Origin of the sequence: Tessaracoccus lubricantis (assembly GCF_039544535.1) — a bacterium.
GTDB lineage: Bacteria > Actinomycetota > Actinomycetes > Propionibacteriales > Propionibacteriaceae > Arachnia > Arachnia lubricantis.
Genome location: NZ_BAABLV010000005.1, coordinates 57526 through 170987, shown reverse-complemented (window position 1 = coordinate 170987; position 113462 = coordinate 57526). Strand labels below are relative to the sequence as shown.

At 69.9% G+C, this 113462-nt stretch carries 102 protein-coding genes and 4 tRNA genes (2 of these 106 only partly in view); 65 read left to right on the top strand and 41 right to left on the bottom strand.

Annotated features, from left to right (window positions below):
- Together ABEA30_RS01580 and ABEA30_RS01575 are read left to right on the top strand one after the other, a co-directional pair.
- A protein-coding gene (locus tag ABEA30_RS01580) for an AI-2E family transporter (protein ID WP_345577965.1) crosses the window boundary here: on the top strand, window positions 1–610 show its end. It extends 809 nt beyond the left edge of the window; the window shows 610 of its 1419 coding nt (coding positions 810–1419); the start codon falls outside the window, past its left edge; its stop codon occupies window positions 608–610.
- Between the two features lie 106 nt (window positions 611–716).
- Window positions 717–5042, top strand: a complete 4326-nt coding sequence (locus ABEA30_RS01575) for an NPCBM/NEW2 domain-containing protein (RefSeq protein WP_345577962.1) — start codon at window positions 717–719, stop codon at window positions 5040–5042.
- A 629-nt stretch (window positions 5043–5671) separates the two neighbouring features.
- Here the strand turns inward: ABEA30_RS01575 and ABEA30_RS01570 are convergent.
- From ABEA30_RS01570 to phoU, 4 genes are all read right to left on the bottom strand, one after another.
- Entirely contained in the window at window positions 5672–6412 is a 741-nt protein-coding gene (locus tag ABEA30_RS01570; protein ID WP_345577960.1) for an SDR family NAD(P)-dependent oxidoreductase, read from the bottom strand.
- A gap of 45 nt (window positions 6413–6457) precedes the next feature.
- A complete protein-coding gene (locus ABEA30_RS15895; protein ID WP_386086080.1) occupies window positions 6458–7288 on the bottom strand; it encodes a thermonuclease family protein in 831 nt (276 codons plus the stop codon).
- A 32-nt stretch (window positions 7289–7320) separates the two neighbouring features.
- Window positions 7321–8070, bottom strand: a complete 750-nt coding sequence (locus tag ABEA30_RS01560) for a phosphoglyceromutase (RefSeq protein ID WP_345577958.1) — start codon at window positions 8068–8070, stop codon at window positions 7321–7323.
- A 137-nt stretch (window positions 8071–8207) separates the two neighbouring features.
- Window positions 8208–8873, bottom strand: a complete 666-nt coding sequence (phoU, locus tag ABEA30_RS01555; protein ID WP_345577956.1) for a phosphate signaling complex protein PhoU — start codon at window positions 8871–8873, stop codon at window positions 8208–8210.
- Between the two features lie 206 nt (window positions 8874–9079).
- Between phoU and ABEA30_RS01550 the strand changes: the two genes are divergently transcribed.
- Window positions 9080–10255, top strand: a complete 1176-nt coding sequence (locus ABEA30_RS01550) for a sensor histidine kinase (RefSeq protein ID WP_345577954.1) — start codon at window positions 9080–9082, stop codon at window positions 10253–10255.
- Window positions 10252–10929, top strand: a complete 678-nt coding sequence (locus ABEA30_RS01545; protein WP_345577952.1) for a response regulator transcription factor — start codon at window positions 10252–10254, stop codon at window positions 10927–10929. The genes ABEA30_RS01550 and ABEA30_RS01545 overlap by 4 nt, the downstream gene beginning before the upstream one ends.
- 432 nt (window positions 10930–11361) lie before the next feature.
- On the opposite strand, the gene ABEA30_RS01540 is transcribed toward ABEA30_RS01545, so the two are convergent.
- A complete protein-coding gene (locus tag ABEA30_RS01540) occupies window positions 11362–11853 on the bottom strand; it encodes a hypothetical protein (RefSeq protein WP_345577950.1) in 492 nt (163 codons plus the stop codon).
- A gap of 158 nt (window positions 11854–12011) precedes the next feature.
- Here ABEA30_RS01540 and ABEA30_RS01535 point away from each other — a divergent pair, with 158 nt between their 5' ends.
- The 4 genes from ABEA30_RS01535 to ABEA30_RS01520 are packed head-to-tail and all read left to right on the top strand — an operon-like array spanning window position 12012 to window position 14306.
- Window positions 12012–12497 carry a CarD family transcriptional regulator gene (locus ABEA30_RS01535; RefSeq protein WP_345577948.1) on the top strand — a complete coding sequence of 162 codons (486 nt, stop codon included), beginning with the start codon at window positions 12012–12014 and terminating at the stop codon, window positions 12495–12497.
- Window positions 12498–12513: 16 nt separating this feature from the next.
- On the top strand, window positions 12514–13215 hold the full coding sequence (gene ispD, locus ABEA30_RS01530) for a 2-C-methyl-D-erythritol 4-phosphate cytidylyltransferase (RefSeq protein ID WP_345577945.1): 702 nt from the start codon (window positions 12514–12516) through the stop codon (window positions 13213–13215).
- Window positions 13215–13676, top strand: coding sequence for a 2-C-methyl-D-erythritol 2,4-cyclodiphosphate synthase (gene ispF / locus ABEA30_RS01525; RefSeq protein WP_345577943.1), 462 nt, complete (start codon window positions 13215–13217; stop codon window positions 13674–13676). Before ispD ends, ispF begins: the two co-directional genes overlap by 1 nt.
- Window positions 13677–13727: 51 nt before the next feature.
- Window positions 13728–14306, top strand: coding sequence for a hypothetical protein (locus tag ABEA30_RS01520; protein WP_345577940.1), 579 nt, complete (start codon window positions 13728–13730; stop codon window positions 14304–14306).
- 75 nt (window positions 14307–14381) lie between these two features.
- On the opposite strand, the gene ABEA30_RS01515 is transcribed toward ABEA30_RS01520, so the two are convergent.
- Window positions 14382–15818, bottom strand: coding sequence for a glycine hydroxymethyltransferase (locus ABEA30_RS01515; RefSeq protein ID WP_345577937.1), 1437 nt, complete (start codon window positions 15816–15818; stop codon window positions 14382–14384).
- Between the two features lie 85 nt (window positions 15819–15903).
- Between ABEA30_RS01515 and ABEA30_RS01510 the strand changes: the two genes are divergently transcribed.
- Window positions 15904–17052 carry a hypothetical protein gene (locus tag ABEA30_RS01510; RefSeq protein WP_345577935.1) on the top strand — a complete coding sequence of 383 codons (1149 nt, stop codon included), beginning with the start codon at window positions 15904–15906 and terminating at the stop codon, window positions 17050–17052.
- On the opposite strand, the gene rlmB is transcribed toward ABEA30_RS01510, so the two are convergent.
- The 4 genes from rlmB to ABEA30_RS01490 form a co-directional block, all read right to left on the bottom strand.
- On the bottom strand, window positions 17027–17986 hold the full coding sequence (rlmB, locus tag ABEA30_RS01505; RefSeq protein ID WP_345577932.1) for a 23S rRNA (guanosine(2251)-2'-O)-methyltransferase RlmB: 960 nt from the start codon (window positions 17984–17986) through the stop codon (window positions 17027–17029). The two genes, ABEA30_RS01510 and rlmB, sit on opposite strands and share 26 nt — an antisense overlap.
- A 182-nt stretch (window positions 17987–18168) precedes the next feature.
- A complete protein-coding gene (gene cysS, locus ABEA30_RS01500; protein WP_345577929.1) occupies window positions 18169–19608 on the bottom strand; it encodes a cysteine--tRNA ligase in 1440 nt (479 codons plus the stop codon).
- A 67-nt stretch (window positions 19609–19675) separates the two neighbouring features.
- The gene (locus tag ABEA30_RS01495; protein WP_345577926.1) at window positions 19676–20470 is read right to left on the bottom strand and encodes a hypothetical protein; all 795 of its coding nucleotides are present in this window, start codon (window positions 20468–20470) and stop codon (window positions 19676–19678) included.
- Window positions 20471–20502: 32 nt separating this feature from the next.
- Window positions 20503–21204, bottom strand: a complete 702-nt coding sequence (locus ABEA30_RS01490; RefSeq protein WP_345577923.1) for an ABC transporter ATP-binding protein — start codon at window positions 21202–21204, stop codon at window positions 20503–20505.
- A 153-nt stretch (window positions 21205–21357) separates the two neighbouring features.
- On the opposite strand from ABEA30_RS01490, the gene ABEA30_RS01485 reads away from it, so the two are divergent.
- From ABEA30_RS01485 to ABEA30_RS01470, 4 genes are all read left to right on the top strand, one after another.
- On the top strand, window positions 21358–22581 hold the full coding sequence (locus tag ABEA30_RS01485; RefSeq protein WP_345577920.1) for a sensor histidine kinase: 1224 nt from the start codon (window positions 21358–21360) through the stop codon (window positions 22579–22581).
- Complete coding sequence (locus tag ABEA30_RS01480; RefSeq protein WP_345577917.1) at window positions 22578–23246, top strand: response regulator transcription factor; 669 nt, start codon at window positions 22578–22580, stop codon at window positions 23244–23246. The genes ABEA30_RS01485 and ABEA30_RS01480 overlap by 4 nt, the downstream gene beginning before the upstream one ends.
- A 69-nt stretch (window positions 23247–23315) precedes the next feature.
- Window positions 23316–24041, top strand: a complete 726-nt coding sequence (locus ABEA30_RS01475) for a DsbA family oxidoreductase (RefSeq protein WP_345577914.1) — start codon at window positions 23316–23318, stop codon at window positions 24039–24041.
- A 39-nt stretch (window positions 24042–24080) separates the two neighbouring features.
- Window positions 24081–24701 carry a class I SAM-dependent methyltransferase gene (locus ABEA30_RS01470; RefSeq protein ID WP_345577911.1) on the top strand — a complete coding sequence of 207 codons (621 nt, stop codon included), beginning with the start codon at window positions 24081–24083 and terminating at the stop codon, window positions 24699–24701.
- A 219-nt stretch (window positions 24702–24920) separates the two neighbouring features.
- On the opposite strand, the gene ABEA30_RS01465 is transcribed toward ABEA30_RS01470, so the two are convergent.
- The 5 genes from ABEA30_RS01465 to ABEA30_RS01445 form a co-directional block, all read right to left on the bottom strand.
- Window positions 24921–25811, bottom strand: coding sequence for a hypothetical protein (locus ABEA30_RS01465; RefSeq protein ID WP_345577908.1), 891 nt, complete (start codon window positions 25809–25811; stop codon window positions 24921–24923).
- A gap of 98 nt (window positions 25812–25909) precedes the next feature.
- Complete coding sequence (locus ABEA30_RS01460; protein ID WP_345577905.1) at window positions 25910–27283, bottom strand: DUF4032 domain-containing protein; 1374 nt, start codon at window positions 27281–27283, stop codon at window positions 25910–25912.
- A gap of 13 nt (window positions 27284–27296) precedes the next feature.
- Window positions 27297–27683 carry a pilus assembly protein CpaE gene (locus ABEA30_RS01455; protein ID WP_345577902.1) on the bottom strand — a complete coding sequence of 129 codons (387 nt, stop codon included), beginning with the start codon at window positions 27681–27683 and terminating at the stop codon, window positions 27297–27299.
- Window positions 27684–27690: 7 nt separating this feature from the next.
- A complete protein-coding gene (gene metB / locus ABEA30_RS01450; protein ID WP_345577899.1) occupies window positions 27691–28848 on the bottom strand; it encodes a cystathionine gamma-synthase in 1158 nt (385 codons plus the stop codon).
- 148 nt (window positions 28849–28996) lie between these two features.
- Entirely contained in the window at window positions 28997–30088 is a 1092-nt protein-coding gene (locus ABEA30_RS01445) for an ABC transporter ATP-binding protein (RefSeq protein WP_345577896.1), read from the bottom strand.
- 250 nt (window positions 30089–30338) lie between these two features.
- Between ABEA30_RS01445 and ABEA30_RS01440 the strand changes: the two genes are divergently transcribed.
- Together ABEA30_RS01440 and ABEA30_RS01435 are read left to right on the top strand one after the other, a co-directional pair.
- Window positions 30339–31076 (top strand): DedA family protein, encoded by a 738-nt coding sequence (locus tag ABEA30_RS01440; RefSeq protein ID WP_345577893.1) that lies wholly within the window; start codon window positions 30339–30341, stop codon window positions 31074–31076.
- A gap of 51 nt (window positions 31077–31127) precedes the next feature.
- Window positions 31128–31871, top strand: a complete 744-nt coding sequence (locus ABEA30_RS01435; protein WP_345577890.1) for a hypothetical protein — start codon at window positions 31128–31130, stop codon at window positions 31869–31871.
- Window positions 31872–31914: 43 nt separating this feature from the next.
- Here ABEA30_RS01435 and ABEA30_RS01430 read toward each other — a convergent pair whose 3' ends face one another.
- From ABEA30_RS01430 to manA, 3 genes are all read right to left on the bottom strand, one after another.
- Window positions 31915–32523 (bottom strand): class I SAM-dependent methyltransferase, encoded by a 609-nt coding sequence (locus tag ABEA30_RS01430; RefSeq protein WP_345577887.1) that lies wholly within the window; start codon window positions 32521–32523, stop codon window positions 31915–31917.
- Between the two features lie 21 nt (window positions 32524–32544).
- Window positions 32545–32620 (bottom strand) — tRNA-Thr (locus ABEA30_RS01425).
- Window positions 32621–32660: 40 nt separating this feature from the next.
- Window positions 32661–33842 (bottom strand): mannose-6-phosphate isomerase, class I, encoded by a 1182-nt coding sequence (gene manA / locus ABEA30_RS01420; RefSeq protein ID WP_345577884.1) that lies wholly within the window; start codon window positions 33840–33842, stop codon window positions 32661–32663.
- A gap of 117 nt (window positions 33843–33959) precedes the next feature.
- On the opposite strand from manA, the gene ABEA30_RS01415 reads away from it, so the two are divergent.
- Window positions 33960–34235 carry a DUF3263 domain-containing protein gene (locus tag ABEA30_RS01415; protein WP_345577881.1) on the top strand — a complete coding sequence of 92 codons (276 nt, stop codon included), beginning with the start codon at window positions 33960–33962 and terminating at the stop codon, window positions 34233–34235.
- On the opposite strand, the gene ABEA30_RS01410 is transcribed toward ABEA30_RS01415, so the two are convergent.
- On the bottom strand, window positions 34199–34654 hold the full coding sequence (locus ABEA30_RS01410) for a hypothetical protein (protein ID WP_345577878.1): 456 nt from the start codon (window positions 34652–34654) through the stop codon (window positions 34199–34201). The two genes, ABEA30_RS01415 and ABEA30_RS01410, sit on opposite strands and share 37 nt — an antisense overlap.
- A 212-nt stretch (window positions 34655–34866) precedes the next feature.
- Between ABEA30_RS01410 and groL the strand changes: the two genes are divergently transcribed.
- The 6 genes from groL (at window position 34867) to pulA (ending at window position 49743) form a co-directional block, all read left to right on the top strand.
- Window positions 34867–36492 carry a chaperonin GroEL gene (gene groL, locus ABEA30_RS01405; protein WP_345577875.1) on the top strand — a complete coding sequence of 542 codons (1626 nt, stop codon included), beginning with the start codon at window positions 34867–34869 and terminating at the stop codon, window positions 36490–36492.
- Window positions 36493–36757: 265 nt separating this feature from the next.
- On the top strand, window positions 36758–38236 hold the full coding sequence (locus tag ABEA30_RS01400; protein WP_345577873.1) for a DUF3375 domain-containing protein: 1479 nt from the start codon (window positions 36758–36760) through the stop codon (window positions 38234–38236).
- Window positions 38214–38846 (top strand): DUF4194 domain-containing protein, encoded by a 633-nt coding sequence (locus ABEA30_RS01395; protein ID WP_345577872.1) that lies wholly within the window; start codon window positions 38214–38216, stop codon window positions 38844–38846. Before ABEA30_RS01400 ends, ABEA30_RS01395 begins: the two co-directional genes overlap by 23 nt.
- Window positions 38843–42178, top strand: a complete 3336-nt coding sequence (locus ABEA30_RS01390; RefSeq protein WP_345577869.1) for an ATP-binding protein — start codon at window positions 38843–38845, stop codon at window positions 42176–42178. Before ABEA30_RS01395 ends, ABEA30_RS01390 begins: the two co-directional genes overlap by 4 nt.
- A complete protein-coding gene (locus tag ABEA30_RS01385) occupies window positions 42175–43356 on the top strand; it encodes a Wadjet anti-phage system protein JetD domain-containing protein (RefSeq protein WP_345577866.1) in 1182 nt (393 codons plus the stop codon). Before ABEA30_RS01390 ends, ABEA30_RS01385 begins: the two co-directional genes overlap by 4 nt.
- Before the next feature lie 81 nt (window positions 43357–43437).
- Window positions 43438–49743: a pullulanase-type alpha-1,6-glucosidase gene (gene pulA / locus ABEA30_RS01380; protein ID WP_345577863.1), complete on the top strand. Its 6306-nt coding sequence runs from the start codon at window positions 43438–43440 to the stop codon at window positions 49741–49743.
- 54 nt (window positions 49744–49797) lie between these two features.
- Here pulA and ABEA30_RS01375 read toward each other — a convergent pair whose 3' ends face one another.
- On the bottom strand, window positions 49798–50328 hold the full coding sequence (locus ABEA30_RS01375; protein WP_345577860.1) for a GNAT family N-acetyltransferase: 531 nt from the start codon (window positions 50326–50328) through the stop codon (window positions 49798–49800).
- A 48-nt stretch (window positions 50329–50376) separates the two neighbouring features.
- On the opposite strand from ABEA30_RS01375, the gene ABEA30_RS01370 reads away from it, so the two are divergent.
- Window positions 50377–51084 carry a copper homeostasis protein CutC gene (locus ABEA30_RS01370; protein WP_345577857.1) on the top strand — a complete coding sequence of 236 codons (708 nt, stop codon included), beginning with the start codon at window positions 50377–50379 and terminating at the stop codon, window positions 51082–51084.
- Complete coding sequence (locus tag ABEA30_RS01365) at window positions 51065–51595, top strand: NUDIX hydrolase (protein ID WP_345577854.1); 531 nt, start codon at window positions 51065–51067, stop codon at window positions 51593–51595. The genes ABEA30_RS01370 and ABEA30_RS01365 overlap by 20 nt, the downstream gene beginning before the upstream one ends.
- A gap of 3 nt (window positions 51596–51598) precedes the next feature.
- Here the strand turns inward: ABEA30_RS01365 and ABEA30_RS01360 are convergent, their stop codons facing one another.
- A complete protein-coding gene (locus ABEA30_RS01360) occupies window positions 51599–52363 on the bottom strand; it encodes a hypothetical protein (protein WP_345577852.1) in 765 nt (254 codons plus the stop codon).
- Window positions 52364–52561: 198 nt separating this feature from the next.
- On the opposite strand from ABEA30_RS01360, the gene nagB reads away from it, so the two are divergent.
- From nagB to ABEA30_RS01345, 3 genes are all read left to right on the top strand, one after another.
- Entirely contained in the window at window positions 52562–53347 is a 786-nt protein-coding gene (nagB, locus tag ABEA30_RS01355; protein WP_345577849.1) for a glucosamine-6-phosphate deaminase, read from the top strand.
- A gap of 92 nt (window positions 53348–53439) precedes the next feature.
- Window positions 53440–53823 (top strand): cold-shock protein, encoded by a 384-nt coding sequence (locus tag ABEA30_RS01350; RefSeq protein ID WP_345577846.1) that lies wholly within the window; start codon window positions 53440–53442, stop codon window positions 53821–53823.
- Complete coding sequence (locus tag ABEA30_RS01345; RefSeq protein WP_345577843.1) at window positions 53823–54599, top strand: DUF3027 domain-containing protein; 777 nt, start codon at window positions 53823–53825, stop codon at window positions 54597–54599. Before ABEA30_RS01350 ends, ABEA30_RS01345 begins: the two co-directional genes overlap by 1 nt.
- Before the next feature lie 48 nt (window positions 54600–54647).
- On the opposite strand, the gene ABEA30_RS01340 is transcribed toward ABEA30_RS01345, so the two are convergent.
- Window positions 54648–55169, bottom strand: coding sequence for a lipoprotein LpqH (locus ABEA30_RS01340; protein ID WP_345577840.1), 522 nt, complete (start codon window positions 55167–55169; stop codon window positions 54648–54650).
- 129 nt (window positions 55170–55298) lie between these two features.
- Here ABEA30_RS01340 and ABEA30_RS01335 point away from each other — a divergent pair, with 129 nt between their 5' ends.
- The 3 genes from ABEA30_RS01335 to ABEA30_RS01325 all read left to right on the top strand — a co-directional run bounded on the left by ABEA30_RS01335 (window position 55299) and on the right by ABEA30_RS01325 (window position 61676).
- Window positions 55299–56843 (top strand): NCS2 family permease, encoded by a 1545-nt coding sequence (locus tag ABEA30_RS01335; RefSeq protein WP_345577837.1) that lies wholly within the window; start codon window positions 55299–55301, stop codon window positions 56841–56843.
- A gap of 70 nt (window positions 56844–56913) precedes the next feature.
- Window positions 56914–58272 carry an alpha-L-fucosidase gene (locus tag ABEA30_RS01330; protein ID WP_345577834.1) on the top strand — a complete coding sequence of 453 codons (1359 nt, stop codon included), beginning with the start codon at window positions 56914–56916 and terminating at the stop codon, window positions 58270–58272.
- A 5-nt stretch (window positions 58273–58277) separates the two neighbouring features.
- Entirely contained in the window at window positions 58278–61676 is a 3399-nt protein-coding gene (locus ABEA30_RS01325; RefSeq protein WP_345577831.1) for a pyruvate carboxylase, read from the top strand.
- 2006 nt (window positions 61677–63682) lie between these two features.
- On the opposite strand, the gene ABEA30_RS01320 is transcribed toward ABEA30_RS01325, so the two are convergent.
- The gene (locus tag ABEA30_RS01320) at window positions 63683–64297 is read right to left on the bottom strand and encodes a hypothetical protein (RefSeq protein WP_345577829.1); all 615 of its coding nucleotides are present in this window, start codon (window positions 64295–64297) and stop codon (window positions 63683–63685) included.
- A gap of 161 nt (window positions 64298–64458) precedes the next feature.
- Here ABEA30_RS01320 and ABEA30_RS01315 point away from each other — a divergent pair, with 161 nt between their 5' ends.
- Complete coding sequence (locus ABEA30_RS01315) at window positions 64459–65442, top strand: hypothetical protein (protein ID WP_345577826.1); 984 nt, start codon at window positions 64459–64461, stop codon at window positions 65440–65442.
- A 9-nt stretch (window positions 65443–65451) separates the two neighbouring features.
- Here ABEA30_RS01315 and serC read toward each other — a convergent pair whose 3' ends face one another.
- On the bottom strand, window positions 65452–66558 hold the full coding sequence (gene serC / locus ABEA30_RS01310) for a phosphoserine transaminase (RefSeq protein ID WP_345577823.1): 1107 nt from the start codon (window positions 66556–66558) through the stop codon (window positions 65452–65454).
- A gap of 75 nt (window positions 66559–66633) precedes the next feature.
- Here serC and ABEA30_RS01305 point away from each other — a divergent pair, with 75 nt between their 5' ends.
- The 8 genes from ABEA30_RS01305 (at window position 66634) to ABEA30_RS01270 (ending at window position 76276) form a co-directional block, all read left to right on the top strand.
- Window positions 66634–67773 carry an N-acetylglucosamine-6-phosphate deacetylase gene (locus ABEA30_RS01305; RefSeq protein ID WP_345577820.1) on the top strand — a complete coding sequence of 380 codons (1140 nt, stop codon included), beginning with the start codon at window positions 66634–66636 and terminating at the stop codon, window positions 67771–67773.
- Between the two features lie 101 nt (window positions 67774–67874).
- On the top strand, window positions 67875–68561 hold the full coding sequence (locus ABEA30_RS01300) for a metal-dependent transcriptional regulator (protein ID WP_345577817.1): 687 nt from the start codon (window positions 67875–67877) through the stop codon (window positions 68559–68561).
- Window positions 68558–69310, top strand: a complete 753-nt coding sequence (locus ABEA30_RS01295) for a class I SAM-dependent methyltransferase (RefSeq protein ID WP_345577815.1) — start codon at window positions 68558–68560, stop codon at window positions 69308–69310. The genes ABEA30_RS01300 and ABEA30_RS01295 overlap by 4 nt, the downstream gene beginning before the upstream one ends.
- Before the next feature lie 137 nt (window positions 69311–69447).
- Entirely contained in the window at window positions 69448–69801 is a 354-nt protein-coding gene (trxA, locus tag ABEA30_RS01290) for a thioredoxin (protein ID WP_345577812.1), read from the top strand.
- Between the two features lie 133 nt (window positions 69802–69934).
- A complete protein-coding gene (locus ABEA30_RS01285; RefSeq protein ID WP_386084940.1) occupies window positions 69935–71602 on the top strand; it encodes an NAD(P)-binding protein in 1668 nt (555 codons plus the stop codon).
- A complete protein-coding gene (gene nifJ / locus ABEA30_RS01280; RefSeq protein ID WP_345577806.1) occupies window positions 71599–75147 on the top strand; it encodes a pyruvate:ferredoxin (flavodoxin) oxidoreductase in 3549 nt (1182 codons plus the stop codon). Before ABEA30_RS01285 ends, nifJ begins: the two co-directional genes overlap by 4 nt.
- Window positions 75144–76157, top strand: a complete 1014-nt coding sequence (locus tag ABEA30_RS01275) for a dihydroorotate dehydrogenase-like protein (RefSeq protein WP_345577803.1) — start codon at window positions 75144–75146, stop codon at window positions 76155–76157. Before nifJ ends, ABEA30_RS01275 begins: the two co-directional genes overlap by 4 nt.
- 43 nt (window positions 76158–76200) lie before the next feature.
- Window positions 76201–76276 (top strand) — tRNA-Arg (locus tag ABEA30_RS01270).
- A 32-nt stretch (window positions 76277–76308) separates the two neighbouring features.
- On the opposite strand, the gene ABEA30_RS01265 is transcribed toward ABEA30_RS01270, so the two are convergent.
- Both ABEA30_RS01265 and ABEA30_RS01260 read right to left on the bottom strand, forming a co-directional pair.
- On the bottom strand, window positions 76309–77418 hold the full coding sequence (locus tag ABEA30_RS01265) for a tyrosine-type recombinase/integrase (RefSeq protein WP_345577800.1): 1110 nt from the start codon (window positions 77416–77418) through the stop codon (window positions 76309–76311).
- Between the two features lie 3 nt (window positions 77419–77421).
- Window positions 77422–77805, bottom strand: coding sequence for a helix-turn-helix domain-containing protein (locus ABEA30_RS01260; protein ID WP_345577797.1), 384 nt, complete (start codon window positions 77803–77805; stop codon window positions 77422–77424).
- A 105-nt stretch (window positions 77806–77910) separates the two neighbouring features.
- Here ABEA30_RS01260 and ABEA30_RS01255 point away from each other — a divergent pair, with 105 nt between their 5' ends.
- The 13 genes from ABEA30_RS01255 (at window position 77911) to ABEA30_RS01195 (ending at window position 87126) form a co-directional block, all read left to right on the top strand.
- Entirely contained in the window at window positions 77911–78102 is a 192-nt protein-coding gene (locus ABEA30_RS01255; RefSeq protein ID WP_345577794.1) for a helix-turn-helix transcriptional regulator, read from the top strand.
- Window positions 78103–78105: 3 nt separating this feature from the next.
- Entirely contained in the window at window positions 78106–78930 is an 825-nt protein-coding gene (locus tag ABEA30_RS01250) for a hypothetical protein (RefSeq protein ID WP_345577791.1), read from the top strand.
- Window positions 78927–80255: an AAA family ATPase gene (locus ABEA30_RS01245; protein ID WP_345577788.1), complete on the top strand. Its 1329-nt coding sequence runs from the start codon at window positions 78927–78929 to the stop codon at window positions 80253–80255. Before ABEA30_RS01250 ends, ABEA30_RS01245 begins: the two co-directional genes overlap by 4 nt.
- Before the next feature lie 408 nt (window positions 80256–80663).
- On the top strand, window positions 80664–82124 hold the full coding sequence (locus ABEA30_RS01240; protein ID WP_345577785.1) for a terminase large subunit domain-containing protein: 1461 nt from the start codon (window positions 80664–80666) through the stop codon (window positions 82122–82124).
- 14 nt (window positions 82125–82138) lie between these two features.
- Window positions 82139–83443 (top strand): phage portal protein, encoded by a 1305-nt coding sequence (locus tag ABEA30_RS01235; protein ID WP_345577782.1) that lies wholly within the window; start codon window positions 82139–82141, stop codon window positions 83441–83443.
- Window positions 83433–83990: a hypothetical protein gene (locus ABEA30_RS01230; protein WP_345577779.1), complete on the top strand. Its 558-nt coding sequence runs from the start codon at window positions 83433–83435 to the stop codon at window positions 83988–83990. Before ABEA30_RS01235 ends, ABEA30_RS01230 begins: the two co-directional genes overlap by 11 nt.
- A gap of 9 nt (window positions 83991–83999) precedes the next feature.
- Window positions 84000–84401, top strand: a complete 402-nt coding sequence (locus ABEA30_RS01225; protein ID WP_345577776.1) for a hypothetical protein — start codon at window positions 84000–84002, stop codon at window positions 84399–84401.
- 9 nt (window positions 84402–84410) lie between these two features.
- Window positions 84411–84641 (top strand): hypothetical protein, encoded by a 231-nt coding sequence (locus ABEA30_RS01220; RefSeq protein ID WP_345577773.1) that lies wholly within the window; start codon window positions 84411–84413, stop codon window positions 84639–84641.
- Between the two features lie 25 nt (window positions 84642–84666).
- Window positions 84667–85626, top strand: a complete 960-nt coding sequence (locus ABEA30_RS01215) for a phage major capsid protein (RefSeq protein ID WP_345577770.1) — start codon at window positions 84667–84669, stop codon at window positions 85624–85626.
- A 64-nt stretch (window positions 85627–85690) separates the two neighbouring features.
- Window positions 85691–86323, top strand: coding sequence for a hypothetical protein (locus ABEA30_RS01210; RefSeq protein ID WP_345577767.1), 633 nt, complete (start codon window positions 85691–85693; stop codon window positions 86321–86323).
- Window positions 86323–86604 carry a hypothetical protein gene (locus ABEA30_RS01205; RefSeq protein WP_345577765.1) on the top strand — a complete coding sequence of 94 codons (282 nt, stop codon included), beginning with the start codon at window positions 86323–86325 and terminating at the stop codon, window positions 86602–86604. The genes ABEA30_RS01210 and ABEA30_RS01205 overlap by 1 nt, the downstream gene beginning before the upstream one ends.
- A gap of 119 nt (window positions 86605–86723) precedes the next feature.
- A tRNA-Ser gene (locus ABEA30_RS01200) sits at window positions 86724–86798 on the top strand.
- A 37-nt stretch (window positions 86799–86835) separates the two neighbouring features.
- Complete coding sequence (locus ABEA30_RS01195; protein ID WP_345577762.1) at window positions 86836–87126, top strand: hypothetical protein; 291 nt, start codon at window positions 86836–86838, stop codon at window positions 87124–87126.
- 45 nt (window positions 87127–87171) lie between these two features.
- Here the strand turns inward: ABEA30_RS01195 and ABEA30_RS01190 are convergent, their stop codons facing one another.
- Together ABEA30_RS01190 and ABEA30_RS01185 are read right to left on the bottom strand one after the other, a co-directional pair.
- The gene (locus ABEA30_RS01190; protein ID WP_345577759.1) at window positions 87172–88617 is read right to left on the bottom strand and encodes an HNH endonuclease signature motif containing protein; all 1446 of its coding nucleotides are present in this window, start codon (window positions 88615–88617) and stop codon (window positions 87172–87174) included.
- Window positions 88618–88776: 159 nt separating this feature from the next.
- On the bottom strand, window positions 88777–89616 hold the full coding sequence (locus tag ABEA30_RS01185; protein WP_345577756.1) for an Ltp family lipoprotein: 840 nt from the start codon (window positions 89614–89616) through the stop codon (window positions 88777–88779).
- A gap of 143 nt (window positions 89617–89759) precedes the next feature.
- Here ABEA30_RS01185 and ABEA30_RS01180 point away from each other — a divergent pair, with 143 nt between their 5' ends.
- The 3 genes from ABEA30_RS01180 (at window position 89760) to ABEA30_RS01170 (ending at window position 93756) form a co-directional block, all read left to right on the top strand.
- Window positions 89760–90050, top strand: a complete 291-nt coding sequence (locus tag ABEA30_RS01180) for a DUF2249 domain-containing protein (protein ID WP_386084944.1) — start codon at window positions 89760–89762, stop codon at window positions 90048–90050.
- A 77-nt stretch (window positions 90051–90127) separates the two neighbouring features.
- The gene (locus ABEA30_RS01175) at window positions 90128–91162 is read left to right on the top strand and encodes a hypothetical protein (RefSeq protein ID WP_345577750.1); all 1035 of its coding nucleotides are present in this window, start codon (window positions 90128–90130) and stop codon (window positions 91160–91162) included.
- Window positions 91159–93756: a multicopper oxidase domain-containing protein gene (locus ABEA30_RS01170; protein WP_345577748.1), complete on the top strand. Its 2598-nt coding sequence runs from the start codon at window positions 91159–91161 to the stop codon at window positions 93754–93756. The genes ABEA30_RS01175 and ABEA30_RS01170 overlap by 4 nt, the downstream gene beginning before the upstream one ends.
- Before the next feature lie 3 nt (window positions 93757–93759).
- Here the strand turns inward: ABEA30_RS01170 and ABEA30_RS01165 are convergent, their stop codons facing one another.
- A complete protein-coding gene (locus tag ABEA30_RS01165; RefSeq protein ID WP_345577747.1) occupies window positions 93760–94125 on the bottom strand; it encodes a hypothetical protein in 366 nt (121 codons plus the stop codon).
- 189 nt (window positions 94126–94314) lie between these two features.
- Here ABEA30_RS01165 and ABEA30_RS01160 point away from each other — a divergent pair, with 189 nt between their 5' ends.
- Both ABEA30_RS01160 and ABEA30_RS01155 read left to right on the top strand, forming a co-directional pair.
- Window positions 94315–95694: a UTP--glucose-1-phosphate uridylyltransferase gene (locus ABEA30_RS01160; protein ID WP_345577744.1), complete on the top strand. Its 1380-nt coding sequence runs from the start codon at window positions 94315–94317 to the stop codon at window positions 95692–95694.
- Window positions 95684–96025 carry a hypothetical protein gene (locus tag ABEA30_RS01155; protein ID WP_345577741.1) on the top strand — a complete coding sequence of 114 codons (342 nt, stop codon included), beginning with the start codon at window positions 95684–95686 and terminating at the stop codon, window positions 96023–96025. The genes ABEA30_RS01160 and ABEA30_RS01155 overlap by 11 nt, the downstream gene beginning before the upstream one ends.
- 8 nt (window positions 96026–96033) lie before the next feature.
- On the opposite strand, the gene mscL is transcribed toward ABEA30_RS01155, so the two are convergent.
- From mscL to ABEA30_RS01135, 4 genes are all read right to left on the bottom strand, one after another.
- On the bottom strand, window positions 96034–96399 hold the full coding sequence (mscL, locus tag ABEA30_RS01150; RefSeq protein ID WP_345577738.1) for a large conductance mechanosensitive channel protein MscL: 366 nt from the start codon (window positions 96397–96399) through the stop codon (window positions 96034–96036).
- A gap of 124 nt (window positions 96400–96523) precedes the next feature.
- Window positions 96524–97153 (bottom strand): SAF domain-containing protein, encoded by a 630-nt coding sequence (locus ABEA30_RS01145; protein ID WP_345577735.1) that lies wholly within the window; start codon window positions 97151–97153, stop codon window positions 96524–96526.
- Window positions 97154–97220: 67 nt separating this feature from the next.
- Entirely contained in the window at window positions 97221–97481 is a 261-nt protein-coding gene (locus ABEA30_RS01140) for an FmdB family zinc ribbon protein (protein ID WP_345577732.1), read from the bottom strand.
- A gap of 38 nt (window positions 97482–97519) precedes the next feature.
- The gene (locus ABEA30_RS01135; protein WP_345577729.1) at window positions 97520–98095 is read right to left on the bottom strand and encodes a 5-formyltetrahydrofolate cyclo-ligase; all 576 of its coding nucleotides are present in this window, start codon (window positions 98093–98095) and stop codon (window positions 97520–97522) included.
- 18 nt (window positions 98096–98113) lie between these two features.
- On the opposite strand from ABEA30_RS01135, the gene ABEA30_RS01130 reads away from it, so the two are divergent.
- The 3 genes from ABEA30_RS01130 to ABEA30_RS01120 all read left to right on the top strand — a co-directional run bounded on the left by ABEA30_RS01130 (window position 98114) and on the right by ABEA30_RS01120 (window position 100460).
- On the top strand, window positions 98114–99409 hold the full coding sequence (locus tag ABEA30_RS01130) for a molybdopterin molybdotransferase MoeA (RefSeq protein ID WP_345577726.1): 1296 nt from the start codon (window positions 98114–98116) through the stop codon (window positions 99407–99409).
- Window positions 99410–99546: 137 nt separating this feature from the next.
- Window positions 99547–100326, top strand: coding sequence for a hypothetical protein (locus tag ABEA30_RS01125; RefSeq protein ID WP_345577723.1), 780 nt, complete (start codon window positions 99547–99549; stop codon window positions 100324–100326).
- A gap of 58 nt (window positions 100327–100384) precedes the next feature.
- Window positions 100385–100460: transfer RNA gene (locus ABEA30_RS01120), tRNA-Ala, on the top strand.
- Between the two features lie 66 nt (window positions 100461–100526).
- Here the strand turns inward: ABEA30_RS01120 and ABEA30_RS01115 are convergent.
- Complete coding sequence (locus ABEA30_RS01115) at window positions 100527–100916, bottom strand: OsmC family protein (protein ID WP_345577720.1); 390 nt, start codon at window positions 100914–100916, stop codon at window positions 100527–100529.
- A gap of 45 nt (window positions 100917–100961) precedes the next feature.
- Entirely contained in the window at window positions 100962–101450 is a 489-nt protein-coding gene (locus ABEA30_RS01110) for a MarR family winged helix-turn-helix transcriptional regulator (protein ID WP_345577717.1), read from the bottom strand.
- Between the two features lie 103 nt (window positions 101451–101553).
- Here ABEA30_RS01110 and ABEA30_RS01105 point away from each other — a divergent pair, with 103 nt between their 5' ends.
- A complete protein-coding gene (locus ABEA30_RS01105) occupies window positions 101554–102921 on the top strand; it encodes an FAD-binding oxidoreductase (protein ID WP_345577715.1) in 1368 nt (455 codons plus the stop codon).
- A gap of 18 nt (window positions 102922–102939) precedes the next feature.
- On the opposite strand, the gene ABEA30_RS01100 is transcribed toward ABEA30_RS01105, so the two are convergent.
- From ABEA30_RS01100 to ABEA30_RS01085, 4 genes are read right to left on the bottom strand one after another with little or no spacing between them, the layout of a single operon-like run.
- Window positions 102940–104157, bottom strand: coding sequence for a mannitol dehydrogenase family protein (locus tag ABEA30_RS01100; protein ID WP_345577712.1), 1218 nt, complete (start codon window positions 104155–104157; stop codon window positions 102940–102942).
- Window positions 104150–105151 carry a class I mannose-6-phosphate isomerase gene (locus ABEA30_RS01095; protein ID WP_345577710.1) on the bottom strand — a complete coding sequence of 334 codons (1002 nt, stop codon included), beginning with the start codon at window positions 105149–105151 and terminating at the stop codon, window positions 104150–104152. Before ABEA30_RS01095 ends, ABEA30_RS01100 begins: the two co-directional genes overlap by 8 nt.
- A 13-nt stretch (window positions 105152–105164) precedes the next feature.
- The gene (locus ABEA30_RS01090; protein WP_345577707.1) at window positions 105165–106151 is read right to left on the bottom strand and encodes a LacI family DNA-binding transcriptional regulator; all 987 of its coding nucleotides are present in this window, start codon (window positions 106149–106151) and stop codon (window positions 105165–105167) included.
- Window positions 106148–107125 carry a carbohydrate kinase family protein gene (locus tag ABEA30_RS01085; RefSeq protein ID WP_345577704.1) on the bottom strand — a complete coding sequence of 326 codons (978 nt, stop codon included), beginning with the start codon at window positions 107123–107125 and terminating at the stop codon, window positions 106148–106150. The genes ABEA30_RS01090 and ABEA30_RS01085 overlap by 4 nt, the downstream gene beginning before the upstream one ends.
- A gap of 158 nt (window positions 107126–107283) precedes the next feature.
- Here ABEA30_RS01085 and ABEA30_RS01080 point away from each other — a divergent pair, with 158 nt between their 5' ends.
- The 4 genes from ABEA30_RS01080 to ABEA30_RS01065 all read left to right on the top strand — a co-directional run bounded on the left by ABEA30_RS01080 (window position 107284) and on the right by ABEA30_RS01065 (window position 111841).
- Window positions 107284–108237, top strand: coding sequence for an ABC transporter substrate-binding protein (locus ABEA30_RS01080; protein ID WP_345577701.1), 954 nt, complete (start codon window positions 107284–107286; stop codon window positions 108235–108237).
- A 26-nt stretch (window positions 108238–108263) separates the two neighbouring features.
- On the top strand, window positions 108264–109805 hold the full coding sequence (locus ABEA30_RS01075) for a sugar ABC transporter ATP-binding protein (protein ID WP_345577698.1): 1542 nt from the start codon (window positions 108264–108266) through the stop codon (window positions 109803–109805).
- Window positions 109802–110797 carry an ABC transporter permease subunit gene (locus ABEA30_RS01070; RefSeq protein WP_345577695.1) on the top strand — a complete coding sequence of 332 codons (996 nt, stop codon included), beginning with the start codon at window positions 109802–109804 and terminating at the stop codon, window positions 110795–110797. The genes ABEA30_RS01075 and ABEA30_RS01070 overlap by 4 nt, the downstream gene beginning before the upstream one ends.
- Window positions 110798–110863: 66 nt before the next feature.
- On the top strand, window positions 110864–111841 hold the full coding sequence (locus tag ABEA30_RS01065) for an FUSC family protein (protein WP_345577692.1): 978 nt from the start codon (window positions 110864–110866) through the stop codon (window positions 111839–111841).
- Here the strand turns inward: ABEA30_RS01065 and ABEA30_RS01060 are convergent.
- Window positions 111792–113036, bottom strand: coding sequence for an MFS transporter (locus ABEA30_RS01060; RefSeq protein WP_345577689.1), 1245 nt, complete (start codon window positions 113034–113036; stop codon window positions 111792–111794). The genes ABEA30_RS01065 and ABEA30_RS01060 overlap by 50 nt on opposite strands.
- Window positions 113033–113462 carry the 3' portion of a winged helix-turn-helix domain-containing protein gene (locus ABEA30_RS01055; RefSeq protein ID WP_345577686.1) on the bottom strand. It continues 197 nt past the right edge of the window, so 430 of the gene's 627 nt are visible here — the last part of the coding sequence; its start codon lies off the right edge, out of view; its stop codon occupies window positions 113033–113035. Before ABEA30_RS01055 ends, ABEA30_RS01060 begins: the two co-directional genes overlap by 4 nt.

Here is a 113462-nt window from a genome sequence, read left to right as displayed (position 1 = left end):
CGTGCCGCTGGCGTTCCCGCTGGCCGTGATCACGTTCATGGCCGGCTTCATCCCCATGGTGGGTGCCATCACGGCGGGCGCACTGGCCGTGCTGGTGGCGCTGGTGTCCAACGGCATCTACACCGCGCTGTTCGCGCTGCTCCTGATCATCCTCGTGCAGCAACTGGAGGGCAACATCCTCCAGCCGCTGCTGCAGTCGAGGGTCATGCAGCTCCACCCCGTCGTCGTCCTCCTCGCGGTGCTGCTCGGCGGCGTCTGGGGCGGCATCGTCGGCGCGTTCCTGGCGGTGCCGATCGCCGCGTCCGCCGCCGTGGCCGCGCGCTACCTGGGCGACCTCATCGACCTGCGCACCGGGGAGAAGCGCGCCGAGGACATCCGCTGGGCCACCGACGACGGCCACACCATCGCCTTCGAGGGTGAGCAGCACGCCGCCTTCTTCCGGGCGTTGGTGCGGCGCCGCACGGCCCGCCGTGAGGCGGAGGACGGCGGCGACAGGGCCACCGTCGAACTGCCCGGCGGCGACGAGGCCCGCCTCGAGGGCACCGGCTGGTTGGGCAAGCTAATGCGTCGCAGGCCCATTTCGGAGCAGGACGAGGACGACGAGCAGTAGCGCTGCGCGAAGGACCAACGAGGCTGACCATTTGGCCGTTTGTCCTTGACGGGCCCGGATGCCCCTCGGAAGGTGGCCTTGACCCCTTCAAAGGCGAAAGGCATCCATGCGCAGCACGAAACACCTGTTGGCGACCAGCTTGCTCGTCCCAGCACTCATCGCCACCGCCGGCCTCGTCACCACCCCCGCCACTGCGGTCGAGGTGGGGACGCAGCCGTACGGCAGCACTCCCGTCACGCCCAAGCCCGCCACCCCCGAGGTGCCGCTGACCGGCACGGCCACGACGCTGGGCCGCATCACGGCCGTCGCCTCGTCGGGCAACCAGGCCACGCTCACCGCCGAGCGCGGCAAGGTGCGTATCTCGTTCCTCGATGGCGAGACGTTCCGCGTCGAGGCCACCCGCGGCGAGTTCCTCGACCCGGCGAACACCCCGCAGGGCGACGCCACCCAGAGCGCCAACATCATCGTGGGCCTGTCCGAGTTCCCGGGCGCCACGGCGTCGGTGACCGACGGCGCCACCGTCGTGATCAAGGCCGCCGGAGGGGTCAGCATCGAGGTCGTGAAGGCCACCGGCGTCATGACCGCGAAGCGTGCCGACGGCAGCGTGATCTGGCAGGAGGCCTCGCCGCTGGAGTTCCGCGCGGCCAACACCGCGCAGCGGCTCGTGGTCGACGCCGACGAGCAGTTCTTGGGCGGCGGCATGCAGAACGGCCGCTCGATCCACACAGGGTCGGTCATCAACGTGGCCCGCAACTTCGACTGGGACGACCACGGCTACCCCAACTCGGTCCCGTTCTACCTCAGCTCCGCCGGCTACGGCGTGCTGCGCAACACCTTCGCGCGCGGCACCTACGACTTCGTCAACGGCACCACCGCGCACGAGGAGACCCGCTTCGACGCGTACTACTTCGCCGGCGACTACAAGGAGGCCCTGGACGGCTACACCAAGCTGACCGGCCGGCCGCACCTCCCACCGGTGTATGCGCTGGAGTACGGCGACGCCGACTGCTACAACCGCAGCAGCTCCACCTACAACGGCGACCGCACGCCCGGGAAGCTGACCACGCCGGACGCCATCGAGATCGCCAAGGACTTCGTCGAGAACGACATGCCCGGCGGCTGGATGCTCGTCAACGACGGCTACGGCTGTGAATACGTCGACCTGCCGGAGACGGTGCAGGCCATCGAGGACCAGACCGGCCTGAAGACCGGCCTGTGGACCCAGCGGTCGCTGACCAACCAGCCCTACGAGGTGGGCGAGGCCGGCATCCGGCTGCGCAAGCTCGACGTCGCCTGGGTGGGCTCCGGCTACCGCATGGCCCTGACTGCCTGCGAGTCGGCCAACAAGGGCATCGAGGACAACTCGGAGGCGCGCGGCACGGCGCTCATGGTCGAGGGCTGGGCCGGCGCCCAGCGCTGCGGCATGACCTGGACCGGCGACCACTCCGGCAACCTCGACGCGGTGCGCTGGCAGGTCTCCGCACTGACCGGCTCCGGCAACTCCGGCCAGCCGTTCGCCACCGGTGACGTCGACGGCATCTTCGGCGGCAGCGCCGAGAGCTACGTGCGTGACCTGCAGTGGAAGGCGTTCGCGCCCGCGCTGTACTCGATGTCGGGCTGGTCCCACACCGACAAGCGCCCCTGGCTGTACGGCGCCGAGGCCACCGAGATCAACCGCTCCTACCTGCAACTGCGTCAGCAGCTGATGCCCTACATCTACTCGCTGTCGCAGGAGGCGCACGCCACCGGCACCCCGGTGATGCGGCACATGGCCATCGAGTTCCCCGAGGACCTCGGCTCCTACTCCGACGAGGCCAACAACCAGTTCATGCTGGGCTCCGACTACCTCGTGGCACCGGTGTTCACGGCAGCCCGCTCGCGCAGCGGCATCTACCTGCCCGCGGGCGAGACGTGGGTCGACTACTGGACCGGACGCCTGTACCCGGGCGGCCAGGTGCTGAACAACCACCCGGCACCGCTGGACAGGCTGCCCGTGTTCGTCCGGGCCGGCGCGGTCGTGCCGCACGGCATCGTCGCGCGCAACTCCAACCTCACCCCGGAGAACGCCGAGCTGACCGTGCAGGTCTACCCCAGCGGGTCGTCGAGCTACACGCTCTACGAGGACGACAAGGTCACCCGCGCCTACCGGGACGGTGCGCGCAGCCTGCAGACGCTGTCGGTTGCCGCCCCCGCCTCGGGCCCCGGCGACGTGACCGTCACCATCGGCCAGCGCCAGGGCGAGTACGCCGGCAAGGCGGCCGCGCGGCCGTACCGCGTCGTGGCCCACACCGCCAGCAAGCCCAGCTCGGTCACCGTCGGCGGCGCCGCCGTCGCCGAGGCCGCCTCCGCAGCCGCGCTCGAGTCGGCCGCGACGGGCTGGTTCTACGACGCCGCTGCCGGCGCCGTGACGGTCAAGGCCGGCACGCTGGCGTCCACGGCCACCACCGTGGTGAAGCTCGTGGGCACCTCCGCCGTCGGCGGCGAGGCCCCGGACGCGACGATGGCGCAGCTCGCGCTGAGCCTCCCGGCCGTCACCGGACGCGGCACCGACACCACCGTGACCGCGACCTTCACCAACACCGCAGCGGTCCAGAAGACCGGCGTGGCGGTGTCGCTGGCCCTGCCCTCCGGCTGGACCCTGGTGTCCACCGGCGCCGCACCCGGCACCGTCGCGGGCGGCGCGTCCGCGTCGCAGACCTTCGTCATCCGGGCCGGCCAGGACGCGGCGCCGGGCGTCACGCAGCTCTCGGGCACGGCCACCTACCGTGACTCGGCCGGCAACGAGAACACCGCCGTCGCCTCCGCGGCCACCGAGCTGACCTACGGCTCGCTGGCAGACGCGTTCAACCACGTGTCGATCACCACGCTGGCCAACGCCTCGCTGGGCAACTTCGACGGCGGCGGCGCCTCGTTCGCGGCCGAACAGCTGGAGTCGCGGGGCATCGAGCCGGGCGGCGAGGTCACCGTCGACACGGGCGACGTCCCGGTGACCTACGGCTGGGCCCCGGTGCCCGACGAGCCGAACTCGGTCGTCGTCGGCGGCCAGACCGTCACGCTCAACGGCAAGGGCACGCACCTGGCCATCCTCGGCTCAGCGGCCACGGCGGCGGGCGTCACGGGCCAGTTCAGGATCAACTACACCGACGGCACCAGCTCCACCGGCAGCGCGGGCTTCCCGAACTGGCTCTACCAGTCCCAGCACGGCATGCTCGGCTCCACCGTCGGCATCGAGACCAAGGGCCGCAACAACGCCACGGGCAACTACGAGTACGGCGACTACAGCTACCAGATCTACCAGAACTTCGTGCCGGTGAACCCGGCCAAGACCGTCCAGTCGGTGACGCTGCCGCCGTCGTCCACGTTGAAGCTGTTCGCGTGGGAGCTGGTGACCAAGGCGCTGCCCGCCGCGCCCACCGAGACGGTGTGGGCGTCGGACTGGGAGTGGGTCTCGGCCTCCAACGGCTACGGCACGATCGGCCGCGACATGGTCAACATCGACCCGGGCCAGACCACGTCCGGGCCGCTGCGCAGCCACTACGTCGACGCCGAGGGCGCCAAGGTCGTCTACGAGAAGGGCCTGGGCGTGCACGCCAACGGCGCCATCCTCTACTACCTGGGCGGCGAGTGCACGCGCTTCACCGCCGAGGTGGGACACGAGGACGGCTACTACGGCCCGGTGGTGTTCACCGTGGAATCCGACGGTGCGGAGGTGTTCCGCTCCCGCAGCTTCGTGGAGGCGTTCACCGAGCCCGACGTCGTCGACCTCGACGTGACCGGAGTCGACTTCATCCAGCTCGGCATCCAGGGCGTCTCCGGCATCGGTGCGGCGCACGGCATCTGGGGCGACGCGCAGTTCACCTGTGGTGAGGCGTCGCCGTCGCCGTCGCCGAGTCCTTCGGTGTCGCCGAGCCCGTCGAAGTCGCCGAGTGCCAAGCCGACGGTGTCGCCGAGCGCCAAGCCGACGGTGTCGCCGAGCGCGAAGCCGACGACGACGCCGGCGAAGCCGGGGTTCGTGCGGACGGCGCCGTACACGTTGGCCGGTACGCACAACCTCAATGGTCGGCAGTGGATGACCACGTGTGAGGCGTATTCGCAGACGGAGCGCTGCCGCACTGAGATCTGGGCGACGGTGGTCAAGGTCGAGAACGGTCAGTTCGTCCGCGAGAGCGGGTGGGCGTTCAACAACCTGACGTATCTGCCGTTCATGACGCGTGAGGCGTGGAAGGGCAACCCGCTGGGTGCCGCTGGTGAGTTCACGTCGGGTGGTCGTCAGTGGCGCACCGAGTGTGACACGGCGGCCACGGGCCGGGGCGCGTGCCGGAGCTACACGTTGACGACGGTGTACGCGGCCACGCCGAAGGCGGCTGGTGGGTACGCGTTCAGCCAGGCGAATGACTGGGTGTTCAACAACATCGTGATGTTTGCTTCCTGAGCTTGGCGCCCTTCGACCGCTCGTAGGACTCGCGGCTCAGGAAACGTGGTTCCCTGAGTCGGGCGCCCGGCGCCCGGTCGAAGGGCCCTGGGCGTTGGCGCGGGGTTGTGTGTCAGCTCGCTGGTCCTTCGACCGCTCGTAGGACTCGCGGCTCAGGAGACGTTCCCTGAGTCGGGCGCCCGGCGCCCGGTCGAAGGGCGCTGGGCGTTGTGTCAGGGTTGTGTGTCAGCTCGCCGGTCCTTCGACCGCTCGTAGGACTCGCGGCTCAGGGAACGTTCCCTGAGCCGGGCGCCCAGCGCCCGGTCGAAGTGCGCTGGGCCTATCAGCGGCGTTGCATGCGAGCTCGCCGGTCCTTCGACCGCTCGTAGGACTCGCGGCTCAGGAAACGGCGTTCCCTGAGCCGGGCGCCCGGCGCCCGGTCGAAGGGCGCTGGGCGTTGTGTCAGGGTTGTGTGTCAGCTCGCCGGTCCTTCGACCGCTCGTAGGACTCGCGGCTCAGGAAACGGCGTTCCCTGAGCCGGGCGCCCGGCGCCCGGTCGATGGGCGCTGGGCGTTGTGTCAGGGTTGTGTGTCAGCTCGCCGGTCCTTCGACCGCTCGTAGGACTCGCGGCTCAGGAGACTTCGTCCGGCTCAGGAAACGGCGGTGCGGTGCACCTTGTGCATCGCGGCCTGGGCCCGGGGGCGGATCGCCAGCCGGTCGATGTTCACGTGCTTGGGGCGGGTCGCCATGAAGACGATGGCGTCCGCCACGTCCTCCGCCAGCAGCGGCTCGGCGACACCGGCGTAGACCTTGTCGGCCCGCTCGCGATCACCGTCGAAGCGGGTGAGGGCGAACTCGTCCGTGCGCACCATGCCCGGTGCGATCTCGGTGATCCGCACCGGCTGGTCGAACAGTTCCAGCCGCAATGACTCGACGACGGCGCGCTCGCCGGCCTTCGCCGCGCAGTACCCGGCACCGCCCTCGTAGCCCGCGTCCGCGGCCATCGAGGTGACGAACACGACGACGCCCTCGGCCGCGATCAGCGCCGGGAGCAGCGCCTTGGTCACCCGCGCGGTGCCCACGGTGTTCGTCGCGATCATCGCTGCCCACTTGTCGAGGTCCGCCTCGGCCACGGGCTCCTGGCCCAGCGCCCCTCCGGCGTTGTTGACCAGCACGTCGAGCCGGTCGCCGACTGCCTCCGCCAAGCGGGCCACGTCGGCGTCGGAGGTGATGTCGCACACGACGGCGGCGCCACCGATCTCGTCGGCCAGCGTGGCGATGCGCTCAGCGCGACGGGCGGCGCAGATCACGCGGTAGCCCGCGGCGGCGAGTTGGCGGGCGGTGGCGGCTCCGATGCCCGAGCTGGCACCGGTCACGAGGGCAGTCTTCATGCGGATCACTGTATCCCCGGCGCCGTCGTCGGCCCGGGGGAGGGGTCAGCGCTTGGCGGGCCGCCAGCCGGCGGCCTCCGCCTCCTCAGGGGTGCAGAACCACTGCTCGCCGTCGACGACGTCGATCTTGGTGCGGTCGTAGTATTCCTGGCCGGGCACGTGGTAGATCCGCTCGCCCTCCCGGTTGATGTTGCCCTTGATGACGCAGTCGCCCGCACCGCCGGGGGCAACGGGCGCCACCGGCGCGAGGGGCGCGACGGCGGCCTGCGTGTCCTCGGGCTGGGCCCCGCCGCACATCGAGCCCCAGAGGCCGAGCCCCTGCTGCTGGGCGTCGGCCTGCGCGGCGAGGTGGTCGTCGACGTACTTGTAGGGCGCGGCGTAGGTGTACTCGCGCCCGAGCCCGCGGGAGATGATCTCCTCAGCCACGTTGACGCCGTCGGCGGTGAAGACGTGCCGCAGCAGCCTGTCGTAGCGGTCCGTGTCGCCCTGGGTGGGATCGGACTCGAGGCGCACGTCGCGCGACTGGACCAGCGACTGCATGGCGCTGGCCGCCTCCTGGTAGCCGCAGTCGTCACGCTCGGGGGTGTCGATGCCGATGACGCGCACGCGGGTGCGCACGCCGTCGATCCGCACGTCGATGGTGTCGCCGTCGATGATTCCCGCCACACGCACCAGGCCCCCGACGGCGGCAGCAGCCGGGCCCTCCGTCGGGCTCTCGCTGGGGGTGGGGGCGGCGGTGGGGGTCGGTGTGGCGCTGGGGGCTGCGGTGGTGCTGGCGGCGCCCTCGATGGCGGGGGTGGGGTCGGCCGTGAGGGGCCCGGGGGCCGGGAAGCAGCCGGAGAGCAGCAGGCACAGCAGCGCAGGCCCCGCGATCACGCGGGGCCTGCGGGCTGTGTGCCTGGTGATGGTTACTTCTTGCCCTGGTTCTTGACGGCCTCGATGGACGCCTTCGCGGCCTCCGGGTCGAGGTAGCGGCCGCCCGGGGTGACCGGCTTGAAGTCCTCGTCGAGCTCGTAGTAGAGCGGGATGCCGGTGGGGATGTTCAGGCCGGCGATGTCCTCGTCGGAGATGCCGTCGAGGTGCTTGACCAGCGCGCGCAGCGAGTTGCCGTGCGCGGTGACCAGCACGGTCTTGCCCTCGGCGAGGTCGGGCACGATGTGTGCCTCCCAGTACGGCAGCAGGCGGGCGACGACGTCCTTGAGGCACTCGGTGCGGGGGCGGTCGGCCTCCGGGATGTCGGCGTAGCGCGGGTCGTGGTGCTGGCTGAACTCGTCGTCGACGTCGATCGGCGGCGGCGGGCTGTCGTAGCTGCGGCGCCACAGCATGAACTGCTCCTCGCCGAACTGCTCCAGCGTCTGCGCCTTGTTCTTGCCCTGCAGCGCGCCGTAGTGGCGCTCGTTGAGGCGCCAGTTGCGCTTGACGGGGATCCAGTGGCGGTCGCAGCCGTCGAGCGCGAGGTAGGCGGTGTGGATGGCGCGGCGCAGGAGGGACGTGTGGAGGATGTCCGGCAGGAGGCCCTCCTGCTTCAGCAGCTCGGCGGCCTTCTTGCCCTCCTCGATGCCCTTCTCATTGATGTCGACGTCCACCCAGCCGGTGAACAGGTTCTTGGCGTTCCATTCGCTCTCGCCGTGGCGGAGCAGGATCAGCTTGGCAGTCATGCGCCCAACATTACCGGCGACGACTCCCGCCCGCGCAGCCGCCCCGCCCGATGACCGCGGAGCGATACCCCCACGCTGCGACGCGAGAGCGCGGGCGCCGATGGGGCGCCCGCGCTCGCGGGAGGATGGGACGGGGGTCAGGCGTTGGGCCAGTCGACGCCCTCGGGCACCTCACCGGTGATGATGTAGATCACCCGGCGGCCCACGGCGACGGCGTGGTCCGAGAAGCGCTCGAAGTATCGGCCGAGGAGGGCCACGTCGACTGCGCCCTCGACGTCGATGTCCGAGCCCTCACGGAAGATCTCCGTGAAGTGGTCGCGCCGCAGCCCGTCCATCTTCGCGTCGATCGTGGCGAGGGTGCGTGCGCCCTGGGCGTCGCGCTCCAGCAGCGACAGGCGGGCCACGTCGATGACCTTCTCGGCGATCTCGGCCATCTCGCGGAAGTTCGGCTCGAACCGTTCCGGCACGGCGTGCGCCGGGTAGCGCAGGCGGGCGATCTTCGCGATGTGGGCGGCGAGGTCACCCATGCGGGCAAGCTCGAACACCACGCGGATGGCGGAGACGATGGTGCGCAGTTCGCCGGCGACGGGGGCCTGGAGCGCGAGGAGGCTGAGGCACTGGTACTCGAGCTCCTCGTGCATCTGGTCGAGCTGCGCATCGTTGGTGATCACGGCCTCCGCGCGACCGAGGTCAGCAGTCAGCAGCGCCTCGGATGCCTCGCGGATCGCGATCTCGACGAGGTCTGCCATATGAACGAGGTGGTCCAGGACCGAATTGAGTTCCTCATGGTAGCTGGTGCGCATAGTGCGGTGCTCCTTTGTCACGGTTGTCCAGAGTCTAGCTGGACGCCCTTCCCGCTCGAGGGTAGGCCACCCACCTACAGGGGCGTGACTGTCGGGTTAACGAGCGGTGAACTCACGATGAAGGGTTGGGGGCGAAGGGTCGACGACTACGGTCGGTGTTGAGTGATGGGTGAGCGGGCCGGGCCCGGACCCATAGGATGCTTGGTATGCATCCTGCGGTCGCCGGCCTCATTGGGGCCTGTCTGGCCTTGGTGGTCGTCGCGTTCGTGCTCGTCGTCCGCCGTGGCCTGGCCCGCCGTCGAATGCTCGAGGCCCAGGGCAACGCCGTTGCCAGCGCGGAGCTGCGCACCTCGATGGACCTGCTGCAGTCCGGCGCCATGCTGGTCGGCCCGCACGACGAGATCCTGCACGTCAACGAGCCGGGCATCGTGCTGAACCTGGCCCGCGGCAGCCGCGTCGGCTTCGCCACGCTGCTGGACAAGATCCGGGAGGTCCGCGCCAGCGGCACCCTCTACCGGGGCACCATCCGCCGAGAGATGCACCCCGGCGCCGAACCGCTCGAACTGGCCGCCCGGGTGGCGCCCATCGGCAACGAGGTGGTGCTGGTCATCGCCGACGACGAGTCGTCGCAGCGGCGGGTCGAGGCGGTGCGCCGCGACTTCGTCGCCAACATCTCCCACGAGCTGAAGACCCCCATCGGCGCGTTGAGCGTGCTCGCGGAGGCGGTCGAGGCCGCCAGCGACGACCCCGACGCGGTGCAGCGCTTCGCCGGCCGCCTGCAGCACGAGTCGTCGCGGCTGGCGGAGCTGGTCAACCAGATCATCGACCTGTCGCGCCTGCAGTCGGAGGACCCGATGCTGAGCCGCGAGATCGTCGACGTGCACGAGGTGGTCACAGAGGCCGTCAGCCGCTCCCGCGAACGCGCCGAGAATCGCGGCGTGAGCCTCATCGTGGCCCGCACCGCGCACACCTACGTGATCGGCGACCGCTGGCAGCTGGCAGACGCCGTCAGCAACCTGGTGCAGAACGCCATCAACTACTCCGACGAGAAGGCGCGGGTGACCCTCAGCATCCTGCAGGTGACCTCCGACAACGATCGCTACGTCGAGATCAAGGTCTCCGACAACGGCATCGGCATCAGCCAGGAGGAGCAGGAGCGCATCTTCGAACGCTTCTACCGGGTGGACTACGGACGTTCGCGTGACGCGGGCGGCACCGGCCTGGGCCTCAGCATCGTGCGGCACATCGCCTTGGCCCACGGTGGGTCGATCCGGGTATGGTCGCGCCCGGGGCAGGGATCGACGTTCACCCTGAGGCTGCCGGCCTATCTCGGCCCCGACCCACAAGAATCCGCGTTGGCGGAGGAGGAATGGAAATCGTGACCCGCATCCTGATCATCGAGGACGAGGACTCGTACCGCGACGCCACCAGCTTCATGTTGAGCAAGGAGGGCTTCGACGTCGTGACAGCGGCCGACGGCGCCGAAGGCTTGGCGGAGTACGACAAGAACGGCGCAGACCTCGTGCTGCTCGACCTGATGATGCCCGGCATCCCGGGCGTCGAGGTGTGCCGCCAACTGCGCGCCCGCGGCAACGTGGGGATCGTGATGGTCACCGCCCGCGACTCCGAGGTCGACAAGGTGGTGGGCCTCGAGCTCGGCGCCGACGACTACGTGACCAAGCCGTTCAGCCACCGCGAACTGGTGGCGCGCATCCGCGCCGTGCTGCGACGCGGGATGGACCAGGTGCTGCTGCCCGAGGTGGTCGAGGTCGGGGGCGTGCGCATCGACGTCGAGCGGCACCAGGTCACCGTCGACGGCGAGGACGTGAGGTTCGCGCTGCGCGAGTTCGAGTTGCTGGAGCTGCTGCTGCGCAACGCCGGGCGCGTGATGACGCGCGGTCAGCTGATCGACCGGATCTGGGGCAGCGACTACGTGGGCGACACGAAGACCCTGGACGTGCACATCAAGCGGCTGCGTTCGAAGATCGAGCGCGACCCGTCAGACCCGCAGCGCCTGATCACCGTTCGGGGCTTGGGTTACAAGTACGACGGGTGACTCCCGCCCCGGGGGCGGAGCTTGGGGACGGCGGCTGAGGTCGTCGGCGTCTGGCGCTGTGAGGTCTGGGTGCTGGATGGTCGGGCTGGGTGAGGGCAGCTACCGCGGCAGATGGGCGGTGGCCGGGGTTGTTCGGCGGCTGTGGCTCTGCTGCGGGATTTGTCGGCGTGGACGCCGAGGAATCCCGCAGCTTGTTTCAGGGCGTGGACGTGGTGGGGTCGAGCCGCCTGTCGACGGTGGGGTCAGGGCAGCTGTCGCGTTGCTGCCTTGCCCAGAGCGAGCACGGACAAGTCGAGGGTGCAGCCGCCAACCCGTGATCAGCGAGGGGTACTGTCCGCGCCGGGTTTCGACGCGCTCGCAGAGCTCGCGGCTCAACCAGCGTGAGGGGTTTCGACGCGCTCGCAGAGCTCGCGGCTCAACCAGCGCTGCGGCTCAGCCAGCGGCGGTGGAGAACGACTCCGCGAAGTCCTCGTGCTCGGCGCTCATCACGGGAGTGTGGACCGACAGCTGCGTGGCGCCGTCGAACGTCACGACGACCTCGGCCAGGCGGCCGGGAGTCAGCTCAGGGTTGGAGAACGACGTCTCGGAGCCGTCGAGGTACACGCTGGTGCCACGGGGGATCGACGCGGTGAAGCCAAGGTCGACGGGCTCGCCGTAGGTTTCGTAGCCCTCCTCGGCGGCGACGGTGATGCCCGTCACCTCTGCCGCGTCGTCGCGGGAGTGGAGGCCGCCGAGCAGGATCGCCTGGCCGGACTCGTCCGCCACGACGACGATGTTGCGCAGCTTGTAACCGTCCTGCTCGGTCTGCACCCCGGCGGCGGGCGGGGCATCGGAGACCCAGCCGGCGCGGGTGCAGGCGCTCATCGAAACGGCGAGAGCTGCGGCGGCGATGATGGCCGCGAAACGACGCACGGGCTTGCTCATGTGTCCTCCGGTCAGGGGCATGGTTGGGCACATACTAACCAGTCCAGCGGCCCCCGCGCGAAGTGTTCGCCGCCTTTCGGGACCCCGCGATCACGGGCGACGGCCCGGGGTGTATATACGCCTGCTAGAATTGAGGGTGGAAAGGTGGTCTTCAAGATATGACTTTTTCGATCGGTGAGACGGTCGTCTACCCAAACCATGGAACGGCCGTCATCGAGGACATCGAGAACCGGAAGATCAGGGGTGAGGACAAACTGTTCCTCGTCCTGCGCGTCCTCGGCCAGAACGACCTCGTGATTCGTGTCCCGTCCGACAACCTCGATCTCGTCGGCGTGCGCGACGTGGTCGACCAGGAAGGCCTTGAGCGCGTCTTCGACGTCCTCCGCGCCGAGCACACCGAAGAGCCGGCCAACTGGTCGCGCCGCTTCAAGGCGAACATGGAGAAGCTGCACTCCGGCAACGTGATCAAGGTCTCGGAGGTCGTGCGTGACCTCTGGCGCCGCGACCGGGACAAGGGCCTCTCCGCCGGTGAGAAGCGCATGCTGGCCAAGGCCCGAGCCATCCTGCTCGCTGAGCTCGCCCTCGCCGAAGACTGCGACGAGGAGAAGGCCGAGACGCTTCTCGACGAAGTGCTCGCTTCCTGACACTCGTTTCCCACACATGTCAACAACAACTCGGATACCGGTCGTCGCCGTCGTGGTGGCGGCCGGTATCGGTTCCCGGCTGGGTGCGCCCGTGCCGAAGGCCCTCGTCGAACTGGAGGGCGTCTCGCTTGCCCGCCGCGCCGTCGACGCCCTCGTCGACGGCGGGGTCAGCGCCATCGTCGTGACCATCCCGGCCGGTTTCGAGGTAGAGTTCGACCAACAACTCGACGGTGTGCCCGTCCCCGTCCTGTGCGTGCCGGGCGGCGCCTCCCGGCAGGAGTCCGTGGCCCGCGGCCTCGCCGCGCTCGAGGCGCCTGCGGACGCCGTCGTCCTCGTGCACGATGCCGCCCGCGCCCTCGTGCCGCCGGCCGTGGTGCGCTCCGTCGCCCAGGCCGTCGCCGGGGGAGCAGAGGCCGTCATCCCCGTGGTGCCCGTCGTCGACTCCGTGCGCCGCGTCGACGACGACACCTCCGTCGTCGTCAACCGCGCCAGGCTCCGCGCCGTCCAGACCCCGCAAGGCGCGCGCCTCGGTGCCCTGCGCGCGGCGCATGCCCAGGTGGCGCACGAGGCCGTCGAGGTCACGGACGACGCGACGGTGTGCGAATTCGCCGGCATGCACGTCTCGCTCGTCGCGGGCCACCGTGACGCCCTCAAGATCACCGAACCCACAGACCTCGTCCTGGCCGGGGCCATCCTCCACAGCCGGAAGGAGAGCTGATGCGCGTCGGCATCGGCACTGACGTGCACCGCCTCGAGGACGGCGTCCCCATGTGGGTCGCCGGCCTGCACTTCCCGGACGAGACGGCGGGCCTGGCGGGGCACTCCGACGGCGACGTCGCCGCCCACGCCGCCTGCGACGCGCTCTTCGGCGCGGCCGGTCTGGGCGACATGGGTTCCAACTACGGCACCTCCGAGCCCGAGTGGGCCGGCGCCAGCGGAGTCGCCTTCCTGACCGAGACGGCCCGCCGGGTGAGGGCCGCCGGCTTCGAGATCGGCAACGTGTCGGTGCAGATCATCGGCAACCGGCCACGCTTCGCGGCCCACCGGGAGCACGCACAGCGGGTCATGGCGGAGGCCCTCGGGGCCACGGTGACCGTGACCGCCACCACCACCGACGGGCTGGGGCTCACCGGCCGCGGCGAGGGTGTCGCCGCCGTGGCGGTCGCGCTGCTGCACTGAGCCGCGCCCCGGCTACCCTTGCTCAGGATCGTCCGCCGGAAGGAGCACGCCATGAGGCACTCACGCACGAAGTTCGGGGTCGCCATCGCGGCCCTCGCCATGCTGGCGCTGGGCGCGGCGTGCACGCCCTCGGCAGGACCCACCCCCGACCCCGACACGACGGCGGCCACCACCGAGCCGTCGGGCACCCAGTCCGAACCCTCCCAGCAGGAGTCGTCGCCGGCCACGGACCCCGCGTCGTCGGGCCCGGCGTCGTCAGACGCGACGGCGCTGGAGGAGGTCGCCCCCGTCACCATCGACGAGTCGCTGGTCCCCCAGAGCGTCGGTGAGTTCCAGCTCGAATACCTCGGCAACCCGGTCTACAGCCGCGGCTCTCTCGCCGACAACAACCTGCAGGCCGTCAGCGTGCTGGCCGAACGCAGCCCGTTCAGCCTCGACGACTACGCGGCGCAGATGGACGACTTCACCTGGGTGGAGGAGGGGCAAGCGCTGTGCGGTGCCCGCTTCGAGCTGCCCACCTGCCTCTTCGACAGCGCGGACCACGGCATCGTCACCGTCTCCAGCGACGACCCCAGCGTGCCCGTCGACGACGTCCAGGCCATCATGGCGGCCGTGCGCGAGGTCCTCTGAGCCGCCGCCACCCACCCCTGACAGCGCGAAACCCCGCAGGCCATCGGCCTGCGGGGTCTGCGTTTCAGCGAGCGATCAGATCTCGAACCCGGGGTACAGCGGGTGCAGGTTCAGCAGCCGCTCGGCCTCGGCCAGCGAGTTGCTGCGCGCGGCCTCGTCGAGCTCGAACTTGGCCTTGCTCGGCGCGCCGGCCGACGTGGTCGTCGGCTTGGTGGCCTTCAGCACGCCGGTGATCATGTCGGCGACGGCGTCCATGTCGGACGTGGTGAACCCGCGGGAGGTCAGCGCCGGGGTGCCGAGACGCACGCCGGAGGTGTACCAGGCGCCGTTGGGGTCGTTGGGCACGGAGTTGCGGTTGGTGACGATGCCGGCGTCGAGCAGCGCGGCCTCACCCTGACGGCCGGTCAGGCCGAAGCTGGTGGTGTCGAGCAACACGATGTGGTTGTCGGTGCCGTCGGTGACGAGCTTGGCGCCACGCTTCATCAGGCCCTCGGCCAGCGCCTTGGCGTTGTCGGCCACGGCCTGCGCGTAGGTGCGGAACTCGGCGGTGCGGGCCTCGGCGAGTGCCACGGCCTTGGCTGCCATGACGTGCGACAGCGGGCCACCGAGCACGAGCGGGCAGCCGCGGTCCACCGACGGGGCGTACTCCGCCGTCGCCATCACCATGCCGCCGCGCGGGCCGCGCAGCGACTTGTGCGTCGTGGTGGTCACGACGTCGGCGTAGGGCACCGGGTCCTCCTCACCCGTGAACACCTTGCCGGCCACGAGGCCCGCGAAGTGGGCCATGTCGACCATGAGGACGGCGCCCACCTCGTCGGCGATGTCGCGCATCTTCGCGAAGTTGATGCGGCGCGGGTAGGCGGAGTAGCCGGCCACGAGCACGAGCGGCTTGAACTCCTTGGCCTGGGCGCGGAGGGCCTCGTAGTCGAGGAGGCCGGTCTCCGGGTCCGTGCCGTAGGAGCGCTGGTGGAACATCTTGCCCGACACGTTGGGGCGGAAGCCGTGCGTCAGGTGGCCGCCGGCGTCGAGCGACATGCCCAGCAGGCGCTGCTCGCCGAAGCGGCGACGGAGGGTCTCCCAGTCGGCCTCGCTGAGCTCGGCGACACCCTTCGCGCCGAACTCCTCGAGGGCGGGCGACTCGATCTTGTGCGCGAGGATGGCCCAGTAGGCGGTGAGGTTGGCGTCGATGCCCGAGTGGGGCTGCACGTAGGCGTACTCGGCGCCGAACAGTTCGCGCGCGTGCTCCGCGGCGACGGCCTCGACGGTGTCGACGTTCTGGCAACCGGCGTAGAAGCGGTGACCGACGGTGCCCTCGGCGTACTTGTCGCTCATCCAGGTACCCATGGTGGCCAGTACCGGGAGGCTCGCGTAGTTTTCGGACGCGATGAGCTTCAGCGACGCGCGCTGATCGGTGAGCTCCTGGCGGGTCGCCTGTGCGATGCGGGGCTCCACCTCCTCGATCATGCCCAGCAGGGTTCGGTAGGCCGATGAGATCGACTCGAGATCGCTCACAGTTCTCCTTGGGGTCAGGGGTGTGTGGCCCACTCTAGACCTCCGTGCCGTGAACGGCCCATCCGTTACCCTTCACCCTGTGTCGGTGAACAGGCGTGGTGCTCTGGGCCTCCTTGCGCTCATGGGGCTCAGCGGCTGTTCGTTCGAACCCATCCGCTGGGTGGACGGGGCGCCGGAGGCGGTGGAGTCGGTGGACCCCGCCGTCGAGTTGCGGGCCGATTTCTTCGTCCAGACCAGCGACAACGGCGTCAAGTCCATCGAGGAGGGCCGCACCGTCGGGCAGCGAATCTCCACGCCCCACTTCGACGCCCGCCTCGAGCAGGTCTTCCTGGGGGCCGAGGTGGGCACCGGCACGGCCATGCAGGTGAGGCGCCGCACCCCGCTGCGCGCCCCTGAGGGCCACCAGATCCTCGCGTTCACGCTGGCCGCGGGGCTGCCGTCGTTCCAGCCGGATCCCGACGCCGACCTCGCCCACCGGCTCCGCGTCGGCGACGCCGGCATCGACCTGGGCCCGCCGTTCGTGCGCCACATGATCAACGACGACGGCGAGTACGACATCTCCTGGACGCTCATCATGCTGTGCGTGCCCGAGGGAGCCCCGGTGTTCCTCGACGCCACCGACCAGGAACGCACCGTCACGCTCGACCTGCTGACCGGCGAACCCGTCGACGACGACGCCTGGGCCGCGACGGCGGGTTTGCGGCAGCGACACATCATCGCCGTCGAACCGGAGCGGCAGATCTTCATGCACAACCTGGTCAGCCTGCCGGACCCGGCGCTGGCCATCGAGCAGGACGAGGCCCAGCTGGCCATCGCCCTGTCGCCCAACCCGACGTCGAGCATCCTCGCCCCGTGGCTGCCCGGCCGGGGCTGGGCCCAACCCGGCATGCAGTGGCTGCGGCTGCGGCTCACGTTCGAGCCCAGCCTGACCGACACCCGCTTCACCTACGCGTTCAGCGGGCCGGAGTCGTTCGCGCTGGAGGACAGCGCGGGCAGCAACCACAGCGTGTTGTCGCCGGAGCGGATCTCCGCGGCCGACATCGAGTTGTCGACGACGGTGGACCTGGTCTGGCAGTTGACGGAGCCGTTCACCGCCGCCACCATGCGGTTCCAGCCCAAGGGTGAGCTGAAGGCCCTCTACACCGGCGGCGTCGAGGTGCCGGCGCAGTTCACCGCGACGCCGTCACCGCTGCAGTTCGGCGTGCAGTTCACTGCCCGGGAACAGCCTCAGTGATGCCTGCGCGCTGCTGCGAGACCTCGTAGAGCGCCACGGACGCGGCCACCGAGGCGTTGAGCGACTCGACGCTGCTGGCGATCGGGATCGACACCAACTGGTCGCAGTGGTCACGCACCAGCCGGGCGAGGCCCTCGTCCTCGGAGCCCACGACGATGACCAGCGGCCCGTCGAGACCTGCGGCGCCGCTGACCGGGACGTCGCCCTCGCCGGCCAGGCCGAGGATCGTGAACCCGGTCTTCGACGCCTGCTCGAGCGTGCGGTTGAGGTTGGTCGCCATCGCGATCGGCAGCCGGGCCGCGGCGCCGGCGGAGGTCTTCCACGCGGCGGCCGTCATCGAGGCCGAGCGACGCGAGGGGATCACCACGCCCGTCGCGCCGAAGGCCGCGGCGGAACGGACGATCGCGCCCAGGTTGCGCGGGTCGGTGACGCCGTCGAGCGCCACGATGATGCCGTCGACCTCGAACGCGTCGGCGATGAGGTCCTGCGGGTCGGCGTACTCGTAGGCGGGCAACTGCAACGCCACGCCCTGGTGCACGAGCCCGCCGGTGACGCGGTCGAGTTCGGCCCGGGTGACCTGCAGCATCGGCAGGCCGTGGTCGGCGGCGAACTTGAGGATGTCGCGGAGGCGGTCGTCGCGCTCGGAACCCTCCGCCACGTAGGCCTGCTTGACCGGCATGCCTGCCATCAGCGCCTCGTAGACGGGGTTGCGGCCCACCACCCAGTCGGCGCCGGCGGGCTTCTGCCGGGCCGGCCTCGACGACTGGCGGCGCTGCGCGGCCTGCTTGGCCTTGTACGCCTTGTGGTAGACGCGGTCCTCGGCCTTGGGTGTGGGCCCGCGGCCCTCGAGGGAACGGCGGATGCGGCCGCCGGAACCGGCTGCCTTGTTCTTGCCCTTGCTGGTCGCGCCGCGGCGCGAGGAGTTGCCTGCCATGGGGTGATCCTTCTAGTCGTTCCCTGAGCCGGCCGCGCGTGGCTGGTCGAAGGGGCGGTGAGTGCTGTGGTCTGTGGGCTTGGGGCCCTTCGACCGGACGTGCTGCTCGTTCCTCGCAGACGCCCGGCTCAGGGAGCGAGACGCCCGGCTCAGGGAGCGAGGCACCCGGCTCAGGGAGCGAGTCATCCGAGGCTCCACTTGGGGCCGGAGGGCGTGTCCTCGATGGTGAGGCCCACGGTGCTCAGGGTGTCGCGGATGCTGTCGGCGGTGGCCCAGTCCTTGTCGGCGCGCGCCTTGGCCCGCTGCTCCAGCAGCGCACCCACCAGGCCGTCGACGACGGGGGTGAGGTCGGCGTCGGAGCCCTGGCTGGCCCATTCGTCGGCGTGCGGGTGGATGCCGAAGACGTTGAGCATCATGCTGACCGCGAAGTAGACGTCGACGACCTGCTCGGCGTCACCGGCCGCGAGCGCCTGGTTGCCGGCGCGGATGGCGTCGAACAGGGCCGCCACGGCGCCCGGGGTGCCCAGGTCGTCGTTCATGGCGTCGGTGAACGCCGCGTACTGCGGCAGGCGGTGTGCCCTGGCGGTGTCCCCGCCGTCGGAGGCGTGCTCGGCGGCCCGCTCGATGAATGAGTCGATGCGCTCGATGGCCTTCTCCGCCTCGGCGAGCGAGCCGCGGGTGCCCTCGTCGGCGGGGGAGAACTCGATGGTGGAGCGGTAGTGCGGCGCCAGCAGGAAGAAGCGCACCGCTCGGGGGTCATAGGCCTTCGTGACCTCGGAGACCAGGGCGGTGTTGCCCAGCGACTTGCTCATCTTCTCGCCGGCCATCGACACCCACGCGTTGTGCAGCCAGAAGCGGGCGAACCCGTGGCCGGCCGCCGCCGACTGCGCCAGCTCGTTCTCGTGGTGCGGGAACCGCAGGTCGATGCCGCCGCCGTGGATGTCGAAGGTGTCGCCCAGGTACTTGCCGGCCATGGCGGAGCACTCGATGTGCCAGCCCGGGCGGCCACGGCCCCACGGCGACGGCCAGCTCGCGGTGAGCGGCTCGTCGGGCTTGTGGCCCTTCCACAGCGCGAAGTCTCGGGGGTCGCGCTTGCCGCGCGGGTCGGCATCGGCGGCCGCCTCCATCTCGTCGACCTTCTGGCCGGAGAGTTCGCCGTACCGCGGCCAGCTCTTCACGTCGAAGTAGACGTCGCCGGAGCGGTCTGACGCGGGGTAGGCGTGCCCCTTCTCGATGAGGTCCTCGATGAGCTCGATCATCTCCGGGACGTGTCCGGTGGCGCGCGGCTCGTACGTGGGAGGCTTGCAGCCGAGCGAGGCGTAGGCCTCGTGCAGTTCCCGCTCGAAGCGGTAGGCGTGCGCCCACCACTCGACGCCCTCCTCAGCCGACTTGGTCAGGATCTTGTCGTCGATGTCGGTGACGTTGGCGACGACGGTGACGTCATGGCCCTCGTGCTCGAGCCAGCGGCGCAGGACGTCGAAGTTGACCTCCTTGCGGATGTGGCCCAGGTGGGGTGACGCCTGCACGGTCAGGCCGCAGTGGTAGATCGAGACCTTGCCGTCGACAAGGGGCACGAACTCGCGCACGGTTCGTGAGGCGGTGTCATACAGCTTCAGCGTCACAAGAGGGCAGTTTACCGGGGATGGCCCCCGCCGACGCGCAGTCGACGGGGGCCCGGTGCCAGCAGGGTCACTTGACCTCGGCGCGGAGGAAGCGCCACACGCCTGCGGCGAGGGGAACCAGCACCCACAGCGCGGTGGCGCAGGCCAGCTGCAGCCAGTGCTGGCCGGTCATGTCGGGCAGCGAGGTGAACATCGGTTCGGTGGCGGCGTTGAGGTCGAGCCAGGCGGCGCGGGACGCGAGCCACGGCACGAAGCCCACCACCGTGGTCCAGACCTGCGGCAGCACGAAGTAGAGCACCACCGCCGACGGGGTGTTGAGCAGGATCAGTCCGAAGGCGCTGGCCTGCAGCATCAGGAGCATCAGGTTCAACGCCGGGCCGGCGAGCACGCCCAGATCGAGGGCCCAGCCGTCCCAGGACTGACCCGCCAGCGCTCCGATGCCGGCGGCCGCGTAGGTGAAGACGCCGGACACCAGCATGATCGCCACGCCGGCCAGCAGCGACACCACCAGCTTGGCCGCGACGACCCTCCCGCGGCGCGGCTCGAGCGCGAAGGTGGTCAGCCCCGTGCGCTGCGACCATTCGGCGGTGGCCGTCAGGATGGCCACGACGGGAACGAGCAGGCCGAGGGGCAGGAACGAGAAGAAGAACACCGCGCTGACGGTGCGCTCGGGGAAGTAGGCCACGGACAGGGCGGCGGCCCCGATGCTGGCGAGCACGGCGATGACGAGCAGCCAGCGGCCGGCCCTGGTGTTGACGAGCTTGCGTGCCTCGACCAGCAGCAGGCGGCCGAAGCCGGTGGGGAGGATCGCGCGGGAGGGGGCGACGGTGGGCTGGGCGTTGACGAGTGTTTCGGTGGTCATGGGGATTGCTTTCTGCGTGCTGGGGCGGGTGGTCAGGCGGCGGTGATGGAGAAGAAGACGTCCTCGAGGCTGCGGGCGCCGGAGGCGGTGAACTCGGCCACCTCGCCGCGGGCGACGATGCGGCCCTCCGCGATCACGACGAGGTCGTCGGCGACCAGTTCCACCTCGTGCAACAGGTGCGAGCTCAGCAGCACCGTGCCGCCGTCGTCGGCGAAGCTGCGCAGCAGTTGGCGCATCCAGCGGATGCCGGAGGGGTCCAGGCCGTTGGCAGGCTCGTCGAGCATGAGGGCGGTGGGGGAGCCCAGCAGCGCGTTGGCGATGCCGAGGCGCTGCCGCATGCCCAGCGAGTACGCGCCCACCCGCTTGCGGGCGGCCTTGCGGTCCAGTTGGACGAGGTCGAGTACCTCGTCGACCCGCCGTCGCGGCACGCCCATCTGGAGCGCGCTGAGCGTCAGGGTCTCGCGCCCGGTGCGGCCCATGTGCTGCGCGCCGGCGTCGAGGAGGACGCCGATCTGCCTGCCGGGGTTGGGCAGGTCGCGGAACCGCTGGCCGTGCACGAGCGCGGAGCCCGACGTCGGCGCGGTCATGCCGCAGACCATGCGCATGGTGGTGGACTTGCCGGCGCCGTTGGCACCCAGGAAACCGGTGACGCGGCCCGGTGCTGCCCGGAAGGTGACGTCGTCGACGACGGTGGTGGGTCCGTAGTTCTTGGTGAGGTTCGACACTGTGATCATGGCTCCAGCCTCCCGCTGGGGCAGGCGTGCGCCCATCGGCCGGAGGGCTCGAACGGGGGTGGCGCAGGGATGTTGCCCGCCGCGTCTTTGGTAGGGGGTGGCTCGCTACTTCGGCCGGACGCGGCCGTGGGCGCGCGTCCATAGACTGACGCCATGAGCACCGCCGTCGCCTCCCCTCGCCGCCGGCTCGCGCGCGTCTGGGGCGAGGTCTGGCGCTTCGCCGTGGCCGGGTTCGGCGGGCTGCTGATGTTCGGCATCCGGCTCGAGGCCAGCGAGGAGGCCGCCAAGCCCGGGACCGACATCACCGGCCAGGTGACCATCCTCGTGCAGCCGGTCAGCAACGCCTGGCTCGCCGTCGACCTGGTCCTCGGCCTCGGCGTGCTGGTGGCCATGCTCTTCCGACGCCGGTGGCCGCTCCCGGTGGCGCTGCTGGCCTCGGCGGCCACCGCCGTGTCCGGCTTCAGCCTCGTGGCGACGGCGGTGTGCCTGGTGTCGATCTCGGCCAGGCGCCGCTGGAGCGACTTCGCCGTGCTCACCCCGGTGCTGGTGGCCGCCGTGTGGGTCAACCACGTCTTCTGGCCCTCGTCCGGGAGCCGGGCCGACATGGTGGTGTCGATCGCACTGTCGCTGGTGATCTTCGCCGGCTTCTGCGCGTGGGGCGCCTACCGTGGGGCCCGCCGGGAACTCGTCGCCTCGCTGCGCGAGCGCGCCGCCACCCTGGAGCGCGAGCAGCACCTGCGGGTGACGCAGGCCAAGACGGCCGAGCGCGCCCGGATCGCGCAGGAGATGCACGACGTGCTGGCGCACCGGATCTCGCTCATCGCCGTACACGCCAACGCGTTGGCCTATCGCTCGGACCTGCCCCCCCAGCAGGTGGCCGAGCATGCCGGCGTGATCCGCGACAACGCCGACCACGCCGTCGCCGAGTTGCGCGATGTGCTGGGCGTGCTGAGGGGTGGGGAGCCCGCCGCGACGGCCCCGCCGCAGCCCACGCTGGACCAGTTGCCGCTGCTGATCGAGGACGCGCAGCGCGCCGGGACGCCGGTGGCGGCCGTGGGCATGATGCCGGACTTCGACGAACTGCCCACGGCGGTGAGCCGCACCGCGTACCGCGTGGTGCAGGAATGCCTCACCAACGCACGCAAGCACGCGGCCGGCCTGCCGGTCACCTTGGAGTTGCGCGGGGCGGAGGGGCCCGCGCTCGATATCGTGGTGCGCAACCCGCTGCCCCCGTCGGGGGTGCCCGCCCAGATCGGCGGCACCGGCATGGGGCTGCTCGGCCTGGCCGAACGGCTCGCGCTGGCGGGCGGAACGCTGCGGCACGCCGTCGAGGAGGGCGTCTTCGTCGTGCGGGCCCACCTGCCCTGGAGTGGATGATGGAACCGGTCACGGTACTGCTGGTCGACGACGAGCCCCTGGTGCGCGCCGGGCTGAAGGCCATCCTGGGCGGTGCGGCCCAGGTCGAGGTGGTCGGTGAGGCCGCGGACGGGCGGGAGGCGCTGCGGCGGATCGCCGAGTTGCAGCCCCAGGTGGTGCTGATGGACATCCGGATGCCGGTGCTCGACGGCGTCGCGGCCACGGCGCAGGTGCGCTCGGCGCACCCGGACGGGAAGGGCCCGCGGGTGGTGGTGCTCACGACGTTCGACGGTGACGACTCGGTGGCCCAAGCGCTGCGGGCCGGCGCGAGCGGGTACCTGCTGAAGACGACCCCGCCCGAGCGGCTGGTGGCGGGCATCCTCGACGCCGCCGCCGGGCAGCCCGTGCTGTCGCCGTCGGTGACCGCGCGGCTCATGGAGTCGGTCGTGGTGGGTGGCTCCGCAGACCGGGACGCGGCGCGGGCCCGGCTGGCGGTGCTCACGGAGCGTGAACTCGACGTGGCGCGGGCCGTGGGGCGCGGCGAGTCGAACACGGTGATCGCGCAGGCGCTGTACCTGAGCCTGGCCACCGTGAAGGCGCACGTGTCGCGCGCGCTCACCAAGCTGGGGCTGGAGAACCGCGTGCAACTGGCGCTACTGGTGCGCGATGCAGCGTTGGAGGGCTGAGGGCCTGCGGCCGGTCATGCGCTCGTGCCGCGGCGGCCGGCTCGCGGAGCGTGCTGTATAGTTGAAAATGTGAGTATCAACGTTCAGATCTGGTCCGACATCGCCTGCCCGTGGTGCTACATCGGCAAGCGGCGCTTCGAGAGGGCGCTCGAAGAGTTCCCCCAGAAGGAACAGGTCAACGTGACCTGGCGCTCCTACCAGCTCGACCCCACCCTGCCAGACCACGACGACCGCTCGGAGATCGACTACCTCGTCGAGATGAAGGGCATGGCCCGCCCGCAGGTGCTGCAGATGCTGCAGCACGTCACCACGCAGGCGCACGGCGAGGGCCTCGAGTACGACTTCGACAACCTCGTGGTGGCCAACTCCCGCAAGGCGCACCGCGTGCTCCAGGCCGCGAAGGCCGCGGACCGGGCCGACGACGGCGACGGCGACAGCGTTGACGCCCTCAAGGAGGCGCTGCTCGCAGCGCACTTCATCGATGGCGAGGACATCAACGACGTGGAGGTGCTGACCCGCCTCGCCGCCGAGGTCGGCCTGCCGCAGTCGGAGGCCCGCGCCGCCGTCGACTCCGCCGAACTCGACCGCGCCGTGGAGGAGGACATCATGCTCGCCCGCCAGATCGGGGTGCAGGGCGTGCCGTTCTTCGTCTTCGACAACAAGTACGGCGTCTCGGGCGCCCAGCCGTCGGAGGTCTTCGCGCAGGCGTTGCAAACGGTGGCCTCGGAGAAGGCCCCCCAGCTCATCACCATCGAGGGCGAGGCCGGGGACGCCTGCGGCCCCGACGGCTGCTGACCCCTGTCCCAGCGCCTCAGGGCGTGGGAGACTGACGCCATGACCACGCCCGAGGACCGCCAGCGGATGCTCTGGGACCGCACCGCGGCCCGCTACGACCGGATGGTGGCGCCGCTCGAGGGCCGGTTCATGACGCCCAGTCGGCGGTGGATCGGCGAGCGCGCCGTCGGCAGCCTGCTGGAGGTCGCGATCGGGACCGGGCTCAACCTGCCGCACTACTCGGCCGATGTCGCCGTCACCGGGCTGGACACGAGCGTCGCGATGCTGGACCAGGCCAGGGCCCGTGCCGGCCGGCTCGGCAGGACGGTCAGGTTCGTGGAGGGCGACGTGATGCGCCTGCCGTTCGACGACGAGACCTTCGACACCGTCGTGGCCACCTTCGCGATGTGCGAGGTGCCCGACGACGACGTCGCGCTCGCGGAGATGGTGCGGGTGACGCGCCCGAACGGGCGGATCCTGTTGGCCGACCACGTGGTGTCGACCAACCCCGTGCTCAAGGCGCTGCAGTTCGCAGTCGAGGCGGTGTCGAAGCGCACCAACGGCGAGTACTGGACCCGCCGCCCCCTGCCGAAGCTCGAGCGGATGCGCGGCGTGCAACTGGTCGACAGCGGCCGCTCGCACGCCGGCGTGATCGAGCACCTGTTCGCGCGGAAGCTGTGATCGCGCGGCGCCCGACTTATCCCTACCGAAACAGAGTGGCAGATGTGGATTATCCACATCTGCCACTCTGTTTCGGTAGGGAAAAATCGGGCGGGTGCCGAAGCGGCGGTCTTCCGGGGTCGGCACGCGGGTCGCGGTAGCCGCGGTGCGCATCGCGGAAAGGCCGAAAAATGGTGAGGGACCCGGGCCGAAGCCCGGGGCCCTCACGGGGTGCTCACGTCAGGGGAGCTTGGTCGACAGGACGCCGACCACCTCGTGCAGCTCGGCCTTGGTGGTCCCGTCGGCCGTCACCAGGACGACGCCGTACTTCGTGGTGGTGAACACGCAGACGTCCATCGAGAACTCGCCCTCCTCATCGGTTTCGGTGACGACGCCGCAGGTGGCGGAGCCGACCTTCTGGACCTCGGTGAGGTCCTGGATGAAGAAGTCAGCGCCGCCCTCGACGTCACCGAGCGCCTGGGCCACGACGAACGCGTACTGCGTCCCCACTTCCTTGGAGTACAGCACGATGCCGTCGAAGGCCTCCTTGTCCCACCCGGCGACGTCGGGGGCGTCCGCCGGTGCGATGTCGACCCCGGGCAGCTCGAACACGGGCTCGCTCGGCGTCGGGGTGGGGGCGGGGGCGCTGGTGCTGAAGCGCACCATCGAGTTGAACACCCACTGCGTCTGCCACTGGAAACCGGCGGCGGTCTTGGCGATGACGTCGGCCTGGATGTAGGAGCGGCAGGCGCCCCGGCCGGTGGCGGCGGTGTCGCACTCGGTGCGCCACTGGCGGCCGGCGCTGGCGAAGGTGCCGCTGGCTGCCAGCGGGTTGCCCTTCCACGTCGCGCGCGGCGAGGGGAGGTAGGTCAGGTTGTTGAACGCCCAGTCCGTCTTCTGCACGAACTTCGCGCCGTCCCAGGACACGACGGTGGCCTGGATCTCGGTGCGGCAGCGCTGCGTGACGGAGTACGGCTCACAGGTGGTGCGCCACTGGCGGCCGTTGACGTTGTGGACGCCAGGGGTGGAGTAGACGTCGACAGCGGTGTCGGCGGAGGAGTTCGGGGCCAGCGCCACGGCGCCGGTCACGGCGACGATGGCGGCCAGGGCCACGCGGACGGTCTTGAGCATGTGTGGGTTCCTCCCAAGTCAGCACCCGGGTGCAGGGTGTCGCCGAACCATAGCGCGACCCAGCCGGGCCGGACCGCCGGGGGTGTGGAAACGAACGCCTACTTCTTCTTCCTGGCCGCCTTCGCGCGCAGCGCGTCGATGTCGAAGGTGGCTGCCAACTCCAGGTCTGGGTCGTTGGCGCCGTCCTCCCAGGGGTCGTACGGCTTGTCCTCGTTCTCATCGGCGAACCCGTGCGAGGGGTCGTACTTGTTGGCCAGCTCGCCGCCGACCATCTGGAGGTCGCCGAGTTGCTCGTCGGGCAGCGTGGTGAGGATCTCGCGGATGTAGCCGGAGGCGGCGTCCGTGGTGGGCACCTCACGGTTCTCGCGCTGCGACTGGTACCAGCGGTAGTCCAGCACCTCATGGAAGAACTGGGCCGCGTCGCGCTTGCCGCGCAGGTCTGCGGGGATGCGGTTGATGGCGGGCTCGAACACCTCGACGAGCCACTTGTGCGCAGCCACCGACTCCGCCATGTGCGGCGCGTTCTTGGCGCGGAACGTGTCCATGTCGTTGAGCAGGCGGCGGGCCTGGTGTTCCTCGGCGTCGAGGCCCGTGAGGCGCATGAGCCGGCGTATGTGGTGACCGGCCTCGACGACCTTGGGCTTCATGCGGATGGTGCTCCCGTCGGGGGAGGCGTCGACGTCGATCTCCGCGACGTCGAAGCCCAGCGCGTTGAGTCGCCGCACCCGCCCCTCGAGGCGGTACATCTCGGACTCGTCGAACTCCTCGACGCCGGTCAGCTCGGCCCACAACTGCTGGTAGCGGTCCTCGATGGTCTTGACGAGCCATTCCGGGTCCAGCGACGGGTCGAGGATGCCGCCGGCCTCGAGGTCGAGGAACTCGCCGAACAGGTTGGTGCGCGCGATCTGCAGGTCGTGGGCGCGCTGGCCGTCGGTCAGCTGGTCGTGCAGCTCGCCGGTCTCGGCGTCGACGAGGTAGGCGGCGAACTCGCCGGCGTCGCGGCGGAACAGGATGTTCGACAGCGACACGTCGCCCCAGTAGAAGCCGGTCAGGTGCAGCCGGGCGAACAGCACCACCATCGCGTCGAGCAGCCGGTTGACCGTCTCGTGCTTGACCCCGTGGTAGAAGAGCGAGCGGTACGGCAGCGAGAACGGCAGGTGCCGGGTGAGCAGGATGGGGTCGAGGGGGTCGCCGTTGGTGTCGACCCGGCCCAGCACCACGCCCACCGGGTCCACCGACGGCACCTTGAGCCGCTTGAGTTCGGTCAGGAGGCGGTACTCCTGCACCGCCACCTCCTCGAGGATCTCCTTGGCCGCGTAGATCTCCTCGCCCACCTGGAGGAACCGCACGACGTGCCGCGAGATGCCGCGGGGGAGCGCGACGAGGTGTTGGGTGGGCCACTCGGCCAGCGGCACCTGCCACGGGAGCCGAAGCAGTTCAGCGTCGGGTCTGGCAGCAAGGAATCTGGGCACGTGCCCAGCCTACCTAAGCCAGCACCGTCAACAGCGCGGCGGCGTAGGCGTTCTCCGCGTCGGCGTCGCGGTGCGTGGTGCCGTCGTCGAGTTCGACGACGAACTCCCGGCCGTCCCGGGTGAGCCGCGCGAACCTGTCCCCGAGGGCCTCCCGCAGCTGGCCCTCCGTGGGCAGCCACACCGTCGCCGACTGCGCCACGGAGTCCAGCGCCCATTCCGTGGTGCCGTTGAACGCGAAGAGCGTGCCGGTGTCGAGCTGCCTGGCCTCGATGACCATGTCGGCGACGTGGAACACGTCGTCGATCATCTCGGTGCGCGTCACGGCGAACCGGTCGCCGGGGCCGGGTTGCCACGGCAGGCCGGCGTCGCGGAGCTCCAGCGCCAGCGTGAGGCTGATCATGACCCCATCATCGCGCCCTGTCGAGCGCCTCCGTCACGACTTCGGCCAGGTCGTCGCCGCCCTCGACCCCCACGCTGATCCGCAGCAGGCCGTCGGAGATGCCGGCGGTGGCGCGGGCCTCGTCGGTCATGCCCGCGTGAGTCATGGACGCCGGGTGACAGATCAACGACTCGACCCCGCCCAGCGACTCGGCCAGGTGGAAGATCTCCAGCCCGTCCAGGAACCGTTCGACGGCGGCGCGGCCCCCTGCGAGGTCGACGCTGATCAGCGAGCCGAAGCCCAGCTGCTGCCGCGCCGCCACCTCGTGTCCGGGGTGCGACGGCAGGCCGGGCCAGTACAGCGTGCCGACGGCGGGGTGGCCGTCGACGGCCTGAACCAGCGCGGCCGCGTTCTCGCCGTGCACGCGCAACCGCGCCTCCAGGGTGCGCACGCCGCGCAGGGTGAGGAAGGCGTCGAACGCGCTCGAGGTCAGGCCCAGCGCGTTGGCCCACTGGCGCAGCCGCTCGTGCTGTTCGGCGGTGGCGGCCACGACCGCGCCGCCCACGACGTCGGAGTGGCCGTTGATGAACTTCGTGGTGGAGTGCAGCACCAGGTCAGCCCCGTGCTCCAGGGGGCGTTGCAGGAGGGGCGAGAGGAACGTGTTGTCGACCACCACCAGCGCGCCCGCCGCGTGGGCCGCGTCCGAGGCGCGGCGGATGTCGGTGATCCGCAGCAGGGGGTTCGACGGCGTCTCGATCCACACCATCGCCGGCTCCTGGGCCAGCGCGGCGCTGAAGGCGTCGTCGTCGTTGAAGTCGACGAAGTCGACCTCGATGCGGCCCTGCGAGGCGAGGAACGTGAAGAGCCGCCACGTGCCGCCGTAGGCGTCGTGCTGCACGACGACGCGGCCGCCGTTGGGTACGAACGCCTCGGCGATCAGCGTGCAGCCTGCGAGGCCGGTGGCCACGGTCGTGGCGCCCGCCCCGCCCTCGAGGATGTTGATGGCGTCGTTGAGCAGGTCACGCGTGGGGTTGCCGGAGCGGGAGTAGTCGTACTCGCGGGGGTGGCCGAGGGACTCGAACGAGTAGTTGGACGAGAGGTACATGGGCGGCACGACGGCCCCGTGGGCGGGGTCCACGCCGAGGCCCGTGCGCACGGCGTCGGTCCAGCGGGAGAAGTTGGTCATACCACTCGGCCTTTCTGCAAACTCGTCCCAAGATAGCCCGACCCGGCCGCGGCGCGCGTGACTGCCCAACGCCGTTCGCTGTCAGGGAAGGGTGGCAAAAGGGAGGGGCCCCGGCTGTGCCGGGGCCCCTCGCAGATCCGTCGAACGATCAGGAGATGCGCTCTTCGGTCTTGTTGCTGAACACGTGCACCTGGTCCGCAGGGGCGGACAGCCGCACGACGTTGCCCTTCTCAGGAGCGGTGCGGGCACCGACGCGGGCGACGAACTGCTGCGCGTTGACGATCTCGTCGTCCGACAGGCCGGCAAGGGTGCCGTACAGGTAGGAGTCGGCGCCGAGCTCTTCGACCACGGCGATGTCGAGGCCGATGCCTTCGTCCGCGACCTGGAAGGCCTCGGGGCGGATGCCGATGGTGAGGGTGTCCTCGCCCTCGGCGCGCGCCAGGGTCTCACGCGGGATGCGCACGATGTAGTCGCCCACCTGGACGCCGTCCTCGACGCGCCTGCCGGAGATGAGGTTCATGGCGGGGGAGCCGATGAAGCCGGCCACGAAGAGGTTCTTCGGGGTGTCGTACAGGGCCAGCGGCGAATCCACCTGCTGCAGGATGCCGTCCTTCATGACGGCGACGCGGTCACCCATCGTCATGGCCTCGACCTGGTCGTGCGTGACGTAGACGGTGGTGACGCCGAGACGCTGCTGCAGGGCGGCGATCTGGGTGCGGGTCTGGACGCGGAGCTTGGCGTCGAGGTTCGACAGCGGCTCGTCCATCAGGAAGACCTGCGGGTTGCGCACGATCGCGCGGCCCATGGCGACGCGCTGGCGCTGACCACCCGAGAGGGCCTTCGGCTTGCGGGAGAGGAAGTCCTCGAGGCCGAGCAGGTGGGCCGCCTCCTGGACGCGCTTCTGGCGCTCTTCCTTGGGGACGTTCTGCATCTTGAGGGCGAAGCCCATGTTGTCCGCGACGGTCATGTGCGGGTACAGGGCGTAGTTCTGGAAGACCATTGCGATGTCGCGGTCCTTCGGCGGGAGGTCCGTGACGTCACGGTCGCCGATGTAGATGGAGCCCGAGTTGACCTCTTCGAGGCCGGCGAGCATGCGCAGCGAGGTCGACTTGCCACAGCCCGAGGGGCCGACGAGGACCATGAACTCGCCGTCCTCGATCTCGAGGTTCAGCTTGTTGACCGCTGCGCGGTCCGAGCCGGGGTAAACACGGGAGGCATCCCGGTAGCTAACGGTGGCCATGCCACTTGTCCTTTCCACGGGCAGGTACGTGCCCGACGATCCGTTGTGGATTGGAACCCTAGGTATTTAGGTTTTCCTGTGCCGGACTTTACACCCAGCTGTCTGGTCCCCCATAAGGGGGGTTCACGAAATTGGACATAACAAATCCATAACCTCGGCCGTGGATCGATCAAACGCGGTGGCCCCGGATGCGGCCGACGACGGGTGGCCGTGGGGCGCGACGCGGCGGGGTTGACGTAGGCTTCAGCCCGTGAACGACGAGCCCAAGCCCGTGGAAGAAGCCAAGAGCGAACAGTGGTGGCAGGACCAGGGCATGCCGTGGCGCAAGGAGCCCGGCAAGTCCGACTACTGGTGCCTCGGCTGGTTCGGCTTCATCGGGGTGTTCTCCCTCGTGCTGCTGCCCACGCGCGCCTGGTTCATCACCGCTGCGCCGGACTGGCTGGCCATGCTCACCGGCTCCCGCACCGCCGTCGCCGTCACTGGAGCGCTCGGGTCGCAGGGGGAGATGCCGCACTGGCCCTGGGTGCTGGTGGTCGCGTCCATCTTCAGCCTGAAGTTCGACTGGGTCTACTGGTGGGCGGGCAAGCTGTGGGGCCGGGGCATCATCGAGGTGTGGGCGGGCCAGTCGAAGCGCGCCGCGCGCAACTACGAACGTGCCGAGCGGTGGGCCGAGAAGCTCGGGCCCGTGGGCTTCCTGGTGGCCTACCTGCCGATCCCCCTGCCGCTGATGCAGGTGGTCTTCGTGCTCGCCGGCGCCACGAACATGAGCCTGCGCCGTTTCCTCGTCTACGACTACGTGGCCTCGACGCTGTGGCTGGGCCTGTACTTCTGGCTGGGCTGGCGGTTCGGCGCGCCCATCGTCGACGTGCTCGAGCTGTACGCCAGGGTCGCGATGTGGGTGGCGCTCGGGCTGATGGCGTTCATTATTTTCACCACCTACCTCGCGCAGCGGCGAAAGGCGGCGGCCAAGGTTGACAAAACAGCTTGACAACGGCGAATAGAGCATGAAAAAAAGATACCTGCGAGGTATGGAATTTGGGTGGCCGGCCGGGTCATGGGCGGCACCAACACGGTGACGGTTGTCGTGGATTACGGCTTCGGCGACAAGACGGTCTCCGACGACGCGGTCTACGCCTTCGGCGACCCCACCACCGTCACCGACGAGTGCGTCGAGGTCAACGACACCCTCGAGGGCCAGCTCGACGACGAACTGTGCGACGACTTCACGTTCATGTACGAGCGTCAGGTCGGCCCGTACAACGCGGCTGGCACCTACTACGTCGACAACACCGCTTCCTTCGTCACCAACGACACCGGAACCACGGGCGACGACGATGCGCAGGTGGTCATCACGGTTCCCGAGGATTCGGGCGTCTGCACCCTGACGCAGGGCTACTGGAAGACCCATTCCGAGGCTGGGCCGGCTGCCCATCCCGACGACGGCTGGGACAACGTCGGCGTGGACGCGCAGGACACCATGTTCTACAACTCAGGAAAGACCTGGCTCGAGGTGTTCAACACGGCCCCTGCCGGCAACGCCTACTACATCCTGGCGCACCAGTACATGGCCGCCTGGCTCAACGTGAGCAACGGTGCGGACTCGACCGCTGCGGTGGATTCGGCGCTGGCACAGGCTGACGTGCTGCTCTCGTCCGTGACGGGCACCACGCTGACCAAGCAGCAGACGACGCTGGCCAAGCAGTTGGCGGCGACGCTCGCCAGCTACAACGAAGGCAGCACGGGCCCCGGGCACTGCGACGCCCTGGAGCCGGTCATCCGCTGACCTGCACACATGAGGAGGGGCCGACCCGTCGTCGGCCCCTCCCTCATGCCTTGCCGCAGATGGCGACGATGAAGGTCGAGTCCTCCGTGAACGGCCTCAGGTCCCACGTGGAGAGTGGGATTTGCAGTGCCAGGCCCGCCTCGGCGCAGTCTGCGAGGAAGTCGCGGAAGTCGTAGCCCCGGCCGGCGCCGAAGCCGATGATCGCCCGGCCGTCGTCGGCCAGGTGGGTGGCGAAGCGGCGCAGCACGTCGACCCGCGTCGACGGGGCGAGGAAGCCCATGACGTTGCCGGCGGAGACGATCACGTCGAAGTTCGCCTCGATGCCCTGGGCGGGGAGGTCCATCTCCGCCAGATCGCCGACGACCCACGTGGGGCCGGGATGGTCCTCCTCGGCCGCCGCGATCAGCGCGGGGTCGACGTCGATGCCGACGACGGTGTGGCCCAGTTCGTGGAGCCGGCCCCCGACGCGGCCCGGGCCGCACCCGGCGTCGAGGATGCGGGAGCCGCGGCCCACCATGGCGTCGACGGTGCGTGCCTCGCCGTGCAGGTCGTGGCCCTGCGCCGCCATCGTCTTGAACCGCTGGATGTAGCGGTGGGAGTGGTCCGGGTCCGCCTGGATCATGCGGGTCCACTTGCTGGGTTCTGGGCTCACGGCAGCTTTCTTCGTCACGTGTGGAGCCTCCTGAGGGAGTCGAACCCTCGACCACTCGCTTACAAGGCGAGCGCTCTGGCCGCTGAGCTAAGGAGGCGTGGCGCCCATTGTGCCAAGGCGCGACCCGGAATGCAGAATCAGGCCCCGGATGCCGCCACGAACATCTTGCCCTCGCCGCGGACGTTGACGTGCTCGTCGGCGGCGAGGAACGCGCTGTCACCCGAGGCCAGGCTCATCTCGCAGCCCTGGTCGCCCTGCAGCACGAACTCGCCCTCGGTCACCAGCAGGATGCGGCCGCAGTCGGTACGGGGCACGTTGAGGTATCCGTCGTCGACGGGCGCCACCAGCCACAGCTCGAACTCGGGGAACGACGTGGGGTAGACGTAGATGCCGTCCGACCCCTCGGCCACCAGCACCCGCGGGGTGATGGGCCTGAAGTGCACCACCTGCAGCAGCCCGTCGACGTCGATGTGCTTCTGCGTCAGCCCGCCACGCATCACGTTGTCGGAACTGGCCATGATCTCCACGCCCACACCGCGCAGGTAGGCATGCATCACGCCGGGTTCGAGCGCCACCGCCTCCCCAGGTTGCAGCGTGAAGCGGTTCATCAGGAGCGCCGCCAGGATGCCGGGGTCCCCGGGGAAGTGCTCGTCGAGTTCGACGGCGGTGCGGGCGAACTCGCCCACCGCGCCCGGCGCCTCCAACAGGTTGACGGCCGCGGCGAGCACGACGTCGACGAGATGCCTGCGGTCGTCCAGCGAGAGGACGTCGAGGAAGACCTCCTGCAGGGCGGGGGAGGCGGCCCGGTCGCGCAGCGGCCCGATCACCGACGCCAGCTCGTCTGCCACGCCGAGCGCTTCGAACAGCCCGGCAGTCTCGTGGGGGTCGCGGAAGCCCAACAGGCCCTCGAACGGGGTGAGCGCGACGATGGCCTCCGGCTTGGGCCAGTCGTCCTTGTACGAGCGGATGGGGTCTGACGGGGGCAGCCCCATCAGCGACTCGCGGGCGTAGCCGGCCTCGGCCTGCTCGCGGGAGGGGTGCGCCTGGATGCTCAGCGGGCTGGACGCGGCGAGGATCTTCATCAGGTACGGGAGCCTGTCGCCGAACGCGGCGCGCGCCGCGACGCCCACCACGTGGGGCTCCTCCTGGATGTGGGTGGCGAGGGCGGTGCCGTCGTCGAAGAAGGCGTGTCCGCCGGGGTGGGTGCCCAGCCAGTACTCGGCCCACGGCCGGTCATCGGGCTCGCGACGCAGGATCGCCGGGATCGCCGTGCGGCTGCCCCACGCGAAGTGCTGGACGTGGCCTTTGAGTCGGCGCATGGGCGATCGGCTCCTAGAGCTTGAGGAAGTAGGCATCGTTGACTCTACCCTTGGACTACCCACACAGTTGTAGCAGCTGAATGACATGCATGTCGTTTCCGGGTTAGACTGGCGGACATGTCCGAGGCCCCCACTACGCACCTGCAGGTCGACCTGACCGAGCGCGAAGCCGCCATCCTCGACTTCGAGGACAGCTGGTTCACTTCCGCGGTGCCCAAGGAACAGGCCATCATGGAGCGCTTCTCGCTGTCGTCGGCCCGCTACTACCAGCAGCTCAACGCCCTCATCGACACGCAGCAGGCCCTCGCGTACCGTCCCCTGCTGGTCAAACGACTGCGTCGCATGCGCAGCCAGCGTCAGGCGGCCCGGTCGGCCCGCCGCCTCCACGCCTGACTGATCGGACGCTTCGTCCCCACCGCGTAACCACCCTTCAGCAGGTCCGCCTGCACCTCGAAGTGGTTGGCCGTCGCACGGTCACCCGAGCGGAACATCGACCAGCCCGCGGCCAGCGCGTAGAGCGGGATGAACGGCAGCCCCAGGCAGTAGGCGTACTGCCAGGCGTGCGCCTCCTCGTGCGCCATGAGGTCCGGCACCCGGCGCTCGACCTCCTCGATTGTGCGGCCGGGCACCAGCACGACGTCGCCGACTGTCATGGCGCTGGCGTTGATGAACGACAGCCGCACGTTCTCGAAGACCAGCAGGTGCCCCCGTCGACGGAGGCGGCCCCGGCCGGCGACGCCCAGCACCAGGCCAAGTACCGACGACAGGTTGACGGCGTTGGCGACATTGCGGATGAGCCGTGACGTGTCCATGCCCGGACTCTAGCCCTGCGAAGTGTCGACGAGGCTTTGCACTCGTTTGGGGAGAGTGCTAATAATGGGGTTGGCACTCTCAAGTGTTGAGTGCTACCGAATTGCGGTGAGGCTCGTCAGAGCCGTCCGTCGCGGGCACCAGCGGTTCAACCAGACATTTGAAGACACCCGGGGCTTAGCCGCCCCATCGACGGGAGGACTCCCGAAACACCATGGCAAAGCTGATTGAATTCAATGAGAACGCTCGCCGCGGCCTTGAGCGCGGCATGAACACCCTTGCGGACGCAGTGAAGGTGACGCTCGGCCCCAAGGGTCGCAACGTCGTCCTGGAGAAGAAGTGGGGCGCCCCCACGATCACCAACGACGGCGTGTCCATCGCCAAGGAGATCGAGCTCGAGGATCCCTACGAGCGCATCGGCGCAGAGCTCGTCAAGGAGGTCGCCAAGAAGACCGACGACGTCGCGGGCGACGGCACCACCACCGCCACCGTGCTGGCCCAGGCAATGGTCCGCGAGGGCCTGCGCAACGTGTCGGCCGGCGCCAACCCGGTCAGCCTGAAGAAGGGCATCGAGACCGCGGTCGCCGCCATCGTCGAGAAGCTCGGCGAGCTGGCCATCGACGTCGAGACCAAGGACCAGATCGCCGCCACCGCGTCGATCTCGGCCGCTGACACCACCGTCGGCGAGATCATCGCCGAGGCGATGGACAAGGTCGGCAAGGAAGGCGTCATCACCGTCGAGGAGTCGAACACCTTCGGCCTCGACCTCGAGATGACCGAGGGCATGCGCTTCGACAAGGGCTACATCTCGCCCTACTTCGTCACCGACGCCGAGCGCATGGAAGCCACGCTCGACGACCCCTACATCCTGCTGGCCAACTCGAAGATCTCGTCGCTGAAGGACCTCCTCCCGGTGCTGGAGAAGGTCATGCAGTCGGGCAAGCCGCTGCTGGTCATCGCCGAGGACGTCGAGGGTGAGGCCCTCGCCGGCCTGATCGTCAACAAGATCCGCGGCACCTTCAAGTCGATCGCCGTCAAGGCCCCCGGCTTCGGCGACCGCCGCAAGGCCATGCTGACCGACATCGCCATCCTCACCGGCGCCCAGGTCATCTCCGAGGAGGTCGGCCTGTCGCTCGACACCGTCTCGCTCGACCTGCTCGGCCAGGCCCGCTCCGTGCTGGTCACCAAGGACGAGTGCACGATCATCGAGGGCGCCGGCGACTCCGACCAGATCGAGGGCCGCGTCGCCCAGATCCGTCGCGAGATCGAGAACTCCGACTCCGAGTACGACCGTGAGAAGCTCCAGGAGCGTCTCGCCAAGCTGGCCGGCGGCGTCGCCGTCGTCAAGGTCGGCGCGGCCACCGAGGTGGAGCTCAAGGAGCGCAAGCACCGCATCGAGGACGCCGTCCGCAACGCGAAGGCCGCCGTCGAGGAGGGCATCGTGCCCGGCGGTGGCGTCGCGCTGCTGCAGGCCTCGAAGCTCGCTTCCGTCGAGGGCCTCACGGGCGACGAGGCGGTCGGCGCGCAGATCGTGTTCGCCGCTGCTTCCGCCCCGCTGAAGCAGATCGCCCAGAACGCCGGCCTCGAGGGCGGCGTCGTGGCGGAGAAGGTCGGCTCGCTGCCGGCGGGTGAGGGCCTCAACGCCGCCACCGGCCAGTACGAGGACATGGTCGCCGCCGGCATCATCGACCCGGCCAAGGTCACCCGCTCGGCGCTGCAGAACGCCGCGTCGATCGCCGCGCTGTTCCTCACCACCGAGGCAGTCATCGCGGACAAGCCGGAGAAGGCCCCCGCGGGCGCTCCCGGCATGGACGAGATGGGCGGCATGGGCGGCTTCTGATCCGCTGAACGCTGGTTGAGCCGGTCATCTGCGACGAAGGAGCAGCGTGACCGTGTCGAAACCGCCACCAGGTGCCCAGCACCTGGACGCCGAAGGGCGGTCCCGAGAGGGGCCGCCCTTCGGCGTTTACGGGTTGTGGGTCGCCAACAACTGACAGCCGCAGTGCCACCGGTCCACATGTGCGGCCGCTCAGCGCCCCCTGGATGCCTTGAGTAGGCAGCGACTATAGGCTGGGGAGGTCGGGCGCGAACGGCAAGGGGATGACGTGGTCAGTGCGGCGAGCGGGGCCTTCACCGCCCAACGGGCGGCGGAGACTGCCGGACTGCGCCTGCTGCGAGCCGATCTCATGCCTGTGCTGGTCGCCATCCTCGGCAACCGCTTCGAGGACCAACGCATCATCCCATACGCCGAGTTCGTGCTGATGGTCGCTGACGACCTCGACGAACTCCGCGCCACCGGCGTCAACGCGCCCCGCGCGGCACAGGAGTACGTCACCGACTGGGTGCGCGACGGCTACCTCGTGCGGCGTCCGACGGCAGCGCGGGAGGAGACCGTCGAGGTCTCGCGCTCCGCAGCAGAGGCGGTGCGGTTCGTCCTGGGCGTGGAGCAGCCCCAATCGACGGTGACCTCGTCCCGGCTCAGCAACGTGGCCGGTTTGTTGGGCGAGCTTGCCCGCGATTCGGATCCCAACCCGGAACGTCATCTGGAGGCGCTCAAGGCGCAGCGCGAGCAACTGGACGATGAGATCAGCCGTGCGGAAGCGGGCGAGTACGTGCCACTGTCCGACGCGGCGGCACGTGAGCGGCTTGCGGAGATCTTCCGGTTGGCCAGCGAGGTGCCCGGGGACTTCGCGCAGGTGGCGGACGACCTTGAAACCCTGAACCGAGAATTGCGCGAACAGATCGTCAGCCACGACGGCGCACGCTCCGGCGTCCTGGGTGAGATCTTCGACGGCGTGGACGTCATCGAAGGATCCGAGGCGGGCCGCACCTTCGGGGCCTTCCATGAACTGCTGCTGGACCCGGTGTTGTCTGACCGGTTCAACACAGCCGTCGATGCTGTGCTGGAGAGGGGCTTCACCAGTGAGGTGCCAGCCCCGGATGCCGCGTTCCTGCGCCGCTTTCTCGTCTTGCTGCAGCGCGAGAGTGCCCATGTGCGGCAGCGGCTCACGGACTTCTCGCGCAGCCTTCGCCGCTTCGTCGAAACCCAGGAGTACCGCGAGCACAAGCGGCTGGCAGAGGCGTTGAGCTTGGCGGACCATGCGGCCCTGGCAGCGTTGAAGAAGGTCCATCCCACCACCGAGATCGGCCGCGATCTGGACCTCTCCTCCATCGCCATCTCCTCCATCGGGGCGTGGCGGCTGCACAACCCGGCTGATCTGCGCCCGGAGATCGACGTCATCGAACATGACACCTTGGAACTCGACCTCAACGTGCTGCGACGAATGGTGCGGATGACAGAGATCGACTTTGCGGAGTTGGAGGCAAACATCGCCGATACGGTGGCGGACCAGCCCGGCGCAACCGTCGGGGACGTGTTGGGCCGATTCCCGGCGTCGCAGGGCCTTGCGTCGGTGGTGGGCCTGCTGCTGCTGGCCACCCAACACGGGGTGCGGGCCAGCGGCCAGGAGACGTGGCGCTGGGCCTCTGTGTCGGGTGCCAGCAGGACTGTCAGTGCCCCGCGCTACGTTTTCCTCACCGTTCCTGCCGAGTGGAGTGCCCATGTCGCTACAACCCGCACCTAAGCGGGCAGATGAGGTCGACGAGTTCGACGACGACCTCTCCGAACCCGCGGCAGACACCGGTGAGCTCGACCCGGGTACCCGGCGCGTACTGCTGCGGCTGCTGCGCGGCCCATACCTCACGGCGGAGGACCACACCAAGCTGTGGGGAGCCTTGGTACGCAACGAGCAGCTGGTGCGGTCCCGGCTGGCGGATCTGTACCTCGAACTGGTGGTGGACCTGGCCTCAGGCGTCGCCTTCGTACGCAACCTCGCCGTGGAGGACGCCCCCAAGGTGGTACGTTCCCACCCCCTGACGGTCCTGGACACCGTGTTGGTCCTGTTCCTGCGCCGCACCCTGCTGGCGGGGCAGGGCTCCAGCGCCCGCACGTTCGTCGGCCGCGACGAAATCGAGGACCAACTACGCGGTTTCCAGGCCCTGGATTCCACCAACAAGAAGGGCTTCGATGACCGCATCCAGGCCGCCATCCGCAAGATGGAGAACAACTCCGTGCTTCTGTCTGTGACGGGCACGGATGACCGGTGGGAGATCTCGCCGGTGTTGGCCTTGGTGTTCGGGGCCGACGAGGTGGCGGCCGTCACCGCAGACCTGGAGAGGTTGGCTGGCCCATGAGGCAACACCGGTTGAGCCGGGTACAGGTGGTGAACTGGGGCACTTTCGACGGGGCCTGGAGCTTCACCGTGCCGTGGAAGGGTCTCCTCATGACCGGCCCGTCGGGCGCGGGCAAGTCCTCCCTGCTCGACGCCATGGCGGCCGTGCTGGTTCGCCCCGTCAAGCTGCGGTTCAACGCTGCGGCGCAGGGCACCGACACCGGTGACCGGGACCGTAGCACCCTCACCTACGTGCGCGGTGCCCACAAGCGGGAGACGGACGAGGCCACAGGCGAGGTTGGCACTGCCTACCTTCGGCGCGGGGCCGCGTGGAGCGGCATCGGTCTCACCTTCACGGATGAACGGGGCGCCGACGCCACCCTGCTGCGCCTGTTCCACATCCGTTCCGGGTCCACGGAGTCCTCAGACCTGAAGACCATGTACGTTTTCGCGCCCGAGGCCGTCGACGTGCTGGCGCTGAAGCCCTACGTCGAGACCGGCATCGAGAATCGCCGGGTGAAGGCAGCCTTCCCCGCCTGGGACGTCTACAGCTCGGACGCCTACACAGGCTTCGCGGCCAAGTTCCGCCGCCATCTGGGCATGGGCACGGAGCAGGCGCAGGTGCTGCTGCACAAGACCCAGTCCGCCAAGAACCTCACCAACCTGGACACCCTGTTCCGCGAGTTCATGCTGGACCAACCTGAGACGTTCAAGCTGGCCGACGAGACCGTCGAACAGTTCGGGGAGTTGAGTCAGGCCCACGCCACAGTCGTCGACGCCCGCAAGCAGGTCGATGCGCTCACCCCGCTGCGCGCCCAGTCAGAGAAGTTGACGGAGCTCCGCAGTGCGCGCGACGTGCTGGAGTTGGAGGAGCGCCACCTCGACACGTGGCTCCGTGGCCGGGAACTCGCCGCGGCACGGGAGGATGAGGGGCGACTGGCGCCCATGGTCGCCCGGTTGGCCAACGAGTTGCTGGCGGCCGAACGCGCCGCTGAAGCCGCAGAGGCCCGTCGCCAGCAGGCCCAGCGAGCGGTGGACGGCTCGGGCGGCGCACAGCTCGGCACCCTCGAACAGTTGCGCTCGATGCTCGAACGAGACCGGGCCAGCCTCGATGCGCACGCCGAGCAACTTCGCGTGGCCGCAGGGCAACTGGGCCTGGCGTTTCCTTCAGACTCGGCCACCGTCGAGAGCTTCCTGGCAGACCTTGCCCGGCTGGGCACCGAGGACGACGCGAAGCAGGCCCAGATCTCGCAGGCTCGCTACGAGGCAATGGCGGAGAGCACCCGCTCCCGAGACGAGGCCGCGAGGCTGACGCGCGAGCTGGCTGCGCTGCGCCAGCACCGGTCCAACATCGACGCGAAGCTGCTTGTGGTCCGCGACAAGCTGGCCGGGCAACTCGGCGTGGACCCGGCCCGGCTACCGTTCGTTGGCGAACTGGTCCAAGTGCGCGAGGCACAGGCGGGCTGGACGGGCGCCATCGAGCGCGTGTTGGGATCCTTCGCCCGTACCTTGGTGGTGCCGGAGCAGCACTACCTCGCAGCGGCGGAATTCATCGACGCGGATTTCCTGGGTACCCGCCTGGTATACCAGAAGGTCGCGCGCGTGCCGGAGGGGCCCACGCTGCCGGAGGCTGGCGGCTCCTTGCTGGCCAAGCTGGAACTTGCGGAGACGCCCCACAGGGCGTGGCTCGCCGAGCGGCTGACCGCGCGGTTCGATTACGCCTGCGTGGAATCGACGGCGGAGTTCCGCGGGCTTGCGCGTGCGGTGACGCGGCGCGGCCAAGTCAAGCATTCCGCAGAGCTGCATGAGAAGGACGACCGTCGCCGGGTCGACGATCGTTCTCGCTGGGTGCTGGGATTCACCACGGAGGCCAAGGAGGCGGAACTGGAGCGTCGGCTGGCCGAGGTTGCCGCTGCGGGCGAGCGGCACGGGCAGCTCCTGGACGAGCTGGATGCCGCGTGGAAGGCGCTTGGCCAGCGCCGCCGCAGAGCGGAGCAGTTCGAACGCTTCACCTGGAGGGACGTGGATCCGCAGCCGCTGGTGGATCGGCTGGCGGACGTGGACCGGCAACTCGACGAGCTGCGCTCCGAACACCACGACCTCCGCCGGCTCGAGGCAGAGCTGGGCGACGCGCAACGGGTGCTGGCTGCGGCAAGCGGGCTACGCGATGACTTGGCCGTCGAACACGGCAAGCGCGGCGATGAGTTGGCCGCCCTCATGGAGTCCATCGAACACCTCGTGGCTGCCATCGAGGCCGCGCCGGTGGTGCCGCCGGAGGCCGACGATGCGCTCGCCACCCTCGCGCAGGAGCTGCACGTGCCGGAACAGCGGCTGGAGGTGGCGCTGCGCGGAGCGTTCCGGGCCCGCTCGGACCATCTGATGACGCAGACGGGCCGGGCATCCGCCGCCGCGGTCCGTGCCATGGGCGCCTATCGGCGGGACTGGCCTGGACAGGCGGCGGACTGGGCAGACACGGTGGAGTACCTGCCCGAGTACCTGACGCGGCTGGACCAACTGGAGTCAGACGGCCTGCCGTCGTTCGAGGACAGGTTCTTCACGCTGCTGCAGAACCAGGCCCGCAACAACATCAGCCAACTCCACATGCAGATCCGCGAGGCCTCGCGGGAGATCCGCAGCCGGGTGGGCGAGGTCAACAAGTCGCTGCTGATGACGGAGTTCGCGCCGAATGAGTACCTGCAGATCGAGGTGATCAGTCGCTCATTGCCGGATGTCGCGGCGTTCCTGGCCACGCTGAATGAGATCACGTCCGGCTCGGTGATGGATGCGGTCTCGATGGCCAGCACGGCAGAACGCATGGAGGCCGAGGTCCGGTTCCGGCAGATGCGGGCCCTGCTTGAGCGGCTCAGCTCGGAAGACCCGGCGGACAAGGCCTGGCGCCACCGGTGCTTGGACACCCGCCAGCACGTGCAGTTCCGCGCCAAGGTGCAGGATCCCGACGGATCCCAGGTGGACGTATTCACCGGCTCCGGTGGGCGCTCCGGTGGCGAGCGGCAGAAGCTCGTCACATTCTGTCTGGCAGCGGCGCTGCGATTCCAGCTCGCGCCGCCGGGGCAGTTGAAGCCCACGTACGCCTTGGTGGTGATCGACGAGGCGTTCGACAAGGCGGACCACTCGTTCACCCAGGCCGGGCTCGAGGTGTTCCGCTCCTTTGGGTTTCAACTGCTCCTGGCCACCCCCATGAAGATGCTCCAGACCATCGAGGACCACGTGGGTGGCGTCGTGATGGTGGCGAACCAGCCGGGGCGCGGATCGACGCTGCAGGAGTTGCCGTTCGACACGAGCAGGCCAACCATCGAAGTTGGGCCGGAGGTCGAGCAGGGGGTGTTGCTGTGAGGACGGTGGCGGACCTCCGCGCCTGGGCCACCCGGCAGTGGGACAGGAATTGGCGGGAGTGGGCCTCCACGCCCGAGACGGCCGGGCCGCCGTCTTGGCCGCTGCAGCCGCCGACGCAGCGCGAGCTCGCCGCCGATCCGGACGCGGTGGCGCTGGCGGTTGGGCAGTGGCGCCAGTTGGAGGGGGAGGACGGCGTCACCCTCGAGTGGGTGGAACGGACGCTGCCGTCGTTCGGAAGGCAGCGACTACCGAGCCGGGCACACCTCAGTGGCCCGGCCGTCGCGCGGCTCGTGGGGGAATCCGAGGCATGGGAGCGAGCGACGGGTGCGTTGGCGCACCTCCGTCATGCGTGGCCGGTGCTGGAGCAGCATCCGGCGGCGACCGGGGCCGTCAAGCCGCTGGCCACCCTGCCGGAGGAGGACCTGATGCGGCTCATGGCCGTGTTGGGATGGTTGGAGGCGAACCCGGAAACGGTTCGCTGGGAGCGCGAACTGCCGGTGCCCGGCGTCGACACCAAGTGGGTCGAACGGCACCGCGCCCTGGTGGGGGAGTTGGCCCACGCCATCACCGGGAGGTCGAGGGGGCTGCGCCGGATCGGGGCACGATTCACGGTGCAGCTGCCGCCGGAGGCCGAAGGCCTGCGGCAGTTTTCCGTCGACCTGGAGGGCCTGCGTACGCTTGACCTCCGGGCACAGCGGGTGCTGATCGTCGAAAACGTGGTCTCGCTGCTGACGCTGCCCGAGCTACCGGGAACGGTCGCCATCCACGGCATGGGGTTCGCCGCCCCCACGTTGGCGAGCGTAGCGTGGGTCGCCGCGGCCGAGCAGCGGTACTGGGGAGACCTGGACACCTATGGGTTCCAGATCCTCGGCAGACTCCGGGCCGCGCTGCCGGATGTGCGGTCCGTCCTGATGGACGTGGCGACCTTCACCGCGCATCGCGAACTGGCCGTGGCCGAGCCCGTCCCGTTCCGCGGCGGGATCGGATACCTGACCGCTGAGGAGCACCGCGCCCTGGCGGTGCTGCGCGTCGGGGACCTGCGGTTGGAGCAGGAACGGCTGCCAGCTGAGACCATCCGCCAGGCGCTCGTGGAGGACGCGTGTCGCGCCGTGACCCCATCCAATTGCTCACGGAGCGACCACGCCGAGCCAGGACCCCGACGGCGAACACACACCTGAGGGGGGTTGTCGGCGACCCCGGTTGCATGTGATGATGTGCCTACTTGAACGTTCAAAACGTCCATGACGAAGGAGTCACAGATGTCGCGTCCGTCCTCTGCCCGATGGTTGTCGGGCCTCGCCACCACTGCCATGCTCGCGACGGCGGGCGTGGTCACGGCGGTCACCCCGCCGTCGCCCGCCACTGCGGCCACCACGGCCGTCACGTTCGTGGGCAGCCTCCAGAGCGAGCTCGGCTGCCCGGGCGACTGGCAGCCCGAGTGCGCCACCACCGGCCTCACCGATGCCGACGGCGACGGGCTCTGGACGGGCACGTTCACCGTCCCGGCGGGGGAGTGGGCCTTCAAGATCGCCATCAACAACACCTGGGACGAGTCCTACGGCCTCAACGGAGGCGACTACCCCCTGCGCCTGGCCGTCGACACCGAGGTGGAGGTGAGCTTCGAGGACCGCACCAACAAGGTGACGCTCGCCGTCGCCGACCTGCCGGGCGGCTACCAGGCCTCCGACGACGCGCTCGCCGCCGCCCCCTTCCGCGACCCGGGGGCGGGCAACACCTTCTACTTCGTGATGACCGACCGGTTCGACAACGGCGACCCGGCCAACGACGCCTGCATCGCCACCGGCCACGCGGGCGCCGACGGCGTGCTGCCGGTCGACTGCACCGGCACCGACCGCCTCGTCACGGGCTTCGACCCCACCGACAAGGCGTTCTTCAACGGCGGCGACATCCAGGGCCTGCGTGACCGGCTCGACTACATCGACGGCCTCGGCATGAGCGCGATCTGGCTCACGCCGTCGTTCGTCAACCGCCCGGTGCAGGGCACCGGCGACAACGCCTCGGCCGGCTACCACGGCTACTGGATCACCGACTTCACCCAGATCGACCCGCACCTCGGCACCAACGCCGAGCTGGCCGCCTTCATCGACGAGGCGCACGCCAAGGGCATCAAGGTGTACTTCGACATCATCGCCAACCACACCGCCGACGTCATCCACTACGCAGGCCTCGAGGGCACCAACCCGCCCTACGTCACCAAGGCGGCCAGCCCGTACAAGGACATCAACGGCGCCGAGTTCGACCCGGCCGCCTACGCCCCGGGCACGCAGGCGATGCCGCTGATGCATCCCGACACGCGCTCGTTCCCGTACGACCCCGAGGTGCCCGCCGGCATGGAGGACGTCAAGTACCCCGCGTGGCTCAACGACCCGACGCTGTACCACAACCGCGGCTTCGACCCCGCGTGGCCGGCCGGCGAGGCGGCCCGCTACATGGACTTCGGCGACCTCGACGACCTCATGACCGAGAACCAGATCGTGGTCGACGGGATGATCGACATCTACCAGGCGTGGACCGACCTCGGCATCGACGGCTTCCGCATCGACACCGCCAAGCACGTCGACTTCGTGTTCTGGCAGGAGTTCACCGCCGCCATCGAGGCGCACGCCCAGGACGACTTCTTCATGTTCGGCGAGGTCTACGACGCCGACGCACGGCTGCTGTCGCCGTACGTGCGCAACACCGACATGAACTCGGTGCTCGACTTCGCCTACCAGTCCAGCGCCCTGGGCTACGCCAAGGGCTTCACCGCCCAGGGCCTGTCCGGGCTGTTCGCCGCCGACGACTACTACACGACGGCGGGCTCCTCGTCGTCGAGCCTCCCGACGTTCCTCGGCAACCACGACATGGGCCGCATCGGCCACCTCCTCGGCGACACCGCAGACCGCCAGCAGCGTGCCGAGCTGGCGCACGAGCTGATGTTCCTGACCCGCGGCCAGCCGGTCGTCTACTACGGCGACGAGCAGGGCTTCGTCGGCGACGGCGGCGACAAGGACGCACGCGAGTCGATGTTCGCCTCGCAGGTGCCGAGCTACCTCGACAACGAACTGGTCGACGGCTCACCCGCCGGCACCGGCCCCCACTTCGACACCAACGGGCTGCTCTACGCCGACATCGCCGCCCTCAGCGCCCTGCGGCTGGCCCACCCCGCGCTCGCGACGGGGGCACAGGTGGAGTTGTACGCCGAATCGGGCCCGGGCGTCTACGCGTTCTCCCGCGTCGAGCGCACCGAGAAGGTCGAGTACCTGGTGGCCGTCAACAACGCCACCACCGCCCAGACGGTCGACCTCACGCCGCTCTCGGCCGGCTCCTTCTCCCCGCTCCACGGCACCACCACCGCCGTCCAGGCCGTCGACGGCGTGCTGACCGTCACAGTGCCGGCCCTCAGCGCCGTCGTCTACAGGGCCGACGGCACCGTCGCGCCCGCCGGCGAGGCCCAGGCCATCACCGTCAGTTCCGGCGTGCCGGCCGACGGCCTGACGCCCGTCACGGCCGACGTCGCCGACAGCCGTTGGGCCGAGACGTCGTTCGCGTACCGCGTGCACGGCAGCGCCGACTACACCCCGCTCGGCACCGCCGAGACGGACCAGCCCCGCGTGTTCGCCGACTTCGGCGCACTCGTGGCGGGCACGGTCGTCGAGGTGCGCGCGGTGAGCACCGACGCCAGCGGCGCCCGCGTCGCCGCGTCCGCCACCGTCGTGGTGGGCACCGACCTCGGCGCCCCGGTGCCCGAGGCCAGCCCCATCGACTGGACCACGGCCGTCACCGTCCCCGGCAACCACAACTCCGCGATGGGCTGCACGGGCGACTGGCAGCCGAACTGTGAGCAGGCGCTGCTGACGCTCGACGAGGCCAGCGGCCTCTACGTCGGGACCTTCACGCTGCCTGCGGGCAGCTACGAGTACAAGGTCGCGGTCGGTGGCAGCTGGGACGTGAACTACGGGCAGGGCGGCGTGCCCAACGGCGCCAACTCGCCCTACACCCTGACGGAGACCACCGAGGTCACGTTCTTCTACGACCCGGTCAGCCACCTGTTCTTCAACACCGCGCAGAGCCCCATCGTCACGCTGCCCGGCAGCTACACCAGCGAGATCGGCTGCCCGGGCGACTGGCAGCCCGAGTGCCTTGCCACGCTGATGTTCCCCAACGGCGACGGCACCTACTCGTTCTCCACCACCGCCATCCCGGCCGGCAGCTGGGAGGTCAAGGTGGCCCACGGCATGTCGTGGACGGAGAACTACGGCGTCGGCGGCAACCGCGACGGCGCGAACTACACGTTCACCACCGCCGCGAACAAGCTCGTCGCGTTCACCTACGACATCGACACGCACCTGCTCGAGATCTCGGTCGAGGACCCGCCACTGGCCGGCACCGGCCAGCTGCTCGGCCACTGGATCGACCAGCGGACCATCGCCTGGCCGGCGAACCTCGCGCCCGGCGACCGCAGCACCCGCACGTGGGAACTCTGGACCGACGCCGACGGTGGGCTCGCCCTCGTCGACGGCGCCGTGACCAGCACCGCCGGTGTCGCGCCCGCCAAGCTCGGCGACCTCACGCTCGACACCGCGGGCCTCACGCAGGCGCAGCTCGAGGGCCGCCGCCACCTGACGGGCTTCCTGGCCCTGACGCTCGACGCCGACCGCGCCGCCGTCGAGGCTGCCCTCAAGGGCGACCTCGTGGTGGTGCAGCGCAACGCCGACGGCGTGGCCGAGGTGTTCACCGGCCTGCAGGTCCCGGGCGTGCTCGACGACCTGTACGCCGCCGCCGCCCGCACCGGCGACCTCGGCGTGACGTTCACGGCGGGAGCGCCGTCGCTGCGGCTGTGGGCTCCCACCGCCACCGACGTCGACCTGCTGCTGTTCGCCGACTCCACCGGCTCGGGCGAGCCCACCCGCATCCCGATGGCGCGCCAGGGCGACGGCACCTGGGCCGTCACGGGCCAGGTGGCCTGGCGGAACCGTGCGTACCTGTACGACGTCGGCGTGTTCGTGCCGACGACCGACGCGCTGGAGCGCAACGTCGTGACGGACCCGTACTCGGTGGGGCTGACGCTCAACTCCACGCACTCGGTGCTCGTCGACCTCGACGACCCGGCGTGGGCGCCGGAGGTCTGGACGGCGAACGAGGCGCCCGTCATCGACCAGTTCGTCGACCGCACCATCTACGAGCTCCACATCCGGGACTTCTCCATCAGCGACGAGACCGTGCCGGAGGAGCTCCGCGGCACGTACGAGGCGTTCGCGTTGGAGGATTCCGACGGCGTGGCGGCCCTCACCGAACTGGCCGAGGCCGGCATGAACACCGTCCACCTCCTGCCCAGCTTCGACATCGCCACCATCGAGGAGGACCGCAGCCTGCAGGCTGCGCCCGTCATCCCCGACGCCGGCCCGGCCTCGACCGAACAGCAGGCCGCCGTCACCGCCGTCGGCGACCAGGACGCGTTCAACTGGGGCTACGACCCGTACCACTACTCGACGCCGGAGGGTTCCTACGCGTCCGACGCCAACCAGAACGGCGGCAAGCGCACGTCCGCGTTCCGCGAGATGGTGGGCGGCCTGCACCGCATGGGGCTGCAGGTGGTGCTCGACGAGGTCTACAACCACACCGCACAGTCCGGGCAGTCGGACAAGTCGGTGCTCGACAAGGTGGTGCCGGGGTACTACCACCGGCTCAGCCTGACCGGCGCCGTCGAGACCTCCACCTGCTGCCAGAACGTGGCCACCGAGCACGCGATGGCCGAGCAGCTGATGGTGGACTCCGTGGTCACCTGGGCGCGCGACTACGGCGTCGACGGTTTCCGCTTCGACCTCATGGGGCACCACTCCCGGGCCAACATGGAGGCCGTGCGCGCCGCGCTCGACGAGCTCACCGTCGAGGCCGATGGTGTCGACGGCGCGGGCATGTACCTGTACGGCGAGGGCTGGAACTTCGGTGAGGTGGCCAACAACGCCCGGTTCGTCCAGGCGACGCAGGGCCAGCTCGACGGCACCCACATCGGTGCCTTCAACGACCGGCTGCGCGACGCCGTGCACGGCGGCGGCCCGTTCGACGGGAACAAGTCGGAGTTCCAGGGCTTCGGCACCGGGCTCTACACCGACCCCAACGGCGTGAGCACCCGCACCGCCGACGAGCAGAGGGCCGACCTGTTGCACCGCCAGGACCTCATCCGGCTGGGCATGGCCGGCAACCTGGCCGACTACTCGTTCGAGACGTCGGCCGGCACGGTCCAGAAGGGCAGCGAACTCGACTACAACGGCGCTCCCGCCGGGTACGCCACGCAGCCGGACGAGTCGGTCAACTACGTCGACGCGCACGACAACGAGACGCTGTTCGACCTGGGCGTGTGGAAGCTGCCCGCGGATTCGACGATGGACACGCGCGTGCGGATGAACACGCTGTCGCTGGCCACCGTCGCGTTGGGGCAGTCGCCGTCGTTCTGGCACGGCGGCACCGACCTGCTGCGCTCGAAGTCGATGGACCGGGATTCCTACAACTCCGGTGACCACTTCAACGCGCTGGACTGGTCGATGCAGTCGAACAACTTCGGAGTCGGCCTGCCGCCGGCGGAGAAGAATGCGGAGAAGTGGGACGCGATGCGGCCGCTGCTCGAGGACCCGGCCAACCTGCCGTCGCCTGACGACATCGCCACCTCGCGAGCCCGCGCGCTCGAGTTGCTGAGGCTGCGCTCCACCTACCCGCTGCTGACGCTGGGCTCGGCCGAGGCGATCTCGGAGAAGGTGTCGTTCCCCAACGCGGGCGCCGGCCAGACGCCCGGCCTCATCCTGATGCGCATCGACGACACGGTCGGCGCGGACGTGGACGCCGAGGTCGACGGACTCCTGGTGGCGTTCAACGCGACGCCGGAGGCGATCACCGAACAGGTCGACGGCATGGCCGGCGTGGACCTGGCGCTCTCGCCGGTCCTCACCGACGGCCCCGACGCCGACCCGGTGCTGGCGGGGACGAACTGGGTGGCGAGCAGCGGCACGCTGACGATCCCGGCCCGGTCCGCCGTCGTCCTGGTGGCCGAGCAGGAGCAGGGGCCCACCAAGCCGACGCCGCCGGTCACCGCGCCGCCCACGACGAAGCCCCCGGTCACGCCGCCCGGCCCGCCGGCCTTCGTCCGGACCGCGCCGTACACGCTGCCCGGCCTGCACCTGGGCCTGGGTGGCCGCGACTGGAACACCACCTGTGAGAAGTACTCACAGACCGAGCGGTGCCGCACCGAGATCTGGGCCACCGTCGTGGTGCTGGAGGACGGGAAGTACGTGCGCAGGACCGGTTGGGCGTTCAACAACCTCACGTACCTGCCGTTCATGACCCGCGAGGCCTGGAAGGGCAACCCGCTGGCGGTGACGAACGAGTGGACGGCCACGGACGGCCGCAAGTGGCGCACCGAGTGCGACACCGCGGCCACCGGCCGCGGCGGCTGCCGCTCCTACGCGTGGGTGACCGTGCACCGGGCGGTGCCCGCCGAGAAGGGCGGCGGGTACCTCGTCAGCCAGGGCAACGAGTGGGTGTTCAACAACATCGTGATGTTCCGCTGACTCGCAGCGGGGTCCTGAGCCAGCCGCAGGCGGCTGGCTCAGGAAACGGGCGGGTCAGCGCGCCATCGAGCGCAGCATGCGGTGCATCGCGACGCCGCCCCAGCTGTCGCCGGCGGCGAACTGCTCGTCCAGGTCCGCGAAACCCCGTCGGCTGTAGAACCGACGCGCCCTCTCGTTGCCGTCGATCAGCCACAGGTACATGGGGCGGCCGTCGTCGACATTGCTGAGCAGGGCGTCGGCCAGGCCGGTGCCGTGGAAGTCGCGTGAGACGTACAGGCGATCGAGTTGGCGGTTGGCGGGCGACGGCGTGAACCCGCCGTCGACCTCCCAGCCCAGCGGCGCGTCGACGATGGAGGCGATGCCCACGATCTCGTCGCCCACCTTCGCCACCAGCGCCCGGCTGGAGCCGGGGTGGGCGAAGCGCTCGGCGAGCTCCGGCACCCAGGCGTCGCGGTAGCTGCGCTGGCGCTCGGCGAAGTCTGCCGGCACGAGGCCGGTGTACGTCGCCGCCTGCTGGGTGACGAGGAAGTCGAACCAGCCGTCAGCGTCCTCGGGTCTCGGCGTGGTCAACACGGGTACGGGCACGCGGCCATGTTATCGCTAACACGGTTCGGGAACTGGCAGGCTGGGCACATGAGCTTGCTGGAGGTCATCGCACTGCACGCCGCAGACGCCGAGCGCGCGGAGGCCGGGGGTGCCGACCGCCTCGAACTGGTCGGCACCATGGACGACGACGGGCTGTCGCCGGAGCCCAGGGTCGTGGACAAGGTGCGCCGCGCCACCACCATCCACCTGCGGCCCATGGTCCGGCTGCGCGCCGGGTTCGGCACCGACGGGGGCGAGGTCACCCGCCTCAAGGGGCTGATCGCCGCGTACCGCGACGCGGGCGCCGACGGCGTGGTGCTGGGCTTCCTCAACGGCGCCAACCGGGTGGACCTCGAGGTGCTCACCGAGCTGGTGGGCGACGGGTCGCTGCCCTGGACGTTCCACCGCGCCATCGACCACTGCCTCGACGCCGACCGCGCCTGGCGCGACGTGCGCACGCTTCCCGGGCTCAGCCAGGTGCTGACCGCCGGCTCGGTGCGCGGCGTGGACCAGGGCCTCGACGACCTCCTGCGCCGCGCGAAGGCCGACGACGGGGTGGCGCGGCTCATCATGGCCGGGGGAGGGCTGAAGCCGGAGCACGTGCCGTGGCTGGTCCGCGCGGGCGTCCGGGCGTTCCACATCGGTTCGCCGGCGCGCCCGGGCGGCTCGTTCAAGGCCTATGTCGACGCCGAACTGGTCGAGAGTTGGCGCGACCTCCTCGACACCGAGGTGGCGCATGCCCGCAAGCCCCACTGAGCGGCGCGTCAACCGTCGGCGCGGCGCGCGCGTGATCGTGCTCTCGACGATGCCCGGCGCCCCGCCCGCCACGTTCGTGCTCCTGCAGGGGGACACCGACCCCGGCATCCCCGGCTCGCGCTTCTGGCAGACGCCCGGCGGCGGGATCGACGAGGGCGAGTCGCCCCGGCAGGCGGCCGCCCGCGAGTTGTACGAGGAGACCGGCCTCGCCGTCGAGGAGGCGGCACTGGGCGAGCCCGTCGCCACGCGCACCGTCACGCACGGCTACTCCGACCGCGTCCTCATCCAGCACGAGACCTACTACCGCCTCCGGGTGGAGCGGTTCGAGCCGGTGCACGCCGCGCTCAGCGAGGCGGAGTCGCGGCGGAGGGTCGAGACGCGCTGGTGGCCGCTCGACGACCTGCCCCCCGACGTATGGCCGGCCCAGTTGCCGGCGCTCGCGGAGCACGACGGTGCGCCGCTCGACCTTGGCGAGGTGGAGGAGTCGACCGTCCCGGCCGGCGACGTGTGAGGCTCAGCGGGGCTTGAGGGAGAACACCAGGAAGCCGAGGCAGCAGGCCAGGGACATCGTCGCCCACAGGGCCGTGAACGGGAACGGCTGACCGTCGAGCATCCACTGCACCAGCAGTCCGGCCGCGCCGACGCTGGTGGCCATGTACCCCAGCGCCTTGGTGAGCGGCTTGGTGCGCAGGCCGATGATGCCGGCGGCCAGCAGCATGAAGGCCGACGTGCTGCCGACCACGAAGCCCACGAAGCACAGGCCCGCCGCGACGCGCGCCAGCACCCGGTGGCTGTCCGTCACGGGGACGGGGGTGCCGGCGGAACCGCTGTACGGGACCATCACCGGCGGCGGTGGCGCCCACGCGCCCTCCGGCCCACGGGCCGGCGACGGCGGCGGGAAGTGGCCGGAGGCCCCGGGAGGCGGGGGGAGCGGGTCGCCGGTGGGTGGCGGCGGTGAGGTGTCCAGGGCCGACTGCACCGTCGTCGGGAACGGGGTGCGCGGATTGCGGGGGCCGTGGGCGCCGTCGGGGCCGGCCGTCAGCAGCGAACTGGCGACGGTGAACGCGTCCTTCGGGTCTCGAGCGCTGGCCGGCTTGTCGCCGATGAGGTGGAGCGGCTGCTGCGGCGGCATGGGGCCGAACCCGGTGGGGTGTGCCAGCGGGCCGGGCGTCTCCGGGCGGTAGGGCTCACCGGCTGGAAGGGGCTCCGTCACGGGCGTGGCGAAACCCTCGGGCCTCTCCACTGGCGCGTAGGCCGCGCCGTCCTTCCATGTCGCCATGTGCCCATCGTAATCGGCCGAGCGGCGCGGCCCCCTTGTCCGAACCAGCGGGCCATGTCCTGATCGGACCGCGCGCACGGTTCGTGTCCACTTAGCCGGAAAAGTGAGCATGAAATGCGCGAATGGCGCTCGCCCGCATAGGCTGACCCGATATAGCGCTCTCAGTGCGCGTTTGAGTCACGAAGGTTCGGTTAAGCCATGGAAGTAATCATCGTCGGGAACGCCGACCAGGTCGGTCAGGTCGCCGCAGACAAGGTGATCGAGAATCTGGAGGGCGTCGCCACGCCCGTGCTCGGCCTGGCGACCGGCAGCTCGCCGCTGTCGCTCTACGCGGAGCTCTCGCGCCGCGCCAAGGAAGGCATCGTCGACTTCTCCCACGGCCTGGGCTTCGCGCTCGACGAGTACGTCGGCATCGACCCGGCCCACCCGGAGAGCTACCGCAACGTGATCCACCGCACCGTCGTCGAGCCGCTCGGCATGGACCCCGACCGCGTGCGCGTCCCCAACGGCTTCGCCGAGGACCTCCAGGCCGCCGCAGACGAGTACGACGACGCCATCGAGGCCGCCGGCGGCGTCGACGTGCAGATCCTGGGCATCGGCTCCAACGGCCACATCGGCTTCAACGAGCCGTTCTCCTCGTTCTCGTCGCGCACCCGCGTCGAGATCCTCACCACGCAGACCCGTGAGGACAACGCCCGCTTCTTCAACTCCATCGACGAGGTGCCCACCCACTGCATGACGCAGGGCCTGGGCACCATCATGGACTCGCGCGTCGCCGTGCTCGTCGCCACCGGGGAACACAAGGCCGACGCCGTCGCCGCCATGGTCGAGGGCCCCGTCGCCAACGTGATGCCCGCCTCGATCCTCCAGTTCCACCCGAACTGCATCGTGATCGTCGACGAGGCCGCCGCCTCGAAGCTCCAGTACGCCGAGCAGTTCAAGGCGCAGTACGCGCTCAAGCAGCAGCTCACCGGCCGGGCCTGACCCGGACCGCCACCGTCGCCGCTTGGGCACCCGTCTGCCCGAGCGGATAGACTGTGCCGTCACTGGGTCTATCTGTAGTAAGTGAGGGCGAAGTGCCAACCGGTAAAGTGCGATTCTTCGACGCTGAGAAGGGCTTTGGGTTCATCACCAAAGACGGCGGCGGCGATGTCTACGTGCGCTCCAACGCGCTACCCGACGGGGTGACGTCCCTGAAGACGGGGCAGCGCGTCGAATTCGGCGTCATCGAGGGCCGCAAGGGCGAGCAGGCGCTCAGCCTGCGTGTCCTGGAGGCCCCGCCGTCGCTGTCCAAGGCCCAGCGCAAGAACCCCGAACAACTGGCGATCATCGTCGAGGACCTCATCAAGATGCTCGACGGCATCGGCAACGACTACCGTCACCGACGCCATCCCGACAGCCGGCAGGCCTCCAAGGTCGCCGCGCTGCTGCGCCGGGTCGCAGACGAACTGGAGCTGTAATGGCAATCAAGTCCCCGAAGCTCGACACCGTGGCCGCCGAGGCGGTGGACCTCGCCCGCGAGGCCGCCGTCGACGAGGGCGGCGACGACGCGGTCGGCGCACACCTGGGCGTCGTCGCGGAGGAGGGTGACCGCATCGTCACCCACTCCTTCGAATGCCGCCTGCCCGGGTACGCCGACTGGCGCTGGGCCGTCACGCTCGTGCGCGCCTCGCGCGCCCGGGTCGCCACGGTCAACGAGGTGGTGCTGCTGCCGCAGCCCGACGCGTTGCTGGCGCCCGACTGGGTGCCGTGGGAGGACCGCATCGGCCCTGGCGACATCGCGCCGGGCATGCTCATGGCGACTCCCGACAACGACCCCAGGCTCGAGCCGGGCTTCGCCGCGACCGACCTGCCGGCAGACGCCGACCCCTCGGAGTGGGTGCAGCTGCGCACCACCGTCGCAGAACTGGGGCTGGGTCGCCAGCGTGTCCTCAGCCGGTACGGCCGCGACGAGGCAGCCACGCGTTGGCTGCGCGGCGAGGGCGGCCCCGACAACGAGATGACGCGCGAGGCCCCCGCCAACTGCGGCACCTGCGCGTACTTCGTGCCGCTGCGCGGCTCGCTGGGCGTCATCTACGGCGCCTGCTCCAACGAGTACTCGCCGTCCGACGGGCACGTTGTCTCGCTCGACCACGGCTGCGGGGGTCACTCCGACGTGGTGGCCGAGCAGCGGGCGAAGGAACTCCCGGCCCCCGCGTTCGACACCATCAGCATCGACGAGAACCTGTTCGACTGACGGCCCGCCGCGGCCCGGCGGATCGCCGGGCCTGACAACTGCGGGCGATCAGGCGGGGCAGCTCGCCTTGACGACGAAGTTGATCGGGTCCTGGCCTGCGACGTCGGGATCCATCAGGTCGAAGTACGGCCCGCTCCCCGCGACGGTGAACCAGTCGCCGTCCCACGTGATCGTGGCCGAGCCCTGCTCCCGGGTGGTGTCCATGTCGACCAGCTTCCCGTCGTCGAACACGACGCTGGCGCTGATCACCGTCTGCTTGTCTCCCGTGGTGGTGACGGCGACCTTCGCGCCGCCCTCGTTGCTGCCGCTCATCGACCAGTTGTCGTTGACCTGGGTGCACCCCACCTTCGTGATGGCCTCCTCGGTGTCGCCGAGGCGCACGGCGGCGCCGCCCTGGGGGGCCTGAGTGGTGATCTCCGTGGGCACGGCCTCGCCGGGGCCCTGCGCGTTGGCCTGACCGGTGCCCTGACCGACGGGGGAGGGGGCGCCGCCCGCGCCACCGGTGCACCCGGACAGCAGCATGGCCACGACGGCGGGTCCTGCGAGGAGGGACGCCTTCACACGGTTCATGGATCACCCTTTCTGACTCCGGCCAGCTTAGGCCAGGTTGAAAGGGCCACCCGTGGTCGCACGCGGGTTGCGCACGGTTGCCGCGCAGAAACGAGCGTTTCGGGTGCGCGGGACATAGGATGTCGGTCCGTGGTAACGAACTCCCCCAAGGCAGCCAAGCTGCAGCATGAGACCCCGCGCGGCACCGCGTCCGGCCTCGACCGTTTCTTCGAGATCACCAAGCGCCGCTCGTCCGTCGGGCAGGAGATTCGCGGTGGCCTCGTCACGTTCTTCGCGATGGCCTACATCATCGCGCTGAACCCCCTCATCATCGGCACGGCCGCCGACAAGGACGGCAACCTGATCTCGGGCGCGCCGATGTACACCGACGCCGCGCGCACCGTCGTCGACGAGGCCGCCGTCGGCGCCTCCATCGGCATGGTCGCCGCCGCCACCGCACTGGTCGCCGGCCTCCTCACGCTCGCGATGGGCCTCATCGGCCGCTTCCCGATGGGCCTGGCCGCCGGCCTCGGCCTCAACGCGCTCGTGGCCTACGTCCTCGCCCCGCAGATGACCTGGCCGCAGGCCATGGGCCTGGTGGTGTGGGAGGGCATCCTCATCTTCATCCTCGTGCTGACCGGCTTCCGCACGGCCGTGTTCAAGGCCATCCCGAAGACGCTGCGCACCGCCATCTCCGTGGGCATCGGCCTCTTCATCGCGTTCGTCGGCCTCGTCAACGCCGGCGTCGTGCGCAAGGGCGGCGGCACCCCCGTGGAGCTGGGCGTGGGCGGCACGCTGCAGGGTTGGCCCATCGGCGTGTTCTTCTTCGGCATGCTGCTGCTGATCGGCCTGTACGTGCTCAAGGTCAAGGGCGCGATGCTCATCTCCATCGTGAGCGCCACCGTCCTCGGCATCATCATCGAGGCCGTCACCAAGCTCGGCGCGCAGTCGCCCGACGGCAGCAACCCGTTCGGCTGGTCGCTCAACGTGCCCGCGCTGCAGAACTTCACGCTGCCCGACCTCGGCCTGATCGGCCGGATCGACATGTTCGGCGCCTTCTTCCCCGACGGCCAGTTCTCCGTGACGTCCTTCGTGGCGCTGCTGGTGCTGGTCTTCTCGCTGCTGCTGGCGGACTTCTTCGACACCATGGGCACCGTCGTGGCCGTCGGCTCCGAGGGTGGCCTGCTCGACAAGGACGGCATGCCGCCGCGCACCACCGAGATCCTGCTGGTCGACTCCGTCGGCGCCATCGCCGGCGGCCTCGGCTCCGTGTCGTCGAACACCTGCTACGTCGAGTCGACGGCGGGCGTCGGCGAGGGCGCCCGCACCGGCCTGGCCTCCGTCGTGACGGGCCTGGCCTTCATCGCCGCGATCTTCCTCGCGCCGCTGATCAACATGGTGCCCTCCGAGGCGGCCGCCCCGGTGCTGGTGTTCGTGGGCTTCCTGATGATCTCGCAGGTCGTCGACGTCGACTGGACCAAGCCCGAGGTGGGCATCCCCGCGTTCCTCACCATCATCCTGATGCCGTTCGCCTACTCCATCTCCGTGGGCATCGGCGCGGGCATGGTGGCGCACGTGTTCATCAAGGTCGTCAAGGGTGAGGCCAGGAAGGTCCACCCGCTGATGTACGTGGTGGCGGCGCTGTTCGTCATCTACTTCATCCAGGGTGCCCTGATCGGCGTGCTCGCCGGCTGACGCCACCCGATCCTGACGGTGAGGCCGTCCCGCCCCTGCGGCGGGGCGGCCTTCGTCCTAGTGTGGACCCATGCTTCGCTTCGAGACCCGGACCGGACCCGACTTCGGCGCCAACCCGCCCACGTACCCACCGACGGGGGCGGTGCCCGACTGGTACCGCGACGCGAAGCTCGGCTTCTTCGTGCACTGGGGCCTCTACTCGGTGCCGGCGTGGGCCACGGCCCACGGGCCGGGCGGGGTGCCGGTCGAGGACGCCTACGCCCACCACCAGTACGCCGAGTGGTACGGCAACACGGTGCGCATCCCCGGCAGCCCCACCTGGCACCACCACCAGGAGGCCTACGGCACGGGCACCAGCTACGAGGACCTCGCAGACCTCTGGCGTGCCGACGAGTTCGACGCCGACGACCTCGTCGGCCTCCTCGTCGACGCGGGCGCCCGCTACATCATCCCCACCTCCAAGCACCACGAGGGCTTCTGCCTCTGGGGCACCCGCACCACCGGCTTCAACGCCGTGCAGCGCGGCCCCCGTCGAGACCTCATCGCCGAACTGCACGACGCCACGCGGCGTGCCGGCGCCCGCTTCGGCCTCTACTACTCGGGGGCGCTGGACTGGCACGTCTCGGACTTCCCGCCCATCGAATCCGACACCGACCTGTTCCGCTACCGCCGCCACGACGAGCGGTTCTCCCGCTACGCCGCAGCCCAGGTGGACGAACTCGTTGAGCGGTTCGCGCCCGATGTGCTGTGGAACGACATCGAGTGGCCCGACGGCGGCAAGGGCCACGAGGACCACGCCGTCGCCGCGCTGCTGCGGCGCTACCTCGAACGGGTGCCCGACGGCGTCGTCAACGACCGGTGGGGCGTGCCGTACCACGGCTTCCTGACCCGCGAATACATGGCCGTCGACCACACCATCGACGTCCCGTGGGAGGCCACGCGCGGGCTGGGCTTCTCCTACGGCTACAACCAGGCCGAGGGCCACGAGCACACGCTCAGCGGCACCGAACTGATCACGCTGCTGGTGGACGTGGTGGCCAAGAACGGCAACCTGCTGATCAACGTCGGCCCCCGCGCCGACGGCACCATCCCCGAGCTGCAGGCCGCGTCAATGGGCGAACTCGGGCGCTGGCTCAGAAGGTACGGCGAGGCGATCTACGGCACGCGGCCCTGGCTGCGCTTCGGCGACGGGGCCGTTCGCTACACGCAGAAGGCCGGCACGGTCTACGCGTTGCTCGAGCCGTCGTCGGGTGACCTGCACGTCCCGGAGGAGCTCGCCGGAGGGCGACTCCGGTGGCTCGGCGCCGACGGCGAGGTGACCGTCGCGGCAGGCGACAGGGTGTCCGTACCGCACGTGATCAGGGACGAACCGGTGGTCGTGGCCGCCGTGGAAGGTATTTCGGAGCGGGCTGGCCAGCCGTTAGGCTGACGCCCATGTTCCAGAAGGTATTGGTCGCCAACCGCGGCGAGATCGCAGTGCGCGCATTCCGCGCAGCCTACGAACTCGGCTACCGCACCGTCGCAGTGTTCCCCTACGAGGACCGCAAAGCCGATCACCGTGTGAAGGCGCACGAGTCATACCTCATCGGCGAGGAGGGCCACCCCGTTCGCGCCTACCTGAGCATCGACGAGATCATCCGCGCAGCCAAGGAGTCCGGCTCCGACGCGATCTACCCCGGCTACGGCTTCATGTCCGAGAGCCCGGACTTCGCCAAGGCGTGCGAGGACAACGGCATCACCTTCATCGGCCCCTCGTCCGACGTGCTGGCCATGGCGGGCAACAAGGTGCGCGCCATCGAGGCCGCCAGGGCCGCCGGCGTCCCCGTGCTCAACTCCTGCCCCCCGTCCACCGACGTCGAGGAACTGCGCAGGGCGGCCGAGGAGATCGGCTTCCCCGTGTTCGTGAAGGCCGTCGCCGGTGGCGGTGGCCGCGGCATGCGCCGCGTGGACGACCCGGGCAAGATCGCCGACGAGGTGGCCGCCGCCATGCGCGAGGCCGAGGCCGCGTTCGGTGACCCCACCGTCTACATCGAGCAGGCCGTCGCCGCCCCGCGCCACATCGAGGTGCAGATCCTGGCCGACGGCGAGGGCAACATCGTGCACCTCTTCGAGCGCGACTGCTCCATCCAGCGCCGCCACCAGAAGGTCATCGAGCTCGCCCCGGCGCCCTACATCTCGGAGGAGCTGCGCCAGGCGCTGTGCGCCGACGCGGTGAAGTTCGCCAAGTCGATCAACTACTACTGCGCCGGCACCGTCGAATTCCTCGTCGAGACCGAGGGCGCCCGCGCCGGCCAGCACGTGTTCATCGAGATGAACCCGCGCATCCAGGTGGAGCACACCGTCACGGAGGAGATCACCGACGTCGACCTCGTGCAGGCGCAGATGCGCATCGCCAACGGCGAGACCCTCGAGCAGATCGGCATCCGCCAGGACGAGCTCCAGATCCGCGGCGCGGCGCTCCAGTGCCGCATCACGACGGAGGACCCGCTCAACTCGTTCCGCCCGGACACCGGACTGATCACCGCGTACCGCTCCGCCTCCGGCGCCGGCATCCGCCTCGACGGCGGCACCACCGGCACGGGCGTCGAGATCAGCCCGCACTTCGACTCGCTGCTGGTGAAGCTGACCGCCCGCGGCCGCGACCTCGGCATGGCCATCGCCCGCGCCCAGCGCGCCCTGGCCGAGTTCCGCGTGCGCGGCGTCGCCACGAACATCCCGTTCCTGCGCGCCGTCCTCGAGGACGCCGACTTCCTGGCCGGCCCCGTCACCACCAACTTCATCGACCAGCGCCCGTACCTGCTGCACGCCCGTACCCCCGCAGACCGCGCCACCAAGCTGTTGCGCCACATCGCCGAGGTCACCGTCAACAAGCCGCACGGCGAGGCCCCCACCACGCTGGACCCGCGGGTGAAGCTGCCGCAGGTCGAGCTCAACGGCACCGTGCCCGACGGCGCGCGCCAGCGCCTGCTCGCGCTCGGCGCCGCGGGATTCGCCAAGGAACTGCGCGACGCCGTGCCGGTGCGCGTCACCGACACCACGTACCGCGACGCGCACCAGTCGCTGCTGGCCACCCGCGTCCGCACGCGGGACCTCCTGGCCGTCGCCCCCACGCAGGCCCGCCTGCTGCCGCAGATGTTCTCCGTCGAGTGCTGGGGCGGCGCCACCTACGACGTGGCCCTGCGCTTCCTCGGCGAGGACCCGTGGGAGCGGCTCGCGAAGCTGCGCGAGGCCATGCCCAACCAGAACCTCCAGATGCTGCTGCGGGGCCGCAACACCGTCGGCTACACCCCGTACCCGACGGAGGTGACCCAGGCGTTCGTCGCCGAGGCCGCCGCCACCGGCATCGACATCTTCCGCATCTTCGACGCCCTCAACGACGTCGAGCAGATGCGCCCGGCGATCGAGGCCGTGCACACCACGGACTCGGTGGCGGAGGTGGCGCTCTGCTACACCTCGAACCTGCTGGATCCCCAGGAGAAGATCTACACGCTCGACTACTACCTCCGCCTCGCGGAGCGCATCGTCGACGCGGGTGCGCACATCCTGGCCATCAAGGACATGGCCGGCCTGCTGCGCCCCGAGGCGGCCCGCCGCCTCGTCACCGCGCTGCGTGAGCGCTTCGACCAGCCGGTGCACCTCCACACCCACGACACCACCGGCGGCCAGCTGGCCACCCTCATGGCGGCCATCGAGGCCGGCGTCGACGCCGTCGACGTCGCCAACTCGGCGCTCAGTTCCACCACGTCGCAGCCGCCCATGTCGGCGCTGCTGATGGCGCTGGACCAGACCGAACGCCAGACCGAACTCGACCCGCAGGCCGTGCTCGACCTCGAGCCCTACTGGGAAGCCGTCCGCAACCTGTACAAGCCGTTCGAGTCGGGCCTGCCGGCCCCCACGGGCCGCGTCTACTCCCACGAGATCCCCGGCGGCCAGCTGTCGAACCTGCGCCAGCAGGCCATCGCGCTCGGCCTGGGCGAGAAGTTCGAGCAGATCGAGGACATGTACGAGGCCGCCGACAAGATCCTCGGCCGCCCCACCAAGGTCACGCCGTCGTCGAAGGTGGTGGGCGACCTCGCCCTGCACCTCGTGGCCGTGGGGGCGGACCCGAAGGAGTTCGAGGCAGACCCGCAGAACTTCGACATCCCCGATTCGGTCATCGGCTTCCTCGGCGGCGAACTCGGCGAGCCCGCCGGCGGCTGGCCCGAGCCGTTCCGCAGCAAGGCGCTCGGCGGCCGCAAGGTGCCCGTGCGCGTCACCGAGGTCTCCGACGAAGACCTCGCGCTGCTGGAGAACCAGGGCCGCGAACGTCAGGTCACGCTCAACCGCCTGCTGTTCCCCGGCCCCACGAAGGCGTTCGACCAAGCCCGCGAGGACTTCGGCGACATCTCCGTGCTGCCCACCCTGCCGTACCTCTACGGCATGGAACGCGGCAAGGAATACGCCATCACGCTGGAGAAGGGCGTCACCCTGCTGGCCGGCCTGGAAGCCATCTCCGAGCCCGACAAGCGCGGCAAGCGCACCGTCATGACGTTGCTCAACGGCCAGATCCGCCCCGTGCGGGTGCGGGACCTGTCGATCAAGTCCGAGGTCGCCGCAGCCGAGAAGGCGGACCTGTCGAACAAGGGCCACGTCGCGGCGCCGTTCAGCGGCGTGGTGACCCCGACGGTCGCCGAGGGTGACGTGGTGGAAGTGGGCGCGCCGGTGGCGACGATCGAGGCGATGAAGATGGAGGCGTCGATCAACGCCCCCATCAGCGGCACCGTCCGCCGGGTCGTGCTCCCGGGCGCGACGCAGCTCGAGGGCGGAGACCTCGTCCTCATCATCGCCCCCTGACGCTGGTTGAGCCCGTTTCGCTTCGCGAATAAGGCGTCGAAACCGCGGAGGATCACCGCCTGCCACATTTGGGTGGTTTCGCTGCGGGGGCCTGGGCTGCTTCCGCAGTCGCTGATGGGGGCCGGGGTTGAGGTGTTCTTCTGGCCGGCTCGCGCTGGGTGCGCCGCGGGGAGGGGGCCGGGTTCTCGCCCAACGGGGGCCCCTCGGCCGGTGCGCGCAGATGCCGGAGTGTGGTTGCGCGAGTGACGCGACACCGGCCTCCCCCGAACGCCCGCGCCTACCCTGAACCCGGCCCCCTCCCCGCGGCTCTACCTCGAGGTTGTCCGTGCGTGCGCAAGCAGCTGTGGTGGCGCTGGCCGCGTGACCTCGGCTGGGTGGGCCGGCCGGCCGTAGGGCGCTTGCGACGGGTTCCTGGTCGAGTGCGCCATCGGTGTCCACAAGATGGGGTCGCCTTGGCTGTTTCGGGGGAGGTGGCTCCATCTCGTGGACGTCCGTGGCGTTGGCCCGCTGAAGCTGCTGTCTGATGCCGAAGACCGGTCCCTGGGTCGCTCGGTCCCTGAGCCTGTCGCGTCCGAGGAACGAGGACCGTGTCAGGTCGAAGGGCGGGTGGGGTGGTCTGCTGGCTGGGAGATCGGTCCCTGAGCCTGTCGCGTCCGAGGAACGAGGACCGTGACGGGACGAAGGGCCGGTGAGGTGGTTCGCTGGCTGGGTTGAGCTGGTTGCGCCGCGGGGAGGGGGCCGGGTTCTCGCCCAACGGGGGCCCCTCGGCCGGTGCGCGCAAATGCCGGAGTGTGGTTGCGCGAGTGACGCGGCACCGGCCTCCCCCGAACGCCCGCGCCTACCCTGAACCCGGCCCCCTCCCCGCGGCTCTACCTCGAGGTTGTCCGCGCGTGTGCAAGCAGCTGTGGTGGCGCTAGCCGCGCGACCTCGGCTGGGTGGGTTGGCCGGCCGTGAGGCGGGGGCGCTTGCGACAGGTTCCTGGTCGGGCGCGCCATCGGTGTCCTCAAGATGGGGTCGCCTTGGCTGTTTCGGGGGAGGTGGCTCCATCTCGTGGACGTCCGAGGCGTTGGCCCCCTGAAGCCGCTGTCTGATGCCGAAGACCGGTCCCTGGGCCACTCGGTCCCTGAGCCTGTCGCGTCCGAGGAACGAGGACCGTGACGGGACGAAGGGCCGGTGAGGTGGTTTGCTGGCTGGGAGATCGGTCCCTGAGCCTGTCGCGTCCGAGGAACGAGGACCGTGACGGGACGAAGGGCCGGTGAGGTGGTTTGCTGGCTGGGTTGAGCTGGTTTCGCCGCGGGGAGGGGGCCGGGTTCTCGCCCAACGGGGGCCCCTCGGCCGGTGCGCGCAGACGCCGGAGCGTGGCTGCGCGGGTGACGCGACACCGGCCTCCCCCGAACGCCCGCGCCTACCCTGAACCCGGCCCCCTCCCCGCGGCTCTACCTCGAGGTTGTCCGTGTGTGCGCAAGCAGCTGTGGTGGCGCTTGCCGCGTGACCTCGGCTGGGTGGGTTGGCCGGCCGGCCGTGAGGCGGGGTCGCTTGCGACTGGTTCCTGGTCGAGTGCGCCATCGGTGTCCTCAAGATGGGGTCGCCGTGGCTGATTCGGGGGAGGTGGCTCCATCTCGTGGACGTCCGTGGCGTTGGCCCGCCGAAGCCGCTGTTTGACGCCGAAGGGCGGGTGTCGGGCCTGGGCTGCTTCCGCAGTCGCTGATGGGGGCCCTCCCCGCCCATGCCGAAGACCGGTCCCCGGGCAAACAGTGCGCGGCTTTTCTCAGGGCCCGGGGCTCCACGGCTCGCTGAGGTCGCACCGGTCTTCGGCAACGCCCGACCCAACCCTGGCGGGCCCCCATCAGCGCCTGCGTCGACCTTCGGCTGGTCTGGGGTTGAGTCCGCCGCGGTGGTATTCCGGAGGGATGGCCTGCGCGGGCACCTGTGGTTGCTCGAGTTGGCTCTCGGGGCGCAGGTCGTCGGTGACCTTCTTGCGGGTGTCCTCGTTCGACCGGACCCGGTCAGTCTCCGACGACGGCGACGTCGAGGCGATCGTCGGCACTCACCGCCTCGAGGACCTCGACGACGGGCTCGAGCCAGCCGCGCGCCTCGTCGGTCAGCTCAGGATTGGCCAGCACCCGGCGGTAATCCTCCAACGCCTCGACGGCGTGCACCCGCTTGGCGTAGCCCACCACCTGGCCGGGCAGGGGCCGCAGCGGGACGGCCAACTGGCGGTCGGCCAACGAACGCAGCGAGTAGTCGCTGTTCAGGCCGCAGCGCGCCAGGTCCCACTCCACGCGCTCGAACGCTGCCGGGTCCCACGGGATCTCGCGGCGCGCGGCCGACAGGTCGTCCAGCCAGGCGAGGAACACCTGCCAACTCTGGGCCATGCGGTCCGGCGGGATGTAGGCCCCGGTGAGCAGGGCGTCGACGTCACCGCGCATCGGCAGCCGGGGGTCGACCTCGGTGGCCGGGTCGCGGCGCATCAGCGGCCCGAACCAGTTGCGACGGGTGGGCCGCGGCGCCGCGAACCGCTCGGCGGCGACGGCGCGGAGGCGGTCGGCGAGGGGCGCCGGTGCCCGGAAGATGTCGCGCACGTCATCGATCGAGATCGCGTGGACGACGAGCCGCTGCATGCAACCACGGTAGCCCGCGCGTAGTATCGACGCAGTGAATCCGAGAAGTCGTCGCATCATCGTCACGGGGGTCCTGGTGGCCCTCGTGTTGCTTGCCGTGGCCAGCGCCGTTTGGGGCGGTCAACCGTGACCCACGCGCACGCCCTATGCTGGGCGGTCTGATGAACAACTACGCCCGAAGCGCCGCAGCCGCCCTCGCCGGCGGCCTGGCCCTCGCCACCGCGGTGCTTCCCGCGTTCGCCGAGGACGTCGACATCCCGGATTCCGCCACGCCGCTCGTCGGCATGGCCTACGACTCCAGCAACCAGCGGCTCTGGCTCGCCGGGCCGGACGCGGACCGCGGCGTCCTCACCAACGCCGCAGGCGACCTCGAGGTCACCTTCTCCGCAGAACTCGAGTCGGTCCAGGCGCTGTCCTGGTTCGGCGACCGCCTCTGGGTGGGCGACATCGGCGACGAGGACGGCACCCGCGACACCATCACCGTCTACCGGCTCGGCTCCACCGAGGGCGGCCAGACCACCTACCACGCCTACGACTTCGAGTACGAGGACGGCGCGCAGGACGCGCAGGCCATGCTGGTCTCGGGCCGCGGCAACATCTACATCGTCACCACCGGCGACGACCCCGGCGTCTACCGCGTGCGCGGCGAGGCCAGCCGCGAGGACGTCAACACGCTCGTCCGGGTCTACGACGCACCCGACGGCGTCACCGACGGCGTGTTCCTCAGCGACGGGTCGACGATGGCGCTGCGCACCGCAGTGGGCATCGAGTACATCGACGCCCTGCGCTGGGAACCCCTGGTGACCGACACCATCGTCGGGGCACCCGAGGGCGAGTCCATCGCCCGCGGCGCCGAGGACGAACTGTTCGTCGGCGGCAACCCCGCCGTCCGCACCAGCGAGGTGCCCAGCGACGACGTGACGACGACGGTGGCGCCGGCGGTGGAGGAGTCGCCGTCGCCGGAACCGGGCGACACCGCCTCCGCGTCCGCCTCCGCGTCGCCCACGCCGTCGGAGGGCGCAGACCCGGAGGCCGCCGTGCCGGACGAGGAGGGTCCGGCACGGGCCGGCACCATCACCGCGATTGCCCTGGCCGGGCTCGTGGCGGTGGCGGCGGGCGTCGTCACCTACTTCTGGCGCAACTGACGCCCGGCGTCACATCCGTTCGATGACGTAGTCGAGGCATTCGGTCAGCGACTCCACGTCCTCCGGGTCCACCGACGCGTAGCACCCCACCCGGAGCTGGTTGCGGTTCAGCGCGCGGTAGGGGTCGACGTCGCGGATGCCGTTGGTGCGCAGGATGCCGATGAGCTCGGCGGCGTTGATGCGCTCGTCGAGGTCGATCGTGGAGACGACGGGGGAGCGGTGCTCCGGGTTGGCGACGAACGGCGAGGCGAAGTCGCGGTCCTCGGCCCAGTCGTACAGCGTCTGCGTCGACTGGCGGCAGCGGGCGGCGACGGCCTCCATGCCGCCCATGTCGATCATCCACTGCACCTGGTCCTCGAGCAGCAGCAGCGTGGCCAGCGCGGGCGTGTTCAGCGTCTGGTGCTTGCGCGAGTTCGCGACGGCGGTGCTGAAGTCGAGGATCTCCGGGATGTAGCGGCCGCCGGCCTTGATCCGCTCGGCCCGCTCGATGGCGGCCGGCGAGGCGAACGCCAGCCACAGCCCGCCGTCGGAGGAGAAGTTCTTCTGCGGGGCGAAGTAGTAGACGTCGGTCTCCGAGATGTCGGCGTCGATGCCGCCGGCGGCCGACGTGGCGTCGATCAGGACGATGGAATCGGGGTCGCCGTGGCGCACCACGGGGGCCGCGGCGCCCGTCGACGTCTCGTTCTGCGCCCACGCGTGCACGTCGGAGTCGCGGCTCTCGGGCAGCGCGACGCCGCCTGCCTCGGCCTCGAAGACCGCCGGGTCGTCGAGGTGCGGCGCGCGTGACGCTGCGCGGGCGAACTTGCGGGTGAACTCACCGAAGACGCCGTGGGCGGAGCGCTGCTCGATGAGTGAGAACACGGCCATGTCCCAGAACAGGGTGGAGCCGCCGTTGCCGAGCACCACCTCGTAGCCGTCGGGGATGCGGTACAGCTCGGCGAGGCCCTGCTGCACGGTGGCGACGAGGTCCTTCACCGGCGCCTGACGATGCGAGGTGCCCATGATGTCGGAGCGCAGGCCCAGGTAGTCCAGGGCCTCAGGGCGAACCTTCGCGGGGCCGGAGCCGAACCGGCCGTCGCAGGGGAGCAAGTCGTCGGGGATGATCATGGGGGCCATCCTCTCATTTCACGGGCCCCGCGCATTTGGGGGTTCAGCTTCAGGGTGGAAATTGCGGTGGTGTTGGATGGAGCCATGGTTCTGCAGATCAAGGTTGCCCACGCTGTCACCCCGGAAGGCGTCGTCGACGACGCCGTGCTCACCGTCGACGGGGAGCGCATCGTCTCCGTCGAGCCGGGCGGCGGGGGCGAGGGCACCCTGTGGGCGGTGCCGGGCTTCGTCGACTCGCACTGCCACGGCGCGGTGGGGGTCGCGTTCGGCAACCCGGACCGCGAGGCCAACGTCCGCGCCATCGAGTACCACCGCACGCAGGGTGCCACCACGGTGTTCGCGTCGACGGTGACCGAGCCCATCGACAAGCTCGAGGCCCAGCTGGCCGTGTTGAAGGAACTCGTGGAGGCCGGCGAACTCGGCGGCATCCACCTCGAGGGCCCGTTCCTCGCGGAGGCGAAGAAGGGCGCCCACGATCCCGCCCTGCTGCGCGACCCCGACCCGGAGTCCGTCGAGCGCCTCATCGCCGCCGGCGGTGACGCGTTGAAGATGATCACGCTCGCCGTCGAACGCGAGCATGGCGAGGAGGCCACCCGGCGCTTCGTCGAGGCGGGCGTGCACGTCGCCTTCGGCCATTCCGATGCCGACGACGTGGTCACCGCCGAATCGATCGAGTGGGGCGCCGACATCGCCACCCACCTGTTCTCCGCCATGCGCTCCATCCACCACCGCGAGCCCGGCCCCGTGCCCGTGCTGCTGTCCGACGAGCGCGTCATGGTCGAGCTGATCTGCGACGGCATCCACCACGCCCCGGTGATCGCCGCGATGTCGATCGACGCCGCCGGCCCCGGCCGCGTCGCGCTGGTGACCGACGCGATGAGCGCCACCGGCATCGGCGACGGGAGGTACCTGCTGGGCGAGCTGAAGGTCGAGGTGAAGGACGGCACGGCCCGCCTCGTCACCACCGACGGCAGCCAGGGCGCGATCGCGGGTTCGACGCTCACCATGGCCCGCGCGTTCGAGTTCGTCGTGCAGGAGGTCGGCGTCTCGATCCCCGACGCGGCGCTGATGGCGTCGACGACGCCGGCGAAGTGGCACGGGCTGCCGGACGTGGGAGAGCTGGCGCCCGGCAGGTACGCCGACGTCTGCCTCGTGGACGACGACGGCGTGCTGCACGGCGTGCTGCGCCGCGGCGAGTGGGTCGTCGCGCCCGTCGCTGGTTGAGCCCGTCGCCCCACGCGGACCTCCCGATGGTGCCCAAAGGCCGGGTTGGCCTGACCCTGCCGGACGGGGCGCGGCTACTATGAGCCGGGAAGGGGGTGGCGATGAGCGACTTGATCGACACGACGGAGATGTACCTCCGCACGGTGTATGAGCTCCTCGAGGAGGGGATTCCGCCGCTTCGGGCCCGCATCGCGGAGCGACTCCACCAGTCGGGACCCACCGTCTCGCAGACGGTGGCCCGCATGGAGCGCGACGGCCTCTTGGTCGTGGACGAGGACCGCACCATCAAGCTCACCCGCACCGGCGCGAAGCTGGCCCGCGACGTGATGCGCAAGCACCGTCTGGCGGAGTGCCTGCTCACCGAGGTGATCGGCCTCGAGTGGGAGAAGGTCCACGACGAGGCGTGCCGCTGGGAGCACGTGATCTCCCTGGACGTGGAGAAGCGCCTCGTCGAGATCCTCGACTCGCCCACCCATTCGCCCTACGGCAACCCCATCCCGGGGCTGCAGGAGCTCGGCGTCGACGCGCTGCACCAGCCGTTCCGGGAGGGCGCGGACCCGCTGACGGATCTCGTGGGTGAGGTCCCGCAGCGCTTCGTGCTGCAGCGGATGAGTGAGAACCTCCAGGCAGATGCCCACTCGCTGGGCCTGCTGGCCCGTACCGGGTTCGGCCCGGACACCGCGTTCGAGGCGGTGAGGGTCGGCGGCATGGTCCACATCGCCATCGGTGAGGCCACCGTCGACGTGCCGCTGCACACCGCCGAGCTGATGTTCGTGAGCCCTGCGTGAACGACATCGACGGCGTGCTGAGGTGGTTCGGCAGCCGCAAGCCCGGCGCGATGGAGGAGGTCCTCTCGCGCTCCTACGGGGGCGACCGCACTCCGTACGAATGGCTCGCCAGGGCGGTGTCGTCGTCGGCGTCCCTGGTGCTCGACCTGGCCTGCGGTGCCGGCGCGATGATCGAGCGGCTGCAGCGGCCGGGGCGCACCGTCATCGGGCTCGACCGGTCGGAGGCCGAACTGCGTGAGGCCCAGCGCCGGGGCCGCGGCCCGCTGGTGCAGGCGCACGCCTCCTACCTGCCGTTCGCCGACAACAGTTTCGACGCGGTGGTCAGCTCCATCGGCATCTCCGTCGTGGCTGACCGGCCCCGCTTCCTGGCGGAGGCCGCGCGCGTGCTCCGCCCCGGTGGTGTGTTCGCGGCGCTCACGCCGTCGCTGCGCCCGGCCAACATCGACGACCTGAAGATCGTCAGCCGCCTCGGCGGCTACCTGCGCACCCACCCGCACCTGCCGGGCGCCACCGAGTTCAAGGCCAAGCGCGCGCTCGGCGAGGTGGGCCTGACGAAGGCGGAGGACAAGCGCGCGAAGTACTACTACGAGGTGGCCAGCGAGGAGGACGCCGAGCACTTCCTCGCCGGCCTGCGCGCCCCCGTCGACGCCGCCCGTGCCGCGGGCACGCTCGACTTCCTGGCCCAGCGGCTGCAGCTCGGGCCCGTGAAGCTGCCGCTGCCGATGCGCCGGATCATCGCGATCAAGTGACCCCGAGCCGGCCCCGGACGATTGCCCCGGGCCGTGGGAAGTGGGTGCGTGGCGGGGTATGGTCGGAGCAACGAGCGGAATATCCCGACATCCATTTGCGTTCAACCAAGTGGTAACGACGACGAAAGGGGTCACGAATGGCGACCACCGACCTGACCGCTGTGAACTTCGAGAACACGGTCAAGGACAACGAGATCGTGCTGGTCGACTTCTGGGCCGACTGGTGTGGGCCGTGCAAGCGCTTCGCGCCCATCTATGACGACGCCTCCGTGCGCCACGACGACGTCGTGTTCGCGAAGGTGGACACCGAGGACGCGCGTGATCTCGCCGCTGCGCTGGAGATCCAGTCCATCCCGACGATCATGGGCTTCAAGTCCGGCCAGCTCGTGTTCCGCCAGGCGGGCATGCTCAGCGGCAAGCAGCTCGACTCCGTGATCGAGCAGATCCGAGACCTCGACATCGAGGCTGCGCTGGCAGACAAGCAGAAGTAACCCGTACGCGCACCGACGGCGGCCCGCCCCCACGTGGGGCGGGCCGCCGTCGTCGTGTGTGGGGGTGGGGAACCCAGCGCAACCCACGGTTTGCGGACACCCCCTCATCGGCGACATACCCCCGCCCCCTACTATGGCTCGTAGTAGCACTGGAAAGGGGCCGACGATGACCCACCCGAAGGACATGACCGTCCAACCGGACCTGAGCGCGAGCGAGGGGCGCGTCGCCCCCGTGCGTGCCAGGCGGCCCATCTATCTCGACATGCTCCCGCCCTGCAACGCCGGGTGCCCAGCGGGCGAGAACATCCAGGAATGGCTGCGCCTGATCAAGGCGGGGCAGGCGGAGGCCGCGTGGCGCCAACTCGTCGCCGACAACCCCTTCCCGGCCGTCCACGGGCGCGTCTGCTACCACCCCTGCGAGACGGCCTGCAACCGCAAGGACCTCGACGCCGCCGTCAGCATCCACTCGGTCGAGCGGTACCTCGGTGACCTCGCGATCGAGAAGGGCTGGCAGTTCCCGCCGGTCCGCCGTCGCTCCGGCCGCCGCGTCATGGTGGTGGGCGCCGGCCCGTCCGGGCTGTCGGCCGCCTACCACCTCGCCAGGCTGGGCCACGAGGTGGAGATCTTCGACGCCGGCGACCTCCCCGGCGGCATGATGCGCTACGGCATCCCCGAGTACCGGTTGCCGCGCGACGTGCTGGACGCCGAGATCGACCGGCTGCGGCAGATGGGCATCGTCTTCCGCCAGAACCACCCCATCAAGGACCTCCTCGCGATGCAGGAGCAGGGCCGCTTCGACGCCGTGTTCGTCGCCGTCGGCGCGCACATCTCCAAACGCGTCGACATCCCCTCCAACGACGCCAGCCGGGTGGTGGACGCGGTCTCGTTCCTGCGCGACGTCGCCTCCGGCGAGCGGCCCATCATCGGGCGCCGCGTCGCGGTCTACGGCGGCGGCAACACCGCCATGGACGCCGCCCGCGTGGCCCGCCGGCTGGGCGCCGAGGAGTCGGTGGTGGTCTACCGCCGCTCGCAGGCCCAGATGCCCGCGCACGCCGAGGAGCTCGAGGGCGCGCAGACCGAGGGCGTGAAGATGAACTGGCTGCGCACGATCAAGGAGATGCACGACGAGGACCTCACCGTCGAGATCATGGAGATCGACGACGACGGCAAGGCCCGCGGCACGGGTCGCTACGAGAAGCTCGAGGCCGACACCGTCATCCTCGCGCTCGGGCAGCGCGCCGACACCGACTTCCTCCGCGCCATCCCCGGCATGAGCTTCAACGACGACGTGGTCGACGTCGACCCGCACTCGCTGATGACCGCCGTGCCGGGCATCTTCGCCGGCGGCGACGCGGTGCCGTCGGACCGCACGGTGACCATCGGCACCGGGCACGGCAAGAAGGCCGCCAAGCGCATCGACGCCTACCTCAACAGCGAGGAGTGGGTGCCGCCGCTGAAGCACCCGATGGTCAGCCTCGACCAGATGAACGTGTGGTACTTCGGCGACCACGCCCGTCGGCAGCACCAGGAGGCCGACGGTGAGGAGCGCATCGGCGGGTTCGCCGAGATCGTGGCCGGCCTCACCGACGAGGAGGCCAACTTCGAGGCCCGCCGCTGCCTGAGCTGCGGCAACTGCTTCGAGTGCGACGGCTGCTTCGGCGCGTGCCCGGAGGATGCCGTGATCAAGCTCGGCAAGGGCAACAGGTACCGCTTCGACTACGAGTTGTGTACGGGCTGTGCCACCTGTTACGAGCAGTGCCCCGTGCACGCCATCGAGATGATCCCGGAGGTGGGACGATGAGCAGCCTGCAGGCCATCATCGACGGCAACGAGGCGGCGGCCGACGTCGCCTACCGCGTGAGCGAACTGTGCTCCATCTACCCGATCACGCCCAGCTCCACCATGGCGGAGTTGGCCGACGAATGGATGGCGCACGGCCGCCCCAACATCTACGGCCAGGTGCCCACCGTCATCGAGATGCAGTCCGAGGGTGGCGCCGCCGGTGCGATGCACGGCGCGCTGCAGGGCGGCGCGCTGTCGACGACGTTCACCGCGTCGCAGGGCCTGCTCCTGATGATCCCGAACATGTACCGCATCGCCGGCGAGCTGACCTCGACGGTGTTCCACGTCGCCGCCCGCTCGCTCGCCACGCAGGGCCTGTCGATCTTCGGCGACCACCAGGACGTCATGGCCGTGCGGCAGACGGGCGTGTGCCTGCTGAGTTCGGCGTCGGTGCAGGAGGCCCACGACATGGCCGCCATCGCGCACCACGCCACGCTGCGCACGCGGCTGCCGTTCGTCCACTTCTTCGACGGCTTCCGCACCTCGCACGAACTCAACACCATGACGCGGCTCACCGACGACCAGCTGCGCTCGTTCATCCCGCGCGACCTGGTGCTCGAGCACCGCGCCCGCGCGCTCAGCCCGGCCAACCCGTTCATCCGCGGCACGGCGCAGAACCCCGACACCTACTTCCAGTCCCGCGAGACCGCCAACCCGTTCTACACGTGGGTGCCGCGCGTCCTCGAGGACGCGATGGACAAGTTCGAGGCCCTCACCGGCCGCCGCTACGGGCTGGTCGAGTACCACGGCGCGGAGGACGCCGATCGCGTGGTGATCATCATGGGATCGGGCGTCGAGGCCGTCACTCCGGTGGTGGACAGGATCAACGCCGACGGCGGGCGCGTCGGGGTCATCCAGCTGCGGCTGTACCGCCCGTTCCCGACGGAGGCGCTGCTCGCCGCGCTGCCCGCGAGCGTGGAGCGGATCGCCGTGCTGGACCGCACGAAGGAGCCGGGGGCCTCGGGCGAGCCGATGTTCCTCGACGTGTCGTCGGTGCTGGCGGAGGCCGTCGCGACGGGCCGCCGCGACCGGCTGCCGTTGATGATCGGCGGCCGCTACGGGTTGTCATCGAAGGAGTTCACCCCGGCCATGGTCAAGGCCGTCTACGACGAACTGGCCGCGGCTGCCCCGCGGCCCAGGTTCACCGTCGGCATCAACGACGACGTGACGCACCTGTCGCTGGACTACGACCCGACGCTCGACCTCGAGGACCCGGAGACGCTGCGCGCGGTGTTCTACGGGCTGGGTTCCGACGGCACCGTGGGCGCCAACAAGAACACGATCAAGATCCTGGGCTCGTCGGAGGACCTGTACGCGCAGGGCTACTTCGTCTACGACTCGAAGAAGTCGGGGTCGCGGACGGTGTCGCACCTGCGTTTCGGGCCCAACCCGATCAAGTCGCCGTACCTCGTCAGCCAGGCCGGGTTCATCGGCTGCCACCACTGGTCGATCCTGGAGCGGGTCGACGTGCTGGAGTTCGCCCGCCCGGGCACCACGCTGCTGCTCAACTCGCCCTACGGCCCGCAGGAGACCTGGCACCACCTGCCGCAGCCGATGCAGGCACGCATCATCGAGCTGGGGCTCAACGTCTACGTCATCGACGCCGGGAAGGTGGCGCGCGCAGCCGGGCTCGGCAGCCGCACCAACACCATCCTGCAGACGTGCTTCTTCGCGATCTCCGGCGTGCTGGAACGTGAGGTGGCGATCCGGAAGATCAAGGACGCCATCTCGAAGACCTACGCCCGCAAGTCGGCCGAGGTGGTGCGCAAGAACCACCAGGCGGTCGACTCCGCGCTGGCCGAACTGTTCCGCCTGGAGGTCCCGGCGGACGTGACGTCGGGCCACGGCTTCATCCCGCCGGTGCCCGCCGACGCCCCGAAGTTCGTCCGCACCGTCACCGCGACGATGCTGCAAGGGAGGGGCGACGACCTGCCGGTCTCGGCGCTCCCGGTCGACGGCACCTACCCGTCGGGCACGACGAAGTTCGAGAAGCGCAACATCTCCGAGATCGTCGCCGAATGGGACGAGGAGGCGTGCATCCAGTGCGGCAACTGCGCCTTCGTGTGCCCGCACGCGGTGCTGCGCGCCAAGTCGTACCCCACCGAGGCGCTCGACGGCGCCCCCGAGGGGTTCCTGAGCGCACCCCTCAACGCGGCCGGCCTGCCGTCGACCAGCTACACGCTGCAGGTCTACGTCGAGGCATGCCCCGTCAAGCCGCTCGGCCAGCCGTCGCGCAGGGCCATCAACCTGGTGCCCAAGCTGGAGCGGGACAAGGACATCGAGGCCGTCGAGTTCTTCGAGCAGATCCCGGTCAACGAGCGCGTCAACGTCGACTTCGGCACGGTGCGCGGCACCCAGTTCCTGGAGCCGCTGTTCGAGTTCTCCGGCGCGTGCTCCGGGTGCGGCGAGACGCCGTACCTGAAGTTGCTGAGCCAGCTGTTCGGCGACCGCGCCACCATCGCCAACGCGACGGGGTGCTCGTCCATCTACGGCGGCAACCTGCCGACGACCCCGTGGGCAAAGAACGCCGAGGGGCGTGGGCCGGCGTGGTCGAACTCGCTGTTCGAGGACAACGCCGAGTTCGGCCTGGGCATGCGCCTGGCGGCGGACCTGCACGAGGACCTGGCCCGCCGTCGGCTCCTGGAGCTGCGGGGGCAGATCGGCGACGACGAGCTCGTCGACGCGATCCTGGACGCGCCGCAGCGGCAGGGCTCCGAGATCGCCGCCCAGATGGGGCGGGTCAAGCAGTTGCTGCCCAAGCTGGACGGGCTCACCGGCACGGCTGCCGAGGACCTGCGTTCGGTGGCGGACCACCTGGTGCGCCGCTCGGTGTGGATCGTGGGCGGCGACGGCTGGGCCTACGACATCGGCTCCGGCGGCCTCGACCACGTGTTGGCGTCGGGCCGCAACGTCAACGTGCTGGTGCTCGACACGGAGGTGTACTCCAACACGGGAGGGCAGTCGTCGAAGTCGACGCCGCTGGGCGCCGTCGCGAAGTTCGCCTCCGGCGGCAAGCTGACGAACAAGAAGGACCTCGCCCTGCAGGCCGCCGCCTACGGCTCCGTCTACGTGGCGCGCGTGGCGATGGGCGCCGACCCGCAGCAGACGTTGAAGGCGTTCCGCGAGGCGGAGGCCTACGACGGGCCGAGCCTGATCATCGCCTACAGCCACTGCATCGCGCAGGGCTTCGACATGCGCAAGGGCCTCGACCAGCAGTACAAGGCCGTCAACTCCGGCCACTGGCCGCTCATGCGCTACAACCCCGTCATCCGCGACGCGGGTGGCAACCCGTTCCTGCTCGACTCGCCGCGGCTCCGGTTGTCGTTGGCGGAGTACCAGTCGGTCGAGTTGCGTTACCGCGTGCTCCGGGCCGCCGACCCGGAGGAGGCCGACCGCCTGCTGTCGCTGGCGCAGGAGCAGGTGGACCGCCGGTGGGGTGAATACGAACAACTCGCCGCCCGCGGCGCGGACCAGTTCGCCGCTGACCCCAGGAGGGACTCATGACCGACCTGACCACCCAGTACCTCGGGCTCACGCTGCGCAACCCGCTGGTCGCCTCTGCCGGGCCGCTGTCGCAGTCGGTGGCCGGCATCAAGTCGCTGGCCGACGGCGGCGTGGCCGCCGTCGTGATGTTCTCGCTGTTCGAGGAGCAGCTGCGCCGGGAGGCCGAGGCGGCCGCCCAGCTGGAGGAGCTCTACGACGACTCGTTCGCCGAGGCGTTGAGCTACTTCCCGTCGGTGCCGGCGTCGCAGAAGGACGCGAGCCACGCGTACCTGAAGCTCGTCGAGGAGGGCGCGGCCGCCGTCGACGTGCCGATCATCGCCTCGCTCAATGGGGCCTCGATGGGCGGCTGGACCCAGCAGGCGCGTCGGCTCGCCGACGCCGGCGCCGCGGCGATCGAGCTCAACATCTACTTCGTTCCGGGTGACATCACCGTGACGGGTGCGGCGGTGGAGGAGCGGCACCTCGAGATCGTCGCCGGGGTGAAGAGCGCCGTCGACGTGCCGGTCGCGGTGAAGCTGAGCCCGTACTTCTCCTCGCTGGGCAACATGGCGCTCCGCCTCGAGCAGGCGGGCGCGGACGGCCTGGTGCTGTTCAACCGGTTCCTGCAGCCGGACATCGACGTGGACCGCGTGACGGTGGAGTCTGGCGTGTCGCTGAGCCCGCCGGTGGAGGCACGGCTGCCGAGGACCTGGATCGCCGTGTTGCGCGGCAGGATCGGCGCCTCGCTCGCGGGGACCACGGGCGTGGACCGCCCCGAGGACGTCGTGAAGTACATCCTCGCGGGCGCCGACGTCGTGATGACCACGTCGTCGCTGATCCGACGCGGCCCCGCGTACGCCGAGGTGCTGGTGGATGAACTGGCCGCCTGGCTGGAGGATCGCGACCTGACGCTGAGCCAGGCCCGCGGCCTGCTGAGCGTGCCGAAGGACACCCCGGCGGATGCCTTCGAACGGGCAGGTTACGTGTCGGCGTTGGAGAAGGCGAAGGCCACCTACGGCTCGCTGCGGTAGGACATTCGCGACCAGTCCGGCAGCCCGGTATCCTAACCGGGTTGGCCCCGTAGCTCAGGGGATAGAGCACCGCTCTCCTAAAGCGGGTGTCGTTGGTTCGAATCCAACCGGGGTCGCCAGTGTTTGGCCTAGTCAACCGCTAGTTGGCGGGTCACTGGACGGCCACCAAACGCGGCTCAGTCCGCAGGAAGTCCGCAAGACCGGCGGCGCGCACCGTCGCCAGCCGTGCCGCCACGTCGTCCAAGTCCTCATCGAACAAGTCCGCGTACACGTCCAAGGTGGTACTGGGCTTGTCGTGCCCGAGCATCCGTTGGAGGGCCAGCACTGAGGCCCCGGCCTTGACCGCCAGCGATGCCGCCGTGTGCCTCAGCTCATGCGGGGTGAGACCTTCCACACCGGCGGCGACGGCAGCCGCGTCGAACCAACCGCGCCGAAGGTTGCGGACCCTCAGCACCCCACCCCGCGCCGACGGGAACAACAGATCATTGGGCCCCTTGTCCGCCATGCGTGCCGCCACGTGATCGTCCAAGAAGTCGGGGTACGGCACCGACCGGCGTTGGTGATCCTTGGGAGTGCCCCACTCGGACACCCCGTTGACCTCCGTCACGGATTCCTCCACGCGGAACCGACGGCGCAACTGATCGACCGAACCGACGCGCAACGCCGCCAGCTCACCGAACCGCAAGCCGCTATAGGCCAGCACCATCACCACGTCGAAGGCATCACCGGCGGCATGGGCCAACCGTTCGACCTGGTGGGCGTTGAGATACCGGCGGCGCTTGATTGTCTGCTTGGGGCGGGCCACGGCCACGGCAGGATTGACCGCCAGCCGCTTGGTGGTCACCGCAAGTTCAAGGATGCCGTTGAGCACACCGAGAATCTTGCGCACCGTGCCACCGGCGAGCTGGAAGCCGCCAACCCATTCCTGGACGGCTTCGTGGGTCACGTCCGCCAGCTTCACCGCACCCCACCGGGGCAGCACGTGGACGGCCACCACGGACTCGTTGCGTGCCCGCGTCGATGGGGTCCAATCCGGGTGGGACGCCAACCACGTGGTGGCCATCGCGGCCACGGTGCTACGCGCGCGGTCCGGGTCAATGTAGGTGCCGGTAACCCGGGACGCCGTGACCTCATCAAGCCATGCCTGACCGGCCTTCTTCGTCGGGAAGTGCTTCGCGTACTCCTTCATCTTGCCGTCGTGGCCGGGAGCGCGGTACCGGGCGCGGTACGTGCCGTCGGGGCGTTTGGTGACGCTGGCCATGGCTCAGCCCCCCAGAGCGGCGCGGCGCGCGTTGAGTTGGGCCGTGCGTGCGGTGATCGTGGCCTGTAGTTCCTCCAGCGCCACGGCGGTGGCCTGTAGGTCCAGCAGGTGGTTGTCCACCGTGGCCCTGAGCGTGTCCGTCGGGGTGTTGAAGAAGTCAGTGACCGGCACGCCGAAGACGACTGCGAACCCGGCCAAGTCCGCCACTGTGATGGGTCGCCCGGCGGATTCCGTCTTGGTGACCATGAGGCGGCTGAACTCATACCCGCGTGCGGTGAGCGCGTCGGCAACCGCTTGCTGGCTCATGCCCTGAGACTCGCGGACCTCGCGGATACGGGCGGCGATGCCCCGGGTAACCCGGTCTGCAAACTGTTCAATGTTCTCCATGCCCACAAACATTACTAGCTGTGGTGCTTGACCGCAACAAGTTCATGCCCTACCGTCGTTTCCAGGAGGAACAGAATCACACCAATGTGGTTCGGAGAGGAAACCATGCAAGACCTACTCAACACCGCCGAGGTGTCGGAGCTGACGGGCGTACCCGTCGCCACGCTCCGCTACTGGCGGCACATCGGAACCGGGCCGAAGTCGTTCAAGATGGGCCCCCGCCGGATCGTCTACAAGCGCGAAGACGTGGACACCTGGCTGGCCAAGCAGTACGCCACCACCGCCGTGGGGGGCTGACCCATGAGCGACGCGACCAACAAGACGCCGACGAATCAGGACGCGCCGCACGCTATGACCGCCCAAGACGCCATGGTGGCGTTTGAGGCGTCAAACCCCTACGTCGAACCGCATTTCTGGCCGTTCGGTATCGACTTCGGCAGCGACCTGGAAGCCGCCCTTCACTGGGCTCAGTGTGGCTTTGAGGTGTACCCCGCCGGGTGGTCGAACATCTCGTTCCTGACCCGCCCCGAGGACATCGTGGTGGCGTGGAGCGGGAAGCACTTCCGTGACCCCGTGATGGGCCGCGCGCCGCGTGGCGTGTTCGGCATCGTCTCCCGGCCCGAGGGCGGCGTGCTGGCCCACAACCGCGACGGCGACCCCCACGTGGCGGGCATGGACTTCTACGGCCAAGGCCCCCAGCTCACGTGGGACGACCGCGCGCCCGGCCATTGGTGGCAACCCGACTGGAGCGCGCCGGGAAACCAGCAGACCTTCACCGTGCGGTTGCCGTGGAACAGCTCCGTGGTGCGGTTGTGGACCGTGCCCGAGGGCTTCCAGTTCCCCGAGCACCCGGCGGCCCACCGCTTCCCCGAGGCGTCGGTGCTGACCACCAAGTTTCAGCGGGTGCCGTTCCCCCTGCCGTGCCGGTCGTCCGAGGTGACCGCCACCGGCATGATCCAGCCCGCCCCCGCCCACGTGCTGCGGCTGGCGGACTTCACCCCCTTGCCGTGCCGTGAACAGGACGCCAAGGGCAACCCGTGTGACGAGTGCGCGCGCTACAACAACGTTCGAACCGTCGATGAGCTGGGAGCCATCCGCGACGAGTACATGAGGAGCTTCCAGTGAACATCGAAGACGAGCTGCGCAAGGCGGCTGAGGCCACCGAGGCCGCCGAGAACAACCAGCATCACGCGGAGCTTATGAGCGAGACCATGATGCGGGCCAAGGCTCAAGACCGGCTGGCCGTCACCGACGCGGCCATGACCCAACTGGAGCTGAAGCGGCTGCGGGCGCGTGACGCGGCGAACCGGGCGTTCAAGCGTGAGATGGAGGGCCCGCCCCAGCCCCTGGACGTGACCAGTGGCACCGAGCTGGCCATGCGTGCCCTGGAAGCCCCACGTTGGCGCGTCGATGGGCTCATGGTGGCCGAGGGGTCCACGCTCATTAGCGCCGTCCGCAAGTCCGGCAAGACCACCCTGGCACTGAACCTGGTCCGCTCGCTGTTGACCGGTGAGCCCTTCCTTGGGGAGTTCGCGGTGACGCCGGTAACCGGCACCGTGGCGGTGCTCAACTTTGAGGTGTCGGGGCCCCAACTTGGCCGGTGGGCTGCTGAGGCGGGCGTGCCCCTGGACCGGCTGGTGGTGGCCAACCTCCGGGGCCGTCGGAACCCGCTCAGCCACGACGACGACCGCGCCGCCCTGGCGCTGGAGCTGCGCACCCGGGGCGTTGAAAGCCTCATCGTTGACCCGTTCGCCAACGCCTACACCGAGGAATCACAGAACGACGCCGGGCAGGTGGCCCGCTTCCTCCACCTCCTGTCGGAGTTCGCCCGCCAAGCCGTCGGAGCCCGTGACCTGGTGCTGGTCAACCATGCCGGGTGGCAGGGCGACCGGTCCCGAGGGTCCAGCGCGTTGGAGGACTGGCCCGATGCCATCGTGCGGCTGACCATGGACGCCTACGGCGCGCGCTACCTGTCGGCGCTGGGCCGCGACGTGGACGTGCCGGAAGGGCGGCTGGAGTTCGACCCCGAGACCCGCCGGTTGACCTTGGACCGGTCCGCCAACAAGTGGTCGGTGGAGCACAACACCCGGCGCGACGAGCTGGTGGACGCCATCGTGGCCGTGGTGACCGAGGTGCCCGGCGTCGGTACGCGGGCCCTTCAAGACGAGTTGACCAGCCGGGCGGTGAAGTTCGCCAAGACCGCCGTGCAACCAGCCGTTGACACCGCCGTGGCAACGGGCCGCGTGGTCCGTCGGGTGGAGGGGTCCAAGAAGGCCCTGTACCCGCCAGCCGCCCCGAGTGTCCCGAGTGTCCCGCAGTGTCCCGCAGGTGTCCCCGGGACTGTCCCGAGTGTCCCCCCGCTTATAGGAGCGGGGGACGGTCGTGGTTTGAGGGACGTTGAAGCTGGCGGCTTGGAGCGGGACAGTCTGGAAGGGCGGGCCGAAGCATGACCGGCGGGCGGGCCGAAGCATGACCGGCGGGCTGGCCAAGGTGTGCCCCGGCTGCGGTGCGGTCACAACCACCACGTGGTGTGACGAGTGCAAGCCCGTGGCCGAGGTGCGACGACCAAGCCGAGCGGCTGGCTATGACGCGGCGTGGGACAGGCTCAGCCGTCGGGCCCGCACCCTCCAACCCTGGTGTACCGACTGCGGCACCGCCGACGACTTGACCGCCGACCACCTGCCCGAAGCGTGGGAGCGCAAGGACAAGGGGCTGGCCGTGCGTCTCCAAGACGTGGAAGTGGTGTGCCGGTCCTGCAACTCCCGACGCGGTGCAGCTAGGGGGGTAGGGGCGAACCGGGTCACGAGGGAGCCCCGCAGGCAGGCGAAGTTCCGCTCTCATACCACGGGGGGTACCCCGTGAGCGCGTTGAAGGCGGGTCCGAAGGCGGCTATTGCCGTCGAACCGCTGGACTTCAAGGGCTGGCCGCGTGACCGGGCCAAGCGTCGTATGCGCTTCATCGGTGCCTACTTGCAGGTGACCAAGGGCCGGGGCGCTGGTGGCCCGTTCAAGCTCCGTCCGTGGCAACGGGCCATCGTCACTGGCGCGTTCGCTCCGGGCGTGCGTACGGCGCTGGTGTCCCTGCCGAGGGCCAACGGCAAGTCCGCGCTGGCGGCTGCGTTGGCGGTGGCGGAGCTGTTCGTGGGTCCGCCGTCGGCTGAGGTGCTGGTTGTGGCCTCAGACCAGCGACAGGCCAGCATCGTGTTCAACCTCGCCCGGCGGATGATTGAGCTGAACCCCGAGCTGGCGGAGCGGGCCCACGTCTACAAGGACAAGATCCTTGTTCCGCACAATGACGCCACCTTGACGCCGCTACCGGCGGACCCGGCGGCGCTTCACGGTTGGGACCCGAGCTTGCTCATTGTCGATGAGCTTCACGTGGTCACTGAGGCAGTCTGGGAAGCCGTCACGTCGGTGTCGGGTAAGCGGCCCGAGTCCACCGTGCTGGCCATCAGCACCCCGGCCACGTCGGCTGACTCGATCATGTGGAAGCTCGTTGAGCATGGCCGAAGCGGCCAAGACCCGGCGTTCTTCCTGAAGGAGTTCAGCGCGCCCGACGGCTGCGCGAAGGACGACAAGGCAGCGTGGGCGCTGGCCAACCCCGCACTAGGTGACTTCCTCGCGGAAGACGGCTTGGCGGCAGCTGCCCGCACGCTCCGGGAGCCGGTATTCAGGCAGCTCAGGCTTGGCCAGTGGGTCAAGTCCGCCGGTGCATGGTTGCCGTTCGGTGCGTGGGACGAGTGCAAGGACACCGCCCGCGTGGTGGCCCCCGGTGAGCGCGTGGTGCTGGCGTTCGACGGGTCCGCGTCCGGCGACTCCACCGCCCTGGTGGGCGCGACCGTCGGGCCCAAACCCCACGTGTTCGTCCTGGAAGTCTGGGAGAACCCCGGCGACCCACAGTGGCGGGTGCCGCGTGCGGACGTGGACATGGCCGTGGACCTGGCGTTCACCACCTACGACGTGGCGGAGCTGGCCGCTGACCCCTGGGGCTGGCGTTCCGAACTGGAGGGCTGGGCCAAGCGTCATGGAGAGAAGCGCGTGGTGGAGTTCAACACCGCTTTCCTGAAGCGGATGGGACCCGCCACGGACCGCGCATACCAAGCCGTGGTCGAACAGTCGGTGACCCATGACGGTGACCACCGGCTGGCGGCTCACCTCGCGCACGCCGTCGCCAAGCGCACCCCGGTAGGTGACGTGATCGTGAAGGACGCGCGCACCTCGCCCCGCAAGATCGACGCCGCCGTGGCGTTCATCATCGCCCTGGACAGGGCAGCCCATCACACCAACAACAAGAAGCGGCACCGTGCCGCGTCGTTCTAGGAAGGAACACCAACATGCAGGACATTGAGAAGCTCGCCCGAGTCTTGGGCGTGATCGAAGAAGGGGCCCCGCGACGGGCCACCCGTGAGCGGTACTACCGCGCCGAACAGCCCCTGGCGTTCCTCGCGCCCGAGGCCCGCGAAGCCATCGGCAGCCGGTTCGGGCGCATCGCAACGAACATCTGCCACGTGGCGGTCACGTCCATGGCCGAGAGGCTGCGGGTGACCGGCTTCACCGGCGACACCGGCACGGTGTGGGACGACTGGCGGCGCAACGACCTTGACCAGCTCGCGGGCATCGCCCACCGCGAAGCGCTCACGCTGGGGGAGTCGTTTGTGATCGTGTGGGCCGACACGATGGGCAGGCCCCTGGTCACCGTCGAATCGCCGGAACAGGTGGCGGTCATGCGTGACCCGGCCACCCGCGAAGTGACCCGGGCTGTGAAGCGCTGGGAGTCCCCGGCGGGCACCCACGCGGTCATGTACGAACCGGACCGGATCACCAAGTGGCTGGCCCCCAACCCCGGCGCGTACGTCAGCGGTTTCGAGCTGACCGAGACCCTTCACAACCCGTTCGGCATCGTTCCGGTGGTGCCGCTGCGCAACTCCGACCGGCTGTTGGGCCCGGCATCGTCGGAGCTGGACGACCTCATGCCGCTGGTGGACGCGCTCAACAAGTCCCTGGCCGACATGCTGGTGGCGTCGGAGTACGCCGGTAGGCCCCGGCGCTGGGCTTCCGGCGTGGAGCTGGCCGAGGACGAGGACGGCAACGTGGTCAACCCGTACCCCGAGGCCAACCGGATGATGATTTCCGAGGCCCCCGAGGCCAAGTTCGGCGCGCTCCCGGCGGCGGACCTCGCCAGCTACGAGGCGGCGGTGCGGGTGATCCAAGCCCAGATCAGCGCCGTGTCCGGCCTGCCCCCGCACTACCTGGGGGCCCACGGCGACCAGCCCGCCAGCGCCGACGCCATGCGCGCGGCTGAGGCCAGCTTGGTGGCGAAGGTAGAAGCCCGGCAGGCCATCTTCGGGCGGAGCTGGGAACAGGTGGCCCGGCTCATGGTGGCGGTCCGTACCGGCCTGCCCCCGCACGCCGTCGCGCTGGCGGTCCAGTGGGCGGACCCGGCTACCCGGTCTATCGCTCAGGAAGCCGACGCCGTGGTGAAGCTGTTCAGCGCCGGGCTGTTGCCCGCCACGTACGCGCTGCGCAAGCTGGGCTACTCCGACGACGAGGTGGGCCAGATCAGGGCCGCGCGCCGGGCTGAGTCGCTGGACGCCACCGGCACCAACTTCAGCGCCCTGGGGGTGTTCGATGAAGCGTAGGAAGCCCCTCCCGCCGTGGGTCAAGGTCCAAGCCCGGGTAGCCGACGACACCGAGGCCAAGGTGCGGGCGCTGTTCGCACGCCACGAGCGCGGCGAGCTGAACCGCTCCGAGCTGGTGGTGGAACTGGCCGTGCTGTTGCGTACGTCGGTGGCGGTGGCCATCCTCCTGGCGGACAAGTACACCGCCATGGAGCTGGACAAGTTGCCCGGCGGCTGGGTGCCCGCCGACGACGAAGACGCCGATGAGGTGATCCTTCAGGAACTCCACGACGCCTACCCGGACGAGGTGGACGAGGACCATCGCGCCGCCGTGCTGGGGGCCCTTGTCGTCGTCGGGCGGGCGGTCACCCTGGACGCCCTCCAACAGGGCCGCACGCAGGCGCTGAAGGGCCAAGACGTACGCCATTGGCGGCGCTCACCGGAGCCCGGAGCGTGCGAAGTCTGCCACGACCTGGCCGACGGCATCGTGTCCATTGACCAAGTGATGTGGACGCATCGCGGCTGCGGCTGCGGACAAGAACCCGTACTTCCAACCGACAACGACTAGGAGAAGATCATGGAAGACAACAAGACCCCCGAGGCCGAGGCCGAGGACACCACACAGGAAGCCCCCGAGGCCGCTCAGGACGACGCCGAGACCTTCCCCCGTGACTACGTGGAGAAGCTGCGCAAGGAAGCCGCTGAGGCCCGCGTGAAGGCCAAGCGCGCTGACGACCTGGCCCGTGAGCTGTTCACCGCCAAGGTGACCGCCACCGGCAGGCTGGCGGACCCGTCAGACCTGCCCTTCAGCGACGAGTTGTTGGCCGATTCCGACGCTTTGTCTGCGGCCATCACTACGCTGTTGGACAAGAAGCCGCACCTGGCCAGCCGCACCCCGCGCGGCGACGTTGGACAGGGCCCCACCGGGGGCAACAGCGGTGACGTGGACCTGGCCGCGCTGTTGCGGGCCGGAGCATAGGAGGAAACCGTGGCCAAGTACGAGTACCAGACCTTCACCATCGAAGGCACGCCAGAGCGGGACATCGACCTGGACGTGTCGCCCAAGTTCGATGAGTGGCAGGAAGACGGCTGGGAGTACGTGAGCGGGCCCGTGATCGAGCGCTACGCCGGTGGGGAGCGTGACTACACGTTCCTTCTGAGGCGGAAGAAGGCCGCCCCGAGCGCCTACGAAGATGGGCGCGGCGTGCAGGTGATCTAGATACCCCAAGGGGGTATAGTGAGGGGTGTGGTCCTGGTGGCCGCACCCCTTACGCTTTGAGCCCTGGCGGCGACGCGAACCTTATTTCAACTCTGAAAGGAACGTCGCCATGACCATGGCCACCACCAACGCAACTGAGCTGACTCAGGAACAGGTTGTCAAGACCCTTGTGCAGCCGCTCACTGAGCGCTCCGTCTTCCTCGCGGCTGGGCCCCGCATCTTCGACACAGCCGGGCCGCTGCGCATCCCCAAGAACGGGTCCACCTTCACCGACCCGGCATGGCACGGTGAGAACGAACTCATCACCGAGAAGGACGTGGACTTCGATGAGCTTCAGCTCATGCCCTCCACCATGAAGTCGGTGAAGGTCATCACCCGCTACTCCAACGAGCTGGCCCGCCAGTCGGTCGTCTCGCTGGATCAGGCCATCAAGGACCGCCTTGTGGGCGACGTGGCCGCGAAGCTGGACGCTCAGTTCCTCAGCGCGGGCGGCGACGGCATCACCACCCCCAAGGGCCTGTTCGCCTACTCCGGCATCCAGACTCTCGCGGTGGGCGGCGCGCTCACCCTGGATCACCTCATCACGGCGTGGGGCATGGCCCTGTCCGAGAACGTCACCATGAGCGGGCTGAAGTGGCTCATGACCCCGGGCGACTTCGTGGCGCTGCGCAAGGTCAAGGACACCTCCGGCAAGTACATCCTGAACGCGGACCCCACTCAGGACGCCGTGTTCCGACTGTTCGGCGCGCCGGTCATCGTCACCTCGCGGGTGCCCGACACGACCGGGGCCACCCCGACCGGGCGGGCCGCGCTGGTGGACTTCTCCCAGATCGCGGTTGCCCGTGACCTGGCCCCGTCGGTGAAGGTGCTCACCGAGCGCTACGCCGATTACGACCAGCAGGCCATCCGCGTGGTGGCCCGCTACGACGCCGCACCGCTCAACCCCAAGGCCATCGTGGCCCTCACGGGCATCACCCGCCCGTAACGAGCTGAGGGGCCCGCTCTGCCGTCGGGGCGGGGCGGGCCCTTCGTCATAGAAGGAGGCCACCATGGCACTCACCGGCACACAAGTCCCCATGCCCCCGCTGGAGCTGGGGCAGACCTACACCTTCACCGTGGCGCAGATGTACACCTACGTGGACACTGGCACCAACGCCTACCCCGGCGACTCCCAAGCCATCGGCTGGTCGCTGTATGTGTTCGGGTCCACCCCACCGCCCGGCATGACCGTCACCGCCACCACCTTCAGCGGCACGCCTACCGAGGCGGGCGACTTCGTGGTGGTCCTGGAGTGGGCCAACCGCTACAACCAGAAGACCCGCTACAACGTCCTCGTGGCCGTCGCAGGCAACGAGCCCGAGCCCGTGGAGGTCATCGACGCCAAGGCCGACGTGGCCGCGCTCATGGGTCAGCCGGACAACCCCGATTTGGTGGCGGTCATCGACAAGGCATTGACGACGATCAACGCCATGGTGAGCGCCTACACCCGGGGCAACGGCTTCACCGGCGGGGTGCCCAACCGGGAGTTGCGCGCGGTCATCCGCACCGCCACGGCACGGCTCACGGCCAACCCCGAACAGGTGGCCAGCACCGTGGGCGGCGTCACCGTCGGGGCGGGCTTCAACGGCTGGTCCCTGGCGGAGCTGGCCGTGCTCAACCGGTACCGGAAGCGGGCCCTGTGATGTACCGGGGCAAGACCAAGCTGGGCATCGCCACGGCGGGCAACACGCGGACCGTGTACGGCGACCTCGTGCCGCTCGCGTCGGAGCTGTACACCGACGCCGGGCAACAGATCGTCACCCGGTACCGCGTCATCTTGCCGGTGTCGGCTGGGCTGGTGGTCGCGTCGGACGAGGTGGTGGTGGACGGCGTCAAGTACGCGCCCAAGGGCGACGCTGAGCCGCACCGGCTGGGCGGGCGGTTGCACCACTACGAGGCCGTGGTGGAGCGGGTTCAGGGGTAGTCCGCACCAAGTCCGCAAGAAGTCCGCAAACGTCCGAGAATGACCAACAACAGCAAACGCTCCCAACAACAGCAAAACACCTTGCCACAGTTACATTGCAAGGTGTTTTGCGTCGTGGGGGCGGAGTTGGTTCGGACCCTCAAAACGCTCTCCTAAAGCGGGTGTCGTTGGTTCGAATCCAACCGGGGTCGCCAATCGCGCAGGGTCCATGCCCGGGAGTAGCGTGGGCAGATGAAGGAAGCATCCGCTGCGCAGGGGCACACCGAGGCGTGGAAACGTGCGCTCGGCATCGTCGGGCTGGCTGCCCACCTGGTGGTCGGCTACCTCTACCTCACCGCCGGGCTGGTGGTGCCCGGCGCCTGGCTCGTGGTGTTCCTCGCCATTTGGGTGGTGCTCCTCGTCGTGGCCATCCGGCTGCTGCGGGATCGCCCCCTGTGGGTGCTGCTGGTGCCGGTTGTGGCGCTCGGCATCCTGATCGGGGGAGTCACCCTCGGAGGCGTGCTTCTGGGCTGGACCGCCTGATTGACGACCAGCTGAAGGGTGACGCGCGCCGCCCCGGTGGGCGGACTACGCGCTGCGGCGTCGACGCAGCAGCGTCCCTCCCTCGATGTGTCGTCCGTACCGGTGCAGCGGTATGACGGGTTCGGTGCCGTACTGCGTGACGATGTACTGATAGCCCAGAGGACTGGTCTGGATGGCGCGGCCGTGGTTGTCCATGGCAGTGGCCCACAGCCCCGCGGTCTTCGCGCGGTGGAACCTGCGGTTGACCGGCACGAGGTTGGGCAGGCTGGTCTGGCCCCTGCCGCGGCGGAGGGCGAAGGTGACGACGTGGTCGAGGTCCTTGTTGGACGACCGGAGGGTGGAATAGGGGAACACCTCGGTGCGCCACAGGGCGCGCACCGCCCTCCGCATCGCCACCGACGGCCGATACTGGTCCTCCGCGGGGATGCGGGGCAGGTCGATGACCGGACGCAGATTGACCTGCTTGCCCTCCAGCACCGTGGCAAGGCTGCTGGTGGCGATGGTGATGGCGTCGTCGATGCGGGCGACGCTGTGCGCGCCCACCGCGTCGGCCTCCACCACCACATCCACGGTGACCTTGGGCAGCAGATTCTCCAACGGCACGTCGATGGTGCCGCAGGTGTGCCCCGCGCATCCGGCAGGCAGGTAGCGCTGGCCAGCCGCGTCCGCATCGGCGTCGGGCCCCGCAGGCTCGATGGGCAGCTCCGGATCTGCTGCCTGGCGAGCGCCCTGCTGGATCAGGGCCAGTGCGTAGGCGGGCCGGGCCAGCACCCCGAACGCCTTGGCCCGGCGGATGTCGAGCGCTGACTCGTCACCCTGCACGGTCTTGAGCAGCGCCGCGATCTGGGCCACGGCGGCGCCGAAGAGCTTGGCGTCGAGCACGTCGAGCGTGGCGTCCACCCCGCCGAGCACCGCGTGGCTCGACTGGCCGGTGTTGCCCACCCAGAGCTTGACCTGCCGCTCGTCGAGCAGGCGGGCTTCGTCCTCGGCTCGGGACGGGTCTGCCTCGGCGATCATCTCGTCGAGCTTCTTGAACGCACCTGTCCAGGCGTAGCGTTCCTGGACGGCGGCCCAGCGGCGGATCACTTGGCGGGCGATCTCGCCCGGCAGCTTCGAGACGGCGTAGGAGGCCTGTACCGCCCGATCCGCGTCGACCAGCAGCCGACGCATCTGTTCGAACAGTTCCGGCAACTGCCACTTCAGGTGGACCGCGCCGTCGATCATCACATGCGCCCTGCGGGTGGAGACCCCCAGCAGGGCGGCGATCTCCATCGGCGCGAACTCGGAGATGGCGGGCGCGCCCGGACCGCCGACGGGGTAGACCTCCTCGACCAGGGCGTCGACCATGCGGCCATGGACGACCTCGGCCCCCGCAGGCAGGATGTAACGCTCGGCCAGTTCCGCCACCAGGGCGACCTTCTCGGCCTTCGCGCGTCGTTCAGCAAGGTGTTGACGTAGGAGTTCATCGGCAATCAAGCGCGCTTCTTCCATGCCCCCTACTCAACCACCCAGCCCAGACATTTTTAGCTGCCCCTGCCCAAACAAGTAGCACGGCCAATCGATTACATGCCGCGGGCGCGGGAACGGCGAACGGCCGGAATTGCGCCCCCAACGCATCCCCGGCCGCCGTCCCCCCAAGGACGCGGGCTCTCAGAGCCCGACGGAATCGGCCCCGAACTCAGCCTGGGCCTGCGAGAATCCCTCGAAGACCAGCTGGTCGATGAGCCCAGAGCGCGAGAACGCGCTCATGTCCAGGTACGACTTGGCCTTCAATGCGGCCTGCTCGTTCCAGTCCACCGTGACGCCGGCCACCCCGTGCTGCGCCTCCTCGGCTGTGAAGCCCTCGAACTCCAGCTGGCTGACCAAGCCGGATTCGGAGAACGCGGTGTACTCCAGGTACGACTCGGCCTTTGCCACCGCCTGGGCGGCCCAGTCGGCGCCGACGAAGTCGACGGCGAACTCGGCGTCCTCCGTGCTGTGGCCCTCGAACTCGAGCTGCTCCACCAGCCCGCTGCGCGAGAATGCCGTGTAGTCCAGGTAGTTCTCCGCCTGGCGCACGGCCTGCTCCTGCGTGACCGTGAGCTCCGGGCCCACCGGCTCCTCGGCCACGGGCTCAGCCGACGTCGTCTCGGCCACGGGGGCCACCGTCGTCTCGACGGCCGCAGCCTCGGTGGTGGCCGGGGCGGCCTCAGTCGTCTCGACCGGCGTGGTCTCCTCGACGGACTCGACCGCTGGGGCCTCCGTCGTGGCCGTGACCGCCGCTGCGGGAGCCGCCTGCTCGGCATCTCCGCCGCCCTTGGGCAGGATGGCGACCAGGCCGATGAACGCGATCACCGGGATGATGATGCGCTTCTTCGTGTACCACGGCCGACGCCGCGTGGCCGCTGCAGCCGCGGCCTGCGCCGCCGAGTCAGCCCACTGGGTGCCGTCCCAGTACCGGGAGGATCCGTCGGGCTGGGTGTACCAGCCCGCGGGGTGCTGTTGTGTCATGGCGAGTCCCCCATTCTGTCGTTCAACCTTGACGTGTATGACGCTAGGGAAGGGGTCTGACAAAAACCGGCGCGCAGGTTTCGTGGGGCCCCGATCGGCCACAACACGACCCCCGGGAATTAACACCAACTAGTCGTAGTAACATCTCCGCCATGCAAGACATCTCGCTCACCCCCAAGTCCAGCTGCGGTTGCGGCGGCCATGACGAAGCCCTCCCCGAGCTCGACGCCCGCACCATCCCGCACGCCGTCCGCCACGCCGCCATCCATGGCGTCGTCGACTCCCTGCAGCCGGGCACGGCGTTCGTGCTCGTCGCCCCGCACGACCCCATCCCGCTGCTGGCCCAGATCCAGCAGCGCCACGGCCAGGACATCACCGTCAGCTACGTGCAGCAGGGCCCCGACGCCTGGAAGCTCAAGCTCGCCCGTTCCTGATCGTGACGACGCCGGGTACTGCTGACCAGACGTCCCAGGCCACAACGGACATCGGTCAGCGCACGAAGAACTGGCGGGTGGCGATCATCGCCCTCGCCGGTTTTTCGCTGTTGGCGGGGCTCAACGCGGGGCTCCTCCGGCTCGGCGTCTGGGCGCCGGTGGACTCTGATCGCCTGGCGGACCTGCACGGGCCGGTCATGGTGCTCGGCTTCATGGGCACCCTCATCTCCATCGAGCGGGCGCAGGCCCTGCGCAATGCGCTCGCCTATGTCGCGCCGGCGCTCTTCGGCCTGGGCTCCCTGGCACTGATCGCCGGCGCCCCCGTCGCGCTCGGCAAACTCCTCCTCTTCGACGGCGGGCTGGCGTTCCTCGGCGTCGCCATCGCCCTGTGGCTCCGGGCACCGCTCTCGCTGGTGGCCGCCCAGGCCCTCGGCGCGCTGTTCACCGCACTGTTCACCGGGCTGTGGCTGGTCTCCGAGATCGCCCCGCTGCTCCCGCTGCTGGCCGCGTTCCTGGTGATCACCATCGCCGCGGAGCGGGCCGAACTGGCCCAACTGACGATGGGCCGCCGTGCCATCCCGACACTGCTTGCCCTCGCGTCCCTCATCGGCGTCGGCGCCATGCTGAGCCTGCCGTTCCCCGACACCGGCGCCCGGACCGTCGGGCTCGCCTGCCTGCTGACCGCGCTCTGGCTCTTCCGCGACGACGTGGGCCGCCGCTTCGTCCGCAGCACCGGCCTGCGCCGCTACAACGCGACCGCCCTGCTGGCCGGCAACTTCTGGCTCGCCATCGCCGGCGTCGTGTGGATCATCGCGGGACAGCCCACCACCAGCGGCACCTACGACGCGGTGATCCACGGCGTGTTCCTCGGGTTCGGGCTGGCCATGATCATGGCGCACGCCCCCATCATCTTCCCGGCCGTCATCGGGCGTCCGCTGCCGTATCGTCCGTCCATGTGGGCGCCGCTCGTCGTGCTCAACGTGGGCATGGTGCTGCGCCTGACCGGCGGGCTCGCCGGCATCCAACTGCTCTACCGAACCGGAGGCATCCTCACCGTGCTCGCGCTCCTGACATTCGCTGTGACCGTGGTGGCTTCGGTGGTGCGGTCATGAGGGGACGCCGGTCGCTGCGCGACTTCACACTGCTGGTCTGGTTGGTGGGCGCCGTCGTCATCGCGCTCGTGCACCGCTGGGTGCCGGAGTCGACGTGGCTCATGGTGCACCTCGTGGGGCTGGGGGCCATCACCCACTCGGTGATGGTGTGGAGCGCCCACTTCACCGCCGCCCTGCTCAAGACGCGGCCCGATGACAAGGCGCGCAGGATAGCCGACCTCCGCCTGGGTCTCCTCGCCATCGGCGCCCTCATGGTCTTCGTCGGAGTGCCCACTGCGCAATGGTGGCCGGTCGTCATCGGCGCCGCAGCGGTGTCGACGGCGGTGCTCTGGCACGCCTGGACCCTGGTGCGGGACCTGCGCCGGGCACTGCCGGGACGCTTCCGGATCAGCATCCGCTACTACGTCGCCGCTGCCCTGTGCCTGCCGGTCGGCGCCGGCTTCGGTGCCGCGCTCGCGTGGGGCCTGGCCGACTTCTGGCACGCGAACCTCCTCGTCGCCCACACCATGACGATGATCCTCGGGTGGGTGGGCCTCACGCTCGTCGGGACGCTCGTCACGTTCTGGCCCACCGTGCTGCGCACCCGCATGGACGACCGCGCCGAGCGCCTCGCCCGCCAGGCGATGCCCATCCTCATCGGGTCGCTGGCGGTGATCATCGCCGGCTCCCTGCTCGGGGTGCGGCCCGTGGCCGCCGTCGGGATCGCCGGGTACGCCGTCGGGCTGGTGTGGTTCGGGCGCTGCCTCGTGGCGCCCACGCGCAACCGCCCGCCGAGGGAGTTCGCCTCCGCCTCCATCCTCGCCGCCTGTGTGTGGGCCTGCGTCGCCCTGGTCGCCACCGCGGTGCACGTGTGGGCCGCCGACGACATCGCCCTGGCCGGCAACTACACCGTGCTCGCCGGCATCTGGGTGGTGGGCTTCCTGCTGCAACTGGTCACCGGCGCCCTCAGCTACCTCCTGCCGTCCGTGCTGGGCGGCGGCCCCAGGGTCGTGCGTGCGGGCGCGAAGTACTTCGACCGCTGGGCCACCGCCCGGCTCGCCGTCATCAACGGCGGTCTGCTGCTGTTCCTGCTGCCCCTGCCCAGCTGGGCCAAGGTCACGGTCTCCTCGACGGTGCTCGTCGCGCTGGCCCTGTTCCTGCCGCTGATGGTCGCCGGGATCCGGGCCTCCGCGCGGGAGCGCCGCGCTGCGATGCAGGGCCTGGAGCCGTCGCTGCCCGCCGAGCGGCCCAGCGCCATCACCGGCAGCGGGCTCGTCGCCGGCATCGCGGCGCTGGCAGTGGCCGTCTCCCTCGGCTTCGGCATCGACCCCGGGGCCGCGAGCATCGCCGACCCGCAGGCCTCGACGCAGGCCGTCGCGCCCACCGGCCGCACCGTCCGGGTCCAAGTCGATGCACACGACATGCGCTTCGAACCCGCCAGCATCGAGGTGGACCCCGGAGACCACGTGATCATCCAGCTCACCAACCTGGACGACACCAATGTGCACGACCTGATGGTCGGCGACGTCCGCAGCCCCCGCCTCGCCGCGGGCGAGACCGCCGAGCTCGACCTGGGCGTGGTGGGGCAGAGCATCGAGGGCTGGTGCACCGTCGTCGGGCACCGTCAGATGGGCATGACGTTCGACGTGGTCGTCGGCGACACGGCGCCCCCGCCCGACACCTCAGGCGACGGTGGGCACGCCACCCACGTGCCCGCGGCCGGCAACCCCGAGGCCGAACTCGGCCACGTCGTCGACCCCGTCGCGCCCGAACTGACCGACGAGACGGTGCGCCGCTACGAGTTCCGCGTCACGGAGGTGCCGCTCGAAGTGGCACCGGGCCTGTGGCAGCGCCGCTGGACCTACAACGGACAGGGCGTCGGCCCCACGCTGCGCGGCCGGGTCGGCGACGTCTTCGAGATCACACTCATCAACGACGGCACCATGGGCCATTCCATCGACTTCCACGCCGGCGCCGTCGCCCCCGACGCGCCCATGCGCACCATCGCGCCCGGCGAGACGCTGGTCTACCGCTTCACCGCGGAGCGCGCCGGGGCCTGGCTCTACCACTGCTCCACCATGCCGATGAGCGCCCACATCGCCGCCGGCATGCACGGCGCAGTGATCATCGAGCCGGAGGAGGGGCTGCCGGAGGTCGACCGCGAGTACGTCGTGGTCCAATCGGAGGTCTTCACCGACGACGCCGCCACCGCCGGGGCGGCCACCGAGATCGACCCGGCACGCATCGTTGCCGAACAGCCGGACCGCGTCGTGTTCAACGGCGTGGCCAACCAGTACGACCAGCAGCCCTTCGAGGCGAAGGTGGGGGAGAAGGTGCGCTTCTTCGTGGTCGACGCCGGGCCCAACCGGGCGTCGAGCTTCCACGTCGTGGGCGGCCAGTTCGACACCGTCTACCGCGAGGGCGGCTACCTCCTCCGCGATGGCGTCGACGCGTTCGGCAACGCCGGAGGGGGAGCCCAGGCGCTGGCGCTCCAGCCGGCCGAGGGCGGTTTCGTGGAGTTGACGTTCACCGAGCCGGGACATTACCCGGCGGTGAGCCACATCATGGTCGACGCCGAGCGCGGCGCGCACGGCATCGTCGAGGTGACGGAGTAGGCGTCACGCTGCGCTGAGGCCGTCGCCGGCGAGGGAGTCGCCCGCGACGGCGGGCACGCCGCCCAGGTCCACCAGGAAGCCGCCGGGGAACTCGTCGGCCAACAGGTCCGCCAAGCGGCGGGCGGTGCGGGAACGGGCGTCCGCCTCGGCGTCGGTCGGGAGCGGCTCCAACGGGTCGACGCCCCCGAGCAGCGCGCCCAGGTGGTCGTCGAGGATGGGGTGGCCGCCCAGGGCGTCCGCGTCGCCGAAGACGTCGAGCTCCGCGCGCACCACCTCGACGGCGGGCAGCAGCGTCTCGGGGCGGGAGGTCAGCAGGGTGGCACGGGTCCCCAGTGCGGGGAAGGTTGCTTCATAGGGGAGAAGGCTCATGGTGCTCGGTCCTCGTGTCTCGTCGGTGCATCCAACCAAACCGACGGTTGCTGTGCCAATCCTGTGAACGTGCTGGGTGGCGCGTATGACCCGTGTGGATGCGTGATCGGGGCCCGGCGCCACCCCTGAATGGGAGCCGCGCGGGGCGGACGGTTAGGATCGGTTGCGTTACCGAGGAAGGGAATCGTCGTGTCCGAAGCTGGCCTCCAGGCAGCCCGTCAGAAGATGATTGACGCCGGGGTCTCCACTCCGGCCATCGAGGTGTTCACCCGCTTCTACCACCTGCTCGAGTCCGGCGAGACGGGCGTGATCCGTGAGGACACCATCGAGCCGCTGCTGGACCCGCCGATGCTGGCGGACGTCGACATCACCGACGCCGAGGCGCGCGAGGCCATCGGCAAGACGGTCATCATCAAGCTCAACGGCGGCCTGGGCACCTCGATGGGCCTCGACAAGGCCAAGACCCTGCTGCCGGTGCGCGACGGCATGAACTTCCTCGACCTCATCGTCCAGCAGGTGCTCGCGGCCCGTGAACGCTACGACGCGCGGCTGCCGCTGCTGCTGATGAACTCGTTCCGCACCGACGAGGACACCCTCGCGCACCTCGCCCGCTACCCCGAGCTCCCCGTCGAGGACCTGCCGCTGAGCTTCGTGCAGAACCAGGAGCCGAAGCTGCGCGCCGACGACCTCACCCCCGTCGAATGGCCGGCGGACCCGTCGCTCGAGTGGTGCCCGCCCGGGCACGGAGACCTGTACCCGGCCCTCGAGGGCTCCGGCGTGCTCGACGCGCTGCTCGAGGCCGGCTTCCGCTACGCCTGCGTCTCCAACGGCGACAACCTGGGCGCCGCGCCCAACGCCACCATCGCCGGCTGGTTCGCCAGGTCCGGCGCACCCTACGCCGCGGAGCTGTGCCGTCGCACCGTCAACGACAAGAAGGGCGGCCACCTGGCCATCCGCAAGGCCGACGGCCAGCTCATCCTGCGCGACACCGCGCAGACCGCGCCGGAGGAGATGGACTACTTCACCGACGAGCACCGCCACCCGTTCTTCCACACCAACAACCTATGGTTCGACCTGCAGAACCTGCGTGACACCCTCGTCGAGCGCAACTCGGTGCTGGGGCTGCCGCTGATCCGCAACGAGAAGACGGTGGACCCCACGGATTCGTCGTCGACGCCGGTGATCCAGGTGGAGTCTGCGATGGGCGCGGCCATCGAGGTGTTCGAGGGTGCCACCGCCATCTGTGTGGGCCGCGACCGCTTCCTGCCGGTCAAGACCACCAACGAGCTGCTCCTGTTGCGCTCCGACGTCTACAACCTGACCGACGAGGGCAAGCTCGTGGCGTGCACCGACACGTCGCCGGAGATCAGCCTCGACTCGCGCTACTACAAGACGGTGCAGAAGTTCGCCGAGCGCATCCCGCAGGCGCCGTCGCTGCGCAAGGCCACGTCGTTCCGCGTCGAGGGTGACTACACCTTCGGCACGGGGGTCGTCGTCAAGGGCGACGTCACGCTGCCCGACGCCGGCGAGGCCAGCACCGTCGAGGACGGCACCAGGCTTGAAGGGTGATCCGCTCGCCGGGGCGCTGGCCCTGGCGTTGACGGGCCAGGTGCTCGACATCGGTTCCGTCGAGCACCTGGGCGACGAGTTGGCGGCCGCGGGCTACCCGCCCGAGCGGCTGGCGGACCTCCGGCACGCGGCCCAGGAGGCGGAACGTCCGTGGCCGTTCACGGTGCCACTGGAGGTGCGCCGAGCAGTGGGGTTCGCCCGCTTCGACGCCGCCCTCGCGCAGGCGCGGGCCAACCTGGGCCTGACAGGGCTCGTCGCGGCCAGGCCGGCCGAGAGGCCGCTGAACCGCGACGAGCGACGCCTGGTGGAGGACCGGCCCCCACACTGGTGAGGGTTGGGTCAGAGGGTGCGGGCGCGGATCGCGTCGCGGATCTCCTCGAGGAGTTCCTCCGACTTGGTGAGCGTGGGCGCCTCCTCGGGTGAGCGGTCGAAGCGCTCCTTGGCCTTGGTGTAGGGCACCACGACGCCGAAGTAGACCACGGCGGCGATGATGACGAACGCGATGAGCGAGGTCAGGAAGGCGCCGACGGACACGCCGCCCGGCTTGAAGTTCGAGAAGTCGGGCGTGCCGCCGATGAAGCCGAGGATGTCCATGAACATCGCCGTGAACGACTCGACGACGGTGGCGAACGCCGCACCGATGACGAACGCGATGGCGAGCTCGATGAGGTTGCCGCGCATCAGGAATTCCTTGAAGCCCTTCATGGTTCTCCAGATTTCTGTGTAGCCGCCGGGGGCGGGAGGTGTCACGACGCGGTGCCGCGCCGTCGGACCACGTGGCCCGGCACGACTCTAACGACGAACAGGTGCAGCCGCACCCGTCCCGGTCTCACCCTGACGCGCCGCCCAGCACGATGCGCAGCCCGCCGTCCTGCCCGTAGGCGGCTACGAGCGGTGCCTGGGCTGCGGGCACGTCGACGAGGATCATCGGCCCGGAGGCGCCGCCGCCCACGGAGAACGGCGAGCCGCCCGAGGGGGCATTGCCGAGCACGGCGACCCTCGCGTCGTCGGTCAGCACCTCGACCTCCTCGTACCCCGAGGCGATGAGGGAGATCCGGTCACCGGGGTTGAGCAGCGAGCGGACGTGTTCGTCGCGCAGCATGATGGGGACCAGCGCGCGGCCGGGTTCGGTACTGCGGCTGGTGGCCAGCATGCCGGGTTGGAGCACCGTGCCGGCGCCCAGCGACACGGCGGTGCTGCGGCCGACGAGGCCGTCGACGCGGGTGAGGGCGCCGTCGGGGAGGGCGTCGGGTGGCAGCTGGGCGAGCTTCAGGTCGGAGGCGGTGAGCACGTGCCCGGCGGGTAGCTCCGCGGCGATCACCACTGCGGCTTCGGTGGGGGCGTCGGGCGCCGAGATGGCGTTGCCGAGGGTGAGGACGGCGACTGCGGCCAGGGCGGCGCCGACGACGCGGCGGTGCCACGAGATGCGTTGGACGATCAGGTCGAGGAGGCGCTTCATGCCTGTCACTGTGGCCGGCGCGCGTCCCGTTGCGCCGTTGTCCACAGGCTCAGGTTGGACGGCGGCCTCAGGCCGACTTGGCCTCCACCTTCGCGGCGGGCTTCGACTCGGCCTTCGCCGGCTCGGGCTTCTTCGCGGCCGGCTTCGACGAGCTGCGGTTGTCGGTCTTGTAGAAGCCGGAGCCCTTGAACACGACGCCCACCGCGCTGTACACCTTGCGCAGGTTGCCGTCGCACTCAGGGCAGACGGTGAGCGCGTCGTCGGTGAACTTCTGCACGACCTCGAGGTCGGAGCCACAATCGGTGCAGCGGTACTGGTAGGTGGGCATTGACTTCCTCCGGGGAGATAACCGCCCGCCATGATAGTTCAGCGGTCAACGATGACCCAACCGAGCTCCGTGGCCCAGCCGTCCACGGACACGTCGTGGGGGAGCGTCGGCACCGTGTCCAGTACTTCGTCCTCCCGCGCCAGCGCCACCAGGAGCGCACCCGGCCGACGGTGGGGCAGCGCCCTGTCGTACCAGCCCCCGCCGGTGCCCAGCCGGGTGCCGTCGCGGCCGACGGCGAGGCAGGGCAGCAGGATCAGGTCGGCCTCGGCGAGCCCCGCGGCGCCCAGCCCCGGGCCGGCAGGGTGCGGGATGCCGCCCCAGCCCGGGACCAGCTCCACCCAGCCCGGGAACGCGGCCCAGTCGGGGGCGCGGACCAGGCGCGGCACCAGCACCTGCCAGCCCAGGGCGAGCAGGCCGTCGATGATGTCGCGCGTGTCGGGCTCGCCCCGCCGCGACACGTACACGGCCGCCGTGGCCACCGGCAGCGGGGCGACGGCGGCGAGCACGTGGCGGGTGCGTCGGGCGTCCTCGTCCCGCCATCGGCCGTCGGACAGTGCGTTCCTGGCAGCCGACACGGCGGCACGCAGCGCGTCCTTGCGGGGCTGTTCGGGCATTGGCATATCGTAAGGGCCATGGCCTGGTTTGGACGCAAGCAGCAGGAGACCGTCGTCGAGGAGATCCCCGAAGAGCCCCGGCTCCCGGAGCCTCCGGCACTCAACGCCTCGGGGTTGCGCAGCGTGGCTGACCACACCGCCTACCTCCTCGGCCTGGTGGAGCCGCTCGAGCCGTTCGGCACCCCGCTGCTGGAGGCGTGGGACCAGGTCATGTGCGAGGACATCGACTCGATGATCAACGTGCCGCCCAACTCGACGGCGAAGGTGGCCGGGTACGCGGTGCGTGCGGCAGACCTCCTCGACGATTCGGGGCTGCTGGCCGAGCCGTTGGACGTGGTGGACCCCACCGTCGAGCGGCTGCCGGAAGGCGGCGCCGTGGTGGTGGCGGCAGGAGACGTGTTGCCGCGCGGCGCCAACGCGGTGCTGCCCGCCACGTTCGCCACGTTGGAGGGCAACCGCGCGCACCTCATCGAGAAGGTGGCCGAGGGTGAGTACGTGCGCGCCGCCGGCGAGCACCTCAGCGTGGGCACCCGGCTGCTGAGCGAGGGCGAGGTGCTTGACGACCGCGCCATGGGCCTGCTGGCCGGTGCCGGCATCGACAAGGTGATGGTGCGCCCGCGCCCGCGCGTGATCGTCATCAGCTCGGGCGAGCACCTGGTGGACCCGGGAGCCGTGGTGGAACACGGCGACGCCACCGACGCCAACTCCTACATGATCGCTGCCGCCGCCCGCGCCGCCGGCGCCACCGTCTTCCGCGTGGCGGTGCACTCCAATGACCCAGATGCCATCCGCACCGCCATCACGGACCAGCTGATCCGCGCAGACCTGGTGATCTCGACGACGGGTGGGCGCCGCGAGGACTACGAGGCCGTGGTGGGCGTCATGAACGACCTGGGTCTGGTGGACACCGTCGACGTGGCGATGTCGCCCGGCCGCACGCAGACCTTCGGCCTGATCGGCGAGGACGACGAGCGCGTACCCATGCTGATGCTGCCGGGCAACCCCGTGAGCGCCTACGTGTCGTTCCACGCGTTCGCCCGGCCGCTGATCCGCCGCCTGATGGGCGCGCGCACGGAGCATCGCGCGGTGCGCGCCATCACCGACACCATGCTGCGCTCCATGAAGGGCACCATGCACCTCCTCCGCGGCCGCGTCACGCTCGAGGGCAGCATCCGGCACGTGCAGCAGGTCTCGATGCCGCATGCGCTGGGCGAGCTGTCGCGCTCGAACAGCCTGATCATCCTGGACGAATCCGTGGAGACGGTGCGTGCCGGGCAGGCCGTGAAGGTCTGGCTGTTCGACGAAGAGGACTGAGCTGTCACTGAGCGAATCGCTCACTGCCTGTGCCGTGGTGGCTCGGGCACGCCCAGCGCCAGAAAGTGGCGGACAAAGTGTGCCGACTCGCCGCCGCGCCGCGAGCAAATCCCATTGATGTTGTTTAACGTATGGGCATGCTCGCCGGGATCATCATCGCCATCGTTGTTTGTGCCGGCCTTGCGTTCGCCCTTCCCTGGGTGACGGCGCAGCGGCCCGCTGACCTTGAACTCGACGGTGACCCCACTGAGCGTTTCGCTGATTCCATGCGCATTCTGCGCCGAGACGTCGAAGACTACGTCGAGGACGAGGCCCTGGCTTCGGTCTCCACTCCGCTCACGCGGCGCGCCGAACTGAACGAACTGCGCCTCGTGGCGCGGCAGGCCGCCCGCCGCCGCCTCACGGTGGTGCTGGTGCTCGGCGTCGCCATCGTGCTCCTCACGGTGCTGGGCCTCATCGGCCTGGTGCCCGGCTGGAGCGTGGCCGTGCCCGGTGAGTTGCTGGTGGCGTTCCTGTGCGTGGCCAGGCTCACCGTCGTGGCGATGCACCGCAACCTCGACCGCCGCGCGGAAGCCGTGCGCGCCGGGTTCGACGAGGACGAGGACACCACCACCATCGAGGTGCCCGCCGCGGAGCACTCCGAGAGCATGGAGCTCTCCATCGACCTCACCATGCCCACCACCATGGGCGCCTTGTGGGACCCCATCCCGGTGACCCCCGCCACCTACGTGTCGCAGCCGCTGCTGCCGCGCACCGTCCGCACCATCGACCTGTCCGCCCCGGTGGCCGCGTCGTCGCCGCTGGTGCCGACGGCGGACCACCCGGCTGCGCCGGTCGAGGAGGGCGAGGCCACCATCGCCTCGTCGGCGGAGGCGTCGAACATCGCCGAATTCCGCCCGCGCGCCGTCGGTGAGTGAGTGGGGCACCCCCAACTTGGAGCGATTCCGCACGCGGTGCTAAAGTTGTCGATGCTCTGGGGCTATGGCGCAGTTGGTAGCGCGTCTCGTTCGCAATGAGAAGGCCGGGGGTTCGAATCCCCCTAGCTCCACCAGTAGACATCGGCCCCTGACCAGGCATTGAGCCAGGTCAGGGGCCGATTCTCGTTCAGCCTGTTGAGCTAGACGCGCCGGACGGTGGTGCCGGTGCGCAGGGCCTTGGGGATCTCGGCCACGGAGTCGACGGTGGCGACCAGCTCGTCGAGGACCTCCGGGTCCTCAGGGCTGTCGATCTCGACCGCGTAGCTTATGCCGGTCGATTGCCACGTGTCCTCGTCCAGCCCGCCGGTGGCGCTGACGAGCACGCCGTCGATCTCGAGGCCCATGCCAGCCGCCTCGCGGTACACGTCGTTGAGGACGCATCCGGCGGGTGCCAACACCCAGAGGTGCCCGCCCGTGAACGCCGCCTCGACGCCGACGCCCTCGTCGGTCCAGCGGTGGGGGAAGTGGACCGCGGTCTCGGAGGTCGGGCGGAGCGTGCCGGCTCCCACGGTCACCACGAAATGTGCCATGCCGTCATCCTCCCACCGGCCGGGGCCGGTGCACAGGCCCGGTCGTCAGGCGGGGAAGGGCTGCGAGACGACGCCCTCGGCCTCGGCCAACCGGCGCGCGAAGCGCAGCAGGGCGTCCTGGTCGGCGCCGGTCACCAGCGGTGAGAACTCGCGCTCGATGTCGGCCACGTGCGCCTCGGTTGCCTCGACGATGAGGTGGTGGCCGGCATCCGTCAGCGAGACCCGCACCCTACGGGCGTCGGCGGGGTCGGCGTCACGGGCGAGCAGGCCGCGCTCCTCGAGGCGGGCGATGAGATGCGTCGTCGACCCGGAAGTGTACAGGAGGTTGCGGCTGAGCTCGCCGGCGCTCACCGTGCCGCCGTTCTCGTAGACGGTGAGCAGCGCTTCGTACTGCGCCGTGGTGAGGTCGAACCCGCTCTTGAGGTGCGCCGCCAGGCGCAGCAGCATCGAGCGCTGCCCGCGCAGCAGGCCCCGCCACACCTCCAGCGGCGGCGTGAGTGCCTCCATGACGACCTCCCGGGAATTTTCGTGCATTATCTGTAGTTACAGGTAATACTATCCCGGGACGTGGATTCGTGAGTGAAGGAGTGGAGATGCGTGACCAGCGACGGAGGGCCGTGGTGCCGGTGGTGGGCCGATGAGCGCCACGCTCAAGGGCCGGGCGGGGCTCCCGCCGCTGCCGGCCGAACTGGCCAACCGCGCGGTCTTCCCCGACGACCGCGGCTACGCCATGGTGCGCTCCTCGTACATGGCGGCGGGGTCGCCGGCCGTGGTGATCATGGCCACCACGGCTGACGAGGTAGCTGCGGCAGTACGGTACGCCGCGGACGCCCAGGGCCCCGACGGCGAACGCCTGCCGGTGGCGGTCCGCTCGGGCGGTCACGGGATCGCCGGTACCTCGACCAACCATGGCGGCATCATCATCGACCTGTCGCGACTCGACGCCGTCGACCTGGACCCGGATGCGCACAGGGTGCGCGCCCAGGCCGGTGCCGGGTGGGGCAAGGTGTCGACGGTCCTGGCGCCGCACGACCTCACGATCACCAGCGGCAACTTCGGCGACACGGGCGTGGGCGGGCTCGCCACCGCGGGTGGGGTGGGCTACTTCGCCCGCTCGCAGGGCCTCACCATCGACAGGGTGCGCGCAGCCCAGCTGGTCACCGCGGACGGCCGGGTGCGCTGGGTGGATGCCGAGCACGAGCCCGACCTCTTCTGGGCGGTGCGCGGCGGCGGCACCCACGTGGGCATCGTCACCGAGGTCGAACTGGAACCCACGCGCATGAACACCCGCTCCGGAGACGCCTCGATCATCTACCAGGAGGTGGGCTATGCGGTGACGGACCTCGGCGCCTTCACCCAGGCATGGGGCGAGTGGATCGACGGCGCGCCCCGTGCGGCCGAGGGCTTCCTCATGCTCAACGCCACCGGCAGTGGCCGCACCATCGTGCGCGCCCGCAACGTGTGGGCAGGCGATGACACCGCCGCCGCGACGCCCGTCCTCGAAGCCGCGCTGGGCCTCGGCCAGGTGTTCGAGCAGCAGGCCTTCATCACCCCGTACCCACAGATCGTGCCCTCTCCAGGGCAGCCGCACCTGGGCCAGCAGGCCATCCGCATGCGCGACGTGCTGGTCGACAGGGCAGATGCCGAAGTGGGCAGGGCGATGGCCCAGGCGTTGGCAGACCGCACCACGCTGCTGGGTGAGATCCGTGCCCTCGGCGGCGCCGTCTCAGACGTCGATCCGTCCGCCACCGCGTGGGCGGGCAGGCATCAGCGCGCGCTCGTCGGCACCTGGCTGCGCCCGGCCGGCACGGTGGCCGAGGACGCCTCGTTCGCGCCCCTCCAGCAGCTGGGCACGGGCACGTACGCGGCGTACTCCTCAGACGTGCGGCCGGCCTCGGCCGAGCTGGCGTGGCCGGGTGACACGGGCACCCGCCTGCGTGCCTTGTCGGAACAGGTCGATCCCGAGGGGCTCTTCACGCAGGGCCACTCGCTGCGCCGCCGCTAGGCAGCGACGCCGCGCACGTCACACCACCCAGGGCTCCAGGTACTCGGCATCGATGCGGGCGATCTGCTCGACGAGCGGCGCACCCTCGCGCACCAGCTGCAGCTGGTCTGCCAGCAGCCTGCGTGCGCCGTCGTCGCGTTCGCTGTCCTGGAACAGGTGGCGCTCCAGATGGGCCTCCACCTCGGACGCCGGCCACCCGGCCTCCGTCTCCAGCTGGTGCGCGCCCAGCGCCACGCCCAGCGACACGTGCAGGAACGGCACCTGCGCGCGCTTGCACAACAGGTAGGCCCCGATGAGGCGGTCGTCGGGCTGCATCTTGCGCACCGGGTCCTGGCCCACGCGCTGCGCGGTGTCGCCCAACTCGCGGTTGGTGAAGCGGTGCAGCAGGTCGTTGACGTGGTGCTGCAACGGGCCGGGCTCCATGCCGTGCACGCGGCTGACGGCCGCAGCCGACTCGAGCATGGCCGCGCGCACCAGGTAGCGCAGCTCCAGGTCCGCCACCGCCTCCCAGACGTAGCGCAGCGACTTGCGGTGCGCCAGGTAGGCCAGCATGCAGTGCCCCATGTTGTGCACGTAGAGCTTCCGGTCCGCGTAGGCCTCGAAGTTCTCCCTGATCGGCACCAGGCCAGGCACGTCCGGGGCGTTGCCCCGCAGCGCGGCGGCGTCGTAGGGCAGCTGCGCATAGGGTTCGACGGCGACACCGGTGAGGTCGGCATCCTCACCGCTGGCTCGAGGAATCATGCGCCCGATCGAGGTGGCGGACAACCCCACCAGGCTGGTGGTGTCGCCGCCGTGGGCGGCGTCGAGCGCGCGGCGCAGCACGCCGGGTGCGTCGTGGAGGTTCTCGCACAGGAGCATGTCCAGCGCACCGCGGCCGGCCCGCTGCCGGGCCCGCAGGCCCTCGGCCAGCACCGGGGCGAGGCCCGGCAGGTGCGCGGCGCCGACGCAGGTGGCGGCCATGTCGGCCTCGCACAGCGCGGCCGCGACCGCGGCCGAGTTCCGCAGGTGTAGCGCCGCCACGGGGCTGATGGTCGCGGCCCGCCGGCCGCGGTTGTCCACCGTCACCTGCTGGTAGCCGCCCTCGCCATCGAGGCGGGAGACCAGCGCATCCATCACGTCGACGAACGTCACGTGCCACCCGGCCGCGGAGAACAGGGGCGCGATGAACCCGCGCCCCACCGCGCCGGCGCCGAAGACCACGGCGCGGCGCGTGCGCCCCGCCGCCTGCTCAGGCATGGCGTGGCCCAGCGGCGGGTGGGCGGCACCAGACCGCCCGCACGTCACCGGTGAGTCGTGGGGCCTCGGCGGCGTGGGGCAGCAAGACCACGGATCCGGTGGTGAGCGGCAGTTCTCCCTCAGCCCATGCGAGGCTGCCCCCGCCGTCGATGATGACGAGCACCGCGAAGCCGGCCTCGAGTTCGCCCGCGCCCACCCAGTCGGCGCGGAAGAAGGACAGCGAGAGGTCCGGCAGGCCCTGGCCCACCCCGGGCGAGCGCATCACGAGCGACTCGGCCTGCTCGGGCGAGTGCACCGTCAGGTCGGCCGCCTGCAGTGCCAGGTCCCAGCCGAGGCCCAGCTCGCGCGGTGCGTCGTCGTCGAGGGCGAAGCCCTTCCATTCGAGCAGGATCGACATGTCCTCCGGCTGCTGCACCTCGACGAGGAAGACGCCCTCACCGATGGCGTGGGGCGTGCCCGCCGGCACCAGGACGCCGTCGCCGGGGTTGACCTCGATGGTGTGCAGCGCGTCGAGCAGCGCCTCGGTGTCCTGCCGCTCGACCAGATCAGCCAACTCCTCGGGGGAGACGTCGCGCCGGAAGCCCAGGTGCACGGCGCCGGGCTGCAGCACCAGCCACGCCTCGGTCTTGCCGTGGGGCCGGCCCAGGTGCTGGGCGGCGAACGCGTCGTCGGGATGCAGGTGTACGGGGAGCCGCTGCCCGGCGTGGAGCAGCTTGGTCAGCAGCTGCGTGTCGGTGCCCCAGCGGGCGACGTGCTCGCGGCCCAGCCAGGCCTCGGGGTCGGCGGCGATGGCGTCGCGCAGCAGCTCGCCGGAGTCGAGGCGCGTCAGGCCGAGGTTGGTCTCGCCGAACAGGCACGTGGTGGAGGCCACCCAGTCCTCGGGCGTGTTGCCGCCCTCGAACGGGACGCTGCGCAACTCGGCGATGGCGGCGCCGCCCTTGTAGAAGCGGTCCGGCGGCTGGTTGGAGCGCAGCAACTGCGGCTGGGGTGTCATGGGGTGCCTTTCATCAGTAGCGGCGCACCTGCGTGCGCATGGTGAGGTGGTGGGTCTCGCGCCCAGGGTCTGTCAGCCGTTCGAACAGGAGCCGCGCCGCGGCCCTGCCCATCTCGCGGTCGTCGTGCTCCACCAGCACCACGGGCTGGGGGAGCGTGTGGCTCAGCGGGAAGTTGTCGAACGCCACGATGGCCACGTCCAGGCCGCGGGCACGGACCTCGCTGGCAGCCGCCAGCGCCGAGATGTTGTTGGCGCAGAACACCGCATCGGGCGGCTCCGCCAGCGACAGCAGCCCGACGATCGCCTCGTGGGCCTGCTCGTCGGTGTGCGCGGTGCGGATCTCCATCTCCGGCAGCACGCCCAGCCCGCGCTCGGCCAGTGCGTCCTTCGCCCCCTGGATGCGCGGCGGCATGGTGGCCAGCCGGTCGGTGTCGCTGAGGATGGCGAAGCGGTTCCGCCCGAGTTCGAGCGCCGCCCCGAGGGCCTCCCTGGAGGCGCCGTAGTTGTCGAAGCTGACGGAGTCGACGTCCAGCCCCACGAGCGGCTCGTCGATCGCCACCACCGCGCAACCCAGCGCCATCTCGGCCAGGATCAGCGGCTGGGGCGTGGCGGTGGGCGTGATCAGCAGCCCGCGCGGGCGCTGCGCGAACACGGCCTCGAGCAGCTTGGCCTCCTGATCCGCGACGCCCTCGGAGCTGCAGGTGATCACCAGGCACTCCTGCTCGCCGGCGACATCCGCGGCCCCGGCCGCCACCCGCGAGTAGAAGATGTTGGCCATGTCGCGGATGACCATGCCCACCATGTCCGAGGTGCCCGAGCGCATGGTGGCGGCGCCGCGGTGCGGGCGGTACGCCAGCATGCTGGCGGCCTCGAGCACGCGGTCGCGCAGCTCGGGATGCACCGTGGCCACGCCGTTGATCACCCGCGAGGCGGTCTTCAGCGACACCTGAGCGGCGTCGGCCACGTCGGTCAGCGTGGCGCGCCGCATCGATTCCTTCACTTGGCCCGTTCCCCCCTCAGGTGCCGCCCGACGACGGCCCGGGCGAACTCGCCCGCTGCAACCGGCGCCAGCCCCATGCCCAACGCGTGGAGGAGCCCGGCGGTCAACGAATCGCCCGCGCCGACCGTCGTCTCCGGCTCGTCGATGACCTCGGCGTCGAACCACAGGTCCTGATCGGCCCAAGCCCCGGCCACCGGCGCCAGCACGCGGCCGGCCCGCTCGAGGCGCCCGGTCCCGGCGGTGCGCAGCAGGAAGCCCTCCTTGCCCGCGGACAGCTGCACCACGGCCACGCCCATCTCCAGCAGCATGTCGGCCACCTCCACCATGCGCGCGCGGGTGGGTTCGCCCGTGAGCCCGAAGGCGCTGGAGACGTCGTCCCAGCTGGGCGACATGACGTCGACGGCGGGGAGCACCTGCCGGAACCACTCGGCCCAGTCAACGGTGCTGGCCACCGAGCCCTCGCCCACGTGCGCGAGGTCCAGCGAGGTGGTGATGCCGCGCTGCTGCGCGGCGGTGAAGGTCTCCAACAGCGAGTCGACGTTGTGGCACCAGAACGGCACCAGCGACGGGTAGCCGGCGTGCACCAGGTCCGGTTGGTCGGTGTCGAGGTCCACCTGCCGCGCGTCGAAGGCCGCGTTGAAGCCCTCGTGCTGCCAGAAGGTGCGGTCGTGGTGGCCGTGCTCCACGACGATGCTGTAGGAGGTGGTCAGGCCCGTCGGGATCAGCTGCATGGGCACGCCCATGTCGTGCAGCAGCCGCTCGTAGATGAGCGTGAGGGTGTCCTGACCGGTGGCGATGGCCATGCTCACGGAGGTGCCCAGCTCGTGCAGCTTGCGGGCGGTGTTGATGGCAGATCCGCCCAGGGCGAAGCGCAACGGGCCCACCGGGTAGAGGATTCCGGGCTCGATGCCGGGGGACAGGTCCAGCCTGGGCGTGATGTCCACGCAGGCATGTCCGAGGGCCACTGCTTTCATGATCGCTCCTGGGCTCTCCGTTGCTGGTAACGATTCGGTTTCGTAATCGTACTAAAGCCTAGACAACGTTGTCTCGATCCTCTACATTTGCGTTACCTCAATGCTGAGCGGCCCGAAAAGCGAAGGAGCAACGGGCCACCTACAACTAGGAGCACACGATGAAGTCCACTCCCAGAAGGATCCTTGCGGCCATGGCTGCGGGAGGTCTCCTGTTCGTCAGCGCCTGCACCACCGGTGACGAAGTGGCCACAGGTGAAGGCGACACCAAGATCGAGAAGGTCGGCCTCATGGTGCAGGACCTGACCAACCCGTTCTTCGCCGCCATGCAGACCCGCATGCAGGAGCAGGCGAAGGCTGACGGATTCACCCTCAACGTGCAGGACGGCCGCCAGGACCTGGCAGCCCAGAACGACCAGATCGATGCCTTCATCCAGCAGGGCATGGATGTCATCCTCATCAACCCGGTCGACTCCGAGGGCATCGGTTCGGCCGTGGAGCGCGCCAAGGCCGCCGGCATCACCGTGGTGGCCGTGGACGCCAACGCCGCCGGCTCACACGCCGGTGTCACCACCGACAACGTGATGGCCGGCCGCCTCTCGTGCGAGGCGCTCGTCGAGAAGATCGGCGGCGAGGGCAAGGTCCTCATCCTCGACGGCACCCCCATCTCGCCGGTGCAGGACCGCGTCAAGGGCTGCATGGAGGTCCTCGACGCCACTGAGGGCATCACCGTCGTGGGCCACCAGAACGGCAACAACGACCGCGCCACCGGCCTGAGCCTGGCCACCGACATGCTGACCGCCAACCCCGACGTGCAGGGCATCTTCGCCATCAACGACCCCATGGCGCTGGGCGCGGACCTCGCCATCCAGCAGGCCAACCGCACCGGCATCTGGGTCACCGGCGTCGACGGTTCGCCTGAGGCCGTCATCGCGCTCGAGGACGAGAAGTCCAACCTCTGGGCCACGCCGGCCCAGGATCCGGGTGGCATGGCGGTGCGCGCCTACGAGGTGGCCCGTGAGATCCGCGGGGGCAACGAGCCCGAGGAGCACACCGCCCTCATGGAGCCCTCCATCGTCGACCGCGACAGCGTGGGTGACTACGCCGGCTGGTGAGCCCACCACCGACAGGGAAGCAACTCATGAGCAACCAGATGACGGATGCCCCACTGCTCGAGGTGAGTGGCATCAGCAAGCGCTTCGGCGCAACGCAGGCCCTGGCGGACGTGCGCTTGGACGTGCGGCGCGGCGAGGTCCACGCCCTCATGGGCGAGAACGGCGCGGGCAAGTCCACCCTGATGAAGATCATCTCGGGCAACTACCAGCCCGACGCCGGCGTCATCCGGCTCAACGGTGATCCGGTCGTCATGGCATCTCCCCGAGATGCCATGACGGCCGGCATCGGCATCATCCACCAGGAACTCAACACGTTCCCCGACATGACGGTCGCGGAGAACCTCGCCATCGGCAACGAGCCCAAGACGAAGTTGGGCGTGCTGGACCGGCGCCGCATGATCGCCGAGGCCAGGGAGAAGTTGGAGCGCGTCGGCGCCAAGATCGACCCCCGCACGCCCATCGGCCGGCTCAGCGTCGGCATGCAGCAGATGGTCGAGATCGCCCGGGCCGTGGCCGAGGACGTCGCCGTGCTCGTGCTCGATGAGCCGACGGCGGCGCTGTCGGCCAGTGAGTCCGAGCACCTGTTCGAGTTGATCAGGGGCATGCGCGAGTCCGGCATGGGCCTGATCTACATCTCGCACCGCATGGAGGAGGTCTGGGAGCTGGCTGACCGGGTGACCGTCTTCCGTGACGGCGCCTACGTCGGCACCCGCGACATGCACTCCACCGGTGAGGATCGCGTCACGCCCCAGGGCATCGTCCGCATGATGGTGGGGCGCGACATCGAGGACCTCTACGCCCGGGAGGACCGCGAGATCGGCGACGTGCGCTTCTCGGTGCGCGACCTGACCGACGGCGCGGACATCGGCCCCGTCTCGTTCGACGTGCGGGCGGGCGAGATCGTCACCATGGTCGGCCTCATCGGCGCCGGGCGCACCGAGGTGGGGCGCCTCATCTACGGCGCCGACCGCCGCGTCGGTGGCGAGGTGACGCTCGACGGGCGCCCCGTCGACGTGCGCAACCCCATCCAGGCCATCGCGCAGGGCATCGGCATGCTGCCCGAATCCCGCAAGGACCAGGCGCTGTTCCTGGAGATGTCGGTGCGCGACAACACCGCCATGACCACGCTGGCCGAGGATTCCAACTTCGGGGTCCTGAACCAGCGCCGGATCAGGGACAGGGTGGGTCGGATCTTCGACAGCCTCCATGTGCGGACGGCTTCGCAGGCCACCGAGGCCCGGGCCCTGTCCGGCGGCAACCAGCAAAAGCTCGTCCTGGGCCGGCTCCTGCTCGAGGACCCGGGCCTCATGGTGCTCGACGAGCCCACGCGTGGCGTGGACATCGGCGCCAAGAGCGAGATTTACCGAATCATCTATGAAGCGGCCCGCAGGGGCACCGCAGTGCTTGTCATCTCCTCCGACCTACCCGAGGCATTGGGTATCAGTGACAGGTTGCTCGTGATGCGCGAAGGCAAGATCGTGGCCGAACTCGACGGCCCCACCGCGACGGAGGAGGGCGTGATGGAGCACGCCACCGGTGTGTACGAAGAGACTCAGGAAGTGCGATGACCGCTGAAATCCAAACCCCCAGTCTGAAGCCCCAGACCCAGTCGGCCCTGCGCCACCTCGCCACCTGGTGGGACAAGGTCGGCATCATCGCCGTCCTCCTCGTGCTGGTCGTCGTCATGGCGATCTTCGCCGACAACTTCCTCAGCATCGACAACGGGCTCAACGTGGCCCGTGCGGTGTCGATCAACGCCATCCTGGCGGCGGGCATGACGATGATCATCATCACGGCGGGCATCGACCTGTCCGTGGGTTCCATCCTCGCCGTGTCCGGCGTGACGGGCGTGCTGCTGTTCACGGCGGGCGTCCCCACGCCGCTGGCGCTGCTGGGCGGCGTGGCCGCCGGTGCGTTGAGTGGCTTCATCAACGGCGCCCTCGTCGCGTGGCTGGCGCTGCCGGCCTTCATCGTGACGCTCGGCTCCATGACCTACCTCAGGGGTACGGCCTACTCGCTGCTCGACGGCCAGCCGCTCATCGCCAACCAGCTGGGCTACCGCGCCATCGGCAACGGCGCCATCGCCGGGGTACCCATCCCGGTGGTCGTCATGATCGGCGTCTACGCGGTGTTCTGGTTCCTGCTGGAGCGCACCAAGTTCGGCCGGCACGTGTACGCCGTGGGTGGCAACGCCGAAGCGGCACGCCTGGCCGGCATCAACGTCAAGCGCACGCTGCTGTGGGTCTACACCATCGCGGGTGCGGCCGCGGGCCTGGCGGGCATCATCTTCTCCGCCCGCGTGTTGTCCGCGCAGCCGACGGCGGGCACGGGCTATGAGCTCGACGCCATCGCCGCCGTCGTCCTGGGCGGCACGTCGCTGGCCGGCGGGCGCGGCCGGGTGATGGGCACGCTGATCGGCGCGTTGATCATCGGCGTGCTCACCAACGGCCTGGTGCTGATGAACGTGCCGTTCTTCTACCAGCTGATCATCAAGGGCGTCGTGATCGTCCTGGCCGTGACCCTGGACAGCCTCCGTCGCATGGGGCGTGCCCAGTCCTGATCCGCCATGCCGGATGATGGGGGAATGGGCATTCGATCCTCACTCCTCGCGGTGAGACCGCCCCTGATGCCGAGGCGCACCACGTTGGTGCTGCTGCTTCCGGTCTGGGGCGGTCTCATCGTCTTCACGGCGCTGGGCCAACCCCTCCAGGGGCTGCTGGTCGCGCTCGGCGGCTACATCGTGTTGTTCGGCGGCGGCCGGCCGCTGCGGCCGCGCCTGCGCGCCTACGCCCTCGCCGCCGTCGGGCTGCTCACCGCGGTGGCCGTCGGCATGGTGGTGGCGGGGTCGTCGCTGCTCATCCTGGCCGGATACCTCGCGACGGCGTTCGTGGCCGTGTTCCTCAAGCGCTGGCTGGATCCCGGCCCACCGGGGGCCTACTTCTTCGTGCTCATGATGGGCGCGGGCACGCTGCTGTCGGGCAGCGGCATCGGCGTGCCGCTCACCTTGGCGTACATCGCGCTGGGGTCGTTGCTGGCCATGCTCGTGGGCGCGCTCGACGCCGTGCTCACGCGCCCGGGGCCACCCCCGCTGCCGCGCCCGGCCCCGTTCCCCGACCGCGTGGTGCTGGTGCGCATCTGCCTTGCGGTCACCGCGGCGATGACCGCCAGTTGGCTGCTGGCCGACCGGCACCCGTTCTGGACGGTGCTGGTGGTGGTGCTGGTGCTGTCCTATCCAGGCGACACCGGTCAGCTCACCGTCCGGGCACTCTCGCGCCTGCTGGGGACCGCCGTCGGCGTCCTCGTCTTCCTGCCGTTGTCAGGCCTGCATTTGGGCACGGCGGGGTTCGTGGCTGCTCTGTGCGTGCTGCTGTGGTTCGTGGCGCGTTGGACGGCGCGCAACTACCTGATCGGCTCGGTCCTCATCACCGTGCTGGCGCTGTTCATGTCGGTGCCGCTCATGCCGGCCGAGCCGCCCGTGCAGCTGGCGATCGACCGGGGCGTCGACACCCTCATCGCCGGCGTGATCGCGTTCGCCGCACTGTGGTTGTTCCCGTTCAGGGCACGGCGAGCGCAGCCGCCGACGCCTCCCGCCGCGACGCCTTGAGCTGCGACAGCAGCGGGATGAAGCCGGTGGCCGCCACCACCGTCGCCGCCCCGATGAGCCAGGGGTAGGCGACCGCGCCGATGAGCGCTGCCACGACGGCGGACGTGAGCACCTGCGGCACGTTGAACATCATGTTCATCGCCGCGCCGGAGCGGCCCTGCAGGTTGAGCGGCAGCTCGAGTTGGCGCAGGGTCACGGTGGCCACGATCATCAACGGCATCGACATGCCCAGCAGGGCGATGGCCACGGCCACCACCACGACGTGCTGGACGGTCAGCGCCGCGAACGACGCCACGAACAGCGCCAAGCCCACCATCATCAACCGGTCATAGCCCCACTTCTTCAACAGGCGCGCGGCGTTGAGCCCGGCGATCACCGCGAAGACGCCCTGCACCGAGATGAACACCGACAACATCTCGGGGCGCAGCCCCAGACCGGTGTCGAGGATGGGGAAGATCAACGCGTTGATGGCACCTCCGGCCAGCACCGCCAGGGCCAGGGCGAGCGTGAAGCGCCACAACCGCGGGCGCGAGTGCAGCGCGCCGAAGCCCTCGAGCGACGTGTGGAACCAGTGTCTCTCGCTGGAGATCTCGTTCCTGGTCTCCGTGATCCTGATGTTGGCCAGCAGCAGCGCGTAGACCAGGAAGGCACCAGCCGTCGCCACGAGGATGGGGCGCATGCCCCACAGCGCGAACGCGCCGGCCGCGCCCAGCGGGGCGATGATCCGCAGGCCCTGGTCGATGCTGCCGAACAGGCCGTTGGCGGCGGCCAGCAGGTGGTCGGGCAGCGTGTCGCGCAGCAGGCCGCCCTGCGCGGCGGCGTTGAGGTACGTCGCCAGCGAATAGACGAACGTGACCACGAAGATCAGCCACAGCTGCGAGGCGTCGGTCACGGTGAGCAGGCTCAGCACCGCCAGCGCGATCAGCGTGTTGGTGCCCACCAACAGCCACTTGCGCGAGAACTTGTCGGCCAGCAGGCCCAACGCGGGGGCGAAGAGCGCCGGCACGCCCAGGAAGATGAACACCGAGGCCGCGAACACGTCCGAGCCGGTGAGCACCTTCACCCAGATGCCAATGGTCAGAAAGAGCGCGGAGTCGCCCAGGTTGCCGATGGACCACGCCGTGACCAGCTTGCGGTAGGTGGGGATGCGCAGCGCCTCGCGGGTGCCGCCGAACTCCTCGGTGGACACGCTCATCGTCCCTCCTCCTGCGCTTCGTCGGCGTCGACGGCGGGGCGGGCATAGTGCGCCAGGTCCGGCGTGCTGGCCATGAACACCGTGTTGCGCTGCGCGCCCTCGGGCCGAAGTGAGCCGTCGGTGTTGCGCTCCTTGAACGGTTGGAACAGCGCCAGCACGGCGTCCATGAGTTCCTCGTGCTCCTCCTCGGTGAGCCACAGCGCCGTGTGCGCCAACAGCGTCCGGTTCATCGCCTCGGTGGGCAGCGTGGGCATGGCGCGCAGGAAGGCCTCGAGCCGTCCGGTCTCCTGCGCCAGGACGGCGGTGCCCAGCGCGGTGATGGCCGGCAGCGACGCCGGGTCCTCGGCCGCGAACGACTGCGTGCGGTCACGTGCGGCCACCTCCCAGGGGCGGCTCTTGGCGTCGCCGGATTCGGCACGCTTGATG

Excerpts from the sequence above, each read along its gene's own strand:
- ABEA30_RS01330 (WP_345577834.1), top strand. The coding sequence starts at position 56,914 with ATGCTTCGCTTCGAGACCCGGACCGGACCCGACTTCGGCGCCAACCCG.
- ABEA30_RS01340 (WP_345577840.1), bottom strand. The coding sequence starts at position 55,169 with ATGAACCGTGTGAAGGCGTCCCTCCTCGCAGGACCCGCCGTCGTGGCC.
- ABEA30_RS01490 (WP_345577923.1), bottom strand. The coding sequence starts at position 21,204 with ATGATCACAGTGTCGAACCTCACCAAGAACTACGGACCCACCACCGTC.
- ABEA30_RS01135 (WP_345577729.1), bottom strand. The coding sequence starts at position 98,095 with ATGCCCGAACAGCCCCGCAAGGACGCGCTGCGTGCCGCCGTGTCGGCT.
- ABEA30_RS01365 (WP_345577854.1), top strand. The coding sequence starts at position 51,065 with ATGCCCGCAAGCCCCACTGAGCGGCGCGTCAACCGTCGGCGCGGCGCG.
- mscL (WP_345577738.1), bottom strand. The coding sequence starts at position 96,399 with ATGAAGGGCTTCAAGGAATTCCTGATGCGCGGCAACCTCATCGAGCTC.
- ABEA30_RS01140 (WP_345577732.1), bottom strand. The coding sequence starts at position 97,481 with ATGCCCACCTACCAGTACCGCTGCACCGATTGTGGCTCCGACCTCGAG.
- ABEA30_RS01415 (WP_345577881.1), top strand. The coding sequence starts at position 33,960 with ATGTCCGAGGCCCCCACTACGCACCTGCAGGTCGACCTGACCGAGCGC.
- ABEA30_RS01250 (WP_345577791.1), top strand. The coding sequence starts at position 78,106 with ATGAGCGACGCGACCAACAAGACGCCGACGAATCAGGACGCGCCGCAC.
- ABEA30_RS01170 (WP_345577748.1), top strand. The coding sequence starts at position 91,159 with ATGAGGGGACGCCGGTCGCTGCGCGACTTCACACTGCTGGTCTGGTTG.
- ABEA30_RS01145 (WP_345577735.1), bottom strand. The coding sequence starts at position 97,153 with ATGAAGCGCCTCCTCGACCTGATCGTCCAACGCATCTCGTGGCACCGC.
- ABEA30_RS01325 (WP_345577831.1), top strand. The coding sequence starts at position 58,278 with ATGTTCCAGAAGGTATTGGTCGCCAACCGCGGCGAGATCGCAGTGCGC.
- ABEA30_RS01070 (WP_345577695.1), top strand. The coding sequence starts at position 109,802 with ATGACCGCTGAAATCCAAACCCCCAGTCTGAAGCCCCAGACCCAGTCG.
- ABEA30_RS01110 (WP_345577717.1), bottom strand. The coding sequence starts at position 101,450 with ATGCACGAAAATTCCCGGGAGGTCGTCATGGAGGCACTCACGCCGCCG.
- ABEA30_RS01455 (WP_345577902.1), bottom strand. The coding sequence starts at position 27,683 with ATGATCAGCCTCACGCTGGCGCTGGAGCTCCGCGACGCCGGCCTGCCG.
- ABEA30_RS01390 (WP_345577869.1), top strand. The coding sequence starts at position 38,843 with ATGAGGCAACACCGGTTGAGCCGGGTACAGGTGGTGAACTGGGGCACT.
- ABEA30_RS01085 (WP_345577704.1), bottom strand. The coding sequence starts at position 107,125 with ATGAAAGCAGTGGCCCTCGGACATGCCTGCGTGGACATCACGCCCAGG.
- ispD (WP_345577945.1), top strand. The coding sequence starts at position 12,514 with ATGTCAACAACAACTCGGATACCGGTCGTCGCCGTCGTGGTGGCGGCC.
- phoU (WP_345577956.1), bottom strand. The coding sequence starts at position 8,873 with ATGCGCACCAGCTACCATGAGGAACTCAATTCGGTCCTGGACCACCTC.
- ABEA30_RS01125 (WP_345577723.1), top strand. The coding sequence starts at position 99,547 with ATGCTCGCCGGGATCATCATCGCCATCGTTGTTTGTGCCGGCCTTGCG.
- ABEA30_RS01445 (WP_345577896.1), bottom strand. The coding sequence starts at position 30,088 with ATGGCCACCGTTAGCTACCGGGATGCCTCCCGTGTTTACCCCGGCTCG.
- ABEA30_RS01495 (WP_345577926.1), bottom strand. The coding sequence starts at position 20,470 with ATGACCACCGAAACACTCGTCAACGCCCAGCCCACCGTCGCCCCCTCC.
- ABEA30_RS01265 (WP_345577800.1), bottom strand. The coding sequence starts at position 77,418 with ATGGCCAGCGTCACCAAACGCCCCGACGGCACGTACCGCGCCCGGTAC.
- ABEA30_RS01570 (WP_345577960.1), bottom strand. The coding sequence starts at position 6,412 with ATGAAGACTGCCCTCGTGACCGGTGCCAGCTCGGGCATCGGAGCCGCC.
- ABEA30_RS01190 (WP_345577759.1), bottom strand. The coding sequence starts at position 88,617 with ATGGAAGAAGCGCGCTTGATTGCCGATGAACTCCTACGTCAACACCTT.
- ABEA30_RS01205 (WP_345577765.1), top strand. The coding sequence starts at position 86,323 with ATGTACCGGGGCAAGACCAAGCTGGGCATCGCCACGGCGGGCAACACG.
- nagB (WP_345577849.1), top strand. The coding sequence starts at position 52,562 with ATGGAAGTAATCATCGTCGGGAACGCCGACCAGGTCGGTCAGGTCGCC.
- groL (WP_345577875.1), top strand. The coding sequence starts at position 34,867 with ATGGCAAAGCTGATTGAATTCAATGAGAACGCTCGCCGCGGCCTTGAG.
- ABEA30_RS01080 (WP_345577701.1), top strand. The coding sequence starts at position 107,284 with ATGAAGTCCACTCCCAGAAGGATCCTTGCGGCCATGGCTGCGGGAGGT.
- ABEA30_RS01395 (WP_345577872.1), top strand. The coding sequence starts at position 38,214 with ATGTCGCTACAACCCGCACCTAAGCGGGCAGATGAGGTCGACGAGTTC.
- ABEA30_RS01195 (WP_345577762.1), top strand. The coding sequence starts at position 86,836 with ATGAAGGAAGCATCCGCTGCGCAGGGGCACACCGAGGCGTGGAAACGT.
- metB (WP_345577899.1), bottom strand. The coding sequence starts at position 28,848 with ATGACCAACTTCTCCCGCTGGACCGACGCCGTGCGCACGGGCCTCGGC.
- manA (WP_345577884.1), bottom strand. The coding sequence starts at position 33,842 with ATGCGCCGACTCAAAGGCCACGTCCAGCACTTCGCGTGGGGCAGCCGC.
- ABEA30_RS01105 (WP_345577715.1), top strand. The coding sequence starts at position 101,554 with ATGAGCGCCACGCTCAAGGGCCGGGCGGGGCTCCCGCCGCTGCCGGCC.
- ispF (WP_345577943.1), top strand. The coding sequence starts at position 13,215 with ATGCGCGTCGGCATCGGCACTGACGTGCACCGCCTCGAGGACGGCGTC.
- ABEA30_RS01300 (WP_345577817.1), top strand. The coding sequence starts at position 67,875 with ATGAGCGACTTGATCGACACGACGGAGATGTACCTCCGCACGGTGTAT.
- ABEA30_RS01285 (WP_386084940.1), top strand. The coding sequence starts at position 69,935 with ATGGCTCGTAGTAGCACTGGAAAGGGGCCGACGATGACCCACCCGAAG.
- ABEA30_RS01320 (WP_345577829.1), bottom strand. The coding sequence starts at position 64,297 with ATGCAGCGGCTCGTCGTCCACGCGATCTCGATCGATGACGTGCGCGAC.
- ABEA30_RS01535 (WP_345577948.1), top strand. The coding sequence starts at position 12,012 with ATGACTTTTTCGATCGGTGAGACGGTCGTCTACCCAAACCATGGAACG.
- ABEA30_RS01235 (WP_345577782.1), top strand. The coding sequence starts at position 82,139 with ATGCAGGACATTGAGAAGCTCGCCCGAGTCTTGGGCGTGATCGAAGAA.
- ABEA30_RS01100 (WP_345577712.1), bottom strand. The coding sequence starts at position 104,157 with ATGCCTGAGCAGGCGGCGGGGCGCACGCGCCGCGCCGTGGTCTTCGGC.
- nifJ (WP_345577806.1), top strand. The coding sequence starts at position 71,599 with ATGAGCAGCCTGCAGGCCATCATCGACGGCAACGAGGCGGCGGCCGAC.
- ABEA30_RS01485 (WP_345577920.1), top strand. The coding sequence starts at position 21,358 with ATGAGCACCGCCGTCGCCTCCCCTCGCCGCCGGCTCGCGCGCGTCTGG.
- ABEA30_RS01465 (WP_345577908.1), bottom strand. The coding sequence starts at position 25,811 with ATGCTCAAGACCGTCCGCGTGGCCCTGGCCGCCATCGTCGCCGTGACC.
- ABEA30_RS01345 (WP_345577843.1), top strand. The coding sequence starts at position 53,823 with ATGGCAATCAAGTCCCCGAAGCTCGACACCGTGGCCGCCGAGGCGGTG.
- ABEA30_RS01230 (WP_345577779.1), top strand. The coding sequence starts at position 83,433 with ATGAAGCGTAGGAAGCCCCTCCCGCCGTGGGTCAAGGTCCAAGCCCGG.
- ABEA30_RS01575 (WP_345577962.1), top strand. The coding sequence starts at position 717 with ATGCGCAGCACGAAACACCTGTTGGCGACCAGCTTGCTCGTCCCAGCA.
- ABEA30_RS01115 (WP_345577720.1), bottom strand. The coding sequence starts at position 100,916 with ATGGCACATTTCGTGGTGACCGTGGGAGCCGGCACGCTCCGCCCGACC.
- ABEA30_RS01255 (WP_345577794.1), top strand. The coding sequence starts at position 77,911 with ATGCAAGACCTACTCAACACCGCCGAGGTGTCGGAGCTGACGGGCGTA.
- ABEA30_RS01540 (WP_345577950.1), bottom strand. The coding sequence starts at position 11,853 with ATGAGCAAGCCCGTGCGTCGTTTCGCGGCCATCATCGCCGCCGCAGCT.
- ABEA30_RS01185 (WP_345577756.1), bottom strand. The coding sequence starts at position 89,616 with ATGACACAACAGCACCCCGCGGGCTGGTACACCCAGCCCGACGGATCC.
- ABEA30_RS01360 (WP_345577852.1), bottom strand. The coding sequence starts at position 52,363 with ATGGCGACATGGAAGGACGGCGCGGCCTACGCGCCAGTGGAGAGGCCC.
- ABEA30_RS01550 (WP_345577954.1), top strand. The coding sequence starts at position 9,080 with ATGCATCCTGCGGTCGCCGGCCTCATTGGGGCCTGTCTGGCCTTGGTG.
- ABEA30_RS01560 (WP_345577958.1), bottom strand. The coding sequence starts at position 8,070 with ATGACTGCCAAGCTGATCCTGCTCCGCCACGGCGAGAGCGAATGGAAC.
- ABEA30_RS01130 (WP_345577726.1), top strand. The coding sequence starts at position 98,114 with ATGGCCTGGTTTGGACGCAAGCAGCAGGAGACCGTCGTCGAGGAGATC.
- ABEA30_RS01520 (WP_345577940.1), top strand. The coding sequence starts at position 13,728 with ATGAGGCACTCACGCACGAAGTTCGGGGTCGCCATCGCGGCCCTCGCC.
- rlmB (WP_345577932.1), bottom strand. The coding sequence starts at position 17,986 with ATGGCAGGCAACTCCTCGCGCCGCGGCGCGACCAGCAAGGGCAAGAAC.
- ABEA30_RS01210 (WP_345577767.1), top strand. The coding sequence starts at position 85,691 with ATGGCACTCACCGGCACACAAGTCCCCATGCCCCCGCTGGAGCTGGGG.
- ABEA30_RS01410 (WP_345577878.1), bottom strand. The coding sequence starts at position 34,654 with ATGGACACGTCACGGCTCATCCGCAATGTCGCCAACGCCGTCAACCTG.
- ABEA30_RS01315 (WP_345577826.1), top strand. The coding sequence starts at position 64,459 with ATGAACAACTACGCCCGAAGCGCCGCAGCCGCCCTCGCCGGCGGCCTG.
- ABEA30_RS01275 (WP_345577803.1), top strand. The coding sequence starts at position 75,144 with ATGACCGACCTGACCACCCAGTACCTCGGGCTCACGCTGCGCAACCCG.
- ABEA30_RS01060 (WP_345577689.1), bottom strand. The coding sequence starts at position 113,036 with ATGAGCGTGTCCACCGAGGAGTTCGGCGGCACCCGCGAGGCGCTGCGC.
- ABEA30_RS01470 (WP_345577911.1), top strand. The coding sequence starts at position 24,081 with ATGACCACGCCCGAGGACCGCCAGCGGATGCTCTGGGACCGCACCGCG.
- ABEA30_RS01075 (WP_345577698.1), top strand. The coding sequence starts at position 108,264 with ATGAGCAACCAGATGACGGATGCCCCACTGCTCGAGGTGAGTGGCATC.
- ABEA30_RS01165 (WP_345577747.1), bottom strand. The coding sequence starts at position 94,125 with ATGAGCCTTCTCCCCTATGAAGCAACCTTCCCCGCACTGGGGACCCGT.
- ABEA30_RS01480 (WP_345577917.1), top strand. The coding sequence starts at position 22,578 with ATGATGGAACCGGTCACGGTACTGCTGGTCGACGACGAGCCCCTGGTG.
- ABEA30_RS01260 (WP_345577797.1), bottom strand. The coding sequence starts at position 77,805 with ATGGAGAACATTGAACAGTTTGCAGACCGGGTTACCCGGGGCATCGCC.
- ABEA30_RS01370 (WP_345577857.1), top strand. The coding sequence starts at position 50,377 with ATGAGCTTGCTGGAGGTCATCGCACTGCACGCCGCAGACGCCGAGCGC.
- ABEA30_RS01095 (WP_345577710.1), bottom strand. The coding sequence starts at position 105,151 with ATGACACCCCAGCCGCAGTTGCTGCGCTCCAACCAGCCGCCGGACCGC.
- pulA (WP_345577863.1), top strand. The coding sequence starts at position 43,438 with ATGTCGCGTCCGTCCTCTGCCCGATGGTTGTCGGGCCTCGCCACCACT.
- serC (WP_345577823.1), bottom strand. The coding sequence starts at position 66,558 with ATGGCCCCCATGATCATCCCCGACGACTTGCTCCCCTGCGACGGCCGG.
- ABEA30_RS01065 (WP_345577692.1), top strand. The coding sequence starts at position 110,864 with ATGCCGAGGCGCACCACGTTGGTGCTGCTGCTTCCGGTCTGGGGCGGT.
- ABEA30_RS01225 (WP_345577776.1), top strand. The coding sequence starts at position 84,000 with ATGGAAGACAACAAGACCCCCGAGGCCGAGGCCGAGGACACCACACAG.
- ABEA30_RS01305 (WP_345577820.1), top strand. The coding sequence starts at position 66,634 with ATGGTTCTGCAGATCAAGGTTGCCCACGCTGTCACCCCGGAAGGCGTC.
- trxA (WP_345577812.1), top strand. The coding sequence starts at position 69,448 with ATGGCGACCACCGACCTGACCGCTGTGAACTTCGAGAACACGGTCAAG.